This is a genomic window from Mammaliicoccus sp. D-M19 (genome assembly GCF_022386695.1).
In the GTDB taxonomy this organism is placed as follows: domain Bacteria; phylum Bacillota; class Bacilli; order Staphylococcales; family Staphylococcaceae; genus Mammaliicoccus; species Mammaliicoccus sciuri.
The window spans coordinates 1-115,343 of sequence record NZ_JAJNHW010000002.1 but is presented as its reverse complement, the minus strand read 5'-3'; the positions used below and the strand labels follow the sequence as shown (position 1 = coordinate 115,343).

The 115,343-nt window shown below is 31.5% G+C and carries 121 protein-coding genes, 27 tRNA genes, 1 pseudogene and 1 riboswitch (1 of these 150 running past the window's edge); of the genes and pseudogenes, 28 read left to right on the top strand and 121 right to left on the bottom strand.

Translation table 11 applies throughout. The features are described from left to right. The 4 genes in view from LQ675_RS06145 to LQ675_RS06130 are tightly spaced (at most 46 nt apart) and all read left to right on the top strand, a layout consistent with a single transcriptional unit that may run on beyond the window. Positions 1-68: the end of an MBL fold metallo-hydrolase gene (locus LQ675_RS06145; protein WP_048539520.1), read on the top strand. 781 nt of this gene lie to the left of the window's left edge; the window shows 68 of its 849 coding nt (coding positions 782-849); the start codon falls outside the window, past its left edge; the stop codon is at positions 66-68. Positions 69-114: 46 nt separating this feature from the next. Further along, positions 115-417, top strand: coding sequence for a hypothetical protein (locus tag LQ675_RS06140; protein ID WP_048539519.1), 303 nt, complete (start codon positions 115-117; stop codon positions 415-417). A 43-nt stretch (positions 418-460) separates the two neighbouring features. After that, positions 461-826 (top strand): fluoride efflux transporter CrcB, encoded by a 366-nt coding sequence (gene crcB / locus LQ675_RS06135; protein ID WP_048539518.1) that lies wholly within the window; start codon positions 461-463, stop codon positions 824-826. Next, complete coding sequence (locus LQ675_RS06130; protein WP_048539517.1) at positions 823-1,170, top strand: fluoride efflux transporter FluC; 348 nt, start codon at positions 823-825, stop codon at positions 1,168-1,170. The genes crcB and LQ675_RS06130 overlap by 4 nt, the downstream gene beginning before the upstream one ends. A gap of 89 nt (positions 1,171-1,259) precedes the next feature. Here the strand turns inward: LQ675_RS06130 and LQ675_RS06125 are convergent, their stop codons facing one another. The 4 genes from LQ675_RS06125 to metK all read right to left on the bottom strand — a co-directional run bounded on the left by LQ675_RS06125 (position 1,260) and on the right by metK (position 6,237). Continuing rightward, the gene (locus LQ675_RS06125; RefSeq protein WP_048539516.1) at positions 1,260-2,102 is read right to left on the bottom strand and encodes an aldo/keto reductase; all 843 of its coding nucleotides are present in this window, start codon (positions 2,100-2,102) and stop codon (positions 1,260-1,262) included. Positions 2,103-2,130: 28 nt separating this feature from the next. Next, positions 2,131-3,513 carry an NAD-dependent succinate-semialdehyde dehydrogenase gene (locus LQ675_RS06120; protein WP_048539515.1) on the bottom strand — a complete coding sequence of 461 codons (1,383 nt, stop codon included), beginning with the start codon at positions 3,511-3,513 and terminating at the stop codon, positions 2,131-2,133. 58 nt (positions 3,514-3,571) lie between these two features. Then, positions 3,572-4,483, bottom strand: a complete 912-nt coding sequence (locus LQ675_RS06115) for a nuclease-related domain-containing protein (protein WP_048539514.1) — start codon at positions 4,481-4,483, stop codon at positions 3,572-3,574. A 560-nt stretch (positions 4,484-5,043) separates the two neighbouring features. Next, positions 5,044-6,237 carry a methionine adenosyltransferase gene (metK, locus tag LQ675_RS06110; RefSeq protein ID WP_048539513.1) on the bottom strand — a complete coding sequence of 398 codons (1,194 nt, stop codon included), beginning with the start codon at positions 6,235-6,237 and terminating at the stop codon, positions 5,044-5,046. Between the two features lie 103 nt (positions 6,238-6,340). Continuing rightward, a riboswitch (SAM riboswitch) is annotated at positions 6,341-6,452 on the bottom strand. A 182-nt stretch (positions 6,453-6,634) separates the two neighbouring features. Here metK and pckA point away from each other — a divergent pair. Beyond that, positions 6,635-8,236 (top strand): phosphoenolpyruvate carboxykinase (ATP), encoded by a 1,602-nt coding sequence (gene pckA / locus LQ675_RS06105; RefSeq protein ID WP_048539512.1) that lies wholly within the window; start codon positions 6,635-6,637, stop codon positions 8,234-8,236. A gap of 21 nt (positions 8,237-8,257) precedes the next feature. Here pckA and LQ675_RS06100 read toward each other — a convergent pair whose 3' ends face one another. Both LQ675_RS06100 and ytkD read right to left on the bottom strand, forming a co-directional pair. Beyond that, the gene (locus LQ675_RS06100; RefSeq protein ID WP_172965060.1) at positions 8,258-9,034 is read right to left on the bottom strand and encodes an alpha/beta hydrolase family protein; all 777 of its coding nucleotides are present in this window, start codon (positions 9,032-9,034) and stop codon (positions 8,258-8,260) included. Next, entirely contained in the window at positions 9,018-9,482 is a 465-nt protein-coding gene (gene ytkD, locus LQ675_RS06095; RefSeq protein WP_048539511.1) for an RNA deprotection pyrophosphohydrolase, read from the bottom strand. Before ytkD ends, LQ675_RS06100 begins: the two co-directional genes overlap by 17 nt. 66 nt (positions 9,483-9,548) lie before the next feature. Between ytkD and LQ675_RS06090 the strand changes: the two genes are divergently transcribed. Next, entirely contained in the window at positions 9,549-10,334 is a 786-nt protein-coding gene (locus LQ675_RS06090; RefSeq protein ID WP_107610456.1) for a hypothetical protein, read from the top strand. A gap of 10 nt (positions 10,335-10,344) precedes the next feature. Beyond that, entirely contained in the window at positions 10,345-10,569 is a 225-nt protein-coding gene (gene yidD, locus LQ675_RS06085) for a membrane protein insertion efficiency factor YidD (RefSeq protein WP_025905546.1), read from the top strand. A 46-nt stretch (positions 10,570-10,615) separates the two neighbouring features. Here the strand turns inward: yidD and menC are convergent, their stop codons facing one another. The 4 genes from menC to LQ675_RS06065 all read right to left on the bottom strand — a co-directional run bounded on the left by menC (position 10,616) and on the right by LQ675_RS06065 (position 15,274). After that, the gene (gene menC / locus LQ675_RS06080) at positions 10,616-11,614 is read right to left on the bottom strand and encodes an o-succinylbenzoate synthase (RefSeq protein ID WP_075578052.1); all 999 of its coding nucleotides are present in this window, start codon (positions 11,612-11,614) and stop codon (positions 10,616-10,618) included. Beyond that, positions 11,601-13,010 (bottom strand): o-succinylbenzoate--CoA ligase, encoded by a 1,410-nt coding sequence (gene menE / locus LQ675_RS06075; RefSeq protein WP_107602475.1) that lies wholly within the window; start codon positions 13,008-13,010, stop codon positions 11,601-11,603. Before menE ends, menC begins: the two co-directional genes overlap by 14 nt. Before the next feature lie 116 nt (positions 13,011-13,126). Then, positions 13,127-14,293: an MFS transporter gene (locus LQ675_RS06070; RefSeq protein WP_025905549.1), complete on the bottom strand. Its 1,167-nt coding sequence runs from the start codon at positions 14,291-14,293 to the stop codon at positions 13,127-13,129. A 141-nt stretch (positions 14,294-14,434) separates the two neighbouring features. Continuing rightward, a complete protein-coding gene (locus LQ675_RS06065; protein WP_048539507.1) occupies positions 14,435-15,274 on the bottom strand; it encodes a DegV family protein in 840 nt (279 codons plus the stop codon). A gap of 447 nt (positions 15,275-15,721) precedes the next feature. Here LQ675_RS06065 and LQ675_RS06060 point away from each other — a divergent pair, with 447 nt between their 5' ends. The 3 genes from LQ675_RS06060 (at position 15,722) to LQ675_RS06050 (ending at position 18,042) form a co-directional block, all read left to right on the top strand. Further along, positions 15,722-16,591 carry a DMT family transporter gene (locus tag LQ675_RS06060; protein WP_107610501.1) on the top strand — a complete coding sequence of 290 codons (870 nt, stop codon included), beginning with the start codon at positions 15,722-15,724 and terminating at the stop codon, positions 16,589-16,591. A 390-nt stretch (positions 16,592-16,981) separates the two neighbouring features. Continuing rightward, the gene (locus tag LQ675_RS06055; RefSeq protein WP_107602505.1) at positions 16,982-17,332 is read left to right on the top strand and encodes an NUDIX domain-containing protein; all 351 of its coding nucleotides are present in this window, start codon (positions 16,982-16,984) and stop codon (positions 17,330-17,332) included. A 308-nt stretch (positions 17,333-17,640) separates the two neighbouring features. Next, positions 17,641-18,042 carry a hypothetical protein gene (locus LQ675_RS06050; protein ID WP_107602504.1) on the top strand — a complete coding sequence of 134 codons (402 nt, stop codon included), beginning with the start codon at positions 17,641-17,643 and terminating at the stop codon, positions 18,040-18,042. On the opposite strand, the gene LQ675_RS06045 is transcribed toward LQ675_RS06050, so the two are convergent. Further along, a complete protein-coding gene (locus LQ675_RS06045) occupies positions 18,039-18,299 on the bottom strand; it encodes a hypothetical protein (RefSeq protein WP_239727203.1) in 261 nt (86 codons plus the stop codon). The genes LQ675_RS06050 and LQ675_RS06045 overlap by 4 nt on opposite strands. 891 nt (positions 18,300-19,190) lie before the next feature. Then, entirely contained in the window at positions 19,191-19,823 is a 633-nt protein-coding gene (locus LQ675_RS06040) for a hypothetical protein (protein WP_239727201.1), read from the bottom strand. Between the two features lie 194 nt (positions 19,824-20,017). Between LQ675_RS06040 and LQ675_RS06035 the strand changes: the two genes are divergently transcribed. Beyond that, on the top strand, positions 20,018-20,488 hold the full coding sequence (locus tag LQ675_RS06035; RefSeq protein WP_239727199.1) for a hypothetical protein: 471 nt from the start codon (positions 20,018-20,020) through the stop codon (positions 20,486-20,488). Between the two features lie 41 nt (positions 20,489-20,529). On the opposite strand, the gene LQ675_RS06030 is transcribed toward LQ675_RS06035, so the two are convergent. The 45 genes and pseudogenes from LQ675_RS06030 to LQ675_RS05810 form a co-directional block, all read right to left on the bottom strand. Next, positions 20,530-21,237, bottom strand: coding sequence for a hypothetical protein (locus LQ675_RS06030; protein WP_239727197.1), 708 nt, complete (start codon positions 21,235-21,237; stop codon positions 20,530-20,532). Next, positions 21,227-21,634, bottom strand: coding sequence for a hypothetical protein (locus LQ675_RS06025; RefSeq protein WP_239727195.1), 408 nt, complete (start codon positions 21,632-21,634; stop codon positions 21,227-21,229). Before LQ675_RS06025 ends, LQ675_RS06030 begins: the two co-directional genes overlap by 11 nt. Then, positions 21,635-22,444, bottom strand: coding sequence for a ParA family protein (locus LQ675_RS06020; RefSeq protein WP_239727192.1), 810 nt, complete (start codon positions 22,442-22,444; stop codon positions 21,635-21,637). Between the two features lie 177 nt (positions 22,445-22,621). Then, a complete protein-coding gene (locus tag LQ675_RS06015; protein ID WP_239727190.1) occupies positions 22,622-24,028 on the bottom strand; it encodes an SH3 domain-containing protein in 1,407 nt (468 codons plus the stop codon). A 43-nt stretch (positions 24,029-24,071) separates the two neighbouring features. Continuing rightward, entirely contained in the window at positions 24,072-24,347 is a 276-nt protein-coding gene (locus LQ675_RS06010; protein ID WP_239727188.1) for a phage holin, read from the bottom strand. A gap of 18 nt (positions 24,348-24,365) precedes the next feature. Then, the gene (locus tag LQ675_RS06005) at positions 24,366-26,213 is read right to left on the bottom strand and encodes a glucosaminidase domain-containing protein (RefSeq protein WP_239727186.1); all 1,848 of its coding nucleotides are present in this window, start codon (positions 26,211-26,213) and stop codon (positions 24,366-24,368) included. A 19-nt stretch (positions 26,214-26,232) separates the two neighbouring features. Further along, positions 26,233-26,487: a DUF2951 family protein gene (locus LQ675_RS06000; RefSeq protein ID WP_239727184.1), complete on the bottom strand. Its 255-nt coding sequence runs from the start codon at positions 26,485-26,487 to the stop codon at positions 26,233-26,235. A 175-nt stretch (positions 26,488-26,662) separates the two neighbouring features. Beyond that, complete coding sequence (locus LQ675_RS05995) at positions 26,663-26,770, bottom strand: putative holin-like toxin (RefSeq protein ID WP_481817159.1); 108 nt, start codon at positions 26,768-26,770, stop codon at positions 26,663-26,665. A 126-nt stretch (positions 26,771-26,896) separates the two neighbouring features. Next, entirely contained in the window at positions 26,897-28,174 is a 1,278-nt protein-coding gene (locus tag LQ675_RS05990; protein ID WP_239727182.1) for a phage baseplate upper protein, read from the bottom strand. 19 nt (positions 28,175-28,193) lie between these two features. After that, entirely contained in the window at positions 28,194-29,246 is a 1,053-nt protein-coding gene (locus tag LQ675_RS05985) for an SGNH/GDSL hydrolase family protein (RefSeq protein ID WP_239727169.1), read from the bottom strand. 17 nt (positions 29,247-29,263) lie between these two features. Continuing rightward, the gene (locus LQ675_RS05980) at positions 29,264-30,007 is read right to left on the bottom strand and encodes a hypothetical protein (RefSeq protein ID WP_239727167.1); all 744 of its coding nucleotides are present in this window, start codon (positions 30,005-30,007) and stop codon (positions 29,264-29,266) included. Beyond that, positions 29,988-31,415 (bottom strand): tail tube TT1 domain-containing protein, encoded by a 1,428-nt coding sequence (locus tag LQ675_RS05975; RefSeq protein WP_239727165.1) that lies wholly within the window; start codon positions 31,413-31,415, stop codon positions 29,988-29,990. Before LQ675_RS05975 ends, LQ675_RS05980 begins: the two co-directional genes overlap by 20 nt. Positions 31,416-31,424: 9 nt before the next feature. Further along, positions 31,425-32,369, bottom strand: a complete 945-nt coding sequence (locus LQ675_RS05970) for a phage tail domain-containing protein (RefSeq protein ID WP_239727162.1) — start codon at positions 32,367-32,369, stop codon at positions 31,425-31,427. Positions 32,370-32,372: 3 nt separating this feature from the next. Then, positions 32,373-35,528 carry a phage tail protein gene (locus LQ675_RS05965; RefSeq protein ID WP_239727160.1) on the bottom strand — a complete coding sequence of 1,052 codons (3,156 nt, stop codon included), beginning with the start codon at positions 35,526-35,528 and terminating at the stop codon, positions 32,373-32,375. Between the two features lie 18 nt (positions 35,529-35,546). Further along, positions 35,547-35,888 carry a hypothetical protein gene (locus LQ675_RS05960; protein WP_107617101.1) on the bottom strand — a complete coding sequence of 114 codons (342 nt, stop codon included), beginning with the start codon at positions 35,886-35,888 and terminating at the stop codon, positions 35,547-35,549. 68 nt (positions 35,889-35,956) lie between these two features. After that, positions 35,957-36,310, bottom strand: coding sequence for a tail assembly chaperone (locus tag LQ675_RS05955; protein WP_239727157.1), 354 nt, complete (start codon positions 36,308-36,310; stop codon positions 35,957-35,959). An 82-nt stretch (positions 36,311-36,392) separates the two neighbouring features. After that, positions 36,393-36,995: a phage major tail protein, TP901-1 family gene (locus LQ675_RS05950; RefSeq protein WP_107617086.1), complete on the bottom strand. Its 603-nt coding sequence runs from the start codon at positions 36,993-36,995 to the stop codon at positions 36,393-36,395. Between the two features lie 15 nt (positions 36,996-37,010). Next, complete coding sequence (locus tag LQ675_RS05945) at positions 37,011-37,397, bottom strand: gp17 family tail completion protein (RefSeq protein WP_107617085.1); 387 nt, start codon at positions 37,395-37,397, stop codon at positions 37,011-37,013. A gap of 13 nt (positions 37,398-37,410) precedes the next feature. After that, positions 37,411-37,761, bottom strand: coding sequence for an HK97-gp10 family putative phage morphogenesis protein (locus LQ675_RS05940; RefSeq protein ID WP_107617084.1), 351 nt, complete (start codon positions 37,759-37,761; stop codon positions 37,411-37,413). Then, the gene (locus tag LQ675_RS05935) at positions 37,751-37,966 is read right to left on the bottom strand and encodes a hypothetical protein (RefSeq protein WP_239727155.1); all 216 of its coding nucleotides are present in this window, start codon (positions 37,964-37,966) and stop codon (positions 37,751-37,753) included. Before LQ675_RS05935 ends, LQ675_RS05940 begins: the two co-directional genes overlap by 11 nt. Positions 37,967-38,067: 101 nt before the next feature. Then, positions 38,068-38,424 (bottom strand): phage head-tail connector protein, encoded by a 357-nt coding sequence (locus LQ675_RS05930; RefSeq protein ID WP_239727151.1) that lies wholly within the window; start codon positions 38,422-38,424, stop codon positions 38,068-38,070. Positions 38,425-38,442: 18 nt separating this feature from the next. Next, positions 38,443-39,354, bottom strand: a complete 912-nt coding sequence (locus tag LQ675_RS05925) for a capsid protein (protein WP_107617081.1) — start codon at positions 39,352-39,354, stop codon at positions 38,443-38,445. A gap of 19 nt (positions 39,355-39,373) precedes the next feature. Beyond that, a complete protein-coding gene (locus LQ675_RS05920; protein WP_239727150.1) occupies positions 39,374-39,976 on the bottom strand; it encodes a DUF4355 domain-containing protein in 603 nt (200 codons plus the stop codon). A gap of 89 nt (positions 39,977-40,065) precedes the next feature. Beyond that, positions 40,066-40,206: a hypothetical protein gene (locus LQ675_RS05915; protein ID WP_239727147.1), complete on the bottom strand. Its 141-nt coding sequence runs from the start codon at positions 40,204-40,206 to the stop codon at positions 40,066-40,068. Positions 40,207-40,221: 15 nt separating this feature from the next. Then, positions 40,222-41,181: pseudogene (locus LQ675_RS05910) on the bottom strand (minor capsid protein); the annotation flags it as partial. Continuing rightward, complete coding sequence (locus LQ675_RS05905) at positions 41,174-42,613, bottom strand: phage portal protein (RefSeq protein WP_239727145.1); 1,440 nt, start codon at positions 42,611-42,613, stop codon at positions 41,174-41,176. The gene LQ675_RS05905 and the pseudogene LQ675_RS05910, both read right to left, overlap by 8 nt. Before the next feature lie 11 nt (positions 42,614-42,624). Continuing rightward, a complete protein-coding gene (locus LQ675_RS05900) occupies positions 42,625-43,899 on the bottom strand; it encodes a PBSX family phage terminase large subunit (protein ID WP_239727132.1) in 1,275 nt (424 codons plus the stop codon). Continuing rightward, positions 43,886-44,323, bottom strand: coding sequence for a terminase small subunit (locus LQ675_RS05895; RefSeq protein WP_239727130.1), 438 nt, complete (start codon positions 44,321-44,323; stop codon positions 43,886-43,888). Before LQ675_RS05895 ends, LQ675_RS05900 begins: the two co-directional genes overlap by 14 nt. A 63-nt stretch (positions 44,324-44,386) precedes the next feature. Then, the gene (locus LQ675_RS05890; RefSeq protein WP_239727128.1) at positions 44,387-45,106 is read right to left on the bottom strand and encodes a hypothetical protein; all 720 of its coding nucleotides are present in this window, start codon (positions 45,104-45,106) and stop codon (positions 44,387-44,389) included. 177 nt (positions 45,107-45,283) lie between these two features. Further along, entirely contained in the window at positions 45,284-46,105 is an 822-nt protein-coding gene (locus LQ675_RS05885) for a hypothetical protein (protein ID WP_239727126.1), read from the bottom strand. A gap of 209 nt (positions 46,106-46,314) precedes the next feature. Then, positions 46,315-46,728: a sigma factor-like helix-turn-helix DNA-binding protein gene (locus LQ675_RS05880; protein ID WP_239727124.1), complete on the bottom strand. Its 414-nt coding sequence runs from the start codon at positions 46,726-46,728 to the stop codon at positions 46,315-46,317. Positions 46,729-46,861: 133 nt separating this feature from the next. Further along, positions 46,862-47,080 carry a hypothetical protein gene (locus LQ675_RS05875; protein ID WP_107617263.1) on the bottom strand — a complete coding sequence of 73 codons (219 nt, stop codon included), beginning with the start codon at positions 47,078-47,080 and terminating at the stop codon, positions 46,862-46,864. A gap of 33 nt (positions 47,081-47,113) precedes the next feature. After that, a complete protein-coding gene (locus LQ675_RS05870; RefSeq protein ID WP_239727122.1) occupies positions 47,114-47,620 on the bottom strand; it encodes a dUTPase in 507 nt (168 codons plus the stop codon). Position 47,621: 1 nt separating this feature from the next. Then, the gene (locus LQ675_RS05865) at positions 47,622-47,855 is read right to left on the bottom strand and encodes a hypothetical protein (RefSeq protein WP_239727120.1); all 234 of its coding nucleotides are present in this window, start codon (positions 47,853-47,855) and stop codon (positions 47,622-47,624) included. Between the two features lie 35 nt (positions 47,856-47,890). Continuing rightward, a complete protein-coding gene (locus tag LQ675_RS05860) occupies positions 47,891-48,115 on the bottom strand; it encodes a hypothetical protein (protein WP_239727117.1) in 225 nt (74 codons plus the stop codon). A gap of 2 nt (positions 48,116-48,117) precedes the next feature. Next, entirely contained in the window at positions 48,118-48,453 is a 336-nt protein-coding gene (locus LQ675_RS05855) for an SA1788 family PVL leukocidin-associated protein (protein ID WP_239727115.1), read from the bottom strand. Next, positions 48,444-48,638, bottom strand: coding sequence for a hypothetical protein (locus tag LQ675_RS05850; RefSeq protein WP_239727113.1), 195 nt, complete (start codon positions 48,636-48,638; stop codon positions 48,444-48,446). Before LQ675_RS05850 ends, LQ675_RS05855 begins: the two co-directional genes overlap by 10 nt. 34 nt (positions 48,639-48,672) lie before the next feature. Continuing rightward, the gene (locus LQ675_RS05845; protein WP_239727111.1) at positions 48,673-49,590 is read right to left on the bottom strand and encodes a DnaD domain protein; all 918 of its coding nucleotides are present in this window, start codon (positions 49,588-49,590) and stop codon (positions 48,673-48,675) included. Continuing rightward, positions 49,591-50,253, bottom strand: a complete 663-nt coding sequence (locus LQ675_RS05840) for a putative HNHc nuclease (protein WP_239727109.1) — start codon at positions 50,251-50,253, stop codon at positions 49,591-49,593. It abuts the gene before it with no gap. A 17-nt stretch (positions 50,254-50,270) separates the two neighbouring features. After that, positions 50,271-50,834 (bottom strand): single-stranded DNA-binding protein, encoded by a 564-nt coding sequence (gene ssb / locus LQ675_RS05835; protein WP_239727106.1) that lies wholly within the window; start codon positions 50,832-50,834, stop codon positions 50,271-50,273. Next, positions 50,827-51,480 carry an ERF family protein gene (locus tag LQ675_RS05830; protein WP_239727105.1) on the bottom strand — a complete coding sequence of 218 codons (654 nt, stop codon included), beginning with the start codon at positions 51,478-51,480 and terminating at the stop codon, positions 50,827-50,829. Before LQ675_RS05830 ends, ssb begins: the two co-directional genes overlap by 8 nt. Next, positions 51,481-52,020 carry a host-nuclease inhibitor Gam family protein gene (locus LQ675_RS05825; RefSeq protein ID WP_239727104.1) on the bottom strand — a complete coding sequence of 180 codons (540 nt, stop codon included), beginning with the start codon at positions 52,018-52,020 and terminating at the stop codon, positions 51,481-51,483. Further along, the gene (locus LQ675_RS05820; RefSeq protein WP_239727102.1) at positions 52,013-52,282 is read right to left on the bottom strand and encodes a hypothetical protein; all 270 of its coding nucleotides are present in this window, start codon (positions 52,280-52,282) and stop codon (positions 52,013-52,015) included. Before LQ675_RS05820 ends, LQ675_RS05825 begins: the two co-directional genes overlap by 8 nt. A gap of 2 nt (positions 52,283-52,284) precedes the next feature. Then, the gene (locus LQ675_RS05815) at positions 52,285-52,545 is read right to left on the bottom strand and encodes a hypothetical protein (protein ID WP_107617275.1); all 261 of its coding nucleotides are present in this window, start codon (positions 52,543-52,545) and stop codon (positions 52,285-52,287) included. Then, entirely contained in the window at positions 52,535-52,819 is a 285-nt protein-coding gene (locus LQ675_RS05810) for a DUF2482 family protein (RefSeq protein ID WP_107617276.1), read from the bottom strand. The genes LQ675_RS05815 and LQ675_RS05810 overlap by 11 nt, the downstream gene beginning before the upstream one ends. Before the next feature lie 169 nt (positions 52,820-52,988). Here LQ675_RS05810 and LQ675_RS05805 point away from each other — a divergent pair, with 169 nt between their 5' ends. Beyond that, positions 52,989-53,459 (top strand): DUF2321 domain-containing protein, encoded by a 471-nt coding sequence (locus LQ675_RS05805; RefSeq protein WP_239727099.1) that lies wholly within the window; start codon positions 52,989-52,991, stop codon positions 53,457-53,459. Between the two features lie 169 nt (positions 53,460-53,628). Here the strand turns inward: LQ675_RS05805 and LQ675_RS05800 are convergent, their stop codons facing one another. Further along, entirely contained in the window at positions 53,629-53,808 is a 180-nt protein-coding gene (locus tag LQ675_RS05800; protein WP_107617278.1) for a hypothetical protein, read from the bottom strand. 287 nt (positions 53,809-54,095) lie between these two features. On the opposite strand from LQ675_RS05800, the gene LQ675_RS05795 reads away from it, so the two are divergent. From LQ675_RS05795 to LQ675_RS05785, 3 genes are all read left to right on the top strand, one after another. Continuing rightward, a complete protein-coding gene (locus tag LQ675_RS05795) occupies positions 54,096-54,836 on the top strand; it encodes a helix-turn-helix domain-containing protein (RefSeq protein ID WP_107617281.1) in 741 nt (246 codons plus the stop codon). A 365-nt stretch (positions 54,837-55,201) separates the two neighbouring features. Then, positions 55,202-55,609 (top strand): hypothetical protein, encoded by a 408-nt coding sequence (locus tag LQ675_RS05790; protein ID WP_239727097.1) that lies wholly within the window; start codon positions 55,202-55,204, stop codon positions 55,607-55,609. 66 nt (positions 55,610-55,675) lie between these two features. Continuing rightward, a complete protein-coding gene (locus tag LQ675_RS05785) occupies positions 55,676-56,725 on the top strand; it encodes a tyrosine-type recombinase/integrase (protein ID WP_239727095.1) in 1,050 nt (349 codons plus the stop codon). 96 nt (positions 56,726-56,821) lie between these two features. Here the strand turns inward: LQ675_RS05785 and LQ675_RS05780 are convergent. The 9 genes from LQ675_RS05780 to LQ675_RS05740 form a co-directional block, all read right to left on the bottom strand. After that, positions 56,822-56,910, bottom strand: a tRNA-Ser gene (locus LQ675_RS05780). 42 nt (positions 56,911-56,952) lie between these two features. Then, positions 56,953-57,024 (bottom strand) — tRNA-Glu (locus LQ675_RS05775). Between the two features lie 3 nt (positions 57,025-57,027). Beyond that, positions 57,028-57,102 (bottom strand) — tRNA-Asn (locus LQ675_RS05770). A 7-nt stretch (positions 57,103-57,109) separates the two neighbouring features. Then, positions 57,110-57,183: transfer RNA gene (locus LQ675_RS05765), tRNA-Gly, on the bottom strand. Positions 57,184-57,201: 18 nt separating this feature from the next. Then, a tRNA-His gene (locus LQ675_RS05760) sits at positions 57,202-57,277 on the bottom strand. 20 nt (positions 57,278-57,297) lie between these two features. Next, positions 57,298-57,370: transfer RNA gene (locus LQ675_RS05755), tRNA-Phe, on the bottom strand. Positions 57,371-57,380: 10 nt separating this feature from the next. Further along, positions 57,381-57,456: transfer RNA gene (locus LQ675_RS05750), tRNA-Asp, on the bottom strand. 14 nt (positions 57,457-57,470) lie between these two features. Beyond that, positions 57,471-57,544: transfer RNA gene (locus LQ675_RS05745), tRNA-Met, on the bottom strand. Between the two features lie 88 nt (positions 57,545-57,632). Continuing rightward, positions 57,633-57,707, bottom strand: a tRNA-Glu gene (locus tag LQ675_RS05740). Between the two features lie 596 nt (positions 57,708-58,303). Between LQ675_RS05740 and LQ675_RS05735 the strand changes: the two genes are divergently transcribed. Next, the gene (locus LQ675_RS05735) at positions 58,304-58,819 is read left to right on the top strand and encodes a GNAT family N-acetyltransferase (protein WP_048539856.1); all 516 of its coding nucleotides are present in this window, start codon (positions 58,304-58,306) and stop codon (positions 58,817-58,819) included. Between the two features lie 505 nt (positions 58,820-59,324). Here LQ675_RS05735 and hemY read toward each other — a convergent pair. Genes hemY through hemE form a run of 3 tightly spaced genes read right to left on the bottom strand, consistent with a single transcriptional unit; the run spans position 59,325 to position 62,765 of the window. After that, positions 59,325-60,719: a protoporphyrinogen oxidase gene (hemY, locus tag LQ675_RS05730; protein ID WP_048539855.1), complete on the bottom strand. Its 1,395-nt coding sequence runs from the start codon at positions 60,717-60,719 to the stop codon at positions 59,325-59,327. A 32-nt stretch (positions 60,720-60,751) separates the two neighbouring features. Further along, entirely contained in the window at positions 60,752-61,672 is a 921-nt protein-coding gene (gene hemH / locus LQ675_RS05725; protein WP_075578056.1) for a ferrochelatase, read from the bottom strand. A gap of 40 nt (positions 61,673-61,712) precedes the next feature. Beyond that, positions 61,713-62,765 carry a uroporphyrinogen decarboxylase gene (gene hemE / locus LQ675_RS05720; RefSeq protein WP_048539854.1) on the bottom strand — a complete coding sequence of 351 codons (1,053 nt, stop codon included), beginning with the start codon at positions 62,763-62,765 and terminating at the stop codon, positions 61,713-61,715. Positions 62,766-62,931: 166 nt separating this feature from the next. Between hemE and LQ675_RS05715 the strand changes: the two genes are divergently transcribed. Next, positions 62,932-63,459: an antibiotic biosynthesis monooxygenase family protein gene (locus LQ675_RS05715; RefSeq protein WP_239727093.1), complete on the top strand. Its 528-nt coding sequence runs from the start codon at positions 62,932-62,934 to the stop codon at positions 63,457-63,459. Positions 63,460-63,519: 60 nt separating this feature from the next. Here LQ675_RS05715 and ecsB read toward each other — a convergent pair whose 3' ends face one another. Further along, on the bottom strand, positions 63,520-64,740 hold the full coding sequence (gene ecsB, locus LQ675_RS05710) for an ABC transporter permease EcsB (protein ID WP_048539852.1): 1,221 nt from the start codon (positions 64,738-64,740) through the stop codon (positions 63,520-63,522). Then, positions 64,733-65,470: an ABC transporter ATP-binding protein gene (locus tag LQ675_RS05705; RefSeq protein WP_048539851.1), complete on the bottom strand. Its 738-nt coding sequence runs from the start codon at positions 65,468-65,470 to the stop codon at positions 64,733-64,735. Before LQ675_RS05705 ends, ecsB begins: the two co-directional genes overlap by 8 nt. Before the next feature lie 128 nt (positions 65,471-65,598). Between LQ675_RS05705 and LQ675_RS05700 the strand changes: the two genes are divergently transcribed. The 5 genes from LQ675_RS05700 to LQ675_RS05680 all read left to right on the top strand — a co-directional run bounded on the left by LQ675_RS05700 (position 65,599) and on the right by LQ675_RS05680 (position 68,749). After that, positions 65,599-66,021 carry an HIT family protein gene (locus LQ675_RS05700; RefSeq protein WP_025904819.1) on the top strand — a complete coding sequence of 141 codons (423 nt, stop codon included), beginning with the start codon at positions 65,599-65,601 and terminating at the stop codon, positions 66,019-66,021. A 64-nt stretch (positions 66,022-66,085) separates the two neighbouring features. Continuing rightward, positions 66,086-66,463 carry a YtxH domain-containing protein gene (locus tag LQ675_RS05695; RefSeq protein ID WP_025904818.1) on the top strand — a complete coding sequence of 126 codons (378 nt, stop codon included), beginning with the start codon at positions 66,086-66,088 and terminating at the stop codon, positions 66,461-66,463. A 95-nt stretch (positions 66,464-66,558) separates the two neighbouring features. After that, on the top strand, positions 66,559-67,104 hold the full coding sequence (locus tag LQ675_RS05690) for an HTH-type transcriptional regulator Hpr (protein WP_025904817.1): 546 nt from the start codon (positions 66,559-66,561) through the stop codon (positions 67,102-67,104). Between the two features lie 38 nt (positions 67,105-67,142). Further along, positions 67,143-67,706, top strand: coding sequence for a DUF3267 domain-containing protein (locus tag LQ675_RS05685; RefSeq protein WP_107602263.1), 564 nt, complete (start codon positions 67,143-67,145; stop codon positions 67,704-67,706). 71 nt (positions 67,707-67,777) lie between these two features. Continuing rightward, positions 67,778-68,749, top strand: a complete 972-nt coding sequence (locus tag LQ675_RS05680; RefSeq protein WP_048539850.1) for a peptidylprolyl isomerase — start codon at positions 67,778-67,780, stop codon at positions 68,747-68,749. A gap of 50 nt (positions 68,750-68,799) precedes the next feature. On the opposite strand, the gene yhaM is transcribed toward LQ675_RS05680, so the two are convergent. From yhaM to LQ675_RS05630, 10 genes are all read right to left on the bottom strand, one after another. Continuing rightward, entirely contained in the window at positions 68,800-69,741 is a 942-nt protein-coding gene (yhaM, locus tag LQ675_RS05675) for a 3'-5' exoribonuclease YhaM (protein WP_025904814.1), read from the bottom strand. Beyond that, entirely contained in the window at positions 69,738-72,671 is a 2,934-nt protein-coding gene (locus tag LQ675_RS05670) for an ATP-binding protein (protein WP_048539849.1), read from the bottom strand. Before LQ675_RS05670 ends, yhaM begins: the two co-directional genes overlap by 4 nt. Positions 72,672-72,675: 4 nt before the next feature. Next, positions 72,676-73,860 (bottom strand): metallophosphoesterase family protein, encoded by a 1,185-nt coding sequence (locus tag LQ675_RS05665; protein ID WP_025904812.1) that lies wholly within the window; start codon positions 73,858-73,860, stop codon positions 72,676-72,678. A 777-nt stretch (positions 73,861-74,637) separates the two neighbouring features. Then, complete coding sequence (locus LQ675_RS05660) at positions 74,638-75,006, bottom strand: YlbF/YmcA family competence regulator (RefSeq protein WP_048539848.1); 369 nt, start codon at positions 75,004-75,006, stop codon at positions 74,638-74,640. 74 nt (positions 75,007-75,080) lie between these two features. Further along, entirely contained in the window at positions 75,081-76,211 is a 1,131-nt protein-coding gene (locus tag LQ675_RS05655; protein WP_048539847.1) for a DUF445 domain-containing protein, read from the bottom strand. 75 nt (positions 76,212-76,286) lie between these two features. Beyond that, entirely contained in the window at positions 76,287-76,745 is a 459-nt protein-coding gene (xdrA, locus tag LQ675_RS05650; protein WP_025904809.1) for an XRE family transcriptional regulator XdrA, read from the bottom strand. 162 nt (positions 76,746-76,907) lie between these two features. Then, on the bottom strand, positions 76,908-78,185 hold the full coding sequence (locus LQ675_RS05645) for a dicarboxylate/amino acid:cation symporter (protein WP_048539846.1): 1,278 nt from the start codon (positions 78,183-78,185) through the stop codon (positions 76,908-76,910). 159 nt (positions 78,186-78,344) lie between these two features. Beyond that, entirely contained in the window at positions 78,345-78,974 is a 630-nt protein-coding gene (locus LQ675_RS05640) for a response regulator (RefSeq protein WP_037589723.1), read from the bottom strand. 18 nt (positions 78,975-78,992) lie between these two features. Continuing rightward, positions 78,993-80,102, bottom strand: coding sequence for a GAF domain-containing sensor histidine kinase (locus LQ675_RS05635; RefSeq protein WP_048539844.1), 1,110 nt, complete (start codon positions 80,100-80,102; stop codon positions 78,993-78,995). A 17-nt stretch (positions 80,103-80,119) separates the two neighbouring features. Next, positions 80,120-81,658: a bifunctional GNAT family N-acetyltransferase/carbon-nitrogen hydrolase family protein gene (locus tag LQ675_RS05630; RefSeq protein WP_048539843.1), complete on the bottom strand. Its 1,539-nt coding sequence runs from the start codon at positions 81,656-81,658 to the stop codon at positions 80,120-80,122. A 104-nt stretch (positions 81,659-81,762) separates the two neighbouring features. Between LQ675_RS05630 and LQ675_RS05625 the strand changes: the two genes are divergently transcribed. Continuing rightward, positions 81,763-82,584 carry an RluA family pseudouridine synthase gene (locus LQ675_RS05625; protein WP_048539842.1) on the top strand — a complete coding sequence of 274 codons (822 nt, stop codon included), beginning with the start codon at positions 81,763-81,765 and terminating at the stop codon, positions 82,582-82,584. A gap of 47 nt (positions 82,585-82,631) precedes the next feature. Here the strand turns inward: LQ675_RS05625 and LQ675_RS05620 are convergent, their stop codons facing one another. The 6 genes from LQ675_RS05620 to nagA form a co-directional block, all read right to left on the bottom strand. Then, the gene (locus LQ675_RS05620) at positions 82,632-84,797 is read right to left on the bottom strand and encodes an RNA degradosome polyphosphate kinase (RefSeq protein WP_048539841.1); all 2,166 of its coding nucleotides are present in this window, start codon (positions 84,795-84,797) and stop codon (positions 82,632-82,634) included. A gap of 71 nt (positions 84,798-84,868) precedes the next feature. Then, positions 84,869-86,395: an exopolyphosphatase gene (ppx, locus tag LQ675_RS05615; RefSeq protein ID WP_107602265.1), complete on the bottom strand. Its 1,527-nt coding sequence runs from the start codon at positions 86,393-86,395 to the stop codon at positions 84,869-84,871. 89 nt (positions 86,396-86,484) lie between these two features. Then, the gene (gene fumC / locus LQ675_RS05610) at positions 86,485-87,873 is read right to left on the bottom strand and encodes a class II fumarate hydratase (protein WP_048539839.1); all 1,389 of its coding nucleotides are present in this window, start codon (positions 87,871-87,873) and stop codon (positions 86,485-86,487) included. Between the two features lie 152 nt (positions 87,874-88,025). Continuing rightward, positions 88,026-88,238 carry an SAS053 family DNA gyrase inhibitor gene (locus LQ675_RS05605; RefSeq protein WP_370622769.1) on the bottom strand — a complete coding sequence of 71 codons (213 nt, stop codon included), beginning with the start codon at positions 88,236-88,238 and terminating at the stop codon, positions 88,026-88,028. Then, positions 88,177-88,776 (bottom strand): 6-phosphogluconolactonase, encoded by a 600-nt coding sequence (locus LQ675_RS05600; protein WP_048539838.1) that lies wholly within the window; start codon positions 88,774-88,776, stop codon positions 88,177-88,179. Before LQ675_RS05600 ends, LQ675_RS05605 begins: the two co-directional genes overlap by 62 nt. Positions 88,777-88,824: 48 nt before the next feature. After that, positions 88,825-89,976 carry an N-acetylglucosamine-6-phosphate deacetylase gene (gene nagA, locus LQ675_RS05595; RefSeq protein WP_239727091.1) on the bottom strand — a complete coding sequence of 384 codons (1,152 nt, stop codon included), beginning with the start codon at positions 89,974-89,976 and terminating at the stop codon, positions 88,825-88,827. A gap of 86 nt (positions 89,977-90,062) precedes the next feature. Here nagA and LQ675_RS05590 point away from each other — a divergent pair, with 86 nt between their 5' ends. Next, a complete protein-coding gene (locus LQ675_RS05590; protein ID WP_162841915.1) occupies positions 90,063-90,203 on the top strand; it encodes a hypothetical protein in 141 nt (46 codons plus the stop codon). 34 nt (positions 90,204-90,237) lie between these two features. Here the strand turns inward: LQ675_RS05590 and trmL are convergent, their stop codons facing one another. The 9 genes from trmL to LQ675_RS05545 form a co-directional block, all read right to left on the bottom strand. After that, entirely contained in the window at positions 90,238-90,711 is a 474-nt protein-coding gene (gene trmL / locus LQ675_RS05585) for a tRNA (uridine(34)/cytosine(34)/5-carboxymethylaminomethyluridine(34)-2'-O)-methyltransferase TrmL (RefSeq protein WP_025904798.1), read from the bottom strand. Between the two features lie 3 nt (positions 90,712-90,714). Then, positions 90,715-91,842 carry a tRNA epoxyqueuosine(34) reductase QueG gene (queG, locus tag LQ675_RS05580; RefSeq protein WP_048539836.1) on the bottom strand — a complete coding sequence of 376 codons (1,128 nt, stop codon included), beginning with the start codon at positions 91,840-91,842 and terminating at the stop codon, positions 90,715-90,717. An 809-nt stretch (positions 91,843-92,651) separates the two neighbouring features. Next, positions 92,652-93,413: an acetylglutamate kinase gene (gene argB / locus LQ675_RS05575; protein ID WP_048539835.1), complete on the bottom strand. Its 762-nt coding sequence runs from the start codon at positions 93,411-93,413 to the stop codon at positions 92,652-92,654. Positions 93,414-93,427: 14 nt separating this feature from the next. Continuing rightward, complete coding sequence (gene argJ / locus LQ675_RS05570) at positions 93,428-94,666, bottom strand: bifunctional glutamate N-acetyltransferase/amino-acid acetyltransferase ArgJ (RefSeq protein ID WP_075578062.1); 1,239 nt, start codon at positions 94,664-94,666, stop codon at positions 93,428-93,430. A 15-nt stretch (positions 94,667-94,681) separates the two neighbouring features. Beyond that, entirely contained in the window at positions 94,682-95,716 is a 1,035-nt protein-coding gene (gene argC / locus LQ675_RS05565) for an N-acetyl-gamma-glutamyl-phosphate reductase (protein WP_048539833.1), read from the bottom strand. Positions 95,717-95,741: 25 nt separating this feature from the next. Further along, positions 95,742-96,467 carry an amino acid ABC transporter ATP-binding protein gene (locus LQ675_RS05560; RefSeq protein ID WP_239727070.1) on the bottom strand — a complete coding sequence of 242 codons (726 nt, stop codon included), beginning with the start codon at positions 96,465-96,467 and terminating at the stop codon, positions 95,742-95,744. After that, a complete protein-coding gene (locus tag LQ675_RS05555) occupies positions 96,460-97,923 on the bottom strand; it encodes an ABC transporter substrate-binding protein/permease (protein ID WP_037589738.1) in 1,464 nt (487 codons plus the stop codon). The genes LQ675_RS05560 and LQ675_RS05555 overlap by 8 nt, the downstream gene beginning before the upstream one ends. 97 nt (positions 97,924-98,020) lie before the next feature. Further along, positions 98,021-99,019 (bottom strand): D-2-hydroxyacid dehydrogenase, encoded by a 999-nt coding sequence (locus tag LQ675_RS05550; protein ID WP_075578063.1) that lies wholly within the window; start codon positions 99,017-99,019, stop codon positions 98,021-98,023. Between the two features lie 416 nt (positions 99,020-99,435). Continuing rightward, complete coding sequence (locus tag LQ675_RS05545) at positions 99,436-100,488, bottom strand: PTS sugar transporter subunit IIC (protein WP_107602307.1); 1,053 nt, start codon at positions 100,486-100,488, stop codon at positions 99,436-99,438. 140 nt (positions 100,489-100,628) lie between these two features. Here LQ675_RS05545 and LQ675_RS05540 point away from each other — a divergent pair, with 140 nt between their 5' ends. After that, positions 100,629-102,722 carry a glycoside hydrolase family 31 protein gene (locus tag LQ675_RS05540; RefSeq protein ID WP_075578064.1) on the top strand — a complete coding sequence of 698 codons (2,094 nt, stop codon included), beginning with the start codon at positions 100,629-100,631 and terminating at the stop codon, positions 102,720-102,722. A 43-nt stretch (positions 102,723-102,765) separates the two neighbouring features. Here LQ675_RS05540 and uxaC read toward each other — a convergent pair whose 3' ends face one another. From uxaC to LQ675_RS05520, 4 genes are read right to left on the bottom strand one after another with little or no spacing between them, the layout of a single operon-like run. Beyond that, positions 102,766-104,172: a glucuronate isomerase gene (gene uxaC, locus LQ675_RS05535; protein ID WP_107602305.1), complete on the bottom strand. Its 1,407-nt coding sequence runs from the start codon at positions 104,170-104,172 to the stop codon at positions 102,766-102,768. A gap of 15 nt (positions 104,173-104,187) precedes the next feature. Beyond that, a complete protein-coding gene (locus tag LQ675_RS05530; protein ID WP_106417709.1) occupies positions 104,188-105,483 on the bottom strand; it encodes a TRAP transporter large permease in 1,296 nt (431 codons plus the stop codon). Beyond that, positions 105,483-105,971 (bottom strand): TRAP transporter small permease, encoded by a 489-nt coding sequence (locus tag LQ675_RS05525; protein WP_107602304.1) that lies wholly within the window; start codon positions 105,969-105,971, stop codon positions 105,483-105,485. The genes LQ675_RS05530 and LQ675_RS05525 overlap by 1 nt, the downstream gene beginning before the upstream one ends. Beyond that, entirely contained in the window at positions 105,964-106,965 is a 1,002-nt protein-coding gene (locus LQ675_RS05520; RefSeq protein ID WP_048539826.1) for a TRAP transporter substrate-binding protein, read from the bottom strand. The genes LQ675_RS05525 and LQ675_RS05520 overlap by 8 nt, the downstream gene beginning before the upstream one ends. A 160-nt stretch (positions 106,966-107,125) precedes the next feature. Between LQ675_RS05520 and LQ675_RS05515 the strand changes: the two genes are divergently transcribed. After that, a complete protein-coding gene (locus LQ675_RS05515; protein ID WP_048539825.1) occupies positions 107,126-108,076 on the top strand; it encodes a LacI family DNA-binding transcriptional regulator in 951 nt (316 codons plus the stop codon). A 28-nt stretch (positions 108,077-108,104) separates the two neighbouring features. Here LQ675_RS05515 and LQ675_RS05510 read toward each other — a convergent pair whose 3' ends face one another. Then, positions 108,105-108,443, bottom strand: a complete 339-nt coding sequence (locus LQ675_RS05510; RefSeq protein WP_078104521.1) for a nuclear transport factor 2 family protein — start codon at positions 108,441-108,443, stop codon at positions 108,105-108,107. Between the two features lie 90 nt (positions 108,444-108,533). On the opposite strand from LQ675_RS05510, the gene LQ675_RS05505 reads away from it, so the two are divergent. Next, positions 108,534-109,499, top strand: coding sequence for a LacI family DNA-binding transcriptional regulator (locus LQ675_RS05505; RefSeq protein ID WP_048539823.1), 966 nt, complete (start codon positions 108,534-108,536; stop codon positions 109,497-109,499). A gap of 60 nt (positions 109,500-109,559) precedes the next feature. Beyond that, positions 109,560-109,775, top strand: a complete 216-nt coding sequence (locus LQ675_RS05500) for a hypothetical protein (RefSeq protein WP_048539822.1) — start codon at positions 109,560-109,562, stop codon at positions 109,773-109,775. A gap of 519 nt (positions 109,776-110,294) precedes the next feature. On the opposite strand, the gene LQ675_RS05495 is transcribed toward LQ675_RS05500, so the two are convergent. The 19 genes from LQ675_RS05495 to LQ675_RS05405 all read right to left on the bottom strand — a co-directional run bounded on the left by LQ675_RS05495 (position 110,295) and on the right by LQ675_RS05405 (position 115,342). Beyond that, positions 110,295-113,144 (bottom strand): DEAD/DEAH box helicase, encoded by a 2,850-nt coding sequence (locus tag LQ675_RS05495; RefSeq protein ID WP_107611109.1) that lies wholly within the window; start codon positions 113,142-113,144, stop codon positions 110,295-110,297. Between the two features lie 407 nt (positions 113,145-113,551). After that, a tRNA-Leu gene (locus LQ675_RS05490) sits at positions 113,552-113,636 on the bottom strand. 149 nt (positions 113,637-113,785) lie between these two features. Next, positions 113,786-113,860 (bottom strand) — tRNA-Gly (locus LQ675_RS05485). Positions 113,861-113,871: 11 nt separating this feature from the next. Further along, positions 113,872-113,946 (bottom strand) — tRNA-Cys (locus tag LQ675_RS05480). Positions 113,947-113,952: 6 nt separating this feature from the next. Then, positions 113,953-114,024 (bottom strand) — tRNA-Gln (locus LQ675_RS05475). A gap of 15 nt (positions 114,025-114,039) precedes the next feature. Beyond that, a tRNA-His gene (locus LQ675_RS05470) sits at positions 114,040-114,112 on the bottom strand. Positions 114,113-114,114: 2 nt separating this feature from the next. Beyond that, positions 114,115-114,188: transfer RNA gene (locus LQ675_RS05465), tRNA-Trp, on the bottom strand. Between the two features lie 18 nt (positions 114,189-114,206). Then, positions 114,207-114,290, bottom strand: a tRNA-Tyr gene (locus LQ675_RS05460). A 6-nt stretch (positions 114,291-114,296) separates the two neighbouring features. Further along, positions 114,297-114,372 (bottom strand) — tRNA-Thr (locus tag LQ675_RS05455). Between the two features lie 14 nt (positions 114,373-114,386). After that, positions 114,387-114,459, bottom strand: a tRNA-Phe gene (locus LQ675_RS05450). A gap of 20 nt (positions 114,460-114,479) precedes the next feature. Beyond that, positions 114,480-114,555: transfer RNA gene (locus LQ675_RS05445), tRNA-Asp, on the bottom strand. A gap of 13 nt (positions 114,556-114,568) precedes the next feature. Then, positions 114,569-114,642 (bottom strand) — tRNA-Met (locus tag LQ675_RS05440). Between the two features lie 26 nt (positions 114,643-114,668). Then, positions 114,669-114,761, bottom strand: a tRNA-Ser gene (locus LQ675_RS05435). Positions 114,762-114,773: 12 nt separating this feature from the next. Then, positions 114,774-114,847: transfer RNA gene (locus tag LQ675_RS05430), tRNA-Ile, on the bottom strand. Between the two features lie 36 nt (positions 114,848-114,883). Continuing rightward, a tRNA-Met gene (locus LQ675_RS05425) sits at positions 114,884-114,957 on the bottom strand. Positions 114,958-114,977: 20 nt separating this feature from the next. Next, positions 114,978-115,053 (bottom strand) — tRNA-Ala (locus LQ675_RS05420). 25 nt (positions 115,054-115,078) lie between these two features. Next, positions 115,079-115,152 (bottom strand) — tRNA-Pro (locus LQ675_RS05415). Positions 115,153-115,170: 18 nt separating this feature from the next. Continuing rightward, positions 115,171-115,244 (bottom strand) — tRNA-Arg (locus LQ675_RS05410). A 9-nt stretch (positions 115,245-115,253) separates the two neighbouring features. Further along, a tRNA-Leu gene (locus tag LQ675_RS05405) sits at positions 115,254-115,342 on the bottom strand. Position 115,343: the final 1 nt, after the last annotated feature.

Sequence of the window (115,343 nt, the reverse complement as noted above, 5' to 3'; positions counted from 1 at the left end):
TTCCTAGTCATTGTAAAAAAATGGACGACTTTGAAGAAGTAATGGAATTATTAGATGCAATAAAATAATTTATGTGATAACATAAACGATTATACGGAATTTTTGGAGGGCATCATGGATAAAGCTAAACGCTATTTTTATATATCAATTATACTTATTATTATTAGTTTATTTTTAAGTGCACAAAATCCACTTTTAGAAACGATGTTTGGATCTTTAGTTTCGCTCGTACTAATAAGTAGTATTTTAAACGGTATTTTATTATTAATTGCTGTCTTTACAACTGATAAGTCAATTAAATATCAAACTGATAAACACTCAACGCTTTCAAAATTGAATAAACTAATACCAATCGTTTTATTCATCGTCATTTTATATCATATTGTCGTTATAATAAGATTTTTCGGAATAATTTAAGGGAAACATAATGTTTCCTTTTTTTAATGAGGAGGTTTATTAAATGGTATATTTAGCAATATTTTTAGGCGGTGCTATAGGTGGAGGGCTAAGATATTTAGTTTCGTTAACGATCACTAATGACGCCTTCCCATTCTCCACATTGACTGTTAACGTAATCGGAGCACTTTTAATGGGTATATTCTCTACATATTTTATTAGCTATTTCAATTTACACCCAAATATTAAAAAATTAATAACAACAGGCTTCTTAGGTGCTTTAACAACCTATTCATCTTTAAGCTTAGAAACAGTCGAGCTACTAGAACGTGGACATATATTAGTTGCAGGTACTTATTTACTCGTTAGTTTACTTCTAGGTTTCATATTTATTGCAATAGGTTATAGGAAAGGAACTGACCAAGCATGACGTTATTATATATTATGATAAGTTCAGGTATAGGTGCACTTTGCAGAAATTTAGTGAATGAATTCTTCACTAAACTGTATACAAACCACTTCCCAATCGCTACTTTAACAGTCAACGTAATTGGTAGCCTTATAATTGGATTTGCCGCTCAATATTTAAATGACGATTCTTATTCATATGCAATTATCGCAATAGGCTTTTGCGGTGGATTTACAACATTCTCTACTCACTTTTTAGAAATTTATGAACGATACTTATTAAAATCATATAAAATGATGACTATTTATATTGTATCTACAATCATACTATCAATCGGAGCATGTTATTTAGGATATCACTTATAAAATCACTTACGTAAAAAGTTCATTTAAATCTAAGACAAAATAAAAAGGACTGATAAGAATAAATTTTCTTATCAGTCCTTTTGTGTTAATTATTGACCAGTAAAGACTTCTGGGTCTGGTCCGATTCTTTCGTCTTTATTTAAAGCATTTAATCTTGAAAGTTGATCTTCTGATAACTCAAAATCAAATACGTTTAAGTTTTCTTCGATTCTTGATGGTGTTACTGATTTAGGAATAACAACAATATTTTCATCAATATTCCATCTTATAATAACTTGAGCTGGTGTTCTATCTAACTCATTTGCAATTTCTTTTACAACTTCGTCTTCCAGTATTTGTCCATTCATTAAAGGAGACCATGATTGTGCAACAATTTTTTGTGCTTCTAAATACGCTCTTAATTCTTTTTGAGTTAAGTATGGGTGACATTCTATTTGATTAATAACTGGTTTAATAGAAGCTTCTTGTAATAATTCTTCTAAATGATGTACATGGAAGTTACTTACACCAATGTTTTTAATTTTACCTTCATTGTATAAATCTTCCATAGCTTTCCATGTTTCAGTGATAAGATCTTTATCTTGACCTGGCCAATGGATTAAATATAAATCTACATAATCTAAACCTAATCTTTTTAAAGATGCTTCATAGGCTGATTGAACATTCTCTCTACCGTAATCTGTCATCCAAAGTTTAGTTGTAATAAATAAATCTTCTCTATTTAATCCAGTTGCTTCTAATCCTTCTTTGATACCTTGTCCGACTTTTTCTTCGTTGTGATAAGTTTGAGCAGTATCTATATGTCTATAACCACTTATAATAGCATGTTTAACCGCTTCTCTACATTCATCATTATTTTCTACTCTGAATGTCCCTAAGCCTAAAGCTGGTATAGAATTTCCGTTGTAAAACTCAATTATTTTCTGTGTCATTTTACTGCCTCCTAATTTTAGACGATACTTAAATTAAAATTGAAACAACTTTAGTTTCTAAATATGGTTCAATACCTTCTGAACCACCTTCTCTACCAAATCCACTTTCCTTCATTCCACCGAATGGAATATGAGCTGCACTTGGTCCACCATCGTTCCAACCAATTACACCATAATCTAAGTTCTCATACAACTTTATACCATTACTATAGTTTTCAGTAAAGAAATATGCTGCCAAACCAAATGGTGTATCGTTTGCTTTTATGATAACTTCATCTAAATCTTTATAAGTTTGAATTGGTGCTACTGGTCCGAATGTTTCTTCTACCATTATTTTCATATCGTCTGAAACGTCAGATAGAACAGTTGGTGTAATAAAATAACCACCATCTTTATAGCTATCCCCTCCAGTAATCACACGTGCGCCTTTACTTGTTGCATCTTCAATATGAGATTTAATTTTTTCAAAACCATCTACGTTAATAACAGGACCTATATCTGTTGATTCATCTTGTCCATCGCCTACTTTTAATTTACTGACCTCTGTTCTGAGCGCATCTTCAAACGCGTCTTTAATAGATTCTTGTACGTAAATTCTATTTGCACATACACAAGTTTGTCCTGCATTTCTGAATTTAGATGCAATTGTTCCTTGAACTGCTTTATCTATATTTGCATCTTCGTGAACAATTAAAGGTGCATGACCACCTAATTCAAGCGTTACTTTCTTCAATGTCGAACTAGATTGTTCCATTAATTGCTTACCTACAGGCGTTGAACCTGTATAAGTAATTTTTGAAATTAAAGGATGCTTTGTGAAAATTGCACCGACGTCTTTACCTGAACCATTTACATATTGGATAACACTTTGATCAAATCCTGCTTCATGTGCAAGATCAACTAATTTCATTGTTGTAAGAGGTGTATCTTGTGCTGGCTTACATATAAATGTACACCCTGCTGCTAATGCTGGTGCTGCTTTTCTAGTCATCATCGCTGCTGGGAAGTTCCAAGGTGTTATGCTCGCTACAACGCCAACAGGTGCACGTGTAACGATGAGTCGTTTGTTATCAACATGTTCTGGAATAGTTCTACCATAAGTACGTTTAGCTTCTTCAGCAAACCATAATATATAATCTGACGCATATTTTACTTCACCTAAAGCTTCTTTTAATGGCTTCCCACTTTCTTTTGTCATAATTAAGGCAATTTCTTCTTTATTTTCGAGAATCAATTCATACCATTTATATAACAATGCACTACGTTCATGAGCTGGTTTCTTTTTGTATGTTTGAAAAGCATCATGTGCCTTTTCAATCTTGCTGTTAATATCTTCTTCCGTATTGTTTTTAATCGTTTCGATTACTTCACCAGTTGCAGGATTTTTAACTTCAAAATTTTCTTTTACCATACTTATAACCACCTTTTTAGTATAAAAATAGCGCTACATAATATGCAGCGCTTAGTTATTACGGGTTAAACTTTTCAATTTCATCCATAATTCTCTCAAGGTCTTCCACACTATATTGGAATCTACCATGAAATACAAATTTATTAAAGAAGTGTTGAAGTTGTTTTTCACCAACTAACACTTTAATGTTAGGGTCTTGTGAATAATTACTGATAGTTGCTTCACTTACTTCATTTGGATGGAAGTAAATAATAGGTGTCGGTGTATATTTAAGTTCTAACTGCCTTTGTAATTCTTCAGTTGTATTATCAACTTCTTTAACTTCATTAGTATATGAATGAAAAGCTGCAGTTTTATTATTTGGTTGTTTTTCAAGTAATAACGTTTGTTCTTTGTTTGGGTTTAAATCCAATGTTTCAAAGACTTGTCCTAATACTGGAAAATCACTAAACTGCTGTTCTGTAATACCGTGATAGATATGACCACTTACTAAATTAGAGTCAATTACATAAATACCCGTTCTTGTTAAGACTAAATGATCTATTTGTCGAACTTTACCTAATGGATCTTTAGGTAAGAAGATGTTAGCCATAATATGCATGTCTTCAGGTCTGATACGACGTTCATTTACAAGTTGGTCTCTTAACTCTAACAAGTGTCTATCAGTTATATATTCCCCTTCATTCTTAGAAAATAACTTTAATGAGTCAATTTCTCTTTCTTTTTGTGAAATTGCTTCTTGATGTGTTTCTTCTTGTTTCGTTAGAACCTTTTTATTTTCAACTCTTTCATGATCTAACTTTTCTTTATGTTCAGATTTAAGCGTCTCATTTTCTTTTTTATGAGCTTCTTGAATCTTATTCAAAGATTTTTGTTTCTGTTTTAATGAAACAAAGAATAATATAATAAATAGTATCGCAATGACGACCGCTGCGATTAATCCATAATGAATCGGTTCTAATTGACTCATAATTGTAGATCGCTCCCTTTCATATGTATTAATTCCATTATAGTAAAAATTACAAATAAATTCAGTATATATCATGAAATATATTGATAATATAACGTAATTTCTTATACTTCATACATTTGAGTAGTTAAACCACACTTTAATAGTAAATATTTTATGAATATATAGCGGATTGCTGTTACAAAACTTGCATGAATTGTAATTATGAGCGTTGTTGTGAACACTTCAGGCCAAACTTGTCCATAACGGGGGCGTTAATTACAAAAGTCAGCTGAAGTGTTACTATGGGCGTCTATAATTACAAAAGTCGGCTGAAATGTTACTATGGACCGCCTTAATTACAAAACTACTTAGAAGTGTTAATACCGGTATCCTTATTTGCACTTCTAATCAAAACTGCTAATAACAACCTCAGTATTTGCACTTCTAACTAAAACTGCTAATAACGACCCCAGTATTTGCACTTCTAACCAAAACTGCTAATAACACCCCAACTTCCTTCTAAAATAAAATAAAAACTCTGCATAAATCCCGTAAGATTCTATACAGAGCGTAATTGTTTATTTTAATAAGTCTTTTAATAAATCTACTTTATCTAATTGTTCCCATGGTAATTGAACATCTGTTCTACCGAAGTGACCGTATGCTGCTGTCTTTTTGTAGATTGGTTGTCTTAAATTCAACATTTGAATAATGCCTGCTGGTCTTAAATCAAATACTTCTCTTATTTTTTCTACTAATACAGTTTCTTCTACTTTACCTGTACCAAAAGTATCTATTGAAATGGATACTGGTTGTGCTACTCCAATTGCATATGCTAATTGGACTTCACATTTATCTGCTAATCCACTTGCTACTATATTCTTAGCAACATATCTAGCAGCGTATGCACCTGATCTATCTACTTTAGTAGGATCTTTACCACTGAAACATCCTCCGCCGTGTCTTGCATAACCACCGTATGTATCTACAATGATTTTTCTACCTGTTAATCCAGCATCTCCTTGTGGTCCACCAATTACAAATCTACCTGTTGGATTGATAAAGAATTTAGTTTCTTCATCTAATAATTCTTTAGGTACGATTGGATAGATAACATGATCTTTAATATCTTGTTGAATTTTTTCTAATTCAATTTTTTCATGATGTTGTGAAGAAATAACGATTGTATCTACTCTTACTGGTTTGTCATTTTCGTCATATTCAACTGTTACTTGTGTCTTACCATCTGGACGTAAATATTCTAAAGTACCGTCTTTACGTACATCTGTTAATTTCTTCGCAAGTTGGTGAGCTAAATATCCTGGTAAAGGCATGTATGTTTCCGTTTCATTTGTAGCAAAACCAAACATAAGACCTTGGTCACCTGCACCAATTGATTCTATTTCTCTATCTGATAAATCATCTCTATCTTCTAGTGCGCAATCTACACCTTGTGCAATATCTGGTGATTGCTCATCAATAGCAGTTAAAATCGCCATCGTTTGGAAATCATAACCATACTTCGCTCTTGTGTATCCTATATCTTTTACTGTTTGTCTAACTACTTTGGGGATATCTACATATGTTGAAGTAGAAATTTCACCTGCAATTAAAGCCATACCAGTTGTTACTGTTGTTTCACAAGCGACTCTTGCTTTAGGATCGCCTTTTAATAATTCATCCAGGATAGCATCGGAAATTTGGTCCGCAATTTTATCTGGATGCCCTTCTGTTACTGATTCTGATGTGAAGAGTCTTCTATTCTTTGACATAAAAAATCTCCTTTAAATAAAGTTGTACGGTCTCTTCCTCAGCGCAAATAAAAAGTGCCCTCTCTCAATAAAGATATAGAGAGAAGGCACACTCGTCCATTCGCTCTTATCGTTCAGACAATATTGGTCTGCAAACGGTTTGGCACCTTTCTTTCATTAGAAAGAGGTTGCTGGGTTTCATTGGGTCCATGTCCCTCCACCACTCAGGATAAGAGAATCCGTCAGAAATGATAATACTAAAGTTTTCATAATATGTCAATGGAACGAAACACATTCAAATTTCCAAAAATTTTTTATAACAAATTCACTCATTAGTATAGACTATATATTTTAATGTGTTATACTAATTCCATGAAAATGCTTACAACACTAATATTAGACATGGGGGTCGTCATTTATGGCAATACAGTCAATTACCGAATCAATCGAACTTTCAAACCTTTTAAAGAAGGACACTACACTACAGCAACTTTCTAGAACCGAATTGTACAATCACATTCTAGAAGCAGGAGAAGGCGTATTAACAGAATCTGGCGCAATCAGAATGGAAACTGGTAAATACACAGGTCGCTCTCCTAAAGACAAATTTATCGTTAAAGAGGAAGATACTGAACAAGATATTGATTGGGGTACAATCAACCAACCTATCTCAGAAAGTAACTTTTTAAATTTATATGATCAAGTTATTGACTACTTAAACCAAAAATCACAACTTTATGTCTTTAATGGATATGCAGGTGCAGATGAATCATCACGATTAAATTTACGCGTGATTAACGAAATGCCTTGGCATAATTTATTTGCACAGAACATGTTTATCCGCCCAGAAACTAAAGAAGAAGCACTTAATATCAGCCCTAATTTCACTGTTATTAGTGCACCAGGATTTAAAGCTGATCCAGAAAAAGACGGTACAAATTCTGAGACATTCATTATAACTTCGTTCAAACACCGTGTCATACTAATTGGCGGTACTGAATACGCTGGTGAAATGAAAAAAGGTATATTCTCAGTAATGAACTATTTATTACCTAAAAAAGGCATTATGAGTATGCACTGTTCAGCAAACGTAGGTTATAACAAAGATGTAGCTTTATTCTTTGGTCTATCTGGTACAGGTAAAACAACGTTATCTGCAGATCCTAATAGAAAATTAATCGGAGACGATGAACATGGTTGGAACGAAAATGGTGTCTTCAATATTGAAGGTGGTTGTTACGCTAAAACAGTAAGTCTTAGTCGTGAAAAAGAACCACAAATTTACGATGCTATTCGTTATGGTACAGTTCTAGAAAATGTTACCGTAAATCCTAATGGTTCAGTTGATTATGACGACACTACATTAACTGAAAATACAAGGGCTGCATACCCAATAGATTTTATCGATAATATTATTACACCATCAATAGCTGGTCACCCAAATACAATTATCTTCTTAACTGCAGATGCATTTGGCGTATTACCACCTATTTCTAAATTAGATAAATCTCAAGCTATGTATCATTTCTTAAGTGGTTTCACTTCTAAGTTAGCAGGTACAGAAAGAGGCGTAACAAGCCCTCAACCAGTATTCTCAACATGTTTCGGTTCACCTTTCTTACCATTACATGCGACTGAATACGCTGAATTACTTGGTAAATTAATTGATGAACATAATGTAGATGTTTATCTTGTAAACACTGGTTGGACTGGTGGCGAATACGGAGTAGGTTCAAGAATGGATTTGAAACATACCCGTTCAATGATTCGTCGTGCAATTAGTGGAGAAATTAAGAATTCAGAATTTGTTCAAGATGATATCTTTGGCCTTAATATCCCGAAACATGTACCAGGTGTACCTTCGGAAATATTATATCCACGTAATACATGGGTATCTTCTGACGCATATGACGAAAAAGCAAAATTACTTGCTAAGAACTTCAAAGAAAACTTCAGTAAATTCGGAGAGTCTTCTGAACATATTCAAGAAGAAGGCGGATTTACGTATAATCGCTTATAAAATACTAAAAGAGCTTGGGCCTTATTGGTCCAAGCTTTTTTCACATTTATACATCCATTCTTTGATTTGTAACAATGTTTGCTTTTCTATTTCTGGTCTTAAAACATGCCCTTCCCCATTTAAATAGATCGTTTGATGATCAACCGCTTCTTGCTTTAAATGTTCTTCTAAATGATATGCCATATTAATATTTACTTGCTTATCTTTATCACCATGAACGATTAATATAGGTGGACTGTCTTTATGAATAGATTGCAATGCATTTCTACGTGCATAAGCTTCAAATTGTTTTTTAGGATGTCCAACCATTCTTTTTAACATCCCTCTTAGATCTATTCGTTCTTCGTACATCATTAGTAAATCTGACACGCCGCCCCATATAATATAACTCGTTGCATTCACTTTTTGATACGTAAGTAAGCCTTGAATACCTCCTCTAGAGAATCCAATCATATGAACAGGAACATTTGGATAGTGTGATTTTAATATTTCTATACCTTCTATAACATCATGAAGGTCATCACCACAAAATTCGTCTCTACCTTCACTACCGTTACTACCTCTGTAATAAGGTGCAAATACAATTGTATGTTTATCTTTAAATTGTGCCATACGACCTGGTCTCACTCTACCTACTTGTCCTTTGCCACCACGTAAATATACAACTATGCGATTAACACGTTCATTTGGTGTCATCAACATGCCTCTAACTTTCAATTCATCCACTTCATATATCACTTCTTCAGTTAGATGATGATTAAAGAAAACTGGCATTTTTTTCTTACTGTAGAAATCCAAGTTTATACACCCTTTCAACGCACTTTAATATTGCTGTATCTTTTAAAAGAAAGCTCTTTTCTTCTTCAGGTATATCATTAATTTCTTTAGCAATAACGGGTCCATAAGTTTCGAAATATGCTTTATTGCTATCCAATGATTCGACCTCAATAAAATAGACATCTTTATTAAATGGGATTTTATCATGTACAGTATATGAAGCTATAAACGTTATATTTTTAGCGACCGCACCCGTTTCTTCATATAATTCACGCTGAACAGCCTCTTTATTCGTTTCATTTGGTTCAACTTTCCCACCAGGAAATTCAATACCTCTTATCTTATGATGCGTTAACACATATTCATTATTAAAAATCGGAATACCAAGAACATGTTTCGCATTTTGTTGATCTGTTGGACATTTATATACTAAATCAACATCCAATCCATTTGGATCTTTGTAGCGCATGATACACGACCTCTTTCTTCAATTATGATAAACTGTATATACATATTATTAGGAAGGTAGAAGATATTGAAAAAGTTAACCTTAACGACCTTAGTATTAACAATTACTCTTATTCTAGCAAGTTGTAGTCTAGAAGGTCAAAATAAATTTGATGATAGTAGCGATGCTATCGAAGCTTTTCAAAAAAACATTAAAAAAGTAGATTCACATTCGATTAAATCTAGTAACGAAACAACAGTTGATTTTCAAGATAAAAAAACAACGCTTAAACAACTGTCACATGGCCGAACAAACCACCATGATAAACTAGCATTTAATGTCGAACAAGAAAGTAATACAAAACAATTTCCAGTGCATAATAAAAGTGTTTGGATTGATTCAAACGAAATCAAATCCTCCCCTAAATCTAAGTATTTAAATTATCATGCTAAAAATGCCGAGATCGATTATTATCAAAAAATTGGGCAAGATTGGTTCGATTTAACGACTTTTAATCAAAGTTTACTAAAACCTATTGAAGATGATGTCACTTTAGAAAACAATACTCTTTCATATGAAGGTACAGGAAAAGTTATGGAGTATCTCTATCAACTAGGATTTAGTCAATCACCACTGGCAGATCAAGCGTCATTAAGCAATATTAATGACTTAAAAATTAAAAGTGGTAAGTTTAAACTTACATTCCAAAAAGACAAAACATTACCAAAAACGTTAACCTTTAACATTAAAGCAACTGGAAAAATTAAAAATGAAACGATTAACATCCATATGAAACAGACAACAGATTTCTATAAATTCAATTCCACTGATGTTAAACCATACCAAAACTTAACGAAAAACAATTATAAATAGGAGCATTGATATGAAAAAAGTATTTATTAAATTAATACGCCTTTATCAACGATATATATCCCCATTGACACCACCTACATGCAGGTTCCAACCTACATGTTCTAACTATGCTGTTGAAGCTATTTCAGAATATGGTGTCATAAAAGGAACTTGGTTAGGTACGAAACGTATCTTAAAATGCCACCCATTTCATCCAGGTGGATACGATCCTGTTCCACCTAAAAAAGATTCATAACATTTATTTAAAGGCATATGCGCTAAAAATTTAGCACATATGCCTATTATTTTGTTAATTTATCTTTATCAACGATTGGTGGCAAATATTTAATTTGATGACCTTGAGTCTTTGAACTATTAACAACGAAATCTTCTGTAAAGTAATAATCACTTGGTGTTACATCACTCGGATAAGAACTTTGCTGAGCTAAGTATGCAGTATAGTAACTACTGAGTCCAAATTCATACATCCCACCTATGACATATTTAAGTTGATGTTCGCGACAATATTCTATAATTTCAAGCGCTTTATCTATACCTCCAACACGTGAAGGTTTAATCACAACACCATCGATCAGATTATGCTGATTAAATTGAATAATTTGCTCTAAATTTAAAGCACTTTCATCAATAAATACTGGTAACTTAAGCGCACTGATATGCTCAAAATAGTCCTCATATTTAGAAAATGGCTGCTCAATATATATAAATTGTTCATCTTTAAATGTATTTAATAAAGACACATGTTCATGATTTAACACACCATTTGCATCAATCGCTCTTTGTATTTGTGGATAATGTTCTGTTAAAAAATCTATATCTCGATTAACTTCTTTATGCCATTTTATTTTAATTCTCGTTGGTAATTCACCATTATATTGCTTAAAATAGTGTTCAATATTTTGATTAATTGTTGCACCATATGCCACTTCAATCGGCTTTAACTCATGAAATTTCTGAAAGAATATCATAGACATAACGCTACGTGCATTCGGATATTCGATGAGTTCATCTATTAATTCACAACATAATGGATAACTATTAAAATCAACAAATTCATGTTTTTCAAACCATTTTATTAAAGTTTCTTCAACTTTATCTATTGTCTCGAAATGATACCAGTCACTATTAAACGCATTACATTCACCATAATACGTAGACCCATTCATATCTTGCCATTCTACAATTAATGCTTCTCGCTCATTTAATGCTATTAAAGGTGTTCGTATCGGTACTCTGAAAGGTGCTTTGAATCTATAGAAATGCAAACTATTTTTTCTCATTCATGACCCACGCCTTTACTTTATATCTTGAAAGTTTACCAGTTGAAGTTCTTGGAATTTCGTTTATTTTATAAAAGTATTTTGGGTGTTTATACTTTGCTAATTTATTATTGAGTATATTTTTAAATGTATCATCTTGGATAGTCTGTTCCGCTTCATACACTAATGCAGGTACTTGACCCCACTTTTCATCATCAACTGGTACAACAACACAATTTTGAACATCCGGATGAATTAATATAACATGTTCAATTTCAAATGGATAAATATTTTCTCCACCACTAATGATTAAATCTTTTCTTCTATCATAAATATATACATAACCGGAATCATCTATTGATCCAACATCACCTGTTTTAAAATAACCATCTTCAAATGTATCTGAATTCTGACTACCTGTTAAATAGCCATTCATCACATTGCCACCGGATACAGCGACTTCCCCATGTCCTTCTTCATTTTGATTTAAAATTTTGAGTCTTACATTTGAAGGTACTTTCCCTACTGTGCTTGGTTCTTCACGTAACATCTCTGGACTTGCTGTAACAAACTGAGAGCATGTTTCAGTCATACCAAACGAATTATATATCGGCAATTGATTGTCTAACGCTTTATTAATCATCGTTTCAGATAACTTTGCGCCGCCTAACAATATTTTTTCTAATTGATATGGTTGTGTTAACTCATCTTGCATCAACCATTGTAGTGTTTGAGGCACTAATGAAATATGTGTGATGTTATCATTTTTAATTAAATGTATCACGCGATCAACATCAAATTTCGGTTCTAAAATAAGAGTAAAACCTTCAATTAAACTACGTATTAACACACTTAAACCTGAAATATGGTATATCGGTAAGACGGACAACCATCTCGTTGATTCATCATAGCCGAGACTTTCTTTGCAACCCATTGCACTAAAATAATGATTTGAAAAAGTTTGTGGTACAGCTTTTGCAGGACCAGTTGTACCAGAAGTAAACATAATCGTCGCAATATCATCCATATCAAACGTAAAATCATAATCCTCATGTTTAATGTCGTCCAAATGTATATCCTCGATATCGATACAATTTTGTTTAATATGTAAAGTTTTATACGTAAAGACAGTTTGAACACCAATACTGTCCAATTGTTGTTCAATTTCGACTGGTGTTAACTTTGTATTAATCATAACCACTTCTACATTTGCTAACCAAGCTGCAATGATAAGTGATGCATGTTTAATATCATTCTTTATATATAATCCAACTCTTTTCAATTGAAGTAGTTTAATGTATTGTGCTTTATTTTTAGAATCGTTAAATAGCTGCCTATAAGTTAATTCAACATCACCTTGTTGAATTGCAATTTTATGTGGTGTTCGAGCCACCTGTTGTTCAATCCAATGTTTCATCGTTTGGACCTCCTTATACCATTATTCATTATAACGATATTTTTGAATTTAAACATAAAAAATGCTTTAAAACATCAAAAAACCTAGGTGACAAATTCACCTAGGTTTTCAGCATATTAGATTGCTTCTTTTTCTCTTCTTTGTGTAACGAATCGTTCAAGTAATAAGAAGACAAGGCCTATAATTGTTAAGAATGGCGCGACTAACGCTAGGTCCTTAACTTCTAATTGACTTACTACGATACCGCCGATGAACGCACCAAGAGCATTACCGATGTTAAATGCAGATTGATTCATCGTACTAGCAAGCATTGGTGCATCTTGTGAAATGACCATACTTTTAAATTGTAATGATGGACTCATACTAAATCCAATCAAACCAAATACAAAAATACCAACAACCATTAGCAAGCTATAATTTTGAATAAAGTACATCATAAAGATATATATTGGAAAGACGATAAATATCGTATTCAATGCTTTATTTAAATTCCAGTCTGCTAATTTGCCGCCAATAATATTACCAAATGTTACACCAACACCGAATATAATAAGCACAAATGAAATCCAACGTTCTTCTATATGCGAAACGTTAATTAATATTTGAGAAATATACGTGAAATAAGCAAATACACTACTGAATCCGAACAGTGTTACACCTAGTGTCAGCCAAAGTTTAACATCTTTTAATACACTCAATTCATTTTTAATTGAAATCGGCTGTGTATCTTTTTGATTAGGTACAAATCGAATAATACCTATTAATGTTAATAATCCTAGAACACTAATAATAATAAATGTCATTTTCCAGCCAAAAATTTGGCCAACAAATGTTCCGAATGGTACACCAATGATGTTGCTCATTGTTAATCCCATAAACATTAAAGCCATTGCACTTGCTCTTTTATGAGGGGGTACCATACTTGCTGCAAGTATTGAACCTATACCAAAGAATGAACCGTGTGCTAAAGCGGCAATAATTCTACTTAACATAAGCGAACCATAATTAGGCGCAATACCACCTATCCCGTTACCTACTATAAAAATAGCCATTAATAAGACGAGTAAATTTTTTCGAGGTAATTTATAAGTCGCTAACACTATAATCGGTCCGCCAATTGCAACACTCAATGCATAACCTGTAATCAATTGACCCGCATCGGATACCGTTACATCGAGATCTCTCGCTATATTAGGTAACAAACCCATGATTACAAATTCAGTCATACCTATCGCAAAAGCACCAAGGCTAAGTATCCAAATCGCTAAAGGATATTTTTTCATGTCTCAACGCTCCTTTAATCTTATTATTTTAATCAGATTTATCCATATTAGTACTTTTGCTAAGCAATTACAAGAGTTTTTTTGAATTTTGTATAGAAAAAAACCTGAGTTAATTTTTTCTCAGGTTTTTAAACGTTTTCATTATTGAGTTTGTATCCAACCTATTCCAATCGTGCCATATCCAGTATGAACAGATGCTACAGGAACTAATGGTTCGATATATACACTTACATCTTTATTTAAAGTTAATATGCGCTCTTTCCACACATGTGCTTCTTGCTCATTCCCAGCATGTAATACACCAATATGTGTAACACCTTTATCAATAATTTCTTTAATATGTGTGATTAAATAAGCTTCTATTTTCTTGTTGCCTCTAGACTTAAGTTCTAAGTCGATTGTACTGTTCTCTAATTTCAATAATAACTTAATATGAAGCAAACTACTTAATAAATATTTGCTGTTCGAAACCCTTCCACTATTCTTTAATTGTTGTAAGTTTCTTGGCAACAAATATAATTCACTTGTATGTTTAACTTCTTCTAACTTATTAACGATTTCTTCAAATGAATAGTCCTCATCATAAAGTTTTCTACCATACTCGACTAATTCTTTTTGAGGAAAGCTACCTGTTCCACTATCAATTACATGAATTTCCATTGGGAAAGATTGTGCAGTTGATAGCGATGATGCATATGTGCCTGATAAACTACTAGAAGGATGAACTGCAATAACATGTGTATAGCCTTCTTCTTGAATTTGCTCATACGTTTCAATAAAATCTTGAGGTGTAGGTTGAGCCGTTTTTGCACCATTACCATTTTCTTTTAACATATCAAAAAATAACTTTGAACTTTCAAATTCTGAGTCTTTATAAGGTTTGTCATTAATAATTGTAGATAAAGAAACGACAAATAAATCTTTATCATCCATATTTTGATCAATATAAGTTGTTGTATCAATTAACCACGCTAATTTCATTACTTCCTCCATTGTATATACAATAAATGCATTCACTTTATAACTAAGTATTTTTAACCTAACTTAATTAATAACATATAATCAATATTGAAACAATTAAAAACAGAACAGATAAGTTAAAGCAATCATATAATAATTACCACAAATATCATTCTAGTATAATAAATTGATAAATACTTAGAAATATCAATACCTTTACACCAACGAATCTAATTTTAACATTAGAATGTTCCTATAAATTTATTATTAAAATATAGTATTTATAAGATTGGTAACTTTATAAAAAAAATGACAATACGCTATACGCATTTAACCTACATATGCTATCATTTTAATATTGATAACTAGATAGGAGTCATAACAATGAGTTTATTAAAAACAGAACTACAAGAGAAAGATTATCCAATCAAACATTTAAAATTATAATTTATAATTGAGGTTTTGCTTATGAACAAACAGACAAATATATTATTACTTATTTCAGTTATTGCCATTTCACTAGCTGCAATATTGGTAAAGCTATCAAACGCCCCTTCTAGCGTGATAAGCATGAACAGGATGTTTATAGCAGTCATCTTACTAGTACCTTTTGCATATCGATATAAAAAAGAAATCTTTAAATTAAATCTAAAAGACGTGCTTTATCTTATATTAGCTGGTCTATTTTTAGCGCTCCATTTCGGATTATGGTTTGGTTCTTTAAAATTAACAACAGTTGCTAGTTCAACAGTCATATTATCTTTACAACCCATTATTGCGATAATCGCTGGTTTCTTATTTTATAAAGAAAAAATAACGCTAAAAGTTTTCAATACAATTTTAATATCATTTATCGGTGTTGTAATCGTAAGTTGGGGCGACTTTAATATAACTGACTTAACTGCAATGATTGGTAATGTATTGTCCTTATTAAGCGTAATATCTATAGTGTGTTACCTAATGATTGGAAAGAATGCAATGCTCAAACTCACACATTGGGTTTATAGCATCATTGTGTTCTTCTTCGCAGGCGTTGTTTTACTCATTTATAACATCATTACGCATGCTACATTAGTAAACTATTCAATGAAAGAATGGCTCTTATTTATATCATTGGCAATTTTCCCAACAATAGCACACGTCATATTTAATTATCTCTTAAATATAATCAATCCAACAACCATATCAATGAGCATGCTATTAGAACCCGTAGGCGCCTCAATATTAGCAATATTTATCCTTAAAGAATACTTAGGATACGTACAAATACTAGGTATCATTATCGTACTCGTAGGCGTGTATTTCTTCTTAAAAGCACAGAAAACTGAAGTGACATGAATATTTAAGAATATTTAAAGGCTAGGACTTAAATAAAAAAGTCCTAGCCTTTATTTTGCCCATATATCGTAACAAGGTTACAATAAAAATAGTAAATAAAACGTTAAACCAAGTAATGCTATACCAGAAATATAGTTCAAAATCGTTCTGATCCTAATTTTTGTAATATTTGACAATGTGATCAACTCCAAATCTTATATTACGTATGATCTTAGCGAATTTATCTGTTATCTATCACATTGAATTATCATACTTTAACAACTCTATTATAATATACTTAAACAATAAAGGAGTGATAATTTTGACAAATTTCTATAGAGTCATAAATGCTATTTTAATTAAAGAAAATACTATTTTATTAGTTAAAAATGAATATAATAATGAATATTTATGGAGTTACCTGGAGGCGTAGTTGAGCAAGGTGAGTTTTTATATGAATCTTTAATTAGAGAAGTATTTGAAGAAACAGGATTAACTTTAAATCAATACGAACTAGCATATATAGCTGAAAATAACATACCTAGTGAGAATGCTCATTGTTTAGTAACTTATTTTAAGTGTTTAAATTTTAACGGTGAAATCTCTATTAACAATCCAGATAATGAAATTGTAGAATTAAAATGGATCAGCTTCAACGAACTTCATAATTATTTAATCAGTGAAGACATTTTAGTCCCTTTACAAAATTATTTATTTAGAAACAAAAAAGAGTATTATTTTATTGATGATTTGAGGTTTTAAATCATTAATTCTTCATATATAAGTCATACATAATCAATTTTACAAAATATTTTTATCCAAAAAATAAAAGATTTTAATTTTAAAGGAATGATACACATGTCCAAATACACATTAGACAGCACATTTTTATACATGGCTCTTATGACTTTGCCACTGATTTTTATAATGCCTGTAATGTTTAGTGTTCCACTTGTTTTATTAATTTTTAGTATTAAAAAGAAAGAAGACTGACATACTTTTTATAAATACTCGTGTTCACTAGCGTTATAAATAATTAGAAAGGGTGAAATGAAATTGAAAGCTAAAAAATGGATAAAATGTTGTTTCAATCTAAATTCCCTGAAGTTGAGGTCTTACTAGAATCTGAAACATCAACTAAGATTGATAAAGAGTATGTAATAGGTTCAATATTTGTGACAATACAAGAAATTATATTAGTGCAGCATAAAGCAAATTTAACTTTTCAAATCCCGTGGTCAGAGGTTGTTTCATTAGATACAATAGAAAACTTTATTTCTAGTAAATTAATTTTAGATTATGGTGAAAATCGAATGTTAATCTTTTCTTTTTCATCGAGTGATCCAGTTCATGCAATTCAAGTATTTTACAAAATTTTAAAGCTAGAAAGAGAGATTAAACAATTTAACAATGATGATGTAAAAGCACTTCAACATAATAATGAACAATTGATTAAGGTATGTTTAAGTTAAAATAGCAATGCTACTAATATAGTGATAATCATAGATAAAAGGCTTAATATAGTTGGTATACTAATACCTATCCAAAAACGTTTTGATGTAACTTTATTATCGTTTATTTCATTTTTCAACTCGGAAACAGCATTTTTTATTTCTCCTGATAAAACATCTTTAGTTAAGGAAATTTTATCATTGCTTGCATCGAATCTATTGTTCATATTTATTTCATGCTGCTGAAATTCTCGTCTTGTAATATATTCACTATTCATAAAAACACCTCCTTATATACTCCCACTTTCTTGTTTAATTAAGTATATATTATAATAAAATCAAATTGACAACAATATAGAATGTCAAAATTATCAAACTCTTATTTATAATATAGTAATCCCCTTCTCTACCTAGTCTTGGAATCTAATTTATGTTGGCATCAAAAACACTAAAATAACATGCACGTTGGCATATGGTTGGCACAAAATTTTATTTACCACTCTTTAAAAAAGTCATAAAAAAGAAACCCCACTATCATGGGGTTTCTAGCAATATCAACGTCTTGGATTAGTTGATTATTAAGGTACAAGCGGAGAGTGAGTCCTTTAATATACTTTTAGATAATACCAGAAACGCCTATATTATAAGGAATTTCGTGCTTATACTTTCAGATAAAAACATAACAAACTGGATTATTTTGACACGCGTTTGACACATCAAATTTTATCTATACTTTACAAAAATACTATTCCTATAATGAAAAATACTAATTGTAGGAGAGGTCTTTTAAGTGAAGATAAAGTTAAATATTGCACCTCTTTAAACCAAATACAAATTTGAACTTCCTTTATTTGTAAAATTATGATAATAATAGATTATAACATTAAATATATAAAGGAGTGTAATACCTATTAATATTTTCAAAACAAAAATCGCCTTTTGGTCATCTATAGTTTTAGGCTTTTTAACTTTAATAATTGCTTTCATTTATATGGATAGTAGCTATTTCTTACCTATAATTTTACTATCTTTATCCCTATTTTTTTTAGCAGATGTTAGAGAAAAGGCAAAATTCAATATATTTATATCTATATTTTTATTTATATTTTCCATAATCTTATTTTTAGTTATATAATTTTAAAAAAGTCGGGCATATTAACCCGACTTTTTTAGTATCTATTTACAGATGTAACTCTATTATCATAATAACAAACTGACGACCCTCTAGGGTGTGTTTTCAGCCATAAATGTCTTTTATATCCTTTTATCACAAAACCATTTTTACCAAGAGCCATATTACCTCCACCAGCTATTAAAAAACCTCCTTGCGCAATTGATGTAATTGGTCCACCTAAAAATCTAGCCAAAGCTTTTCTACCTAATGATTTAGCTATAGCTTTTCCACTTATCCTACTTCCTTTTATAGCTGTAGCAGTTCCTATTAATTGCTTATTTGATATACGTTGAGTATAATACTTTTTCTTTAAATTTTTCTTATTATAACATTTATTTCTTGCAGCTGGCACCGCCGACCTAAACGAAGTATTACTATTAATTTTATTTTCAAAATCTATGATTTTCTTTTGATCATCTTCAGTTAAATTATCAAGGTCTATAGCTACAGGTCCATTGGCATTAATATATTCATCATAACTACTAACTTCTATGTATTTCTGATCATCTACTATAACATCACCTACATTAAACTCATTTTCGTTCTCTTTAGCTTCAGCAAATGGGGAAATGACAGTACTAACTAGTCCTAATACTAATATTAAAATAATATACTTTTGCAACTTCATTATAAAACCTCCTTTTTTACATTATATACCAATTATCCAAAATATGTATATAGCTAATAATGAATAATTTGATTTTTCACACAAAAACACCCACCAATTATGGTGAGTTTATCTATTTGAAAATATGGATTGTATCGTAGAGATAGAGTAAGATTATAATAATGAAGTTCGAAATTTAAAGGGGGATGGATAGAATGAATATTTTAAAAGTTATAATGTCTTTATTAATTATAGCGATTTTGATGATTGGATTATCTTTTGCTGCGTTTATGGTCTATGAGAACACAATAGCTAAAAAAGATAATGATGTATCAACCAGTGTTAATGAAAAAAATCAAACTGTCGAAGAAGATACTAGTATAAATAGCGAACAAATAGTTGAAGATAGTAATGAAGCGTCGGAAGTAAAGCCCGAATACTTACCTCACTTATCTGATAAGAATTATGCATTCCGACTTATGACAATTAATAGAGATTCGTTACCCGTAGGAAGTAAAGAACAAAAAGAATTTGATGGTACTATACAAACTGCGCGTACGAACATAGCAAATGGTCTAGGTAAAGACTTTGATTATAAAATCGTTGAACAATATGAAGCAATAACTGCTACAGGTGGTAACCAAGGTAAAGCAAAAGAATACATTAAAAACAATCCATATAAATAACCCACCTATTAAGGTGGGTTATTATACTTTTCATTGGGAACTCATTTAAGTAGTTTCTTAAAATATATATGATTTTCTCTAGAAATAACACTTGTGTTATATACTTTTTCTAAAATAGGTATTAATATATCAAAAATTATATTAAGTATTAATTTGTATTTTTTCAAATTTTCATTTATATCTGCTAGGTCTATATCATCATACTTTAGCAAATACAAAGGTTCTTTGTATTGATCCGAAATATGAACACTGCCAGATAACTCACTATAATATTCATTCAATTTAACAACATCTGGATATTCATTTTTGAAATGTTTTTGTGTATAAGAAGTGAGCTTACTAACTTTTTGTGTAGTTGAAATACTTTTAAGGTCCCTCAATTCATCAGTAGCATCAAAGATGCCCTTGCTTTTATTTTCATTGTGAACTTTCACTCTTTCAACTTCTAACATTAATTTGAAGAAAGCTTCTATTAAAGATCTATAAGCTTTATCAGTATCTTTAATATATTTTAAATTCACTAAATCAATAGTTTTTACTAAATTTTCAACTATTTTAGTTCTAAATGTTTTTTCATTTTTAGATATGATTTCATATTTTTCTACTCTAAGTAAAACATTAATAGATATATATATTATACTGAAATAATTTTCATATTCATTCGGCATTTCATCTATCAATAATTTTCTTTGTTTTAAATGATTTTTATATATTTGAAGGTCCTCTAAAATATCTTTTTTAGTCTTCATTATATCTACCCGGATTTATGATTTTTCCCCAAGATTCTATATTTTTAGTTGTAGAATTATTACCTTTAACTGGTTTATTCTTTTTAACATTCTCAGGTTTTTCAATATTTAAATTTAAATATTTCTCTATTTTGTTTACATAAATCAATAACTCTTTTTCCTCAGAAATTTCCATAAACTCTTTTATTAACCTAGCAAATAGTAATGGCCTAGCTTTATATAGATAGTCAGCGTATTCATTATCAAATATTTTAGTAAATTCTTTAAGTTCAATATTCTTTTTGAAAACTTCTTTATTAAATACTATTTCAGCTATTATTCCTGGTAAAATAATTTTCGCATCTTGAGGTTTATAATTATTACTTATTTTTTTTTTCAAATTCTCATTAAAACTCAATTAATTCACCTCTTCTATTTTTTTGATAAATTCCTTCGCTATTTTTTTAATATTATCCTTTGTAGATAACATATCATAAATAAAGTTATCAAAATTACCTGATCTTATATTTTCGTTCTCATGCAGTTCATTTTTAAATTTAATTTCTTCAAATGATTCAGAAATAGCTTTTCTCTTTGCTTTATTTTGATTAGATAATGTTATTATAACACCTAATTTAACAGGTTTCATATCTTCTAATACAATATCATTTTCAACTTTACTTTCTAATAAATGATAGCCAAGAGAAGCAAAAGTATCAGGTAAAACTGGTACGACATAATAGTCACTTGCTAGAAGAGATGCTTGGCCATAAACTGAATAGGTTGCTGGAGTATCTATTAAAATATAATCATAACCCTCTTTGATTTTGTTAATATTTCTATTCAATAATTTTTCAGATCCCCTATCTGATGACTCAAATGAAGTCAAATTAAGATCTCCTGGAATAATATCTAATTTTCCACTCTCATTGTTTTCTAAGTTTATAATTATATCTTCTACTGTAGTTTTCTTTCCTCCTTCTATAATAGATCTGTCATCTGAATGTAATATTGCACATATTGTTTTACGATTTATTAATTTTTCATACTCTTTTATAGATTTGTACTTAGTAAATAATGCTTGTGTAGCATTAAATTGAGGATCCATATCTACGATAAGAACCCGTTTATTTTCTTCTTTCATTAAAGTATGAGCTAAGTTTATTACTAAAGTAGTTTTTCCGACACCACCTTTCATATTTATAAAAGAAACAACTTTACAATCCATATCCTCATTCCCCTTTTAATATAATTAAATTAATATTACACTAAAATCTAATTGGACAAAAGATAGAACATAAATACGAACATAAAAAATAACCCTACCTAGTAAAAACTAGATAGGGTTTGGTAATGTACGTTGGTTTGGTAACCAAGTATAGCAGTAATTTCATTTTATCATATTTTAATTGATTGTTCCCCACAAATCACCAAGACCATCTATATGATTTGGGGGAGGCGTTCCATCCCAAGTACGCACTGGTAGATAATATCTTGTATATTGCCATGTATAGCCAATCCATACATAACCGTCTCTTAAACACACTTCATCATAGTTTGCATACCCGCCTGGTTGGAACCAGTAGCCTTCTGGTGCTAACAATGATGGCGCATCAATTCTATTCAAAATCGGCTCAGCGCCACAAGTAAATGTCGCGTTCTGCACCTTCCACCATGTGCCATATTGGTTTTGTTGCCAATCACCAACATTATTTGATTTTTGATGTGTTTCTACTATAGATATAGCTTCAGGAATTTCACCTTCATAATAAGCTTTGATTTGACTAATAAAGTAATCTTTTGTTTTGTTTACAACATCTTGTGGCGCTCGTTGTGATGAAGTATAACCAGCGTGTAGTGCCATTGATCTATGAGGACATTGTGTACTAGAAAATTCATTGTGCAAACGAACAGTACTTCTATCAACGGGTAATCCCCATTTTTTAAGTAGTCTAGCCGCTTCTTGAAAAGCCGATTGTTCATTATCTAAAAATTGCTGATCAGAAGCTGACATTGATTGACAGACTTCAATGCCATAGAAATTAGTATTGCCGTTTTCATTAGCTGTATGCCACGCAATCCGACTTTCAGGTAATGCTTGCCATACGCTATCATCACTAATATAACTATGTGCTATACCTGCTTCTAAACGTGATAACGATGCATTTACCAAACTATCATGATACTGCATTGCCGATTGACTACCTGCATCATTATGGATAACTATGCCTTTAGGCTTATAACCTCTATTAGGCAATTGATAACCTGTTACCTCATCGCGATTATACTTTAATTCTTTGCCTACTTTTTTATCATCTTTCGCAACATTAGGTACCCAAAAGCCTGCACAACCTCTATAATTATCTTTTCTTAATTTAGGTGGCAAATTAGCGTTGCTATTCCAATTTTGTTCAAGCACAATCATAGTTTCAGTATTGGCATCGCTATAGACAATATAGATGTGGCCATATTTTTCAAAACCATCATGATCATTAACACCTATACTGCCAATTGATGGCACGTATTCAGGGGTATTTTTATGCCATGTAAAATATGGCTCTAAATTGTTATTAATAACGTCTATAGCGTTACCTTTAAGCCAAATTTTGTTATCTGTGAACCATAAAACGTAATCAATAACCTCATCCATACACTGTGCATTCCACCTTTTATCTACGTCAATCGAGCCTGGCTCCATTGGTAGAAAATCAGGTTCTCTATATGTTTTAGTTTTTATTCTATAGGGACTATCAACTGTCCCATTTTTATATGCTTCAAGTCTCTTAACTATCTCTGCTTGTGTTTTAGCCATTATCTACACTCCTTACATAAATTAAAAAGACTAACTTATGCAGTTAGTCTTTTTTAGGTTTTAAATATGTCATTGCGGTCTTACTATCTGTAAATCCGTCTGTTGTTGGGTCTATCAACGCGTTAAATACCGATACTAATATTGTAAATAGAACGTATGGATTAGATACTGTTCTAACGGTCAAATAGCCAACCATTGACCAAGTAGTAATTTGTTCAGCTTGTATACCAAAATAAGCGCCTATAGGTACAACTATCGCTAAAGCGATTTGAATCCAAAAATAAGGATTATTTTTTCTTACTTTAAAATTAATATTCATTTTTTCATCTCCTCATAATTATTTATACTGATCATAAATAAAATACTTACCTTTCAAATTAATTTTTGAATAGTAGTTTGAAATTGTTGTTGCTTGATGGCTTGCCCATCTTATATCGGTTGCGTATTGATGTGTACCTGGTCTTTTAGGGTTCCACCTCATACGGTATAAAGTATTTTGTCCTTGTGCGATATATCCTTTACGCACAAATTCTGCACCACCAATAATCGCTTTTTCTGGCGTCGTCCAACCATGATTACGCGCAAAAGTAATCGCATTATTAGGATTACTATCAAATGCACCTATTCCAAAATAGTTATAATAGCCACTATTACCACTCGCAAAATGACTTGTTCCGGCACCACTTTCTAAAATGGCATGAGCGATTAAGTAAATTTCATTGATTTCATATTTTTTACATGCATCTTGAAATGCTTGTCCTTTACCGTTCAACGTGCCTTTACCTTTTAAGATTTCATTTAACTTATCAACTGACAAACCTTGATATCTGTCTAATTTCAAAAATTGGTAAACTTGTGTAGAACTTTTAAAGATATTACTCGTATTCATCGCATTTTTAACTTGTTGTTTACTCGCATTAAACCAAGTAACACCATTACTCATTTGTGGCGCATGTCTCATTTGAATATTAACAGCTTCATCTAACGTATAGTTACTACGTTCTTTTGTAATATAAGATGGTGTTTGGTTTGAGCTTGTTTGTTTGGATTTATTCAAATTATTTAATTCACGCTTATTAACTTTCACAAAAGTTTTAATCCTGATTTTTTCGATAATATCTTTTGGCACTTCATTCAAAATCTTATGTTTATTCTCATACAGTTTTATTAAATCTTGAGAAACATTTTGATGAAGCGATAAAGTTCTCCAAGCCTTTTTATCTATTAAAATATTGCGACTTTCAAAAGTAATATTATATTTTGAACACACCTTTTTGATAAGTGTCATTGCTGCTAATTCATTTCTTTTAAAGGTATCATCAGATGTATTTAAATCTTCACAAATTACAACTACAATATAGTCATCATGTCCAGGTACCTTATAATTAATAGGTCTTGGCGACCAAATATTATACCGATCTACAAAATAATGTGGATAATCATCCTCTTTATAAATCGAGATTCTATCTTGATATAAGGTATGAACAGAATCCATATTTACCGCATTTTTAATAAGTATCTTTTGAGGTGTATTCATTCTTTTAACACCATAAACAACATTTCCAAATATCTCTTTACTATCTTTATCATCTTTATGAACGACAGTGTATTTAATACGTGTTACGATTTTGGATACTGGTTTTGTGTCTTCTGCCTGTTTTTTCGGATTTGGATCAATCACTGGTGTTGCAGGTTTTGGCTTTTCAGGTTTTTCAACAGGTTTCGGCTCTTCTTTATAAGCTGGTCGAATAAAATGTGTTACACCTGTATAACTATGTTTAACTTTCGCTGCAGGACTACCATTATAACTGTTTGCGTTATACCAATTCTGGTCAACACTATAAAAATAACTGGTAGTAGAAGGACCAACTACAATCGCAGTATGTCCCCATCTACTCCAGTTATAATTACCTTCTGTCCAGACTGCAAAATCGCCTCTCTGAGGCACAAAATCACGCGTGTTTTTTAACACTTTAAAACCAGCAGGATAATATTTATACCAAGCCATGTCTCTTGCGTTACCTGGCGTTCTAAAATGCCAGTAGCGCTCAAGAATGTAGTTTGGTAAGTCCCAACATTGAGAACCATAACCAGAGCCAGGTACATCGAAACGTTTACCAATTATAGAAATCGACCAATCTGCAACTTGATTGGCTGTAGGCTTTCCTGATGAAGGTAATCCCATAATTTCACCTTATTTCTTTTTAGAAAAATTGATTTAACACAAAAATAACAAGTGGGACGACTACAGATGTTAATAAGCCAATAACCCACTTCATATTTGTTTTATAATCTCTTAAATCATCCTTATTGTTCTCGGCCATACTTTTAGCTTCATGCGCAACATCATAAGCCTTATTTGTTTTGTCATTGATGTCTTTAACACTATCCAGCTTCCCTTCTATTCGTCCAAGGCGCTTGTAAATTTCATAACTAACGCTTCTGTTATTTTCTGGCATTTACATCCCTCCAATCATTTTAATTAGACAATCTATACAAGTTGTGTTAATTTATAAATAGAAAAAGGGCAATACACTTATGTGTATCGCCCAGGGAGCCCGTTAAAAAGACGGTGACTATTTTAAAATGGATATTTTATACCATCTCAAAACCGGTCAAAGTTGTATGGGATGGTTATTTTTTATGGTTTAATTTAACAATTGCGATGACCAAACCTATTAAAGTAACGATAAAAGTACCGAAACCTAACATTAAGTTTAGCGCATCAACAATAGGTACCACAAAGGCGTCTCCTTTCTAAAGATTTCAGTAATGCCACCATAGGCACCACCTCCTTATACTCAGATAGCCACCATCTATCCAACTTGCTCACTTTTTTATTTTATAAACATTACACCTTATTGTCCATTAGTAAATACCATATACTGCTGCAATATAAGCATCAGAATCGACCGCATCGGCATCTCCTGTTGCGATTAATGTTTTCGAAACGACTAGATGTGTTTCATCTTTAATAAAAATACCTATCTCTTCTAAATGACCATTTTTAAAGCCATTTCCAGAGACTCTCAATCCTGCTTGATTTAAATAAATCGTTTGGCCATCACTTACAATTTCTGAAGTTCTCGTCGCATTTCGGTCACTATAGAAGCCAACTTTAAACCTTAATTCACCAAACTGACGAATGCTCCCTCTCATAGTCATCGTACTGCCTTTTTTCGCTTTACCGTCCCATAATTTAACAGGTACTGACGTAACCCAACGACCGTGTAACTTTCCACGGTACTTCTCAATCGCAAATCCTGAACCAAGCATTGTAATCATACCGTTCTCAGTATCTTTCATAATCGCTTGGATATACCCATTGGCGTTATTTGTATTACGTGTTGGAATATTAAGTGTAGAACTATCAAAATAATATAGACCAGTTTTTGTAATATTTGCGACATCGTCCAAAGTACCTGGAATAACATTTGCATCCATTTTCGTTTGATCAAATGCATCCACTTTACGCTCAATCGATTTTTTAACAGTATCAATTGAACTTAAAAATGTATTGACTTGTTCACGGATTTCAGTCGTCATTGCTTCAAAATCACGTTTTGTTACAAGTTCATTACTAGAAATAGCTGATTGTAACGTTTTTAATTGTAAATCTAACGCCTTGGCTGTTTCTGCTTGCGTTGATATTTTTGTTTTAGTACCTTCTGCTTGTTCTTCCAGACGTGCTATACCTTCCGTTACAACTGTTCTTAATCGTTCGAGCTCCTTTTGATATTCAGTAAAATAACTTTCTGAATTCACACCAAATTCCACTCTATTTTTTAATACATTAATATTAATTTCTAAAGTGGAATCAGTTTGTTCGCCACGCATTAATTTGAAAAATGCTTGTTGATACTGACCTTCAGCTGTACTAGCTTGTTGAGGGAAAACATATCTAAACACACCATTTTTAGGGTCTAATACGATTGAACCTGTCGTATCAATAATTCTTTCACCATCAGGCTTAACACCTTCGAATACAGGTGTTAAATCCGTTAAATTATATGGTCGACCGTTTGACCAAACTGTAATGGTTATAGCTTTTAGCCCACCGTCACCAACACGGCTTACAATGTATTGTTGTTTCTCTTGTTCAGAACCTTGCTTTGTTATATCAAAGAATAAATCTTGATTTGCCATTTATATTTACACACCTTTCTTATCCGTAAAAATAGTAATAGTTTTTAATAAGTTCATACATAATCACTTCATGGCCAAGCTCATTAGGGTGTAAGCCATCAACCATACATTTAGCTCTAAATGCTGGATTGTATGGATCAATTAAATCCGTATGATATGCATCAAATACAGGTACATTCAACTCTGTACAAGCTAGTACTTGCGCATTGACATAATCTTCTAACGTTAAACCGTGTCTATTTTTTTCTGTATCCATTCGTCGAATTGTTGTACCATTGACAGGTAATTGACGCGTTGCAGTCATCACGATAATATCTGCATCTTTGTTGAATAACTTTAATGTTTTAATCGCTTGATGAAATGCACCGTAAAACGTTTTTAAATCCGTTTTATCTTTACCGATAATCACGCCACCGTTAGGTATACCGCCACCTGTTAACCAATCATCATCTGTACCTTGTAAAATCACAAGGTCAGCATCACGAACCTTAGTCGCTTGTTCATATATACTATTCGCATTTACAGTCGACATCGTCGCACCAGAAACAGATAAATTATGAACTTTAGCACCTAATTTCTCTGCTAACATCTGGCCATAATTCTTTTTAGCACGACTACCACGTGCTACAGAATCTCCAATGCATGCAATCTTTTTAACTTTTCTTATTTTAGATTTACTTGTAAAGTCATGCATGATTGTGCCATTCTCTGTCACAATAACTTTATTGTCACTCTGCTTTTTATCCAATGCTTCTTTCATTAAATTAAAGTCTTTTTGTAACCTTTTAGATAATGATGCATGTTTTTGGCCATTTAAATCTGTTTTACTATTTTCAACTTGATTTGTAACTTCTAAAGGAGACATTTCAGGCAAAACTATTGCGCGTATTTCTTTTTGAAGTTGTTTATAATTATTTTCGTTTATAGTTAATAACTCTTTTTTGAAATATTCATCAATAAACTTTTGATCTAACGTTTTGTGCTTTTTCATAAACTCAGAAATCTCTTTAAAATTATCTTCTAAAGTTCTTCTGAATAATTCACCTACTACAACTGGCAAATTTGTTTTCATTAAAACGTCACCCTTTCTTAATACTCTAAAATTTCATGTAGTCGTATCTTGTTTGATTTTGTAGTGGCGCTGCTATTTTCAGCAACTCCGACAATATATGTGTCATATACATAAACAACTTTGACACAATGCTCAATCCCGCTTGCAGTAACGTTTGTAGGTATCACTTCAGTGATTTTAGCGCTTGAATGGTTAGTGTGGTATTTAGGCACATACTGATAATGATATAAATCATCAGATGCATCTAAACGCCATACTAAAACAATTCCTCCATTACATTCTGATAATTTTTTTGACAAGTTTATCCTTTGTGAACCATTTGGCCATACATCAGTATTTGTATTTAAAATTTGTGAGCTACTAGATGTACTAGACCCAGATGAACCTGATGAACCACCATTTACCATTCCGGAAGGTTTAGAATTAGTATTTAATTTATCTAACTTCGCTTTATCAGCAGGGCTCATTAAGCCAGCTTTAGACGCTGTCGCATTTGTCAGTGTTGCAGGGTCAAATGGTCTTAAGCCATCTAGTTTAGTTTTATCTGCAGCACTCATGATGCCTGACTTTGAAGTCGTCGCTTCCGTTAAAATAGATGGATCAAAATTTTCTAATCCATCTAACTTGGTCTTATCCTCTTTCGACATTAATCCGTCAATTGTCGAACTAGCCTTGCCTAAACCATCTACTCCTTGTATATGCGTTCTCGCATAGACCTCTTCGTCATTGTAAGTCATCGTTCTAATTTGTGTGATCGGCATTAATATTTACCTCCTTATAAAAAATAGACCCTAACCTGTTATTGTTAGCGCCTGTATTTGTTAAATTATTCAATTTTCTTTTATCTTCTTTACTTATTAAACCATTACTATGTTCAGTTGCTAAGGGTATGGCTTCTGGATTTATTCCATTTCCAGTGATTACTGTTTTATATGTTTTACCTCCATCACTACTAACATTGATGCCATGATTACTTGTAAAAGCTACAATTGATAAACCATTAATTGACTTGATACCTTCGATAGAAGCATTTAACGATTGGCTCATGTCTATCACGTTATTCGTCATTTTAATAGTATTATCTAACTTCTCTTTCATAGTTAGAATTGATTTTGAGCCACCTGTAATGCCACCTACAAAAGATGTTGCATTACCTATAGCTGATTCATAACGCTGGTGTCGCTTATAGTCTCCTAAAACAACATCTTGTTTAATAATTTTATTTTTGGCATCTCTTTTTGTCTTGATTTCAATCAAGCGAACAATGTCATACAAATCAGTTACCTTATCATAAAATTTAACCAAATCACCTATTTTAGGATTTGCATCTTTAAACTTTTTGGAAATGGTAAGAAAGTCTAATGATATAGACAATTTTAATGACTCATCGATGAAATCTTCCATTTTAGATCGCAATAATTTTTCGTCCCTAATTCTACCATCCTTAATAGGTGGGGCATGTATCTTTCCTAAAATTGAAGCTAATGGATGTGTAAATTCAAGTTGTAAACCTGCTTCTTGAAACTTTTCATTTTCAGAATAATCACCATAACCTCTAATGTAGGTAAACAATTCTGTACTATCTTCTTCTACAGAAATATTATTAGCGTTCACTTCGCTTGAAATATAATAATTATCAACTCTATTGCTGACAAATGGCATAATCACAAATGTTTTTGTACTAGGCTCATACTTATATTCAAGTCCGTAACGCTTCAAAGCATTATTAAACATCTCAATTCTTGTAGCACCGTCACCTGCATTTTCCCACATTAATGAATGTAGCTTAGTTTCTAATCGAAAATTATAACCTGAATCTCTAAAGACGATTGTAAAGTAATCCTCACCTTTTATACTTCCTGTGTAATTGTCATAAATACGATCGCTTTTTAAATCTTCGATATGACTTTCTTTCGCGATAATATTTACTACTTGTTTAAAACCGTTGGAATCTCTGTTTATAACATTGATTGTATATTCTAATGCATCATCGCTACCACCAACGTTTTTTACTTTCCACTTTTTACTGATAGCTTTAACTATTTCACGATTATACTTATTTTCAGTAACTGTAAAGCGCAATTGACCATCTGCGCTTAATCTTTCTGTCACTTCCGTTGAAACATCTAAAAAGAATGCTTTACCATTTAAATTAACTAACTTAATCATCAAATACACCTACTTAAAATAAAATCGTGTATCAAATTCAACCTTACGTACTGTTTGATTGAATTGAAATTTGTTAAAGCCATATTTAAATTTTGGAAGTTCTAGATTTACATATTCGATTATTGGTATGCCATTTTTAGTAATCATATTACCTTCATAAACTATTAAATCGCCTGGATTTAACTGTATGCCTTCAATTGTCATAGCATTTGACTGCGATAAACTCCATGCAAAATTTTTAGTCTTCTCGCCAATAATAATCGATACACGTGAATACATATTATGTTGTGTTATTGGAACATTACCATAATAAAAAATACGTCCCGTCTTAATATTGTTGAACGAGTACGTATGCTTTTCTCTATCTTCATAATTAATTTGCATATCAGTAGAAAATAAATTATCCAACTTCTTTTTCTGTAAATCTAAACTTGTTCCTATACTTTCAGAAAAAGGCAACTCGACGGTTTCAAATTCAAGTTCTACATTGCATTTGAATTTCTTTTGAACAGGCGTTAATACATTTGATAATTTAACATAATATCGTTTTGCTGATACAAATTCATCAACAAAACTGTCTATTATAGGCTTACCCAAATTATCAACAGGTTGATAATCAGTAGCAACTGTATCTCTAAAATCATAACCTTTAAATTTAGACTTTCTCATTTCTCTAATATAAAAAGGCTCTGTATCTTGCGTTAATCGATAAAGTAAATCTCGTTGTATTGCGTAATCAATATTGTCCTGTGCCTCAAAAAAACACAGGACATGTATTTTTCTTTTTTTATATTTACTACCATCTAAATATCTACCATGTAAGCCATCAACGGCACTATATAAATCTTCCATTTCTATACTTTCAACAATAAAATCAGATACTTGTATATGATGGTCGCTTAAAGTAAAAGAGGTTCCGTCATTACGAATAATTTGAGCATCTATAATAAACACCTCCTATAATTCAAAAAAGTCATTTCTATTAGCATTTTCACCGTTAACAATCGTTGTTAAGGCATCATTATCAACATTCATTTCAATTCTAACCAATCGTTGACCTGGTCTAGTTTGTACATCATGTGTATGTTGTACTCTAGCAATAATACTGTCGTTTAAATTATTTAGATTAGAACGTATGCCTAAAGAATCTGCTGATAAGTCTGGATTGAAATTCCTAGTCATTCTTTTTGCAATATCAGCTACATTACTAACAACTGACGAACCTTCATCACTAATACCTATGCCAAACCCTTGCATTGTATATACACCAATTTTTTTAAATACTCTTGAAGGCGACTTAATGCCTAGTAAAGACTTAGCGTGATCAATTGCATCACCTACTGCACCACCGACGGCATCAATCAATTGTCCTGCTGCATCTTTCACACCATTAACAAGCCCCATGATTAAATCTCGACCTGCACTAACAAATTCACCTGCAAAGTTCATAACTGCATTTAACGCATCTTGGACTTTCTGCTTAATGGCATTATAAAATTCAAACATTTTTGACACAACGATAGCGACAATTTCAGCAAATTTACTAGAAATTACTGACCAAATTTGTTGGGCTGTTGTACTCACAATATTATAAGCTTGTACAATTTTATCCCAGATGGTTTGTTTCAGCATAGTCCAGGTAGATGTAGCAATACTAACAATGGCGTTCCAAATTGCTGACAAAATACTACGTAAACTATTAAATAATGAAGTTGCAATTGAAACGATAGCATTCCAAATTGTGCTACCAATTGATTTAATCGTCTCCCAGGCACCAGACCAGTTACCAGTAATAATTTGCATGATAAGGGTTATTATATTAAGTACTAAAGAGATAGCAGTTTTGACTATTGTAGTTATGAAGTCCCATGCAAATTGCACCACTGCAATTAAAATTTGCCAACCAGCTTGTACTATAGCCACAATTGTATTAATCGCATTCATAATGTATGGACCAAGCAAATCCCAAACTGTTTGTATCGTTTGTAAAATAAGTTGGTTATTTTCATTCCACCATTGAACGAGCATACCCCATATTTCCATCACAAAAGCGACTACAGAATTAACTGCGTTCATAATCGTTTCTGAAACTATATTCCAGATTTCAATCACTTTAGTTCTAAATGTTTCATTCGTGTTCCATAAATAGACAAACAGCCCTACTAACACACCAATTACTGCAATGATTGCCAAAATTGGTCCTATTGTCGTTGTAAATGCTGTACCTAATACTGTTAATGCTCGACTAAATAATAATGCAACTGCTTTTAATAAACCAAATCTAGTTGTAAGTGTTATAAATTTTGTTATTAACGGACCAAAAAATGATGTAAAACCTACAATTTGTGGAATTAACGCCATCAATAATCCACCAAATGAAATCAAAACACCTAATAATTGTGCTACGGCTGGGTGCGTTTCAAATAATTTTGCAATGAACTGAGCAACTGAATTAACAACACTTAATACTGATGAACCGATAGGTGCCATTGCAGTTCCAAAGTTTACTAGAACCATGATAATATTACCGATTAAACTTACAATTTGCGGACCATTTTGTTGTACATAATCGATAAATCTTTTGAAGCCTTCCGATTTACCGACAGTTTCAGACCACGCTTTGAATTTACCTGTCATTTCAGATAAGGCCTCAAATAGAGTATGTGAATTTGAGCCAAACGCTTTAAACAAGTTGAATAAACCTAAAAAAGTATCGCCAAAAATTTTACCGATAATTGGTAAGTTTGTTTTAACGTACTCAATAAATTTATTGATACCTTGTTGTGTAGAGACTTTATTCGCCCATTCCTGGAATGCAATCCCCATATTTTGCAAGCCTTGAGACATAAATTTAAATAAAGGCATAAATTGAGTGAATATGTTGATTAAACCATCACCAAATCGACCGCCTGCATTAAGTAAATCTGCAAATATTTGTACACATGTTGTATTTAAGGCATTGAATGCTTTTTTAGCAGTGTCTGATGTTGATACCCATTCTTCAAATTTTTGTGCATTTAAATCGACTAAATCAGCAACTGTTGATAAGAAAGGTGTTAGGCTCTTTAAGGCACTTTGCGCGCCATACATTGCTGATGCCATAGCTCCGAAAATGGAATCAGCATTTAATTTAACGATATCTTGCCATGTGTCCGTTAAACCTTTTAAGCTTTTTTCGTAAGCATCCGTCGCATCAGTAGATCTGATCAAACCATCATTAAACATACTTATAGCTGTTGCAGCCATGCCACCAAATGCTACTGCGCCTGCACCAGCAATGCTAAATGCACCTGCAAGTCCAATCGCACCTCCACCAACTACTGCTAATGCGTTTCCTATTGCCATTATGACTGGCACTAGACTTGCTACAATCGGTATTAACGCACTGAAAGATGAAATTGCTGAACCTTTAATCACATTACCTAGAATCGTTCCAAAAGTACGAATGGACTTTGCAATTCGATCCATTCGTTCCTGGAAAACATCAGACTGTTTGTTAATTACAGATAAAAAGTTTAAACCATGCTTATTAACTTTTAACCTGGTGTGTACAACGTTTGGTACACTACGCAATTCAGCTTTAAATTTTTTGATTTCTGCTTTTGCTAGCGCATCATCTACCTTAATAGCTGATTTAACAACTTTTTTATCAAGTTCGTTTAATTGTTTCTTCGTTTGAACATATTTTGCTTGGAAGGTTTTATTACTTAAATCTATAGCTGACATCACTGTCTTATTATTTAAATAGTCTAATGCCCTTTTATGTTGCATCATTTTTTGTACAGCATTTTGTGTGTTTACTTCTACTTTTGCTACAGCCTTTTTAGAATCAACCATTCTTAAACTATGATTAATCCTTTTTAGCTTAATATCAGCATCGTTTGTGTTTGCTAATAAATGTGCTTTAACTTTCTTGTTATCTATTTGTTTTAGCTTGTTTTTAACAAGTTCAACCGTTTTTTCTAAGTCTAAACTATCAGCTTTTAACTCAACATCTTTGATGCTTTTAATATAATTTTCGTATCGTTTTAACAGGCTAATAGTTTCTTTTATACGCTGTTTAAATCGTGCTGTTTTGGCATCAATAACTGTACTAACTTGATATTCAGCCATAAAGTACCCACCTCCTTATTATTTAGAATTGAATTCAGCTATTAAATCATATAATGCTACGTTAGGTTCATAATCTTCTCTTTCGCTCGCAAATCTAATAGGTTTGCCTTCTTTAATTCGCTTATAGTTTTCTTCATAATCCAAAACATCATTTGGATTTTTAAAAATGTATGCTTCTTTAGGCTCTTTCTCTGTGCCTACATTTTTAGTAGCTGCTGCATCTCTAATGGCAAATGCTAATTTATACCTTTCGAATTCTCTTTTAAGCTGTATAAATTCATTTGCATGCATCCGATAATTAAATTCAGTCAATGTCATTTGATTAATGTACTCTAAATCATAAATTTGCAATTCAGACATACAAATAACGACAATGTCACTATAAGTCACTTTATCTTCACTTAATTTATCGTCGCTTTTATCTTCAATTACTTTTCTATGTGATTTGCTACTAGGTCTCGGGTTAAAAGTTTGTTTCCCAACTCATCAATAACAAGTTGACCAAATGCTTTTAATGAACCATGTTCATTAATAATACCTTCAAGAATAGACTCCAATTCATCTTCATTTTTCGGTCTGTTTTTATCATTTCGTGTGATTGCAGTAATCATTTTTGCAATTCCTATAATGTTACCCGATTTTAATTTAGGGATTAACATTTCTAGACCCTCACCTAATGACACTTCCTGAATTTCTAAACCTAACTCTTTATCAATAGCATTTAATTGACCTAATCCAAATTTTAATTCAATATCTTTGTCGCCATTTTTAATCGTAATCATCTTATCTACTCCATTCATTATAAAAAATAAAAATTGAGCGAGTACTTAGCCCGCTCAATATACATCTTTTCTACTATTCTATTTAATCTGTAGAATCACTAGTTCTACCAGATCGTCCTCCACTTTCAGAAGGTCCTTCAACATCTGCTACTGGTTGTGGAATACTAGCTAATCCATCATCAGCATAGTCAGATTTAACTGTGTCATGGAATTTATAACCAATTTTATCAAGTGCATTTTTGACTGTTTCTGGAATCGTCGCAAAGCCGCGTTGCATTCGAGCAAACACTTTAAATTCTGTTTCATATTCGTTGATTCCACCAACTTCGCCTTTCATTTCAAATTTTTTGAAATGACCTTGGAAATATCTTGCTTTAAATTTATCTTTGTCCTTACCATCACCAGGTACTTTACTGTCAATAATCCAACCTTCGTAAGCTACCTTATCTAAGGTTGCATCTTCTACCTCATCCGCAAAAGTATCTTTTCTACTCATTTTAGCCGTATAACTTATGGTAGATTCAGAACTGCCACCCGTTTCAAATTTACCGTCAAATGTATCTTCTGAATCACTGTCTACTTCATGCGAAAGAGAAAACTCTTTACCAAACATCAATTTGGTAGCATCTACTTTTTTTCCACAAATTCGAAATAGTAATAACATTTCGTTAGATTTAATTTCCATTTAATAACCACCTCGTTAAAATACTTTATATTCTACATTTATTACTGTATGCAACAGTAATTCATTTGTTGTATTATCAATAAGCGTATTAGTGCTAATGTCGTCTAGTATCAACTGATAACCTTCAAGTTCAGTAATAAATGATAAATCTTGATTTACACGCTTCTCTAAATCATCATGTTCATCAAAATATTCAGCAATTGACCACAAATGTACTTGAATAGTTATCTGCCCACTAAACGAGTTAAACGTATCTAATGATTTGCGCTCTTGCACTTCAGATAAGACAAAAAAAGGATATGATAAATCATCAGTCATTTGTTGAAAAATAATAACTCGTTTACCATACCCCTTTAAAATTTCAAACACTTTATTAAATAACTGTAATTTTGGCGATTGCATATTTTAATCGCTCCTAACCATTCAACAATCTATTTAAATCTTTAACAACATTCACTTTTAAAACTTGATAAGTAGGGTATATAAAAGGTGCTCTTTGCATATATCTTGTACCAAATTCTAAAAAACCACTGTAACCAGCCTTAGATAATAATGTATATTTGTGTTTACCGTCTTGATTTACTTCTATCATTCTAGCCAAGTTACCAGTCCAATAACCTTTATTCATGACTTTTCTGGCGTTTTTGACTGCCATTCCTTGTCCTTCCAGTGCATTCATCTTCAAGATAATGTCTACATCATCATCAATATCGTCATGCATTGTTTCAAGCTGATTGATCAATTTATCTAATCCATCAATTTTCATTATTACCAACTCTTTCGACGTAAAATACAGTGTCGTGTGTATGCAATACAGAACGTATAATCTTATATTTAACGTTGTTTACATAAGCATGACTAACAGCATCATCATGTCTGCCTTTAATTCGGATGATGCTTATCTTTTTACTTAAATCACCAAATTCTAATAATAATCGCTTTGTTGAAATAGGATTTATATTACAAGGCACTGCATTGTATTCGTCTGAAATTTCATATCGGTAAAGCTCGCTTGTTTTCGGGTTATAAGATCTAGGTTCCTCAAAAGAAAAAATAACTCTGTCTTTTAATCTCAATAGAATTGCACGCTCCCTTTATGGATTTTGTCCCTAGGATACAATTTATTTAGTGTGTCTTCGTAAGGAGCAAAATCATTTGCTTCATAAGTACTTGAACGTCCTTCAACAGATTCAGATGTCATCCCTTCAGCACCTACACGATTATACCGCTTCACAGATATTTCTATCACAATAAAACGTAAAGCTTCGGGAATTTGACGAACTGGAATTCTAGCTTTTAATTCTGATTTTACGTTACGGATAATTGAATATAGTTGCTTATCTTGTATTATGTCAGTAAAACCAATTCGCTCTTTTACGTCTTCTAAAAAATCAAATTCGGTATAGTCAAATTCTGTGTAGTCATCCATATTATCACCTTCTAAACATTATGCGCTTGCTGGTGTATCAGTTTTTTTGTCAATTTTAACTTTAATAACAGCATCAATATTTTCTGGAAACATTTCTGTCGCAGAGACATAAATAGTGTCTGATGTTAAACGTTGTGGTTGAATATCATGTAAGACACCAACAAAACCTGTTGCATCTGTAGCAAATGCAAATGCGCGTGATAATTCACCTCGTGGATTTGCATACGCAACATTCAAGTTTTCAGCCACCGTCATCCACACTTCACCTTCAGGAATATCTGAGAACTCTACAATTTTTACGTTCACATAAGGCGTTAAAAGGTTAATACCAAACTGTGCACCTGTTGAATTGATAAAGCCATTTGCTAGATATTCTGCTGTGTCATTTGGATTAACAAACGCAATAGGTGTAACCTCATCGTCTAATAATATAGATAAGTTAGCACGACCTTTAGACAATGCACCTTGTAAATTATTAGCTTTCAAAACTTTTTTATTTGTACGTTTTGTGTTTTCTAATGATGATTTTAATGATCCAAAGAATTTTGCACGGAATTTTTTCTGAACATATTTAATCATTTCCGCATCTGTGCGATTAATGGCCAAGTCATAGCCATGCGATTGAATCGCTTCAGCTGATGTCGATTTACGATATTTAACAAACTTTAATTCTGCAATATTCACTTGTTCACGCGTCACTTTTGTTAACGGAATTACATCACCTTCAGCAACATCACCATTTGGCTTTTCAGAATCCTCTACTTTAAAACGATATTGTTTAAGAACTGAACCAACGTTCATTGGAATTTTATTTTGAATTTCTAAAGCTTCGAAAAGCTTATTCAATTGAATACCTAATTTGTTAGCAAAATCGATAGACTTTGCTTTACCTAAAGCTTCCACATTAATTAAATTATTTTCTACTGGCATAAATACTTACCTCCATTTTTTAGTTAAATAAATGTATGTTTTGTGCGATAGCATTTTGTCGTTCGCTATCGTCTTTAATTTCTAAAATTTCTTGCCTTGTTAAACCAGTCGAACCTACATTCTTAGGTGATTCTTGTCTTAATGCCTCTTTGACTTTTGATTGCACCATACTATCAAGAATTTTTGAAAAAGCTTCGACGTTTTGTTTAGTTGTTTCTGCATCGCTTGTAACGACTAAATTTAAAAGTTCATCCGTCACATTAATATCTTTATCTAAAAACATTGACCTAGCAGTAGCTTTCATGTCATTTAGCGCTTTTTCATTTCGTAAAGCATTCAGTTCATCTTGCAATTTTTGTAATTCATACTGGCTTTTCTCATCTTTATTCATCTTTGCTAATTTCTTAGCTTCTTCAACTGCATCTTTTACTTTTTTATCAACATTTTTCTTTTCTTTTGCTAAACGACGTTCAATAATTTCATCGACTTTCTTTTGCTGTTCTGGTGTGAAAGTCACTTCTTCTTTTTGCTCTTGTGATTCGTTGGAATCATTGGCACTTTCATCTGAACCTTCTTCATCGGAAAAGAATTGTAAATTAAGCTTAAGTTTATTTTTTTCCATAAAATATTCCTCCATTTTAAGTCTGTCGACTGTATATTCCATGCAGCTTTTAATGTCATCAACACGTTTTGGACATAAAAAAGAAGCGACTAATCAGTCACTTCTGCTTTAATATTTTTCAGTTCTTCATCTGTAAAATCTCCAACTTTTTTATTGGATTTTTGTAATTCTCGTTTAATATACTTTAGTTCTTGAATTATTTGTTTTAAATACTTTTCTATTGATTTCATAAGCGCACACCTCTAATCATTATCTAATTTATATTTACCTTTCCTTTCTGCAAAGAATTTCTCGCGCCAATTGCCAACTACTGGGACTGTTGTACTTCGACAAAATGGATGCATGGGTGGAGCGTTAACGCCTGGCACCATGTCTTTGACTTTATAAACTTTATCATTGTGATGTTTGCATATTTTAGATGTCTTTTTATCTAACTTTGCTATAAATTTATATTCACCATCGTCGCCTAATAATTCTTTGTAGCCCAACTTTTGCGATTCTGTCTGGACTCTTGCTGATTCAGTTATAAGTAATCGTTTAGCATTATGTGTTGTGGCATTTGTTTTCTTTTTAAATTCTGGAACGTATTCATATGGATGACGCCCCCTCGTAATCACATTAGTTGTTATTCTTTCAACTTCACTTCTGACGTCGTCCATATCATTCCACAATCGAGTAGACCAATTAACCCCACCAAAATTGCTATTAACAATGGCTTTAATGTTTTTATCACTTATTTTTAGATCAGCGCCTAATATGCCAGCTTGTCGTTCGACTTCTCTATCAATTGCTTTAACAAGTCCATCTTTAATCTCTTTTTCTACTTTTGCACCAGTTGAAACCACAATTAAATCCAATTGCTGCTTTAATAATTTCTCTCTTGATACGTACATTTTAGTGTTATATTTTTTTAATTCTTTATTAGCTTTCTCACTAAAATCTTTATTTTCAACATATTCTTTAGCTTTTTGTTGAAAGGGAATAATATCAAAATCATCAATTATCTTTCTCGCTTCTACTTTTGAGATGCCCTCACTTGTTGCGTATTTAGCATAGAATGCACAAATTTCTTTTAGAATCTCAGAGTACATCAAAGTAATAATACGCGCTAACTCCATTGCAATTTTGGCATCTTCTTCTAATTCTAGCTGAATAGTGTTTTGTGCTCGTTCTAACCAGTAATTTAAAGTATTTTCATTACTCATCTTTATCAACTATTTCTTTATTGAAAGCATCTTCATAACCTCTTGCATCTGCTGTTCTTCTTTCTTTAACTTGTTCAGTTTTCATTTTCTGTAATTCTTCTTTAGGATTATCAATAAAGTTTAATAAAGATAATCTCGTTTCTTCTGACACGCCATCTTGTAACGCATTAAATGCATCTATAGATTCCATCATTGATTTAGGCAGGTTAGGCGTAAATGTAATCGTTAGATCAGCATATTTATGATTTTTCATTCCTTCAAGATTAATATTATTAAACAATAATTTATATCGCTTCATTAATCCTTTTTTGAATAACCGTTCTTTAATAGCCCTAACTTGTTCTAATCCAAACAGCTTATATTTCATACTTTCGCCAGACTGTACGCCTCCGAAACTCTCATCATTCAAATCAGGCGTATTGGTAAACTTATGAATATCATTTTGTAGTCGCTTTTTGTATGCTTCTGAACCTGCCACATCATATTGTTTATAGATAAACTTTACATCTGCACGACCTTCTGAACCGTTATCAGTCATTGAAGGCTGTATATGTACCATATTGGCATCTCTAAAGCCCTTAGCATCATCACTATCTAAATCTACATTACCGATAATTGCCAACATGGCATCGTTCAAATCAGTCATATAATTTGCAGTGTCCGATTGTGCTGAATCATATAAATCAATTAAAGTTATAATATTTTCAAAATCACCCTGTTTAAACTGATCATTTAAGTATTCAATAATTGGCACATCTTTATAAAAATGAGGGACTTCATCAATTTTATGAAATTTACCACCTTTAATTTGTATATAATAAATTTTGTCATTGGTATAAACTTCTACGCATTCAATCGGTATTTTATCCACATCTGTTTTATTGTAATATCGAATGCCTGCAAGCATCTTTTTATCTAACGTTTCATCGTATACGACAAATGTATTTTTTGGATCTAGTACCTTAAAAGTGTCTTTATCATTATAATCACGATACACAATTTCATATGCACGACCATAAATACTTAGATTCAAAGCTAAATCACTATTAATCGCATCAGCATCATTTAAGTCATTTAACTGTATAATAGCATCATTTGTTTTTTCATCATTATGTGCAATTGTTATCGGATTACCTGTTAAGTAACCTACAATAAATCTTGATACATATTTAGCGTAGTTGTGTACTGCTCTATGATCTGCTTTTTCAGAATAGTCATCTATACGCCTTTTGCTTATTAAAATATCAGTGTTTTTATTAAGATAATATGCTTCTAGCATTTGTAGGCGTGGTAATTGTTCCGTCTTGTGACGATTAATAAAATTTCTTAATGCATCTTCTTTTAATAATTCATCTAGGCTACTTACTATAAAATCATCATTGGCTAGCGGAGAAAATTTACTGTTGATATTATTAATATTATATACGGTCATCTTTTCACTCCCTAAAATCGATTTTTAAAGCTTCTTAATTTATTTGCGTTTGGTTTTTTCTTTTTATTTCTAATCATTAACTTTTCAATTGCATAACGTAATGCATCAATACAGTGATTGTATGTGTCTACAGGTTCGTTGTAGTATTCGTCTGTATTTTTATCTTTTTTCCATGTGTAATTTTCGAATTCTTCAATAGTTTTGAAACAACGCTCATCAATGATGATTTCGAATTGGCTTATAAATTGGATACCTGCAAGTATGCTATCTGGTCCTTTTAATGCAGGTCGAATTCTAGGAATACCATTAAGCCTAATTTCAGCAATACTTTTCTTTTCTGCGCTGTCTGCTTGTATTTCTTCTTTTGAGTAGCCTAAAGACTTTATCATTTCGGCAATTTCATCGTTTAACATACCTTTTTTAACATACTCCTCCAAAATATATAATTTCTTATTCACAGTATCTACTTTGACGTGTAGAAAGGCGCTAGGGTCATTCACATAACCAAAGTCAAGCCCAAAAAACGAAGGTAAATGTTTTAAATCTTCTTTATTGAGCAGCCGTTTCTTAAACTTAGGGAATACTAGCTTATCTAAAGTAGCAAATTCACCTAATGCATAAATTTTGTAATATGCATGGTTACGATCTGCTAATAGTTCAAGATTCCGTCTAGTAGGCTCATCCAGAAATTTATTATCTTTGTAAGTCGATTGTTGAATAAGTGTGTCTTCCATTTTTTGACCATGTTCAAAAAAATACTTAAAAACCCAGTTAAGCTTGCTAACCGGGTTGAACATTAAATATATTTGTTTGTGTTTATGTTTGCGTTCCCTTAAACGCAAAGTCAATTGAGTATAGTCATTCAATGTAAACTCTGATGCTTCTTCCATGACTATATCTGATAAGGCTTTAATCGATTTAATTTTTTCGGGATTATCTAATCCTTTAAACAAAAAAGTGGCGCCATTTGGTAAAACTACAGTGTTATCTGTTTTGTTCCACTCACACATGTCCCAAATGCCAAAATCTATTAAACAACTCTTCACGTCTTCAAATAAGCTATCTTTAATTGTGGCTTGTACTTTCCTCAGCCATAAAACCTTTCGAGGTACTTTCCATTCCTTAAGTGATTTTAATACAACTTTTTGTACCACTCCGTGCGATTTACCACTGGAACCTCCGCCATAATGAACCTCAGTAAAATTTAGATAGTTATTGAGTATTTTAAAAATATTCTTATTAAACACTTTGGAAGGGTGTTTAAAATTTAATTTAATCGTCATCATACTCACCGATATTGATTTCAATATTACGTTGAGTAATTTCTTGTTTATCAGTCCACATTACATAACGTCTTCCTAAAAGTTCGGCTGCTTTATTTCGGGCTTTTGTATCTGAACGTTTTTCATGTTCTTCGACTGTTGTTTTTCCGCGACCAATTTGTATTGGTATCAGTTCTTGATCAGTAATTTCCCCTCTCATGACTGAAGTTAAATATTGCAGTATCTCATCTTGCTCTGCAATTGTTTCTTTCTTTAATGCTTCCAATCTCGCATCAATATAGGATTTTATCCCAACATTTCCCAACAATTTACTACTATTTTTATTTGCATAGTTATGACTATAACCTGCGTTAATTGCCGACTTATATATATTACCTGTTCTGATATACTCATCTGCAAACAACTGTTGCTTTCTCGTTAACTTCATATCAATATATCACCTTCTTGTGCTAATCGCTTTATTAAATTTGGGTATAAAAAAACGCCCACGTTAGTGAGTGTTTAATTTTTCAATCATTTCTTTCCTTGTTTTTGCTTGCTTTTCTATTATTTGAAGATATAATTTATCAATTTCATCAAAAATTGATTGATATCCTTTAATGGTGCCATTTTCAGTAATTTCGGAAAAATATTTTCTAAATTTATCAATCGTATCATTTACAAACATATATTCTGCCACATTATCAGGTTTTATTAAGTCTGTGTTAATCGTATTATCAAATATTTTCAAATGAACTTTAACTAAATTAAAACGGTTATATATTAAAATTGTTTCATATTTAGTTATATTTCTTTCGGATTTATCATTAGTTTCTGAACGTGCTTTGTTATAATCTTCCTCAGAGTAATATGTAATATTAGATAACCTATCATTACATTTATCTGCATATAACATAAATTCATTCCTATAATTACTTAACTCAATTAATACATCTTTAATTTCTTCTTCCACATTCTTTAATAAAAGTATTTTTCTTTCATCATTAATTAGCTTCTCTTGTTTGCTATCTTGTGAGAATGCGACATATAAAACACTTAAAGTACCAATTATGCCTCCAAGAAAACTACCCCAAAAACCTAACCAGCCATTCGCATCACCTAATGACCAACTAAACCAACTAAATTTTGTGATTCCAATTGCAATAAGTAAACTTATCCCAATAGTACCTACAATAATATAAAATAACCATACTCCTATTTTATTCTCCATAATTTAAGCCTCGCTTCTAATAAATCTAACGCAATTAAATTATACAAAAACCACCCAGCAAAAGCTAGATGGCTAAAATAGTATTAGGAGGACAACTAATGACTATACCAATTATAATTCTTTGTATTTTCGTTCTCACCGATTATAACTTTTGCTATAAATGCTATTCGATACACATTATAACGAATCAGAACTTATGAAATATTTAACAAAGTCGTTGCCCAATTTGGATATTAAAACGCTATCTTTCGTTTTACTTTTTGTCTTTTTATTTTTACTGATTTTTAACTTTTTATTTCTTTTCGCATTTTCTATAAATTCAGCTATATTAATTATATCTTTTTGTGCAGTTTCAATCGACGTTAGAATTTCATCTATATCATGTTGAATAAAATTGTCTGTCTTACTTTCTAATAAACCATTTTTCAACAAATTATTACGCGCTGCATTATAACCTGGATTAGTTATCTTGAACTTCTCAATAATTTTTTGGTTCCATCCTACTTCTCTTTCATAGTATGGTAGACTATATTGTTTTAAAATTTCAATTTCTAAAATAGTTAATCTATCTAGTATTGAAAAATAAAGTATTGAAATATCATATGAAAAATCATTCTTTATAGAATTTAATACACCATTAGAAATATACTCAATTTTCTCTGTTTGTTTAGTACTTGCAGCACTTTCTGAACCCATAATAAAGATTTCGTCTACTTTATCTTTATACTCTTGATTATTATTTTTATTTGCTGCTTCTAGAATTTCGACTCTTTTTGCTAATTCATTTAAATACATTGCTTGGTTTCTAATAGTTTTACCTTTTCTATAATTTACAATTGCATTCCCCATATAAGGTATGAGACTAGCAGCAGTATCAATTGTTATATCTGCCAATAATTCACTCCCAGTATTAAGTGCATCTGTTTTTAACTCTTCTTTCACTTCATCAGCTAAATTTTCACTTGTCGCATTTAAAATACTATCTAAGACATTCCCCATTGTATTTCCTCCACCCTATATATTTATTCTTTTCTCTATATTTAATATATCATTGAACTAAAAAACCATCTAACAAAAGCTAGATGGTTTCAAAGGGGGCTGACATTGCATGCTGGAGGACATCAATGCTTGAGTCAATATTAGACTCAATAACAATATAACAGGAAAAATCAATACCGTAAGTACTCAATTAGTAAGGTACGTTTTTACTATCCTTTGACTTTAGATGCAAAGTTAATTTGTTTAATTATGCTAGAGTGTATGTTTTTAATGGATTGTTCAGCGTAGCCAAGTTGGTTCGCTATTTCTCCATGTGTCATTCCTTCAACATATCTAAGTTTTAATATCTGATGTTCTACACCTTCAAACTTATCAATCAGCTTTAAAACCCTTTTCTTCTGATTTTCTATTATCTCAATGCGATCATTTAATTCTTTTAATTCTTCTCTAATTCTATCAATTTGGCGAATACGTGAGATAAAGTCGTGTTTTTCACCTAAGTCTACACGCGTATCACTTATCGTTTGCCATCTATCTATCTCTTCCATACAAATATCTCTTTTTAGTTTTAAGGTTTCCTGTTCCATATCTAATTTACGATACAACTTAAGCCATTCAAACAATACATCTCACCACCAAAAATTTATTTTAAGTATCCACGTCATCATTCACACATGCTGCACAATAAAGATATGCAAACAGTAATAGTGATGTAAGTACTAATGAAACGAAGTATATTTTCATTTGATAGCCCTCCTAAAATATATATGCCATAACTTCAAGTTGATCTCTGAAATATTTTGTTTCAGTGTTGATACTACTTACTTTATAGGTCGGCATTTTTGTCATATCTATAAATATTTTTATTTCTGATTTATTATTTAACTTTGGTATTGATAGTATTTTATTATCTAAAGTCACTGAAAATTCAAAAGGTATTTTTCTAATTCTTAATTCATTAATTATGTGATCCATTATTTTCTTCCCCCATGTTTTCCTGAATATTGATTATACATAGCCTTTGTCTGTATCTACTATGCCATCTTGTCTTGCATGATTCCTTTCCATTTTCTTTTTGTAAGCTTCAATAAGTTGCTCTACACTGTAATATTGATCAGCAATAGCAAATGCAAACACCACTTCATCTTCCAAATGAATAATTGCGTTCACTAATCCCAATATTTCATTAAAACTAAAATCATGAATATTAGTAGGTATACCAGTTTTACAATTTGTAATACGTTTTAACGCTAATTCATCAACAGATTCTCGCTGGTTTGAAATGCTTAATCCAAACGCTAACAAGTCTGCTAGTTCATCTAGTTGCACATCAAATGGCTTACCTGGTTTCTTCTTCCAGTTCTTAAACGTTTCTAATGTGTTAAACCATTCAAAAAATTCAACCACATATGCCACTTTGCTATCTTGTAAGTTTAGTGTTGGTATTCTACTATCGAACTCTTTTTGAATTTCAAATAGTTCTTTCAATTGATCAGTTGTTAATTGGTTGTTCATACTATTTGTCCTCCCTGTATAATCTTTCAGTAAGTTCTACTGCGTAATCTACTCTTGGATCATCTTCCCCAAATTCGTCTATTGCTTCTTGTCTGACAGTGCTTTCTAAGTATTTATCCCAAGCTTTTGCTTTACCATAAACTTCTTCTATCTCTTGTATGCCGCTTTCATCACCTAAATAATTATGGTAGCCTTCAATTACTTTTTTATGTGTTTCTTCATGTTTATATGGCATTTCAACTACTCTCCTTAAAAATTAGGTTCTTACTCCTAAAATTCAAAAATACTCATTTGTCCGTTTTCGATCGGTTCATCATCATATTCAACTACATAATCTTTATGCGAAAAACCATGAAATATAATTAAATTATTATCTTTATCTGCTATACGATAAATATCAACTGAGTCCTTATTCACACGCCATTGCGTTATAATTCCCACATTATTTTTACCGACTTCGTAACTGCATTTATCGTCATAAACTTTTCTAATCATTTTTACCAACTCCCACAACATTCATTAAAAAGCTGCTGTGCATACTTTCCAAATTCAGTCTTTTGAGGATATAATTCTAGCCATGGCTTAGACTTTTTATACTTCTTTTCTTTCTTTTCCTTTTCTTCAATACGTTTGATTTCTTGTAATTCACGATATTCTAGTCGTGACATGAGATATGGTATAGATACTGCTTCTTGAAGAGTCCATTTATTATGAATACGTGATCTAATATGTTTCATTTCTAACTTGTTCTTTCTCATTAACTCTAAATATTTTTGAGAAAAAACATATTTCTCACCATATATTGTGTAAACTTTACCTTCAACTATCTGCATTTTAATTCCACATCCTCTAATTCATAATCTCCAATCGTATAATTATGAGATTCTATAAATATAGAAGGGTCAGACTTCATATTTTTATCTAGGTCTTGTCTAATGCCTTCTTCATCATCTGCATATATAAAATGCGTTTGGACAAACGTAACAGGCGCATGTGTTACAACTTTATATAACTTCATGTTCTTCACTCCTCACGTACTAACAGTGCTATTTTTAATTTCTAAATTGTTTATCGAATTCAGCTATTTCTGCTTCCATTGCTCTTTTTCTTTCCTCAAAATCAACTGATGTTTCTTGTTGAGCTTTTTGATCACCCTGCTTTTGTTTCAATAACCACTCAGGTGTTTTCTCTCTTGATTGATTAGCTGCACTTGGTGTTACTTTATTTTGATAAGCAATTAATTTGCGTTGTTCATAAGCAACTACGTCTGATGCCGTTTTAAGATTTGCGTGAATCCAGTCCTTTAAAATCCCTTTGGCATAACTCCATCTGACTTTATTTCTGTCCAGTGATACTTTTAAAGCCATGATGACTATTGCTTCAGAATCATTCTCAAACGCATCAAGATATTGCGATATATCTTCAGTTGTATAGGCTGATAGAACACCAAAGCCATTTTCTTGGAAAAAATCGAAGACGCTCTTAGAGTCCTCCTTCTTAATATTCTTTATTTCTTTACTTCTTTTCTTCTTAACTTCTTCTTTAGTTGTTACCTCTTTGTTACCTCTTTGTTGGTCGTTTGTTAGTAAACTGTTACTAACATTGTTAATACCTTTGTTGGTAATATTATCGTTAGACTGATAAAAGCCCCAGTTGACAATGGTTATAAGCCTATTAGACTTTGTTGATTTGTTTGTTATAAAACCTAGTCGCTCGAATCTCGCTAACGCACTGCGAACGTTCTGCACTGAAATCCCTTTTCCACATTCTTCAGCTATATTTTTAAGTGATGTTACAAATTGCCCTGGTTCTGTCTTGTATGTTTCGTTTTTATACTCCCACTCATTACCTGTGTAATCAGCCATAACCAATAATTGTATTAATATTGCTTTATGTTCAGGAGTAGACTGTTTCCAAATTGGCTTATCAACTAACGAACGCCATAACTTTAAATAACCTACTCTAGCCATCTACTCACCCCTCAACATTTTGTTTAATCTCTCATCTACATCAACCCAACTGTCTACTAAGTGATATTTTTTATTAAATGCATCCATACCAATCGTATGTTGTTCTGCATGATGTTCTCGACACAAAGCTAATACCTTATTACCTATATGATCTATTTTCTTTCTATTACGCCCTTTTCCTACTGCGTAAAAGTGCGCTAAATCACTATTAGGTTTACCACAAATAGCGCAAGTACGATTTATAGTACTAACATATAAAAAACTTTTATCATCTTTTAAAAGGTCGCTTGTACGGTAATTTAAGGGTATGTCATGCAAAAACACCCAATTTATGATTAACTCAATTAATTCTCTAGCTAATTTTTTAGTACAGTCTGATAAACTAAACGTTTCATAACCATTCATAAAAATCAGATAATCCTTAAACATCTGCCTCATATATTCTCGTGGCTGACCAGTATATGCTTCAATGTCATTGCATAAAGCAAATATTTTCCTACGCTGCTTATCAGTAATTGTATTTTTATCGATAACATTTACATTTACTTCTACAGGTATTTGATTATTTAATAATAAAATTGTCTGGTTATCTAAACCAACATCATCTATGACGATAGTGTAACTACCGTCATAGTTTTGTTGATAACTTAATATTTTTGACATCTAACTAATTCCTAAACCTAGAATGGTAAATCTTCATCTTTTATATCGATTGGTGCGTTCGAGTTTGAAAATGGATTAGGCTGTTGGGTTTGTTGATTTTGATAACCATAGTTTTGTTGCGGTTGATAAGCTGATCTATTCCCATTATTTTGTTGTCCTTGATAAGTTTGATTATTTTGAGGTTGATAGTTTTGTGGCTGGTTGTAATTCTGTTGCTGATTATAATTTGATTGTTGATAGTTATTGTTTTGTTGATTTGTATTTTTAGGTTCTAAAAATTGCACACTATCACATACTACTTCAGTAACATAAACCCTCTTGCCTTCATTGTTTTCATAATTTCTTGTTTGAATTCTGCCTTCAACACCTGCTAAATTGCCTTTTTGTAAATAGTTATTAACCGCTTCAGCAGTATTTCTAAAAGCTACACAATTTATAAAGTCTGCTTGTCTTTCTCCATTCTGATTTGTCAATATTCTATTGACTGCTAAAGTAAACGTTGTTACACCAATGCCATTCGGTGTTGTTCTGAATTCTGGATTTTTGGTTAATCTACCTACTAATACAACTCTATTAATCATTATTTTGTCCTCCTTGATTTTGTTTTAAAATGTCTTGCTTCCAACTATTTAATGTTTGGATTGCCTGCATTGCCTCAGCAACACTTAATTTTTCATAATTGATAATTTTTAATTCTAATTTAACGTTCTTTGGATCAGTTTTTACTAATTCTGCAAATTCATTAATATGACTATCAAGTAACTCAATATCACTTCTATCAGCTTTAGTGTGTTTTTCACGTTTTTGTTTTGCATCTGCATCATCTTCATCTGTTGGTATATTAAAGAATTTAAGTAAAAAATAACGCTCTGCATAAGTTAATGCTGTACCGTACGCCTTACTCGCATCATCTTGATGACCAATTGCAAAAAATGGAATTACTAACTGTTCTTCTGGATTATCGGCATTTAAAAAGGTATATGTCATATCCATTTGAACTAAAATATTAGGTTTTTTCTTGCCTTTAACCACCACTTCTATTTCTGAATAGCTAGCTTGCTTTACAGACGGAAACAATAATAAAGAATTATCTTCCATCTTTTTTCTGATTTTGTGTAATATTTGTGAGCCCTCAACGTAGTTATACTTATAACCTTCTGCATCTTTTGTAAAGCCTTCTATATTTGCTTTCACATCAAGAATTCTTTGATAAAGATTCTTTGCCATCTAATCACCAACTTTCACACTGTAAGATGTTGGATTATCAATAACGTAAGTACCTTCAATAATTTCTCCATTGGAATCAATAACACGACCGTCTTCCGTTACATGAAATTGTTTCTTTAAATCTGCTAAATTTATTTCTTCTTTAATACGTACTAAATCGTTAAAACCACGTTCTTTTAGAGTCTGTATAAACATAGTTTTATTAGGTATTTCCCACTTTTGAGTTCCTTTTCGCGATGTGACTTTTCCATATGGTGTACTCAATTTAAATTTTGGGTCTTTTTCCTTTTCAGCTTTGTAATATTCAACTAATAGACTTTGTAGATATTCTTTACTACCTTCATATCGATTGAGTTCACTTTCTTCCCACGTTTTAATTTTTTCAATTTCATTTTCAGCGACTTTCGATACCTCTGATTGCTTTGTATTAATTGCAGCTATCTTTTTTAATGCCCAATTAGCACTATCCAGATCATGCACTTTAAAACTTTCTTGAACTTCAACATCTTCCAACTCTTTTTCAATTAATGGATTAGCCATAAATATATTCCTCCTTCAATACTGCGGCTTTTTGTTCTTCTTCTAATTTTTTATATACTTCTTCACAAACTCGTTTAATTTCATTTGGGTGAATTAAATCAAATGTTGTATAGTAATTTCTTGTATGCCTAAAATGAATGACTAATTCACAAATATGCTTATCATCTTTTTCAATTTTGTACTTCAATTTTCTAGGTTTTAAAAAGCATTGTTCTAATAAATAAAGTCTATAAATATTGCGATTTAAATAAGGTTTAAACATGACTAAAACCCCTTTTTAATAAGTCTTTTTTTACGCAAAACTTCAATAATATAATTTTTTAATCTTTCGCTTGATTCTGGATTACTTTCATGAATCGATAACCATTTATTATTACTTTCATAAGATTCATGAAAATGTACAAAATTTATAGTTATTTTTCCATTTCGTCTAACAATTTCTAACCAGCAATCTTCTTGGCTACTTTTAAATTCTTCATATAGACGAGCGAATACACTAAAAAGCTTTTTTCGATTACTTGTCATGTTTATCACCCATAAATCGACGAAAAAGTGCTGCTTGGGCTAATATTGTCATCATATCTTTGTCATTTGCATATAACTGAGCAATGTCAAAACTGCGACCATAAACTCCTCCTACAGCTTCCGTTGCTTCATCATTCTCAACACCTATAGCTAATGTGCCGTAACACTCAAAATTAGTTTGATTATCTATATTTTCTATAAGTTCTATTATTTCTAATCTTTTTTTACCTACTAACGCTACAATTTCTTCCTTAGTCATTTCTTTTAAATTCATTTTTGACGCCCTCCAATTTTTGTTATATATTTTAATTTGATATTATTTAATAATTTATTGACTCTCACCGACTGCCCTCGGGGAGAGTTTTTTTATTTTGTTTTCATGTTACTTTTCTTTTTATTGTGTATAATTAAAATAATTTATCATGAAAGTGAGGTGATACAATATGAGTGGATATTATACAAGAGCTACAATCTGTCTTAATGGTCATGTTTCCTCATCAAGTGAAGCTAACTATAGAAAATTTTGTAAAGAATGTGGCGAATCTACAATCTCAAATTGTTCGAAATGTCAGTCAGCAATACAAGGTTATTATTATGTCCCTGGATTTTTTGGCAAAATTAATTATGATGCTCCTAATTACTGTCACGAATGTGGCAATCCTTATCCATGGACAGAAAAGATTTTAAATAATGCTATTGAATTAGTTTCTTTAGATGAAGAATTATCTGAAGAACATAGATTAATAATCAAAAATGCAATCCCAGACCTTATAATTGATTCACCAACAACACCTGTTGCCCAAGCAAAATATAAAAAATATATGTCTCAAGCAGCTGATTATGTTCAAGAAGGTGCTAGAAATTTACTAATTGATGTAGTAAGTGAAGCTGTTAAAAAATCATTATTTAATTAAATTTGTATCTACATTTAGGGCAATAATTAGCTGATTTTGTTGTTATTGATGAACAACTTGGACACTTTTTTAAATTAAAGAAAAATACTAACTCTTTAACTACACTCTTAATCTCTTCCGCCAAGATGACAATTAAGAGTGTTATTTTTAATAGTTTTAATTTGTCCACTTACATCCGCTCCTTTTCTAAAAACACTTGATCAGCGATTTCAAACATTAATACAGTTACTAACCAGAACATCAAAGAATGTTCGATCGATGCTATACTAAATGAACTGATAATAAAAAATTCAATTACGATTAACAAAGTCAACGCAGGATATTTAATAATGTTCCATGTTGTATTCATTAAACATCACTCCTATAATTCAACTTCCTTTTTTAGCAATTCTTTTTTTATGTATTCGATTGCTGGTTTAACCTCTATATAACGTTTGCCACCCTTACCAAATCGATATACAAATCTTTCTTGAAAAGTTAGATTTGGAAAAACTTCATTTTCAAAATGATGTTTTGATATCCCACTAATCTTCTTTAGTCAATATGAAATTTCGTATTTTTATAACTAAATTTTCTTGATATACGATTTTTCGTATGTTATTATTTAATTAAGAACTAGGAAATGAGGTAACCATAATGGAAAAAGAACAACATTTAAAAAATTTAATGGAATTAAAATCTGGAACTGTAAAGTCTTTTTCGGAAGAAATTGGGTTAGCTTATACAACAGTTCGTTCAATTTTAGAACGTGGTATTCTAAATGCCAAGGTTGAAAATGTAATTAAGATTTGTAAAGGTTTAAATATTAAGCCTGAAAGCTTAATGCAAATAGATGATAGTTTAATTAGTGAGACTTTAACTACTTTAATTGAACTCAAAGCCCCACGACAAAAAAACGTACTAAACTACGCTAAGGAACAATTGAAGTTACAAAATCAAAAATCAAATAATATTTCTTCTATCCAAGAATACAAGATAAAATATAATAGCAAAGATGAAAAGATACCGTTTACCAGAATAGGCACTACTGGTGCTGGCATTGGTGAAGAGTTATATGATGACATCATTGAAGAAACTGTCTATTTTGATAGAAGTGAGGTTGATCAGCAATTGCTTGAAACAGCTGATTTTTGTATATATGTGAATGGTGATTCAATGGAACCTGCAATAAAGAGAGATACGTTTTCTTTTGTAAGACGAACTAATGAAATTAGAGATGGTTTAGTATCACTAGTAATTTACGATGGTACTGTATTAATCAAAAAGATAGAACTAATAGATGATACAATAAATCTTGTATCGTTAAATCCAAAATATGAAACTATAAAAGTTGAACCACACCATCAGTTCAAACTGATTGGTAAGATAGTTCAATAAATTTTTACTCTAACAAAATAATTTATAATAAATAACTGATGTTATTATTTTTTTGGTCTTAAAAGATAAAATATAATGGAAAATTGCATGATTTGAATCTAAAAATGCCATAATATTAGAATTTTGCCTTTAAAATGGATAATAAAATAATTTATAGAAAACAAAATATAATTTTATTCACTCTTTAAGGCTCTAATCATTGAGCCTTTTTGTGTGTTTAAATATATTACTTTTAAAAGAAAGGAGTTAATTTTTATGACTTAGCAAAGGATATAGCACACACATATTTATTAAATGAATTATAGTACATAGAGATAAGCCTATATTCAATTTTCATCAAAAGTAATTATAAGGGGAAATGAAAAATGAAAAAATTATTAATTTTATTATTTACATCACTTTTAATTTTAGGCGCTTGTGGTAAAAATGTTGAAACAAATGATATTATTAAAAGCTTTGAAAAAGAAGGTCTTTCAGTCGAAGATAATCGAGATATGAAAAAAGAAGATTTTGGATTAGCACCAAATAAAACAAAAGATGCAAAGATATTTACTGTGACTAGTGATAAGAACGGTAGATTATTTGTATTTGATAATGAAAGTGATTTAAAAGACACTAAAAAATATTATAAAAAATTAGGAGAAGGCAGTGCTATGCTTTCATCTCATATATATTCAAATGATAAAGTTCTATTGCAAATGAATAGTGATATTGATGAAGATACTTTCAAAAAATTTACAAAAGTCATCGATAAAGTTTTAGATGAAAATTAGTTTTATTTTAGGGTACAAACCTGTACCCTTTATTAATTTTTGAATTTTTTGAGGAGGATTATCAAAATGGCATCATTTACAGTAACTAAACGTAAAAATAAAACTTCGACATCATGGCAGTATGATGTTAAACACAAATCATTCAAATCTGGCAAAAAAAGAAAATCTGGATTTAAAACTAAAGCTGAAGCTATTTATGCAGCGCAGCAACTAATTAGAGATTTAGAAGACGGAAACAAAATTGAAGATAATAAAACGTTTAATGTTTATTACAATGACTGGCTAGAAACTAAGAATAAACATAATTTATCTAAAAAACAGTTTTACTGGTACAAACGGGCAATCGATTTATTCTCAGATTATTTTGGTAAAGACATATTACTTAAAAATATAACTCGTTCAGAATACCAGCGATTTTTAAATAATTATGGTAATGGTCGCACTTCTGAGACAGTTAGAAAAGTACATGGATGTCTATCACCTTGTTTAAAAGATGCATTATACGATGGATATTTAAAAAAAGATCCGACATACAAAGTGATAGCTAAAGGGACAAAAGATGCTAAAAGTGAAGAAACGAAGTTTATGACTATCAAAGAATATATAGATTTAATAGCATATTTTAAAACACGAGATGAACAAAGCTATGTATTTTTATACCTACTTGCTATAACTGGTGCAAGATATAGTGATGCTATCAATATGACTTATGCAGATTTAAATAAAGCACCAGGAATAATTCACCTTCCAGGCACTAAAACTGAAAACTCAAAGCGCGATGTTGAGGTAAATCACAAAGATATAATTACTATTCGAAACAAGATTAAAAAATATCCTAGACGTATTGATGGAAAGATATTTAAATTGTCACACAGTGCAATTAGTAAATCATTTGAACACGCTAAAAAGCAAATAGGCATAATAGACTCGAAAATAACACCCTACGCATTAAGACATACACACACATCTTATTTATTGAGTAAGTCCATTCCAATTGAATACATTAGCAAAAGATTAGGTCATTCAAATATTGCAATTACTTTAGAAATTTATTCGCATCTTTTAGATGAACATAAAAAAGAGCAAGGTCAAAAAGTGAGAGAATTATTCTCTTGACACTTTTTTGACACTTGCTCAAACGGATTATCTTACCAAATGCAAGAAAACCCAGCAATATCAACGTCTTGGATTAGTTGATTATTAAGGTACAAACGGAGAGTGAGGGATTCGAACCCTCGAGACGCTTGTGGCGCCTACACACTTTCCAGGCGTGCTCCTTCGGCCAACTCGGACAACTCTCCACAAACAAAAAAATCAGAAGCGATATTTCACCTCTGATTATATGACCCCTACGGGATTCGAACCCGTGTTACCGCCGTGAAAGGGCGGTGTCTTAACCGCTTGACCAAGGGGCCTTATGGCTCCACAGGTAGGACTCGAACCTACGACCGATCGGTTAACAGCCGATAGCTCTACCACTGAGCTACTGTGGAATAATAATGGAGCGGGTGATCGGAATCGAACCGACAACATCAGCTTGGAAGGCTGAGGTTTTACCACTAAACTACACCCGCTTAAGTAAATAATATATATGGGGCGACTGATGGGAATCGAACCCACGAATGTCGGAACCACAATCCGATGCGTTAACCACTTCGCCACAATCGCCATACTTGTTTAAAAAAGTATGGCTCAGGACGGAATCGAACCGCCGACACAAGGATTTTCAGTCCTTTGCTCTACCGACTGAGCTACTGAGCCAAAATAAAAATGGCGGTCCCGACGGGAATCGAACCCGCGATCTCCTGCGTGACAGGCAGGCATGTTAACCGCTACACCACGGGACCATCATTAAAAAGTATTGCGGGAGGCGGATTTGAACCACCGACCTTCGGGTTATGAGCCCGACGAGCTACCGAACTGCTCCATCCCGCGCTAATAATAAGTAATTTGGCTACCTTATTAATATAACACATTCATTAATATTATGTCAATAAAATTTTAATAATTTTTTATTAAAAAATGGTGACCCCTACGGGATTCGAACCCGTGTTACCGCCGTGAAAGGGCGGTGTCTTAACCGCTTGACCAAGGGGCCTCTAATTGAGAACTACTTAAGTATATATAGAAATATAAAGAACGTCAATGCTATTTCTTTACTTTTCTTAATAAAAAATTTGAACTTTTAACATCTATGTGACAATTGTCACTAAAGGGAGAAATAATCATTCAAAACCCCCTCTTTTTATCTTTAGAAGTCTTATTTATTCATGATTTTTATAGAAAAAAGTGATCATAAAGTAACTTTTCCATACTTGAATATTAATTGTAAGTTGACACCTTTTCTAATTTAATCGAACTTGAAACTTACTAATCTTATATTTATATATTTGTCCCCCCTATTACATAATTCAGTGCTCAATTATTGTTAGATGACATTTTTTAATTGTTCAGAGCTTTTATTTAATTTTTAGTTTTAGCTTGTTTAATATATAATTACTAGATACCTTGCTACATTTATCGATTTGATCTTTGCTAAAATATACTTCTTGGTTTTAATTAAAGTAATTCTTATTTGGATGGAATAACATTGTTATTATTACAACTTAAATGTACTATGAAAATAACTCATTAAAACCTACATTATTATTTAAGTGAATTAGTTATCAGCCAATTTTTAAAGGATGAAATTTTATGTTAATTAAAAATAAGAATATGACAATACGAAACATGGAACAAAGTGACTTATCTAATTTAATAAAATGGTTTAACAATAAAGATTTAACAAAGTTTTATGATGAAAGATTTGAAAATAATAATGCAATTATAAAAAAATACTTACCACGTATAAATGATCCTGGTAAAGTAACACCTTGTATTTTAGAGATTAATAATGTTGCAGTCGGGTATATGCAGTTTTATAAAATTGATTCTTCTCTACATAAAAAGTTAAATTTTGATTTAAAACTTAATGTATATGGTATTGACCAATTTTTAGCAGATCGCTCTATATGGGGTAATGGAATAGGTACAGAATTCATAAAAATGATATTAAATTACTTAGTATTAGAACTTAATGTGGATTCAATTGTATTAGATGTAAAAATTAATAATATTAGGGCTATTAAATCATATAAAAAATGTGGATTTAAAATTTTTAAGCAAGAAGATTCATATTTCTATATGGAATGGAATAAAGCAAATCGATAACCAAAATTATATTCTAATTATTAATTAGTATCTAAATTACTTCTGATATGTTGCTTGTTTACTCAGTCTTGATATATACAACGCCTCTATTTATCTTGTTTAGCCAGTCTTGATAAATTCAGACCTCCTATTTATCTTGTTTAGCCAGTCTTGATAAATTCAGACCTCCTATTTATCTTGTTTCACCTGTCTTGATAAATTCAGACCTCCTATTTATCTTGTTTCACCTGTCTTGATAAATTCAGACCTCCTATTTATCTTGTTTACTCAGTCTTGATATATACAACGCCTCTATTTATCTTGTTTCACCTGTCTTGATAAATTCAGACCTCCTATTTATCTTGTTTCTCTGCTCTTGATAATTACAAGCTGATCTATCTTCCTCACTCACCTACTCCAACAACAAAAAAACAGAAATTCTAATGTTAAATTAGAATTTCTGTCCCGCTTCAATACGCTTCCATCCTCTTCCATGCACTTCCGCGCACTATCTACTTACTACTATTTAATTCAAATACTCTATCATCTTGTCACTAGCGTTCTTAGCCATTTGTACACAATCTGGTAATCCGACTGCATCAAATGATGCACCTGTTATGATAAGGTTATGATAATTCTGATCGATATGTTCTTGTATATCTCGAATACGATCGATATGACCGACTTCATATTGAGGCATGCTGTGTGGTAATTTCGTTACGATAGAGAATTCTGGTTCTCCTTTTATAGTCATGATTTTATTCAGATCATTTAGAGCGACTTGTTTCAATTGTTCTTCGTCTTTATGATGAATAATATTTGAGCCTGGTTTACCTACATACGCTCTTAATAAGACTTTTCCTTCTGGTGTTGTATGCGGCCATTTTTTATTTGTCCATGTACAAGCTGTGATGGCTGTATCACTTGTTCTTGCGATTACAAATCCAGTTCCATCTTTATCATTAACGACTTGATCCTTATCAAATGCCATAACAACTGTTGCAACACTTGTTGAAGGCATATAGTTAAAGTAATCCAATTTAAGGTCATCTTTAAACCATTTAACGAAATGTTGGTGTGGTATTGTAACGATTACACCGTCATATTCATGTTCTTCATTATTTATAGTTAAAATTGTTTTATTATCTTTTTCTACTAAATTTTGAACTGAAGCATTTAAATGTATTTGAACACCTTTGTTTTCAAGACTATCACGTAAAGTTTGAATGAATGATTCAAGGCCATGTCTAAATTGTTTAAATTGGCCTTTTGGTTTGACTGTTACTTTTTTATCGGCATTATTTTTAGCTTTTTGAGCTATCATACCTTTTATTAAGCCACCCTCTTTTTCTTCTTGTTCTTTAAAATGAGGGAATGTTGTTTTTAAGCTTAATTTATCAATATTTGCACCATAAATACCTGCCATTAAAGGTTCGATTAAGTTTTCTAATACTTCATCACCTAATCTTTGTCTAAAGAAATGGCCGATTGATATATCTGTATGCATCGGTTTAACAGGTAAGAAATAATCTAAACCCGCTCTTAATTTAGCTGCTGGAGAAATCAATTGTGTTTTAAGAAATGGTTTAATTTCTGTCGGTATACCCATAATTGAACCACCTGGTATTGGATATAACTTATTATGGCTGTAAATATATGATTGCCCTGTTTTATTTGTTACTAAATCATCAGCAATCCCAATTTCTTCAGCCAATTCTGTCATAATTGTTTTTCTACCTAAGTATGATTCTGGCCCTAGTTCAATTGTATAACCATTTTTACGATATGTTTTAATTTTGCCGCCTACTCTGTCTGATTGTTCATATACATCAATTTGTGCATCTGGATAATCTCTTCTTAAATAATGGGCAGCAGATAACCCAGTTATCCCTGCCCCTATTATTGCAATTCGTTTTGACATACTTAACACTTCTTTCTTATTCGAATATCGAATTAGAATTTTTTCTTAATTGCTGATACCATTGCTTCTATAAATTTAGGATCAATATTTGGCATTGGTGGTCTGTGATATTTCACGCCTAATTCATCACAAACAACTTTACATTCATAGTCGTTGTCATATAATACTTCTAAATGTTCACATACAAATCCTACTGGTGTATATATAAAGTGTTTATAGCCATGTTCATTGTATAAGTCTCTCGTTAAATCTTGAACATCTGGTCCTAACCAAGGTTCTCCAGTTTGACCTTCTGATTGCCAACCTACTGATACATGTTTGATGTTAGATTCTTCACTTAAAATTTTAGCAGTTTCTTCTAATTGATCAGGATATGGGTCGTTTGCTTTTTTAATTTTTTCAGGCAAACTGTGCGCTGAAACGATTAATACTGTTTCATCATGACTTTCTTCTGGAATCGTTTGTAATGTTTCGTCAATCATGTTTGTCCAGTAAGAAATGAATGCCGGTTCATTATAAAATTGCTCAACGTGATGCATTGAAATACCGTATTTATCAGCTTCTTCTTGAGCACGTTTATTATAACTTCCAACTGAGAAATTAGAATAATGAGGTGCTAATACAATCGTAACCGCTTCTTCAATACCATCATTATGCATTTGTTCTACTGCATCTTCAATAAATGGATGAATATGTTTTAAACCAATGTATAATTTAAATTCAACTTCTTCATATGCTTCATTTAATGCGCCAAGTAAACTTTCTGCTTGTTTCTCTGTTGTACCTGCTAATGGTGAAATACCACCAATCGCTTTATAACGTCCTTTTAAGTCTTCAATTTGCTCATCAGATGGCTTACGACCATGTCTAATGTGTGTGTAATAAGGCACAATGTCACTTTCTTTATAAGGTGTACCATATGCCATAACTAAAAGTCCCACTTTTTTATTCATCTTCTATACTCCCTTTAATATAATTAAGCTGTTTAATAACCTATCTTTGTTGTAATTTATATTTTGCTGAATAATCATGCACAAACTGAGCAACTCTTCTCAATGTATCAGGTTGTACTTCTGGAAAGACACCATGTCCAAGATTAAAGATATAATTATGGTCTACTAAACCTTGATCCAATATTTGAACGAGTCTTTCTTCAATAACTTCCCATGGTGCTAGTAAAATAGCTGGATCTAAGTTTCCTTGTAACGTCTTAGTAATACCTTTTTCCCTAGCTTCTTTGATTTGTAAGCGCCAATCTAGCCCGATTACATCAACCGGTAATTGATTCCATTCTTCTATTAAATGGCTTGCTCCAACACCAAATGTTGTAACAGGTACGTTCTTTTCTTTAATTGCTGCAAAAATTTTATTCATAGATGGTCTAATGAAATAATGATAATCTTCAGCATTTAACGCACCTACCCATGAATCGAATACTTGAATCATCTTACATCCAGCATCAATTTGAGCATGTGTATAGCGAATTGCCATATCAGCTAATGTATCCATTAATTTAAACCAAGCTTCTGGCTGTTTATACATAAACGCTTTAGTCTTATTATAATTTTTAGATGGTCCACCTTCAATCATATAGCTCGCTAATGTGAATGGTGCGCCTGTAAATCCTATTAATGGTACGTTAAGTTGTTCTTCTGTTAAAAGTTTAATCGTATCTAAGACATATTTCACGTCTTCTTCAGGATTAATTTGACCTAATCGATTAATATCAGAAATGTCTTTAATAGGGTTATGTATAACAGGTCCTATTCCAGATTTTATTTCTACATCTACACCAATTCCAGTTAAAGGTGTCATAATATCTTTATATAAAATTGCAGCATCAGTATTATATTGGTCTACTGGTAATTTTGTAACATATGCACAAAGTTCTGGTTGATGTGTAATTTCAAATAGTGAATACTTTTCTTTAATTTTTCTGTATTCAGGCTGTGATCTACCTGCTTGCCTCATAAACCAAACTGGAGTATGAGATGTTTTTTCTCCCTTTGCTGCTTTTAAAATTGTATCGTTAAACGGTACACTCATTTATTTCACCTCATTATAATCATTACAATCTATTTTAACATATTCTATTATAAAGACATCTCTGTGCACAAAAATTCATAAATTATACAAAAGATTTCATGAATTGGTTGATTTTAGCGCTTACATGTTTATAATCTAATTAAAGAGATATAGGAGGTATATCATTATGAAATGTTATATAACAACAGGTACGTATCATTTTCTGCACAATATATTGAAGAAACATCCAAATGAAGATATTCATCATTATACGAGACAAGATACGACAGTACTTATTCATGAAACAAATGGTGATACAGTATTTGCACAACCTAGAGAATATCGAATATTAGAATCAAAAGGTGTTTTTATCAATCATGAATTTATAGCAGCAAGCTACATTCCTGTATCTGATGAAATGCAACATCGATTCGAAAATCATTATGTAGATATCGACAGTCAATTCGATAATTTCGAAGGGTTCGAATCATTTAGATTACTCAAACCTCGAAAAGGCGATACTTATATGATATTAGTTGGTTTCGATTCAAACGAATTATATGAAGATTTCACTAAATCATCTTTCTACGCTGAATATTTCTCTAGAGAGGCTACTCGTAAATTCTCTGGTGCTGAACAATATTCAACAGCAAATTATACAAAGTACTGGTATAGACCTGAAGAAGATGAAGAAACTGAAAACGAACAAGCATAATTATAAAATAAACAAGAAGAAATGACTCTCACTGAGTCATTTCTTCTTGTTTATTTGTTATTAATCTCTAAGTAGCTCTTGATGTTTTTTAATTTTCTTAATGGAAGAATCTATTGTTAACCAACCAACAATGAAGAATAATATAACGAAATAAATAGCTGTAACAAATTTCAATATATATATGATTGATAAAATAATACCTAAAACAATCATGATATTAATTAAAAATTGATGATAGCCTTTAACAACTTGTCCTTCACTAACCGGCCATACTTGAGGCCACAATCCGTATGCTTGTTGTTTATAAAATTGAGATAATTGTAATATCAACAAGTACATGATTAAAGCACCTAATATTGCTGATATAACTGGCTGGTCAATCCACCAAATGAGTACAAGTCCGATAATCAATAATCTTAATACGATAAAGAATGCATCTTTCCCTCTTGCAAAACTTCTAACAAATAAGAATTTATACATATAATCTTGATTAAATTTCTTAGAACTCGGAACTTTTAAGAATACATCTAAATATCTTCTACGAACTGTTCTTTCATTTAATACTTTTACATCTGTAAACATATTAACAAATTTATAATAATTCATCTTATGATTATGTTCGATAGCGATTAATGTTTCCCATTGATAAAAAGTACCTCGATTGATATTTTCTAATAAAATAATTAAAGCAATCAATACGACAATAGATAATAGACCTGATAATGCCCCTACTTTTAAAGTTGTGTAATAACCACTCGCATACACGATAAAGAGTAATACATTAATCCCCCAAATTTCTAATCCATATTTTAACCAGAACCATTTCATAATCAGTCCTAGAATTGGAAAGACGAAACTCAATATCATAACCGTGATATATAAGTAAAATTTACCACCCATTAATTGATAGAATAATGGTAGACCTATCACTAAAATCACGACTGGTAAAAATAGTCGATTAAAATAACTATATGTCAGTGCTTTTCTAATATAGACCGTTAAGTGTTTCTCAAATGGTAATAAATATAACTTATCCGCTTCTCTAAAAAAAGTCCTCATTGGAAATATCGAACAAATAGATAATATAACCGAAAAGATTAGTCGATAGTTAATATTTTGTGGAATGTCTTTTAACCAATTACTATAGCCTAACGCGAATGCGCCAATCATAATGGTTATAAATATCAAGAAATGACCATTAAAAATGAATTTATTGTAATTCATTTTCTCTAATACTTCTTCTCTTTGTCTAACCTTATATAAAGTATTTACATCATTCATACGCTTCACCTTGTGTTAAATGTATATAAATATCATCTAGCGTTGCATTGTTAAGTCCTGTTTTTTCTCTCAGTTCTTCTAAATTGCCCATCGCTACTAAACGACCTTGATGTAATATAATAAATCTGTCGCAATATCTTTCAGCAGTTGCAAGTATATGTGTAGACATTAATACTGAAGATCCTTGATTACGTCTTTCTACTATTAAATCTAACATTGTTTGTATACCTAATGGATCTAACCCTAAGAATGGTTCATCTATAATATATTGGGTCGGTTCAACTAAGAATGCGCAAACAATCATAACTTTTTGTTTCATACCTTTTGAAAAATGTATCGGAAAGACTTTTAATTCATTTTCAAGTCTTAGTCTTTTCAATAGTGGCATTGCCTTTTCAAGTGCAGTGTCTTTATCTATACCATATGCCATAGCAGTCATGTATATATGTTCTTCTAAAGTTAATTCATCATATAAAACTGGACTTTCTGGTATATATGTAAGATTTCTTCTATAAGATTCTATATCTGCTTTAATATCTATATTATTAATGGACATCTCACCTTGTTGTGGTGTTAATAAGCCAAGTATATGTTTAATTGTTGTACTCTTCCCTGCACCATTTAAACCAATAAGTCCTACTACTTCATTTGGTTTACATTCAAATGAGATATCATGGATAACAGCTTTTTTACCGTATCCACCTGTTAAATTATTCACTTTAATTGTCACGTGAACACACCTCCAAAATATATTGTAGCATGTTCTCAATGTTACATTCATTAAATATTATCTTTATCAGTGAGATGATATTACGAGCATGATATAATAAAACTAATATTTACATAGGAGATGATAGTATGTCAGAAACAATATTCAGCAAAATTATCGACGGTGAAATTCCATCATTCAAAGTTTACGAAAATGATTATGTATATGCATTCTTAGATATTTCTCAAGTAAGTAAAGGTCATACATTACTTATACCAAAGAAAGCTTCACCTAATATTTATGAAACAGATCCAGAAACAATGAAACACATAGCTGAAGCTTTACCAATCGTCGCGAATGCCATCAAGAAAGCTTTCAACCCTGATGGTTTAAATATTATTCAAAATAATGGTGAGTATGCTTCACAATCTGTATTCCATATCCACTTCCACTTAATCCCTAGATATAAAGAAGATATCGATGGTTTCGGTTATATTTGGAATACGAATGAAGATCAATTAGATGATGAAAAAAAAGCAGAAATCGCACAAACAATTCAACAGCATTTTTAATACACTGCATGTTTACAAAAATTTAGGGTATATATTTAAATAAGAGATATCAAGGAGGATAATTATGAAATTTTCAAGACTCGCAATTGGTGTTGGTGTAGGATTTGTAACAGGTTTTACAACAGCTATTTTAAATACAGACCGTTCTGGTGATGCTTTGAAGACAGATTTAAAATCAACTGCTGACGGTTCTAAAATTCAATTAAGTGAAATTAAAGACAATGCTATTGAAATAAAAGATTATGTATTAAAGACGAAAGACGAAAGCCAAATTGCCATTCAATCATTAAGTGAAGAAATTAAAACGATGATTAATGAATTTAAAGCTGATATTAACCCCAATATTGAACAAATCCAGAAAAATATTGAAAATATTAGTAATCGTGGCAATGAAATTCAAAAAGAAATTCAAAATACTAAGCTTCCATTTCTAAAAAATTAGAAAACATGTTAAAATTATTATATTATTAAAGTGTTATAACTAAGCATGATACATTAGTATCATGCTTTTATTATACAAAAAAGGGGGATGTAACTATGTCGAATGAATTGGACATGATTGAGAAAATGTTATTTACTCATAAGGTTTCACAGTTATCTAAAGCTTTATGGAAGACAATCGAGAAAGATTGGCAGCAGTGGATTAAGCCTTTCGACTTAAATATTAATGAACATCATATTTTAATTATTATTAGAAGTTTAAATGAAGCTACAATTTCTGAAGTGAGTAAATATGGTGTTATGCATGTATCTACTGTTTTCAATTTCGCTAAAAATTTAGAAAAACGTGGCTATTTAACAATGCCTAAAAGTCAGCACGATAAGCGAACAACTTATTTAGAGTTAACGGATAAAGGTCTTGCAGTGCTAAGAAAGACATATTTAAACTATTCAAATGATACAAACAGATTATATGAAATTGCTGCAGATTATGAAAAGGTTATGTACAATATGCCAGAATTTACAGATGTGAAATATATCGTTGGTCAAATATACGGTAGCGACTTTATTCATCACATTGAACAAAACCATGAACAATTAAGAAAATATCTACTTGACGAACAGTCTGAGGATGATGCATAATATCAAGATAAATCATATCTTAGAAGGTGACATTTCTTATGTTTTTGTGTTCTAAATCAATAAATATACAGTCTCGTTACGGATTACAGAGAATTGTATTAATTAGTGCTTTAGTTTCATTCTTAACATTTATCGTCACTTACGAAATATTCAATTATATACAAACAGAACCTTTAAAGGACGATAAGTTTATACTATTCTTATTCGTCCTTTGCTTAATTTATCCAATTCATAAATTGTTGCATTTGATTGTATTAATGTATTATCGTAAGTCATTTAAAATGAACAAAACAACTAAAGCTAAACGCGCTTTACCTTTATATAATATTAGAGTAGATCAACCAGTTAATAAGATTGTATTTTGTTTTGCACTTATTTGTCCGCTCGTAACGATAACTACCCTATCTATTGCACTCGTAAATATAATTCCACAATATGGACATTACATTTTATTTATAATGTCTATTAATATTGGCATATCAATTATTGACTTACTTTATTTGAAGATTATTTTATTTACAAAAAAAGGTACTTATATTGAAGAAAGAAAAAATGGTATCGAATTGTTAACAAAACGTTCACTGGATACCGAACATTTATAGGTTATTTTTTGTAATTAAAATAGCAAATATGCTATATTTATCATTGTATTCTTACAAAAGGAGTTCTATTTATGAAATCAATTAAAAAAATAGTGTTACCTGTAACACTTTCAGCATCAGTATTAACTTTAGGCGCTTGTGGTAATGGTTCAGATAATTCTGGAGAAACCTTAGTAGAAACTAAAGCCGGAAACGTAACTTCACAAGACGTACTAGACAAAATGGGTAATAACGAAGTCGCACAAAATGCATTTCAAATTGTACTTAACAAAGTCTTAAAAGATAAATACGAAGACAAAGTTGATACGAAGAAATTAGACGAACAAGTTGATAAACAAATCGAGCAATATGGTGGTAAGAAGAAATTTGAAGAAGCACTACAACAAGAAAAACCAGGTGCTACTATTAAAGACTTTAAAGAATCTCAAAAGACTTCTAAATATCAAGAAGAATTTATCAACGATGCCGTAAAAGTTTCTGACAAAGAAATCGATGAAAACACTAAAAAAGGTTCTCATATCTTAATTAAAGTTAAATCAGAAGATTCAGAAGAAGGCTTAAGTGATAAAGCAGCTAAGAAAAAAGCTGAAAAATTACTAGCTCAAATTAAGAAAAATCCAGATGATTTCGAAAAAATCGCTAAGAAAGAATCACAAGATGAAGGTACTAAATCTAAAGGCGGTGCTTTAGGATTTGTATTGAAAGGTCAAATGGATGAATCATTTGAAAAAGCATTATTCAAACTTAAAAAAGATGACGAAATTTCAGATGTTGTTAAATCTCAATATGGTTACCATATTATAAAAGCAGATAAAGGCGAACCATCTAAGAAAGAAAAAGCTAGCCTTAAAGAACAATATCGTCAACTAAAAATCCAAAAAGAACCTAAGATCATCATCAATGCTTACAAAAAATTATTAGATGAATACAAAGTTGATTACAAAGATAAAGATATTAAAAAAGCAATCGAAGATAATATCTTAAACGAAAAAGCATTACAACAACAACAAATGCAAGCAGCACAACAATCATCAGCAAGCTAAAATTAAAAAGCTATGAAGAAACGTTAAATGTTTCTTCATAGCTTTTTTGATTAATCTAAAGTTTCAGGTTTATAAAATTGTCTATTTTCTAAAGCAAAGATGCGCTCTGTAAATTGACCTTTATCTACTTTTTTAAGATGTTTTTCAAACATCATCATTCTTGCATCAATATTATCAATAAAATGAAGAATTTCTGCTTCTTTAACCATAGGTAATTTTGGAGATCCATATTCTAATTTACCATGATGACTTAAAACTAAATGTCTCAATAAGAGGACTTCTTCCCCTTCTATATTGTGCTCTTTTGCAACTTGAGCAATTTCATCACTTACGATTGAAATATGACCTAACAAGTTCCCTTCAACTGTGTATGATGTTGCGACTGGTCCTGATAACTCTTTTACTTTACCTAAGTCATGTAGAATAATACCACTATATAATAAGCTTCTATTTAAAATTGGATAAATATCACACAATGCTTTCGCTTGTCTTAACATTGTAACAACATGATAGCTTAAGCCAGAAACAAAATTATGATGATGTGAACTAGCTGCTGGGAATGTAAAATACTCTTTTTGATACTTTTTCAGTAATATACGTGTAATTCTTTGTAATTTAGCATTTTCAATATCTAGTATATACGTCATAATTTCTTCTGACATATCGTCTATTGATAATGGCGCCGCTTCTAGAAAGTTTTCCAACTTCACATTATCTTCATCTACAGCCACTCTAAATTGATTAACTTTCATTTGTTTTCTTCCGCGATAATCAATAACGTCACCTTTCACACGAATAATCGTTTCAGGTACGAGTAATTGAATATCCTCATTTGTTACCGTCCATACTTTTGCTTCTATATCACCACTTTTATCTTTAAGATAAAGTGTCATATATGGTTTACCTTGAGCTGTAACACCTTGAGTTGCTCTATGAATCAAAAAGTAATGATCTACTGAGTCTCCTGGTTTTAATGTCTCTATAGTTCTCATTTGCTCTTAGCTCCTTCTATTTTTGTCAGCGTAATTGTTTGTTTCTGAGGTACATTTTGATCTTTATTACAAGTGAAATAAAGTATTTGAATATCATCTTTCATACTCATTAAATATTTAATCATAATTTCTTTACGATGTTTATCAAAATGCACAAATGCATCATCAACGATAATTGGGAATGGATAATATTTTTGTAAAGATTTAATTAAACTAAATCTTAACGCGATATATAATAATTCTTTCGTTGACTGACTTAATTCAGTAGGATGGAATATTTGTCCATTTTCATGTCTAACTTGTACATTTTGTTCTTCATAAATAACTTGATTATATCTGCCTTCTGTTAATGCTTTTAAGATATCTGTAGCATCTTTCACAACATATGGTAGTCGTTTATCTTTAATTTGTTTAATATGTGCTTCAACTAAGTTTTGTAAATAACTTAATGCTGCCCAATCATTTGCAGTTTCATTCACTTTATCTTTAAGTAAATGGTATTCATGTCTTAAAGCTGAAAGTGTTTCATCCGTTTCCATATGATTGATTTGAGCATTTAAATCACTTAATTCTGCTTGAACATTTAAATAGCGATCATTATATTCATCAACTTGACCTTCTAACTGAGTACGTTCATTTTCTAGGTCTGTTTTTGTCATATAACTTAGTTGTGTATTTTTATCGTAATCGTAATTTTGATTGTTCAATAAATCTGTTAAATAATTAAATCGTTTTAAATCTTCGTGATAAGACACAAAGGCTTTATGATGACGATAATAAGCTTCTTCATTATCTACACTAATGAAGTCAAATAAAGATTGAATCACATTGTTATTTTCTTCTAAACGTGCATTCAATGCATTTATTTCATTTGTTAATAATGCTTGTTGGTCGTTATTGCGTGATTGAATATTAAATTCTTTTTGATGTTCGTCTAAAGCTTGTTTGACATCATGAAATAGTGAAATCTCTTGATAATGTAATCCTGCATGACTCACAATGCTATCAGCTTCTCTATAAAATGCTTCTAAAGCCGCTTGTTTCTCGTCTCTTATTTTAGTAATGCGTGTGATTTCTAATCTATTTTGTTTAATTTTTCTAATTGTCGACAATGCATCATTTAATAATTGAGAAGAAATTTGATTAGAAACATGTAAACTCACTTTAGTTTCTTTAAGTGCTCTTTCTTTGTTCTCAATAATTTCTTCTACTTGTTCAAGTTCTTTATTTAATTCAGTTTGCTTAGTAGATAAAATCTCTTGAGACTGATAATAACTTTCTAATTCTTGTCTAATTTTCGTTTGTTCATCAAGATTAAAGTCTAAATCATAAAATTGCTTTAAGTGTTGTACTTTTTCTTCTAGTTCATCAATTTCCTTAGAAAATGCTTGATCATGGTTTAATTCTTTAGATTTAATCATAAAGGCTAATCCTACTAATACGACACCTACAACTACGAATATAGCACTAAATACGATTTGTGATGCGATAAACGCATAAATTGCAATTGCGATTAATAATATGCCACCAATTCCAGAAGCAAGTCTATATTGTTTACTTCTCTTTTCACTTTCTTCTTTTTGCTTATTAAAGCTTTCTTCCATTTTTTTGTATAGCGATTTCTTTTCACCGAGCTCTAGCGCTTTTTGGTTATATACTTTCTTTTGTTCATAATTCTCATCAGATACGAGATTATTATGCAATTTATCAACATTATTAGTATAACGCTCTTGTTCTATAGATAATTGATTGAGCGAACGTTTAATTTGCTCTCGTTCTGCAACGTTTTCTTCTCTAATGCGATTGACTTCAGCTATATGTGTCTTCATCGCATCAGACGTATCTACATCTAAAAATTCTTCATTCCAGCCGATATCTTGTCTAAGTAATTCATTATCACGTTCAGCATTATCGATTTGCTGGTTTAATTGTTTTAATTCTTGATGTTTTTCTTTAATATCTGATTCTCTTTGTCTAATACTATTGAGCGCTTTTTCATCTCGTTCGGACATGACTTTTACATTTTCTAAAGTATGTACGACTTGTCCAAGCTTTTCATTTCTTAACGTTAAATCGCGTTTAATACTTTCAATTGAACGTACAGCTGATTCATAACGCTCTATCCCTTGTTCAGGGAATTCATATGGTTCTATATTTAAATTTCCTTCTAATTTCTTCCATTCAACCACTTCATTATGTAGTGAAATTTCTTTTTCTTTATTTGTTAACCTGTCAGTAAGTTTGCCAAGATTCTCTTTTAATTGATTTAATCTTCGAGATGTTTTATCACTTTCATCTTGAAGTCTTTCATATTCTGATAGTTTCTTTTCTTCGTTTTTAATCTTAATTTCTAAATCATTCAACTGCTCTAATTGAACATTTAGCACTGGATTTTTACCATTTTTCTTATATAATGCATCTTTCTCAACTTGCATTAAATCGCTCATACCTGTGAACTCAGTTGAACCTAGTGCACCTGCTTGAAGTAAATACATTTGAAGCTGGTCTTCAGTTAAGTTCTTATGAATATCTTGTAAACCTAATACATTAAAAGAGAAAATACCTTGATAAGTTCGCTTATTAATGAAATTTAACTTTTGTTTCAGCCATTCTTCATCTTTAACTTTACCATTAGAAAGATATACTTTAACATCACCTGTTACACGACCTTTAACTCGTTCTACTTCAACAATTTGACCATCGAAGTCTAACACTAACTTACCGCCGTATTGGTTCCCTAGTCTTGGTTCTAATCTTGGTTCATTTTCTTTTTTAGTTGGAAAGCCAAATAATATAGAATGAATAAACGCTTGTATCGTTGATTTGCCCGCTTCATTCTCTCCATATATTTGCATAAAACTTTGATCAAATTTTATTGTTCTAGACATGAGTTGGCCATAGCCATAAATTTCTAAAGATTTAATTTTCATCGCTTTAACCTCTCATTCTTCTTTTTAAAATTGCTTCCCCACGCTCAATAAGTGCTTGTTTATCAACATCACTAAATGGCTCTAAAAATCTATTTGCTTTTGGATTCATATACAAATCACTGAGGGCTTCTTCAAGAATGTTCTCATCTTGTAAAATATCATCATTGAACTCATTCGCTAATGCTACTTCTGAATCTTGATCAAAAAAGACATTCAACTGTTCAACAAAGATAAAGTTTGTTTGATTCTCTTCATACTCTTGAATCAATTGTATAACTTGGTTAATTTCATCTTGCTTTAAAATCTCATCATGTTTGACATAAACGTCTAATTGATAAAAAGCCTTACCTTCTGTTCTCACACTATCTTTGAATTTTTGTATCGCTTCGTATAATGCGTGTTTACCTTTAGCTTGTGTTTCAATGACTGCTTTTTCAAACCTAATATATTGAGTTGGTTTGAATGATGCTTGTAATTTAGACTCATCGCCTTCAACGAGTAAATAACCCTTTTCACCTTTTTCTTTAAAATGACGGGCTTGTATATTACCAGGATAATGGACTTGAGATAATTCACTAATCATTGCTCTTTCGTGAATATGCCCCAATGCCCAGTAATGATATAATTTGCTATTTAAATCTTCAATATTGAATTCAGTATATCTTTGCTTCACACCTGAAGCTTGTGAATATGTACCATGTAAAACACCAATATGTATTCCTTTGTTACCTGTAGATTCAGGATATTCATCAATTTTATTCTCATAACTTTGATCTTTTTGATAACTAAAACCATGTAAATAAACAACTTGCCCATTTTTCGTAATAAGTTGATAAGTAGAAACTTTATCAGAGAAGACTGTAACATTCTCTGGCCAAACAGTATGGACACCCACAGATAAAGGATCGTGGTTACCATGTATGATATAAACAAAAATTTGTTCATCTTGTAATCTAAGAAATTGCTCTCTTAAAAACACTTCTGCACGCAAAGTTCTATTATTTTGATCAAATAAATCCCCTGCAATTACGATGAAGTCAACTTGCTCTTTAATTGCGTCGTCAACAATTTTTCTAAAACTATTATATGCACTTTGCTTTACATCGCTTAAAATAGAAGGGCTTAAATAATGTCTAGACTTAAATGGACTATCAAGGTGTAAATCCGCACAATGTATAAATTTAATCATATACCTAACCTCTTTCAATATTAGCTCATTTCTTAATTATTATATTCAAGCTCAACCAATAGAATAATCAGATTTATAAAGATTTTTAATGCTTTAATTTTACCATATTCCGCGCGTATACGATACATCGCACATATAAGAATGAACAACAAAAAAGTGACATATGAATTATTACTATGGAAGATTGTAATGGATATGTTATGAACACTTCTGGCTAAACTTGTTCGTAACGAGGGCGTTAATTACAAAACTCAGCTGAAGTGTTACTATGGACCTCCTTAGTTACAAATCTCAGTCGAAGTGTTACTATAGACCACCTTAATTACAAAACTCTGCCGAAGTGTTACTATGGACCACCTTAATTACAAAACTCTGCCGAAGTGTTACTATGGACCACCTTAATTACAAAACTCAGCTGAAGTGTTACTATGGACCACCTTAATTACAAAACTCTGCCGAAGTGTTACTATAACCCCCCTTAATTACAAAACTCAGCCGAAGTGTTACTATAGACCACCTTAATTACAAATCTCAGCCGAAGTGTTACTATAGACCACCTTAATTACAAATCTCAGCCGAAGTGTTACTAACGCACTCACTATTTGCAGTTCTCATCAAAACTGCTAATAACAACACCAGTATTTGCACCTTCAGCCAAAACTGCTAATAACAGCCTACTCTCATCAACATTCCCCACTCTATATAATCTGTCATAAAAATTCCCACAAAAAAGCCGACAAAGTCTAATGACTTTGTCGACTCATAAAAGTTAATTAATTAACCTTCTTGGTTTTCTTCAAGGCTACCATAGATATCTTCTAATGGTTTCATGATAACACGGTTTAAATCTTGAATTAATTGACTCATTGCTTGTTCAGCTTGCATTAATTCAGCGATTGTTTCGTTTTGTTCAATTTCTTGAGCAGATTTTTGAGCTCTAGCGATATCTACTTCTGAAATTTCTTCGCCTTGCATTTGTTTAGTTTGTAATTCTAATTGAATTTCACGGAATTCATCGAATAATTTTTTTGTTTCTGGGTTTGCATTAACTTTTTCATATTGTTCTTTAATTTTGTTATATTCTTCACTTGCACGTAAAGTTTGTTCTAGTTCATTCGCTTTGTCGTAAATGTTTACTTCTGCCATAATTAATTCGCTCCTATAATAAATAAATGTATTAGAAAATCAATTCCAATAATACTGTATCATAATTCTAGGTCTTATACAAAAATAGCGATTATTCCTTGTAATAATCCAATAATTCCACCTAATACAAAGCCTAATAATGTAATTAATTTTAATTCTTTATTAGAGATTTCTATGACTAATTTTTCTAAATAAGATAATTCAAATCGGTCAATTTGATCTTTAATCAATTCAGCTAATTTCATTCTTTCCAAAATTAAGCTAATATTATCACCGACTTTACCAATCATATAGTCAATAAATCTTTCTGTTCCTCTTCCTTCCATATATACAAATAAATTTGGAACGAGTTCATCTAAAGGTGTATTTAAATATTTATTAACATTAATAGATTCTGTAATCTCAGTTGCGAATAATGTTTTGGCTTTTTCTTTTCTTTCATCTGTTAATACTTCTTGTAAAGGTTTAGCCATCCATTTGTCGTATTGATTATGCACTTGTAGATCAATCATATTTTTGATTTTTTCTTGTTTAATGACATTTCTTAGTTCTTTTTTAACTCTATATACGATATCTTCAGTTGTCATAAACATTTGAATCATGCCGACCATTCTACCTTTTTGTTCAAAAAATTCTTCAACCATCGAATGAATATCTTGTTCTCCTTTTTCAGAAACTAAATATTCATCAATCTTTGTTAAAATTTCTGGTGTTACACGATTAAGTTGAATATTTAATTGCTCAAGTATTTCTTCTGGAATAAGTGATTTAATGTCTTCATTTTTATGAGATGTATAATATTGATCAATCTTTTCTTTAATAGTAGATTTAATCGTTTCATTTAATTTCTCTTCAAGTGGATAATCAATTCGATCCACAAAGTTTTGAATGGTATATTTTTTCTCTTTCAAAGTATTAAATTGGACTTTAATCGTATCTTCAAGCACTTTCTTCGTACTTGGATTCACAAGTTTTTCTTTAAATACTTCAGGTGTTAAGAGATGTTTAGTAACCATCTCACCTACTTTTTCTGATAATTCATTTCTTCTTTTTGGTATTAAGCCTGGTGTGAACGGTAATTTATATCCAAACCATCTAATTTCATGGTATGGATGAAATAACATTTTAATTGCAATAAAGTTTGTAAATCCACCTATTAACGCACCAATTACCATCATGCTAAATACGGTTATAATTGTTGACATGGAAATTCTCCTTCTAAAAAAGCTACTTCTTTAGAATAATCCAAGAAGTAGCTTTTAACAAATATTATACAAATTTTAAACAAATAATGATTGCGTTTTACGTAAGAAATAAGTTTCTGCTTCACGTTTTTTCGCAGTACCGAAGATTGGTTGACGTTCTTCGTTTAAGACTCTATAAAGATCTGATTTTTTATTAGATTGTAAAATATAGCCAGATTTAGCATCAAGTGTTACCCAGTAAATATCGCTAGTATTGTCATGGTTTGGATATGCACAATGATGACGAGATATGATTTGAATAACTTCTAATGGGTCACAACCAAAAGTAGTATTTAAAACATCTGAATCTCTGAATAATGCACAAATTGATACACATGTCGTCCAGTTAGGTAATACTCTCTCTTTTTCAATTTGCACTAAAGTTTTCTTAGATAATCCTACTGTATTCGCCATAGTATCTTGAGTGTATCCAGCCTCAATACGAACCATTTTGAATTTTGTTTGGATTATTGTTGTAAATGTTTGTTTATCCATCTATATCTACCTTTCTTTTTAATATTTATATTAATTGATTTAATATGTTGCAAAAATACACGATTTTTTCAAGCACAAGTAACATCATAATACATTTTTAACCAAATTAAAAGAGGTAAATTGAATTTAATATCAATTTACCCCTTTAATACACTAAATTATTTATTCTTTTACAAATTTTGACTTTTCTCTTTCAGATAAAATTAGTGCACATGCAGCATCTCCAGTAATATTTACAGAAGTTCTTGTCATATCTAACAATCTATCTATACCTAAAATAATACCTATTGCTGCGGGGTCTAATCCGACAGAAGTCAGTACCATTGCTAACATTACAAGGCCAACACCAGGAACACCTGCAGTACCAATTGAAGCAATAACGGCAACAACAACAACAGTTACCATTTGCATAATTGATAAATCGACACCTGATACTTGAGCTATAAATATCGTTGCGACACCTTGCATAATAGCTGTTCCATCCATATTTATCGTAGCACCTAAAGGCTGTACGAATGAACTAATTTCTTTTCTCACACCCATTTCTTTAGTACATTCTAGTGAAATCGGTAATGTTGCGTTTGAACTTGATGAACTAAAGCCAACTGTCATAGCTGGGAAGAATTTTTTGAAGAACCAGAAAGGATTCTTACCTGCTAATAATTTAACTGCTCCACCATAGATCACAAAGAAGTGCACTGCTAACGCTAATAATACAACAAAGAAGTACATTCCAAGTTGTTTAATTGCGCCAAATCCTGCGTTTGTAAAAGCTGTTGCAACTAGTCCAAATGTACCAATTGGTGCGAAGTAATTCATAATCATAGTAACGATATACATGAGTATATCATTGGTCTGCTCGAAGACTTTTTTCACCGCTTCAACCTTACTACCAAGTGCAATCATTCCTACACCAATAAAGATTGCAAATGTAATAATTGGTAACATATCTTGTTCCACCATAGATTTCATTGGATTTTGAGGGAACAAATTAATCAATGTTTGATCAAATGTCTGATTTTCTGGTGCAGCTTGATCTGATGATTTAGCTTTTTGTTCAGCACCATATTTTTTAACATCATCACTATTTAATAAATCTGATTGACCAACACCTGGTTTAAATACTAAAGCTAATAACATTGCGATAATAATCGCAATTGCCGTAGTACATAAGAAGAATGTAACGGTTTTCAATCCTATACCACCTAGTAATTTTGGATCACCTACGCCAATAACCCCTAATACAATTGAAACAAATACGACTGGTACTACAAGCATGAAAATGAGGTTTAGGAATATTTGACCAATTACATTAAATACATATTGATTTGTACCTTGAACGAAACCCGTTCCGGCAAACATATTAAAAATCGATCCAACTGTTATACCTAATACTAAAGCGATAACAATTTTTAAAGTTAAGTTTTTCCTGACTTTCATATTAAACTACCCCCTATAAAGTATGTAAAATCATTTCTCCCATGTAACATATTATACTTTAAGGGCTTTCATTTTGTAAATTTATTTTTGTAATTTTACATAAAAACGAGTAAGTATTGAATATGACAATACTTACTCGTAAAAATATTATATCTGTATTTAAATTAATAATTGGTGTTCCATTGCATAGACTGCTGCTTGTGTTCTGTCTGATACTTTTAATTTATTTAGTATATGACTGACATGTGTTTTGATTGTCTTTTCAGATACAAATAGTGTTTCTGCAATTTCTTTATTGGTTTTACCTTTCACCAATTCTGCTAATACTTCAAGTTCTCTTTTTGATAATTTATTTTCTCTATGTGGTTTCCGTTCACTTTCAGAAATAACAGACTGTACTTTTGGATGAATTTTCTTCTCACCATTTAATACAGATCTAATTGTTTGTATAAGTGAATCAGGTTCTACATCTTTAATTTCATAACCATCTGCACCTTTATCAATAGCTGATATGACATGTTCTTCATCATAAAAGCTTGTTAAGACTAATATCTTAATGTTTGGGTATTTCTTTTTCATGATACTTGTGATTTCAATGCCATTCATATCGGGCATAACTAAATCTAACAGAACAATATCTGGTGATTCATGTTGTTCTAAGTACTCTAGCAATAACACGCCACTTGAGAAATCAGCTTGTATATTGAAATCTGGAACAGTATCTAGTAAGAAACTTAATCCTTGTCGCACAATATGATGGTCATCTACTAAGATTATATTATAACTCATGTGTGATACTCCTAACATTTAAAGTGGAATAGAAATCACAATTTCTGTTCCTTCATTCAATTTTGATTTAATATCTACATGTCCCTTCATTCCTTGAACACGTTGCTTAATATTTCTCAAACCGTGAGATAGCTTGTTGTCTAAATCTTGACTTTCAAATCCTTTACCGTTATCTACAACTTTAAATTTAAACGTTTTTTTATTTTGTTCTAGATATATTTTCGCACTATTTACACCTGAGTGTTTATGAATATTATTTAATGATTCTTGAATAATGCGATAAACATTCTCTTCAATTGTATTCGGCAAATCAATAAGTCCTTCAACTTCAAATTCAGGTTCAATATGAATTAACTGACTATATTGTTTAATAGCTGATATTAAACCTTGTTCTAATCCTATCGGTTTAAGTTGCCATATTAGTGCTCTCATTTCATTGACAGCACTTTGACTCGTCTCTTCAATTGTTTGAAAAGCTTTCTTAGCCGCTTCATGATCATCAAGACTTTTCGCAGCATGAGCAGTGATTTTTAAAGAAAATAGCATTTGATTAACAGAATCATGTAAATCTCTCGCTAACCTATTTCTTTCATTTATACGAGCTGCTTCTTTTTCTTGATCGGTTAATAATATCCGTTTAATAGCAGAACCGATTTGAAATGCTACAGACTCTAACAATTCTAAATCTTCTTCTGAATATCGTTTCGTATTTGGTGTCGCAATATTAAGCAGTCCAAATTGTTCATTACCAGAACGCAGTGGCACAGTTGCATGATGTGTAATCCCATCCGTCTTATCATGATGTTCTTTAGTTGCTTTTACAATTCTCGAACATGTAATAATATTTGAAGCTTTCGTTAGTTTTTTATTTTGATATGCTGTTACACACCAACACGTACCTTCTGTCATGTATTGGCAGCTATTATGTGTTAAAGCGGGCGGTAACGCTTCTTCAGCAACAAGTTCATGTTTACCTTCTTCATCAATAAAAAATATCCAACCTGTATGAAAGTTACTACCACTCACTAATTTTTTAAGTGCGCCATGCATCATACTATACATTTCAGTCTCTTCATTTAAAAATTCTGCAATTTCTTTTAAAAGGCTTGTACGCGTTGGTTTTTCCATATCAATCACCTTTATTATTATTGATTATACGTAATATTATATACGTCATGTCGTCTATCTCTAAGATGTCTAACAGTTCCGTTTTCTCTACCTCTTCTTAATACTTCTAAATCAATTTCACCGATAGCAACCATTTCTAAATTCTCACCTGTTTCACTCACGATACCATCACGAGCAAAACCATAGTCTGAAGGAGAATATATCGCTGAAGCACTATATTGAATATCCATATTCTCAGTTTGTGGCAAGTTACCGCATGTACCTGAAGTCACTGTATAAACTTGGTTTTCTATAGCGCGTGCCATACAACAATATTTTACACGTAAATAACTTTGTCTATCTTCTGTTGAGAATGGTGTAAATATAATTTTTGCACCTTTTTCCATTGCGATTCTAGCCATTTCAGGGAATTCACTATCGTAACAAATTTGAATCGCTATTTTACCACAATCAGTATCGAATACTTCAACGCCATTACCAGGTGATACACCCCACCATTTTCTTTCATTTGGTGTTACATGGATTTTATATTGTTTTTCGATAGATCCATCTCGTCTAAATAAATATGAAATATTATAAATATCTTCCCCTTCTTCAACGAAATGAGAACCACCAATAATGTTGATATTATATTTCATCGCAAACTGATTGAACATCTCAATATATTGAGATGTATAAGTAGTTAATTTTCTAATAGATTCTGCCGGATTACTTTGTTCATCAAAGCTCATTAATTGTGTCGTTAACAATTCTGGAAAGACGATAAAATCACTATCCGCATCGTATGCAACATCAATAAAGTATTCAATTTGGTTTGCAAACTCTTCAAATGAATTAATTTTACGCATCATATAATTAACTGTGCATATTCTCACAGGTTCACTCGTTTTAAAATGAACATTACTTCTTGCTATGTAATCAGGATTATTCCATTCCATCAAAGTAGCAAATTTCATACTTTTTACATCATCATTTAAATAATTGGGATTAATACGCATTAACGTAAAATCATTCATCAATTGAAATGTTAATACTGGATCTTTAATACGATGTTTAATGACACCTTGTACATATTCACGTGGCGTTAATTCATCACTATATTGATGATAGTTAGGAATTCTACCGCCTATAATGATACTCTTTAAGTTTAATTCATAGGCAATTTCTCTACGCGCTTCATACAATCTTGCGCCTACTTTCATCCCTCTATAATCAGGATGAACCATGACTTCAATACCATATAAATTATGACCGTGATCATTATGGTTTGTAATATAACCATTATTCGTAATACTATCCCAAGTATGTCTGTCATCATATTCATCAAAATTGATGATAAGTGAAGAACATGAACCTATTATTTCACCTTCAAATTCTACAACAATTTGTCCTCTCGGAAACATTCTTAAATGACTTTCAAGGTGTCCTCTCTCCCACGGTTCCATCCCTGGAAAACATTTAGACTGTAATTCAATAACTTCATCAATATCATCAAAAGTCATCTGTCTAGTATTAATACTTACGTTAAATTCATTATTATCGATTGATTTTGACATGAAACATACTCCTCATCTCTTTTTCTTGTTATAATAATTATAACTTATTTTTTGTTATAATATAATTTTTCCCGATTTTGAGAGAAATATTCCTGGAGGGCGCTATGCTAATTACAATACCATCAAAATTTGAAGGTCAAACAATCGAAGAGATGTTTAAATCTTTACATCTACCAAAGAAAGAACTTCACCTTTTAAGAATGTCAAAAGAACTTACGATAAATGACGAAGTGTGTACATTAAGAAATACTGTAAATGCTGGAGATAAACTCAATATCCCATTATTTGACGAATCAAGCCAATATGTTTCTAGTTACCGATTAGCTGAAATTAAATACGAAGATGAATACTTAGCTATTGTTGTTAAACCTAAAGGTGTTAAAACACATCCAAATGATTTAAAAGAAGCAAACACACTTATGAATCACGTGATCTATACGTTAGATTCAGATTATGCTGAGCCTGTCCATAGACTTGACCAAGAAACTGTTGGTTTATTATTAGTCGCAAAACACCCTATCGCTAAAAAAATATTAGATCGTATGTTAGAAGATAGAGAAATTACAAGAACATATAAAGCGCAAGTTGATAGTCTATTACCACTTAAACCACAAACAATTGATATGCCAATTGGTAAAGACAAGTTCCATCCAAACAAAAGACGTGTATCACCAACAGGTCAACGTGCGATCACACATATACTTGAAAGTCATATGATTGATGAACATACAGCAGAAGTAGAATTAAAATTAGATACTGGTAGAACACACCAAATCCGTGTCCATCTTGCAGAAATAGGACATCCAGTTGTCGGTGATCCACTTTACAACAACAGTAAACTTAGAAAATTAAAATTACACAGCTACAAAATAGAATTCGAACATCCATTTAAAGATGAATTGATTTCAGTTACATTAGACGATTAAATAACGCGAAAAGCCAACAAAGCTTTAACTTTGTTGGCTTTTTCTATTTATCTCTTTAATCTTTGTTTAAATTTATTAATAAAGTTACTTCTTTTACCCGTTACAGGTCTCCCTATATTTAAGTGAGACTTTCTCATTTCTTTCCCTGCTAACATAGCCTCATCCATTAACATTTCTTGTGAGTTCATATGTTTATTCCCTGCATCATTGTATTGGTATAAACCTTCATTATTTTGAATACGGCCTTTTAGTCCATCATTGAGTTGTAAATCAACAATACCTTTTAAACGTTTAACTAAATTAGGATCTAATACTGGGAATAATATTTCAACACGTTTAATCATATTTCTTGTCATCATATCAGCTGAAGAAAGATACATTTTTTCTTGTCCATTATGGTAGAAATAATAGATTCTTGAGTGTTCTAAAAATCTACCTACAATACTGATGACTTCGATATTTTCACTTACACCTTTAATACCTGGTTTTAGACAACAAATACCTCGAATTATCAGTTTAATTTTGACGCCACACTGTGATGCTTCAAATAATTTTTTAATTACTTTTTTATCTGTTAACGAATTCATTTTAGCTATAATGAGACCATTACCATGTTCTTTATGAGATTCCATTTCTTGTTCGATATGTTCAACAAAGAAATCTCGTATTTCAAATGGTGCGACGATTAACTCATTATAATCAGGCTTTAATGAATAACCACTTAAATAATTAAAGAAGTTAATCGCATCTTGTCCTATTTGAGGGTTTGTCGTAATAATTCCCATATCTGTATATATTTTAGCTGTCTTATCATTGTAATTCCCTGTTCCTAGATGCACAAAAGGTGTCACTTTTCCTTTAACTTTCTTAATAACTAGCGTAATTTTACTATGTGTTTTAAGGAATGTCATACCATAAATAACATTACAACCTGCATCCTCCAGCATTCTTGCCCACTGAACATTGTTTTCTTCATCAAATCGAGCTTTCAATTCAACAAGAACTGTAACTTGTTTACCATTTTCAGCTGCATTTTTTAAAGCTTGAATGATTGGTGAATCACTACTTACACGGTAAAGTGTTTGCTTGATAGCAAGTGTATCTGGATCTTCTGAAGCTTCTTTTATAAATTCAACAATCGGCTCAAAAGATTCATATGGATGATGGAAAAATACATCTCTTTCCAATGCTAATTCAAAAACATTATTTTTACTTAATGAGGAAGGTATTTGTGGTGTATAAGGTTTAAATAGTAGTTCTGGGAATAAATCTTCTAATTGTCCTACAAGAGAGAATAACACTGTTAAATCTAGTGGACCATTAACTCTGTATATATCTTCGTTTGATAACTCAAGTTCATTCATTAAGAAAATACTCTTCACTTCTGAATCTATATGTCTACTATCAATTTCAAGTCGTACTGCTGCACCACTTTTTCTTTCTTTTAAAAATCGTTCTATTTCTATTAATAAATCTTCTGCACCTTCTTCATGAATTGTTAAATCTGCATTTCTTGTCACTCTGAATGTGTACGTATTAATCACTTCATATCCATTAAATAATTGTTCTATAAATAATGAAATGACATCTTCAAGAAATACAATATATTTAACGCCTTCATGTTCTAACTTAATAATTCTATCTAATAATGTTGGAACAGGAACGATTGCCGATTTAATTTCGCCATCATTTAGCCTAATATCTACAAATAAATTCAACATTTTATTATTTAATTTTGGAAACGGCCTGTATGCATCTATTCCTAATGGTGAAAGTGTTGGTAATATTTCAGTGTTAAATTGATGTTGAAGCTGCTCAATCAAAGGTTCTGGCAATCTTTCTGGTTGTGTAATAAATATTTTATAGCTCTTTAACAATTCTTTTAATTCATTAAATCGCTTATATTGAAGCTCGACGTTCACTCTATTTTTCTTTTCAATGCCGATAAGTTGTTCTTTAGGTGTCAATTGCGCTTTATTCTCTGGTTCATTAAAATTCATCTTAACTTGGTCTTTCAACCCCGCTACTCTAACCATAAAAAATTCATCTAAATTAGAACTATGAATTGCTAAAAATTTCAACTGTTCTAATAAAGGATTGTTAGGATCAATTGCTTCTTCAAGAACACGATAATTAAAGTCTAGCCAACTTAATTCTCGGTTGTTGTAATATTCTGGATTGTCTAAATAAAATTGTTCCGCTTGTGCTTCCATAATTATCTCACCCTTTACAAATTTCCAATCAAGATTATAAAATCACACTACTTCATTTAAACGTAAGTTTATTAATCTTGTGTAAATATAATATTAAGTTTTTTCGGTAGTAACTTTTCTAAATGTTTTTTCTGTCTATCTGACTGATATTCTTCAGCGATTGGGTCTGTAACATATTTGGCTTTTAATTCAAATTCATTTTTCTTTTCAATTAATGCCATTGATTCAATGCAATCCGTATTAGAAACATTTAAAGCATGCGCAAACTTAATGATGCCGCCAAGCTTTTGAATAATTTCCATTTCTTCATCATCAAACCAAGGCGTTCCCTTTATATAGAACTTTAATAATGTCTTGTTTTTAAAGCTTGCCAGAAGTGCTAATTTAACCCTTTCTTTATGCGATAAACCATTAATACTTGAATTGGCTATAATATAATACGTATGTTGTGAACTAGAATCTGCATCAATAAATGAACCTAAATAATATAAATATGCAGCTTCTTTAAATATTTCTCTATCTTCTTTTGAAATTTTGAAGCTAGTGATATCTTCTAATTTGTTTAACAAATCTTCAGCTAATTTCATGCGCTGTTTACCATTTGAAGCATTGATATTATATTCATTTGCTATATGTTTTAATGCATCACTTGTAACATTATTTTTATTAAATGCCTTTGGAAATTCTTCTTTAACTCTTGTCATCACTAAACCTTCACGTAGACCTTTTCTTGAGAACGTAAAACGTTTTGCATCTGCGATATCATATAATGTATTAAAGACAATAGAACTAGGTAAAATGATATCTGTACGGTCTCTACTTAAACCATCTAAATCTTTTAATTCACTTTTATCAGATTTTTTCAAGACATCAAACACTTCTTCAAGTCCTTTTTTAGTCATGTCATACCCATGTACACCTGCAATTGGATAATTATTTAATGACTGATGTATACGCGCATTATTTCGGGCAGATCCACCAATTCCTATAATAGGAACGTTTTTATCTTTTATCCATTTTTCAGACTCAAACTGTTCTTTAACATACTTCTCACATTTTTTTATCGCATTTTTATCATTGTGATCTTTATCAGAGAAAAACATTTTCTCTAAAGTTACAACACCAAAAGGAAAACTTATGGCCTCTTTTAACTTTTTATCTTCAAAATAAGTTATTTCTGTTGAACCACCACCTATATCAACTGTAATACCGTTATTTATATTTAAAGTATGTGTTGCTGCATAAAATCCGTAAAACGCCTCATCTTGTTCTGGAATAATTTCAATATCGAGATTCGTTTTGTCTTTTACACTTTTTATAATTTCATCTATATTTTTAGATTGTCTTACTGCTGCTGTAGCTGCAGGGACAAGTTCTTCCACTTGAAATTTTTCGGCAACTTTTTTAAAACTATTTAATGTTTCTACTAAAATATTGATTCCATCTTTGTTCATTGTTTTATCTTCTTCTAAATATTGACTCAAACGGGCTGGTGTTTTAACGTTTTGTAGTTCATTTAAACCTGTATCTTTAGAGTATTCAAAAATAACAAGTCTTATAGTATTGGAACCTATATCTATTAATCCTAATCTCTTCATAAATTGCCTCCAAAGTTATATTTTGATACAGAAAAAGGTGCCTATAGCACCTTTTTTCTGTTCTTTATATTTGTGTCTTAAAGCTGCTATTATTTTTTAGAGCTTATCATATCTTCTGGTTTAATCCACTCATCGAATTGTTCTTCTGTTAGAAGCCCTGATTCAATTGCAGATTCTTTTAATGTTAATCCATTTTTGTGAGCATTTTTCGCAATTGCTGCTGCATTTTCATATCCAATATGTGGATTTAAAGCAGTAACAAGCATCAATGATTGATTTAAATATTTATCGATATTTTCTTCAATCGGTTCAATTCCAACTGCACAATTGTTATTAAATGTTTCAATACCATCAGTTAATAAATAAATAGATTGTAATGTATTGTATAAAATAACTGGTTTAAATACATTTAATTCAAAGTTACCTTGTGATGCTGCTATACCTACTGCTGCATCATTTCCTAATACTTGAACAGCAACCATTGTTAACATTTCACATTGAGTTGGGTTTACTTTACCTGGCATGATTGATGAACCTGGTTCATTCTCTGGAATTGAGATTTCAGCTAATCCAGCTCTTGGGCCAGAAGCTAACCATCTTACGTCATTTGCAATTTTCATTAAGTCACTTGCTAATGCTTTAAGTGCGCCATGAACATAAACAACTTCATCATGAGCAGTTAATGCATGGAATTTATTTTCAGATGATACAAATGGATAACCTAATTGTTCGCTAATCTGTTTAGCCACTTTATCGCCGAATTCTGGATGTGCATTGATACCAGTACCAACTGCTGTACCACCAATTGCTAAGTTTAATAATTGACCTTTAGATTCATTTAATAATGATTCACATTTATCTAACATATATCTCCAACCACTAACTTCTTGACCTAAAGTTAAAGGTGTTGCATCTTGTAAATGTGTTCTACCAATTTTAATAATATCTTTGAAATTTTCTTCTTTTTTCTTAAATGTATCTCTTAACGTACCAATTGCTGGTAATAATTTAGATTCAATTTCATGGTATAAAGCAACATGCATTGCAGTTGGATATGTATCATTTGAACTTTGAGACATATTAACATGATCATTTGGATGAACGGACTCTTCTGAACCTTTTTCTTTCAAGTATTCATTGGCAACGTAGCTCACAACTTCGTTCACGTTCATATTACTTTGTGTACCACTACCTGTTTGCCAAACTACTAGAGGAAAATGTTCATCTAAGTTTCCTTTTAAAATTTCATCAGTAGCATATACAATGGCATCTTTCTTATCATCAGATAATTTACCAAGTTCATGATTTGAAATCGCTGCTGCTCTTTTTAAATGTGCAAATCCATAAATCACTTCAATTGGCATTTGTTCTTTACCTACTGGGAAATTCTGTTTACTTCTTTGTGTTTGTGCTTTCCAATATTTCTCACTTGGAACTTTAATTTCACCAAATGTATCATGTTCAATTCTGTAACTCATTTCAATACTCCCCTTTATTTCTTGAATTCATCATTCTTTATTCATCTCTATTATATCGTATAAAGAAAGCGATTTAAACTCTCAGTTGTCAGATAATTTAAATTAACGAAAAAAAGAGACTGAGACATTACATTATGTCCCAGACTCGTTTTTTAAGACTCTTGTTCAGATTTCTTTTCTTCAAAAGCTTCATCATTTTGTTCTGATATTTGTTCCATTTCTTTACCTAGTTCTTTAACATCTTCTAGGTCTTGAACCATTTCATTTTCTTCTTCTAGATTTTTATTCAAATTTCTCACCTTCTTATGAAAATTGAATTGAGAAGTAAGATCTAACGTCTTCAGGTAAGCCTTGTGCCGCTTCATTATCTAATACAACTGTTACCATTCTATGTTGTTTTAATTTAGCGGATTCAACAGAACCATTTGCAGGTTCTTGATATAACTGACTTACTGCTTTAGCTTTTTCTTTACCAGTGACAAGTACGATAACTTCTCTTGCTGGGTGAATTGCTTGATTATAGTCTAATCCAGTTCTACTATCTTCAGTTAAAGTGACAACATCTAACATCAATTTGTTTTTCTTTTTGTCAGTATTCACTTTTTCTTTAATAAATGCTTCAACATCACTACCGACATCAGTTTTTAATACTTGTTTAGCTGGGACACCTAATTCTGTGTAATAATCTTCTTTACCGTCAAAATCTAAAATATGAATTTGACTGAAGTTCACAGGATTTTTCTTAACATCATCTAATAGTTCATCGAAAAATGATGTTTGCTCAGCTTCTAAATGTACACCGACAACTGAAGTGCTGTCTGAATTAAATTGTTTGCGAACTACATCTGCAGCATATCGTGCAGCAATATCTTTTGTTTCAAATACTTTAAAGTTTAAAGCCATTTTGTCCACTCCTCATTTCAACTTGTCTATTTACAAAAATCATAACCTTTAGTCATTATTTATAATATACCCTTTTTTAATAGTAGTTAAAACATTTAATTCTGAATCAGCTATAACAAGATCTGCTTGTTTTCCAACTTTGATTGAGCCAATTCTATCATCAACTTTCAATCGAATAGCTTGATTTAAACTTGCTGTACGCCATGCTTCTTCAAGTGGTATATTTGCAAAGTCCATTAAATTTTTTAAGCCTTTGTTCATAAGTAATATACTTCCTGCAAGTGAACCTGTTTCTAATCTTGCTTCGTTATTTTTAACAAATACATCTTGACCTCCAAGATCGTATTTACCATCTTTCATACCTTTTGCACGCATTGCATCTGTAATAATGCAGAAATTCTCATTTCCTTTAGTAAGATACGCTAATTTTACTGCAGCAGGATGAGAATGAATACCATCAACAATGACTTCTGTTGTTAATCTTTCATCTGTCAGAGCGGCACCAAATACGCCTGGTTCTCTATGTGTAAATGTCGTTTGGGCATTATATAAGTGTGTAATATGCTTAAGACCATTTTGAACTGCTTTTTCAATGCCATCGTAATCAGATACGGTATGTCCTGCTGAAAAAATAACATCTTGATGAAGTGCTTTAATAACTTCTTCTGCACCTTCAACTTCTGGCGCAATTGTCACTACTTTAATCGCGCCATTTGCTTTTTCTTGAAAATCTTTGAATTTTTGCACTGTAGGTCTTGCAACAAATGCAGGATTTTGAGCACCAACTTTATGTTCAGAAATAAATGGACCTTCTAAATGTACACCGAGTATTTCAGCACGTTTATCATCTATCTGTTTATAGTTTGCAACATTTTCTAATGCAGCATTGATGGCTACAGTTGATTGCGTCATCGTAGTGGCTAAAAAGCTAGTCGTACCTTCAGATAATAATTTCTCAGACAATAAATTCAATGTTTCTGGTGTTGCATCCATTGCATCTTGGCCATAACCGCCATGAATATGTATATCAATAAATCCTGGAAGTACGTGTTGACCATTCGCATCAATCGTATGTAATGTACCTGTATATTCCCCTTCTTGAATATCGTGAATACACCCATTACGCACTTCGATATAGCCATGATCAATTTTATATGTTTCAGTATAAATTTGTGCATTTTTCAAAATATAATTATCCATATCAATGTCTCCTTAAAAATGTATTTAATTATTGCCTTAATTCGTATATAATAAAGATAACATAACATTACGAGGGGGCTAATTAAATGAATACGCTATTAATCTGTATGGTTGGTGTAGCATTTATTACTGCGATGTTAACTGCTGGTCGCGATTCTAAAGACTACGGTCTTAAGGAAGAAGATTTAAACAAAGAACTTGAATCTTTAAAATCAAATAATAATTAATAACTGAGACCATATGGCCTCAGTTTTTTTATTTCTATGATAAATTAGGATAGTTTTGTTGTCTTAACGCTTCATAAATTAATATTGCAGCAGTATTAGATAAATTTAAAGATCTTACATTATCATTCATTGGAATTCTTAATGCTGTATCTTTATATTTTTCTTTAACCCAATCAGGAAGTCCTGTTGTTTCTCTACCAAATATAAAGTAATGATTTTCTTCAACATTACTGTAATCAAACTGAGTATGTGGTTGAGTACCAAACTTAGTTAGTAAGTAATAGTTGCCACCTTCAGTCTTTTCGAAAAATTCTTCAATACTATCATAATAAACAATATTTACAAATTTCCAGTAATCTAGACCAGCTCTTCTTAACATTTTATCATCAGTACTAAAACCTAATGGTCTAATTAAATGTAAAGTTGTATCTGTTGCTGCACAACTACGTGCAATATTCCCAGTATTCGCTGGAATTTCTGGTTGATATAAAACTACATGATTTGTCATAATTTATTTTCTCCTAATCTCTAATCCTTTTATCATTTCTTCTTGGACTTCTTCTATTTCACGTTCATAGTGTGACATAATGAATGGTCTTGCCTCTTCACCTTGTATTTGACCGATAGCCCAAAACGCAGTACCTCTTATCATTGGTCGCGGATCTGTTAACGCAACATCTTTTAAATCAGGTATTGCACTTTCTTCATTAAAGTGAGCAAGTGCGACAATCGCATTTCGTTGAATCGGCTTTTTACCTCTCCATGCACCAGCTAAATGTCCATAAGTATTTTTAAATTCTTTATTAGACATTTTGAGTAGTGGTACAAGTCTAGGTTTTAGTACCTCAGGTTCTAATATAATGTCGTCATGTTCAGTATTAATCCCTCTATTTCGTGGACATACTTGTTGGCATGTGTCACATCCATAAAGACGATTTCCTATTTTATAGCGGTATTCATCTTTTAAATAACCTTTTGTTTGTGTTAAAAAGCTGATACATTTTTGACTATTTAATTGACCATTACCTACTAAGGCACCTGTCGGACATCTATCAACACAAATGTTACAATCACCACAACTATCTATAACTGGATCATCAGGTTTAAATGGTATACTGACTAACATTTCACCAAGATAACTCCAAGTACCTAGTTCTTCATTAATAATAAATCCATTTTTACCTGCAAATCCTAACCCAGCTCTTTCAGCTACTGAACGGTCAGACAAGACACCTGTATCGACCATTGATTTAATTTCTACATCAGGCACTTTTTCTTTTAGGAATAAACTGAGTTTATCAAGGCGATTTCTCATAATAGTATGATAATCTTGGCCCCATGAAGCACGCGCAAACATACCTCTTCTATCTCCTCTAACACTTTTAGGAGCACCCTTTAATTTATTCGGATACCCTACAGCAATTGCTATAATTGAGCGAGCAGATGGTAATGATAATTTAGGGACTGTTCTTAATTCAATATCACTTTCTTCAAACCCAGAAGCATATCCTTTAGAATGATAATCTTCTAACTTTTTCTTTAATTCATCAAAAGGATCAGCAGTTGTAAATCCAATACTATCAATACCAATAGAATGTGCATAATCTATCACTTCTTGCTTCAATTGATCTAAATTCAAATTTATTCACCTCACTATCAAACATGCTAATACATTTTAACACATTTAATAAATAAATTTACGGTATTCGTATTAATTCAATTAAATAAGTATATAAAAATTGCTTTCATAAACTATATGGTAAATGGTTTGGCAAGACAGTATTTAGCTTGTTTGAGGTGGGGGCTGTTATGAACACTTTTGGCTAAACTTGTTCATAACGGGGTTCTTGTGAACACTTTCGCCCAAACTTGTTCATAACGAGGGTGTTAGTTACAAAACTTGGCCGAACTGTTACTATGGTATGCCTTAGTTACAAAACTCGGCCGATGTGTTACTATGGTATGCCTTAGTTACAAAACTCGGCCGAAGTGTTACCATGGATAGCTATAATTACAAAAGTCAGCTGAAGTGTTACTATGGTATGCCTTAGTTACAAAACTCGGCCGAACTGTTACTATGGACGGCCATAATTACAAAACTCGGCCGATGTGTTACTATGGGTCGCTATAATTACAAAAGTCAGCTGAAGTGTTACTATGGACGGCCATAATTACAAAACTCGGCCGAAGTGTTACCATGGATAGCTATAATTACAAAAGTCAGCTGAAGTGTTACTATGGACGGCCATAATTACAAAACTCGGCCGATGTGTTACCATGGATAGCCATAATTACAAAAGTCCTGAGAAATGTAAACAAGACACTCGTTATTTGCACTTCTAACCCAATCTGCTAATAACGACACCAGTATTTGCACTTCCATCCAAATCTGCTAATAAGCGAACAAAAAATCCGACAGTGCTCAAAAACGCTGTCGGATTTTTTAATTTATAATGTAATTGTTGTACCTATTTTATTTGAATGAGAACTTTTTAATAATGCATGGTCTGATGATCCTGAAATAATCTTGACGCTTTTACAGCCTTCTTTTATTGCAGAAATTGCGCCAGTAACTTTAGGGATCATACCTCCATATATTTCAGTTGTTTCTATATAATTATGAATATCATTTATACTTAAATGACTTTGTACTTCATCTTTAATCAGTACACCAGGAATATCACTTATTAAGAATAAGTCGCCTTCCATTTCACTCGCTATTTTATATGCAAGGCTATCTGCATTAATATTATATCTTTGACCAGTATTTCTATCGATACCGATTGGTGCGATAACTGGAATACTGTTCGAACATATATTAGCCAGTGTTTCTTTATTAACGGATGTACATTCTGCTACAAATCCATATTTAGAATCTAAAGGTTTAATGTCAAATAAATTCATATCAATGCCATTTATTCCTAATGCTAATGAGTCGTGTTGATTAATTTGATACACAACTTGTGGATTGACTTCACCTATCAATGTACTTGAAGTTTGTAGTAACACTTCTTCATCAGTAACACGTAATCCATCTACAAATTTACTTTCAATACCAATTTTAGTTAGTTGTTTATTAATAAACGGGCCACCACCATGGACGATAATTGGCATATAATTTTGACTTTTTAAAGTAAGTATATCTTCTATTATCGTTTGACTTAAGTTGCTTAAAACACTTCCACCAATTTTAATGACTGCATACTTCACTTAATGACCTCCTATTAAGTTCTATATAATGCATTAATTTTTACGTAATCATAACTCAAATCGCATCCGAAAGCGGTAGATGAATGATGAGAATTTCCAATTTTTGCTTCTATTTCAATTGTGTCTTGCTCCATTTTAGCTTTTAAATCTAACTCATCAAATGTTACATTCATACCTTTACTGACTAATAAATGTCCACAAAGCCAAACGTCTACTTCGTTAGTATCTACAGTATGATCAGCATAACCGATTGAAGTTACGATTCTTCCAAAGTTTGGATCAGCACCGTGTATTGCTGTTTTCACTAAGCTTGAACCAACAATTGTTTTAGCAATTGCACTATTTTGAGCTTTAGTCTTAGCACCTTTGACATTAACTTTGATTAGCTTCGTCGCACCTTCACCATCTCTTGCAATACTCTGAGCTAAATATTGACTCACATATTGGACAGCTTGAGCGAACTTCTCCCATTCTGGATGTGATTTAGTTAATGTATGTTGGCCACTTTCACCGTTAGCTAAAAGTATAACCATATCATTTGTACTTGTATCACCATCAACTGTAATCATATTAAACGTTTCATCAACAGATTCTTTTAATAAGTCATTCAAATCATCAGAGTCAACATTTGCATCTGTAGTCATAAAGCCAAGCATTGTAGCCATATTTGGATGAATCATGCCTGACCCTTTACATGAACCGCCAATCGTAATAACTTCCTCATCAATTTTAATTTGTACTGCTATATGTTTAGTCTCTTTATCAGTTGTTAAAATAGCTTCATTAAAATCAGAAGAATGTGCATTATTGAGAATATCAATATTATTCACACCATATTCAATTTTTTGCATAGGTAAAAATTCACCAATCAAGCCTGTAGATGCAATTGCGATTTGATGTTCAGGTAGTTGTAGTTTAGATGAAATCCATTTCTGAGTTTGCTTTGCATCATCCAAACCTCTTTGACCTGTACAAGCATTTGCGATGGCAGAATTAATAACAATTGCCGAAAGTTTGTGTTCAACATTAATACTTTCTTCAGTGACTTTTAATGGGGCTGCTTTAAAAGCATTTTGTGTATATACCGCTGCACAATTAGCTGGAACTGATGAATATAACCAACCAAAGTCTTTCTTTTCTCTACGTAAACCAACATGCATGCCGCCAGCAATGTATCCTTTAGGTGATGCGACATCACCTTCTTCTATAATGATCATTTCAGAGTCAATTAATTCTTCAGTCTTATCTAACATCAAATTCCTCCTATTCTATGGGTATATTGGTAATAAATTTAATCCTTCATCTTCATTAAATCCAAATAATCTATTCATGTTCTGAATTGCTTGACCACTTGCACCTTTAACGAGATTATCTATAACTGCAACGATAATAGCTTTTTGTCTGTCTTCATCAACATAAATACCTATATCGCAGTAATTACTGCCTAGAACTTCTTTTGTTGTAGGGAATTCGCCAAGGTCTCTTACACGAACAAATGGTTTGTCATCATATTTCTGTTTATATATTTGATGTAATGCTTCTTCACTTGTTTGATCTTTTAAATCTACATAAATAGTTGCCAATATACCTCTTGTCATAGGAACGAGATGAGGTGTGAATGTCACTTTTATGTCTGATTTCGAGACTTGTGATAAATACTGTTCAATTTCTGGTGTATGCTTATGGGATCCTAATTTATAAGCTGAAAAGTTTTCATTTGCTTCGCCAAAATGAACATTTTGACTTAATGTTCTACCAGCACCTGAAACACCAGTTTTAGCGTCTATTATAATCGTGTCTTTATTAATTAAGTCACTTTCTAAAAGAGGGTGTAAAGATAAGAGTATTGCCGTTGGGAAACAACCCGGGTTTGCAATAATTTGTGTCGATGATCCATCCACATTTGACCACTCAGGCAAGCTATACATCGCTTCATCCAATACACTCTGAGGAGCTGGCTTTTCTCCGTAATATTTTTCATAAATTGTGGGGTCTTTTAACCTAAAGTCTCCAGATAAATCGATTACTTTAATACCACGTTCTATTAATTTAGGAATAAAATTCTTGCTCACATTTGAGGGGGTCGCAAAAAATATTAAATCACATTGCACTGTTTCTACATCTAAACTTGTGAATTGTTCAATAATATTATTTTGTAAATGTGGATATGTTTCCTTAATATCTTGACCAGATTTCGAGTGTGAGAATACATATTTGATGTTCACTTCTTTATGCTGATTTAATAATCTCATCAATTCGATTGCACCGTATCCACTTCCACCGACTATACCTATATCTAACACGAAAACACCTCTTCTATTTTTAGTATTATAATACTTTAGATAAAAATTGTTTCGTTCTTTCGTTTTGAGGATTATCAAATATTTGTTCAGGTGTACCTTCTTCTTGAACAATACCTTCATCCATAAAAATCACATGGTCGCTGACATTTTTAGCAAATCCCATTTCATGTGTTACAACGACCATTGTCATACCTTCTTTGGCTAAATCTTTCATAACACTTAATACCTCACCAACAACTTCGGGGTCTAATGCTGATGTTGGTTCATCAAATAAAATAACTGCTGGGTTCATCGCTAACGCACGAGCAATCGCTACACGTTGCTTTTGTCCACCTGATAATTTAGAAGGATAAACATCTGCTTTATCTTCTAGACCAACTTTTTGAAGTAATTGTTTAGCTTGATCTTCTAATTCGGATTTTTGTCCTTTTTTCAAAGTTAAAGGTGTTAGTGTAATATTTTCGATTACTTTTTTATGTGGAAAAAGATTAAAACCTTGGAAAACCATGCCCATTTTTTGTCTTAATTGATCCAACTTTGCACCTTTAGTATTTGTTAAATCATTATTTTCAAATACAATCTGTCCAGAGGAAGGTTCTTCTAATAAATTCAAACATCTAAGAAGCGTACTTTTACCACTACCAGATGGGCCGATAATCGCAACAACTTCCCCTTTTTCAATATTTAAATTAATACCTTTTAATACTTCATTTTTACCAAATGATTTGTGTAAACCGTTAACTTTAATCACTTACACTAAACCTCCTTTCAGCAAAGTACATCACTCTAGATAACGTAAACGTTAAGATAAAGTACAATACTGCTGCTACTAATAATGGTGTAAATGGATCAAATGATGCCCCTTGAACAACTTGAGCATTAAACATCAATTCACTTACGCCGATAACAGAAACTATAGAAGATTCTTTAATAACTGTTACAAATTCATTACCTAATGCAGGTAAAATATTTTTAATGGCTTGTGGCAAGATAACTTTAGTCATTGCTTGCGATTTATTTAATCCTAGTGATCTAGCTGCTTCCATTTGGCCATTATCTACTGCGTTAATACCAGCTCTAATAATTTCTGCAATATAAGCACTACAGTTAATGATGAGTGCGATAATACCACAAATTAATGCTGATAAATCTAATCCAAGTACTGCTGTTGTACCGAAGTAAACTAAAAATACTTGAACAAGTAATGGTGTGCCTCTTATAAATTCAATGTAAACTGAAGCAATCGATTTAAATATTTTACTATTACTTAATTTCATAAGTGCTAAGAAGCAACCAATTAATGCCCCAGCTACTACACCTAAGAATGATAATAAAATCGTATAACCTACACCATGTAAGAAATATGAACCATATTTACTGAAGAAAGAACCATCATCGAACATCGCTTCAGTTGCTTTATCTTGATAGTCTTTAATCAAATTATTGTCACGAACTTCTTTAACACTCTTATTAACTCTCTTCATTAATTCAGGTGAATTTTTCGGTAATGCAATAGCTGTTGTCTTGTCTGCATCTGAAAATGTTACATCTGAATATGTTAAATTAGGATTCTTCTCTAGGTACGCATCAGCAACAGGCCCTTCAATAATCATGCCATCTACTTTTCCAGAATTAAGTGACATAATAACTTCCGGTACTCTCGTTAATGAGCTAACTTGAGATTCTGGCATTTCTGTTTTTGCCAATTCTTCTTGAGTCGTTTGCTTTTGCACACCGACCATTTTACCTTTAAAATCATCAATCGTTTTTAATTTGTCTTTATCTTTTTTCTGTATAATCATTCTCTGATTAACTTCCATATAATCATCAGAAAAATCAACTTGTTTCTTTCTCTCAGGAGTTGGAGCCATACCAGAAATAATCATATCGATTTTTCCAGTTTTTAAAGCACCTAGCAAACTATCAAATTGCATATTCACAATTTTAAGTTTAATGTCATTGTCTTTTGCAATTTTTTTAGCAAGTTCTATATCTATCCCAGCATATTCACGTTCACCATCTTTAGTGTGCTCAAACTCATAAGGTGCATAATCTGCTGATAAGCCTACTCTTAACTCGCCTCGTTCTTTAGCTTTATCCCATTGATCAGTTTCTGCAGCTTGTGACTTTATGGGGGCTAAATAAGGAATTGTAAGTAGTAAACAAATTGTTGCTATAACTACTTTAGTAAATACATTTCTTTTCAAATTCGTTACCTCCTGAATTAATAATATTCATTATTATACGCATTTATGAAATTTTATGCAATAGCTTTTTATAAAAAAAGTATGAACGAACGTTCATTCATACTTTACTTAATTGAACTTCATTTTCACTGTATCCAGTTGTGATAACTTCAAGTGCACTATCTAATGAAATTTCAACCATATTTTGTACTGCTGTATGCGTATAAAATGCAATATGAGGTGAAATTAAAACATCATCACGTGACATCAATTCTTTTAAAGTAGGATCTTCAATTTCTTTGTCTTTATAATCATATGAGAAATATGCAAACTCATTTTCATATACATCTAAAGCGACACTATGTAATTTACCGCTATTTAATGCTTGAATGACATCATTAGTATTCACTGTCGCACCTCTAGCTGTATTCACTAAATATGCACCATTTTTCATATATTTAATCGTCTCTTCATTAATAATATGTGTCGTTTCTTCATTTGCAGGAACATGTAATGTGATTAAATCAGCTTTAGATAGTCCTTCTTGTAAACTTTGTACATATTCAATATCGCGTAACGATTGGTCATATGGGTCATAACCGATAACTTCCGCACCAAATCCTTTAAATAATTGTGCTGACACTTTACCAATTCTACCAACACCAATAACCAGTACCGTCATATTTCTTAGTTCTGTAGCGATTACTGTTTCATCCCAAGTAAAATCTTGACGTTCTACTTTTTTATTTATTTTATTAATGTTTCTTACTAATTCTAATGCTCTACAAACTGCAAATTCCGCTATCGCATTTGGACTGTATGAAGGAATATTTGTTATTTTTAAATCATGTTTAGCAGCTTCAGTTAAATTAAACATATCAAACCCAGCAGCACGACCAGCAATTTGTTTAATACCTACATCTTTAAGTGCTTTATATATTCTGTCATCAAACTTAAATAGCTGTTGAGTACTCACACCATCAAAAGATGATAAAGTATGGACATTATTTAAAGTTAAATCCTCTTCGGTACATTCAATTTCATGACCATTAGATTGCCCCCATTGATATGCATAAGGCTTTTCATCTTCTCTTATATTAAATAATTTAAATTTCATAATATGTTCTTCCTTTCAGTAAAAAAATAATAATGATTAATTCTACAACACTTTATGAAAACAAACAATCTCTTTTTCATAATATTCTTACAATTAAAAATGTATGTATGCAGTATGGTTAATAACACAACTAACAAGAAGTGTTACTAATTAGTGTCCTTGTGAACAGTTTTGTCTAAACTTGTTCATAACGGGGTTGTTAATTACAAAAGTCAGCTGAAGTGTTACTATGGACAGCCGTAATTACAAAACTACTGAGAATTGTAATTACTGATCTCCTTATTTGCACCTCTTGCCAAAACTGCTTAGAACGACCCCAGTATTTGCACTTCTCGCCAAACTTGCTAATAACGGCACCAGTATTAAGACAAATTTAAAGGCTGAGACATTTTTCTTGTCTCAGCCTTCTCTTCATTTTAATTATTTTCTTTAAATAAAAACATTTCTTGATTGTATTTTGGAAGTATTTTTAAACAAACTTTATGTACGATATATGCAAATACAAACGGTATGACGAAATATGCTACGCCAAGTATTAATATATTTAAAAATACTGATCCTTCCATAAATTTTAATGCGTTTGCTGGTCCAACAAATCCGGTATAACCAAATCCTGTAGACATTGGTGTACCTTTTATGCCTATGAAATAAGTTAGTAATCCACTCAATAATCCATTTATGATTAATGGTACTGCGATGATTGGATTTTTGAAATATACTGGAATCATCATTTTAGCTGCACCGATTATAAGTACGATATTGATACCTTTTTCGTTTACTTTCCATGAGCCCATTAAGAAAGTCACACATGCTGCAACAATACCCATATTGCCAGCTCCTGAACTTAAACCGTTTAAACCGACTGCAGTAGCTATTGCAACAACTGAAATTGGCGTAACCATTAATAATGCATATGTAATCGCGATCAATATACACATCATTAACGGATTCAATGTAGAAAATTGTTCTATTAATTTGCCGATGCCTTTAGTTACATTACTAACATATGGAAGTGTCAGCATACCTATAAATCCACTAACTACTGAAATAATAATTGGCATAATCAACATATCTAAAGAACCAAATTTACCTTTCAATTTAATCATCAAATAACAACTGATAATTAACACAACGATTAAATTGACGACATCCCCTATACTCACAAATATAAATTGACCATTTTGTATTTTTACAGCGCCTGAACCTATTAATCCTGCAGCGCCAATCATAACCGCATCAGTAGCTTGGAATTTAAATTGATGTGCAACAACGATCCCTATAATAAAACTCATCGCAAACTGCATGAGTAATAATGCTTGATTAAACATTTCTAATAGCGGATGAAACTGTGATAAATAACTAAATAACACACCAAGTATGGCGTTTGGTATTAATGCTATAACAATACCTACACCTATACCATTTAAAATATTAAAGAAAAATTCCTTTACTGTGAAATGTTTATCCATAAAAAGCCTCCTGAAATAATATGTATTAATGATATATGACTTTATTTTCATAGACAATGCTATTTTTACTATTTTACTTTACTTTGGTATAGATTAATGTAATAGTCTAAATAACAACGTTGTTATAGGAGGCTATTTACATGTTTAATATGATTTCACAAGATAAAAATACAATTGTAATCAGTGACAAGCAAAATGAGCATTTCTTTACAATCCGCATATTAGAAGATTACTTAATCAATATTAAATCTTCTACACAGAAAGATATATCTTTACCAACTTGGACCATTACACCAGGAGATACTGACTTACCGTTTGAAGGTCTCTCAAGATACGATCAATCTAACTTTTCATGTCCTCAATATGAAATTTCAGAAGAACAACACAATATTATAATTGAGACAAAATTATTAAAACTCATTATTGATAAAGAAGATTTCTATTGTAGTTGGTATGATTTAAGTTCATCTGACAAAGAAATTAAAATCATGCAAGACCGTCAGACAGGCAGCTATCATCATCAAATATCAAAAAATCACCCGACTTGTCATTATTTAAATCGAGATAAAAATGAAATGTATTTTGGACTCGGAGAAAAGAGTGGAAAAGTGAATAAGCATGGCAGACGATACAGAATGAAGAATATAGATGCTATGGGTTATAATGCTGAAACGACTGATCCGCTTTATAAACATATTCCTTATTATCTCACATACAATACTGACGAAAATATAGCATTTGGTATCTTCTATGATGATTATCAAGACTCTATTGTAGATCTTGGACAAGAGTTAGATAATTATCACGGTCATTATAGATATTATGAAACTAAATCAGATTTTCTTGATTATTACGTTATTGCTGGTCCGTCTATTCAACAAGTAACGACGCGTTTTAGTCATTTAACAGGAAGACCAACACTGATGCCTGAATGGAGTTTGTCTTATTCTGGCTCAACAATGCAATATACAGATTTACCAAATTCAGATGAAAGATTGTTGTCTTTTCTAGATCAGTGTAACACACATAATATAACGATTAGATCTTTCCACCTATCATCAGGTTATACATCCATTCATGATAAGAGATACGTTTTTAATTGGAATTACGATAAATTTAAAGACCCAAAATCTTTTGGTAAAGCTTATACAGACCAGAATGTAGAATTAGTTGCTAATATTAAACCTACCCTACTTACAGATCATCCTCTACTAGATGAGGTATTAGCCATAGATGGATTTATTAAAGATATGAATGGCAAACCGCTTCTTGTACAATTTTGGGATGAAAAAGGATACTACTTAGACTTTACAAATAAAGACACTATTAAATGGTGGCAATCAAAAATAGAACAACAATTATTATCTAATCATGTGAATTGCACATGGAATGATAATAACGAGTTCGAAATTTGGGATGATAAAGCTATCGTAAATGGATTCGGAAATGAAGCGAATTTCCAAGATTATAAAGCAATCATGCCTATATTAATGATGAAAGCATCAAGAGAAATTCAACAAAAATATCATAAAGAAGAATATCCTTATATCATTAGTAGATCTGGTGCAGCTGGTATGAGTAAATATGTTCAAACTTGGACAGGTGATAACTATACGAGTTGGCATACATTAAAATATAATAATGCTATGGCAATTGGTTTAAGTCTATCTGGTGTTTATAATTTCGGACATGATATTGGCGGTTTTTCTGGAGATAAACCAGAAGCAGAATTATTTTTAAGATGGGTGCAATGTGGTGCTTATTATCCGAGATTTTCAATCCACTCATGGAATGATGATGGTACTGTAAATGAACCTTGGATGCATCAAAAAGTATTATCTGAAGTTAAGCAAGCCATGCACTTCCATGAAAAGCTTAAACCATATCTTCAGTCATTAGTTATACAGGCACATGAATCGTATGAACCAATTATAAGACCTACTTTTTACCAATATGAAAATGATATCACTACTTTTGTAGAAAATGATGAATTTATGTTAGGTGAGCATATGTTAATTGCCCCTATCGTAGAAAAATCTCAACAAGAAAGAACAATCTATTTACCTAACAACAACAAAGGTTGGATTGATTTTCATAGTGGCAAACAATTTGAAGGTGGTCAAACAATAACCGTAAAAACGACTTTACAACATATCCCAACATTTGTAGTAAAAGGCGCAGAGATACCAGTTTATAAAGATGATTTAAAAACAATTGAAAATCTAAAGTTCTAAATGTAAAAGAACCTAAGACGATGCTGTCTTAGGTTCTTAATTATTATATAGCATCTACACCTTCGATATTATATAGAGACACGGCGTTATTAAAGCATATATCCTTAATAATTTCAGAAAGAATTTCATCATCATCAATGATTTCTCCTCTTTCCACACGTTTACCAATCATTTCACATAATATTCTTCTAAAATATTCATGTCTTGTATACGATAATAAGCTTCTTGAATCAGTTAACATACCAACGAAAGTAGATAACAATCCAACATTTGCGTATTCTACTAAATGTTGTTCCATTCCTTCTTTAGTATCATTGAACCACCATGCAGCACCTAGTTGCACTTTGACTTTATCTGAAGTAAAGTTTCCAGCTGTAGCTTGCACCATTAAGTGATCATTTGCATTATTAGGATAAATAATTGTATCTGATAATGCATCATTTTGATTTAAATGATCTAAAAATCTATTTAAATCAGACGAACTGAGCATATCACCTACACTATCAAATCCAGCATCTGGACCAACTTCTTCAAACAATAATGTATTATTATTTCTTACTGGTCCAAGATGAAACTGTACAACCCAATTATATTTTTTATACGTTTTACTTACTTCAGTTAAAATATACCCAGATAATTTACTTAAATCTTCCTCATCTAAGTCTTCACCTTGTTTAATCTGTTCAAAATACTGATCAGCTTGTTCTTTTGTTACATCCACTTTAAGTACTTTCGCAAAGCTTTGATCAGAACTTCTTGCGCCATTTTGATGAAAGTATTCAATACGTTCATTGAGCGCATTAATATATTCTTCCAAATGATTTATTCTTGTTCCTGTAGCATTTTCTAATTGATTAATTGATGCTTCTACATTATCTTTCGTTAAGGCGATATAACGATCAGGTCTAAATGTTGGTAACACTTTAACATCAAATGACTTATCTTCACGAAGTAATTGATGATATTTCAAATCATCACACGGATCATCAGTTGTACAAATGATTTGGACATTGCTTCTTTCTATTAATTTTCTTGGCAGAAATTCTGGTTGCTGTAAACTTTCATTTAACTGATTATATAATTGATCTTTTTCAATTTTATTTAAATTTTCATTGATGTTGAAATACCTTGCTAACTCTAAATGACACCAGTGATACATCGGATTCATAATACTTTTTGGCAATAAACTTATAAAAGCATCGAATTTTTCTTTGTCGGATTTATCTCCTGTAATATACGACTCATCAATTCCATATGCGCGCATTAAGCGCCATTTATAATGGTCATGTTTAAGCCAAACTTCAGTAATCGTAGTAAATGGTTTATTTTCATAGATTTCTTTCGGATCTAAATGACAATGAAAATCAAAAATCGGGATATCTTTAGCAACTTTATATAATGCTTGTCCTTTTTTAGATTGAACAATAAAATTTTCTTGAATCATACTCATAAATACTCACCTTTCCTAAAGCCCAAGTAATTTTGGTAAAAATAACGATAATTGTGGTACGAACGTAATTAATAACAACAGAATAATTAAAATAATAAAATATGGTATTAATGTCTTAATGACACTTTCAATTCGTACATTTGCAACACTACTACCAACAAATAACGCACTACCTACTGGAGGAGTTATATTACCAATACATAAGTTAAATGCGATCACAATACCGAAATGAATCGGGTCTAAACCGATACTATCTGCAATTGGTAAGAAAATTGGTGTGAATATAAGTACTGCTGGCGTTATGTCCATAAATGTACCAACAATTAGTAAAATTAAATTCATTAACAATAATAATAAAATAGGATTTTCAGTTAATGATAATATACCGCCAGAAATTGCTTCTGGTAATCCTGTGAAACTCATAACGAGTGAGAATAATGCAGATGCTGTAATTAAGAATAAAATCATACCTGTAATTTCAACCGTTTCTATAATAATCGCAGGTATATCTTTTATTTTTAAATTTCTATAGATAAGAGACAGTATAAATGCATATAGAACTGCGACAGCTGCACCCTCTGTAGCTGTGAATATTCCAGCTACAATACCACCGATTACAATAATAATTAATAGTAAACTTGGAATGGCATCTAAAGTTAAAAATAATTTATCTTTCCAACTCACTTTTTCAGAAACTGGATAGCCATGTTTTTTAGCTAAAAAGTAAGCAACAACCATACAACCTAGACCCCATAGAATTCCAGGAACGTAACCTGCAATGAATAATGCAGCAATTGATGTTCCACCACTTACAAGTGAATAAACAATCAATAATGAACTTGGTGGAATTAATAATCCTGAAGGTGCTGAAGCAATATTAGCAGCTGCAGAATATGATTTTTTATAACCTTGTGTTGTTTCCATGGGGGTCATGATTCTCCCCATTGCTGCAGCAGCTGCAACACTTGATCCTGAAATAGAACCAAACAACATATTACCTACAATGTTCGTATGTGCTAAAGAACCAGGTAATCTACCTACTAACACTTTCGCAAAGTTAATTAATCTAAATGCAATACCACCGTTATTCATCAATATTCCGGCAAGTACAAATAGCGGAATGGCAAGCATTGTAAAGTTATCAATACCTGTTATCATTCTTTGAGCTGCCGTAAGTATTGTGACATCAAATGGGAAAATAAGTATTAACGTTAATAATGAACTTAAAATTATTGAAATTGCGATTGGAATACCAAAAGCTAAAAATACGGCTAAAGATACAAATAATACGATTCCAGCAATTGTCGTCATTACACTTCACCGCCTTCATCATTTTCTGGTAACTCATTTGTTATAATGCCTCGAATTGAATAGAAAGCAATGAAAAGTCCTGATATAGGTAACGCACCATACATTAACGCCATTGATACACCAGTAGATGGTGCTATTTGAGTCCAAGTAAGTGCAACAATTTTAATACCACCATAAATCATCAAAATTAAAGCAACTAATAAAATAATGATATTCGTCAGCCTTTCTATAAATAACTGCGCTTTAACTGGAAACTTTTCTCTAATAAATAAAATGGCAATATGCTTTTTCTTACCAAATACATATGCTGCACTTAATAATGCAAACCAGATTAACAAGAAACGAATGATTTCTTCACTTGTCGTACTTGGTGTGTTTAATATATATCTAGTTATCACTTGCCAAACTGATAAAATAACCATTACAGTTACCAATACACCTGAAACAGAAAGCAAAGTTCTATCGATATAATATGTTAATTTATTCATTTTGTTCTGCCTCCTTAATCAATTTGTATTGTTTTTCAGTTCCTTTATTATTTTTAAATTCTTCTTGTAAAGGTTTTACAGCTTTTTTGAAAGATGATTTATCTACATCATGAAACTTAACATTCATATCTTCTTTAGCTGTCTTAATCCCTTCTTTAATAGCTTTATCCCAGATAACTTCGTGCTTTTCAGTTGAAGATCTTGCTGCACTTTTTATCCATCCTTTTTCTTCTTTAGATAAATCATTATATGCATCCTTATTCATGATTAAAATATCAGGAACAATAGCGTGTTCTGTATTATAATAATTTTTTGCGACTTCACCATGTTTATTGTCAGTCAATGCTGTTTCATTATTCTCAGCTGCATCAATAACACCAGATTGTAGTGCTGTATAAACTTCACCAAACGCCATTGGTGTTGGTGTACCACCTAATGATTTAATAAGTTCAACACTTGTTTTACTAGGTTGAACACGTGTTTTTAAACCATGTAAATCTTTATTCGTTTTTATCTCTCTATCTTTTGTATAAATATTTCTTAATCCTGCGTCATAGTAAGTAATACCTACAAACCCGTTGTCTTTTGTCGTATTAAAGAATGAATTTTGTACTTCAGGTTTTTTCATAATGGATCGGAAACTATCTTGAGATTTAAATAGATAAGGCATACTGAATAAAGAATACGATTCAGAGAAACTTTCAAGTGCACTTGCTGAAACTTTTGTAAATTGAATGGCATTTGTTTGCGTCATTTCAATCGCTTCTCGCTCACTTCCAAGTTGTCCGTTCGCATATATTTTGATTTTTAATTTTCCATGAGATTTCCTTTCTACTTCTTTTTTAAATTCTTCTAAAGATTTATGTACTGGATGTGTTGTTGATTGGTTATGTGCTAATGTTAAAGTCTTAACATCTTTATCTTGTGCGTCACTTTGTTGGCATCCGTACAAAACTATGAATACGCTTACAATTAACAGTAAAATTTTTTTCATCTCTCATCCCCCATTAATTCTAAAAAAGTAATCAATTTGATTACATCTTTAATTCTTATTGATAAGTATAAATGAAATGAATCAAAATAACAACGTTGTTATTTATAGAAATTGTGTGCTTATGGTATAATATAGAAAATAATATTTAAAGGAGACTCACATGGCTGTAACATTAAAAGACATTGCAAATGCCTGTGGTGTTAGTTATTCAACAGTAAGTAAAGCATTAAAAAATTCTCCTTTAGTTACTGCTGAAACAACAGAGCGCATACAACAAAAGGCAAAAGAAATGAATTATATACCTAATAATTCCGCTCGCTCTTTAGTCTCAAATAAGAGCCAAACAATTGGACTCATTTGGCCATCAGTAGACAGAGTTGCAGTTTCAACTCTTGTTTCAGAAATTAATAACTTTTTAAAGAATACTGGATATTTTATGTCTGTATCAATCGATGATGTGGAAACTGCTGCACATAAATTTTTAGAATTACGTTTTGATGGCATCATCGTATTTGATGAAGGTGAAGCTTCTACCTTACCAAGTATCATAAGTTCTAATATTCCAGTAGTTGCCTATGGTACAGACCGAAAGCTCGAATACCCTATTGTAAATGTCAATCATAAACATGCAATGATTCTTTCATTAGATGATTTAATGCAAAATAATATAACAAATATTTGTTATATTGGAGATCTTAACACCGATGATATTCGACAAATTATAAAGAAAGAAACCTTTGAACATTATTGTAAAGAACACCATCTTAATTATAATATGATTGATTCAAAAGGATTATCTGCTGAAGATACATTTTTTGCATTAAAATCATATTTAACCAATCATACTTTACCAGAAGGTATCATTTGTGGAAGTTATGATATTACTTTAGGACTCATACACACTTTAAAAGATTCACTTGATCAACATATTGTATACTCATACGACAATGTACCTCAATTTGACCATATGGATACAGTGATTCATTCAGTTGGTGTCCCTACTAAAAAAATTGCTGAAACATTAGTTAATATCCTTATCAATGCAATTGAATATAAGGAAAATCAACCAGATGTCTATCATCTTGAGCCTGAATTAGTAAAGCGGAAATAAAGACAAAAAAATGACTACAATTTTGTAGTCATTTTTTTACTATTGTTCCTTGATGGAATCTCATCTTCCACTCAGATTGTTTTCTAATCCATAATGTACTTCGCTTAGTTGTAATATGATCAGTTTTATTGATTAATTCATAAGTCGTTAGTACAATACCTTTTTGGATTTTTTCAACTATAAAATCCGAAATCTCATAATCAAATGTATGTAAAGTGCCCTCTTCAATATCACGTTTATATATCATTCTGCCAGACTTACCTATTTCTTTAAAATCATCATCAAGTAAATTTATGATAAACGACTTATCCTTTCTATTACTAGCATCCAAATGTGCACATTCTAATTCATAAAATTGCTGTTTAATAAATTACACCTACTTTATCTTTGTAAATATAGTTCAATTTATATGCTAAAATAATAACATAGTAATAAGTATAATCGAGGGGGTATGCAAATGACAAATTTAAAAGAAGTAGCTAAACGAGCTGGCGTTTCACCAAGTACTGTATCACGAGTAATTAATAACCACCCTTATGTTAATGAAGAAAAAAGACAAAAAGTACTTGATACTATAGAAGAATTAAATTATATACCAAATATCAATGCAATTCATTTAAAAAAAGGTAAAACAAATTTGATAGGTGTCGTTTTGCCATTCTCTAATCATCCCTATTTTTCACAGTTAATTCAAGGTATTTCTGAAGAAGCGATTAAATCAAACAAAAAAATTGTTTTGTTTCAAACTGCCTATGATACTGATCAAGAAATTGACGCTTTGGAAATGTTAAAATTAAAACAAATAGACGCACTCATTATATGTTCAAGGAATATTTCATTAAATATAGTTGAACAGTATATAGAGTATGGTCCAATTTCTATATTCGAAAATATTTCAAACTCTAAATTTAGAACTACATATATTGATCACTATAATGCCTTCAAACAAGCATTAAATCATCTATACAATAATGGACATAGACATATTGCATGTGCCATAAATAGAAGAAATAGCACTAGTTCAATTTTAAGAATACAAGCATATAAAGACTTTTGCAGTGAGAATTCTATAACTTACAATGATCAAGATATATATGAGAATTTTGTATTATTAGAAGATGGTCAAAGACTCGCACAAGAAATTGAAAATAAAGAAAATCCAACAACAGCAATTGTTGTATCAGGAGATAACACAGCAGCAGGATTATTTATAAGTTTAGATGAAGAAAAGAAGAAAAACATATCTATCATTGGGTTTGAAAATCATAAAATATCTAAGTTGCTGAACCTTACTACAATAGAGATTCCCCTCTTTCAAATTGGTAAAAGTTTGTTTAATCAACTATATGAAGATAAACTGAATAACTATTTATTTGAAACAAAACTTATCAAAAGAAACTCAGTATTTAAATTAAACCATTGACATGAAATGCATTTCATAGATTACCCTTTAATCAATCACAAATATTAGGGGGTAATTAAAATGAACAAACAAAAAGTTGGTATTGATGGTTGTAATATTACTTCAGAAATTTATGTAGAAATACTTCAACACACTAGCAATATTGATATTGTCGCTTGTACTGATGAGAGCCTATCGAAAGCAATTAGTATGAAAAACAAATATGATATCCCTCAAGTAATGACAAGAAGTAAAATGTATAAAGATAAGAAGATTGATTATATTATTAAACTTTAAAAGAAACTCTAAAAAAATAACATCTCATTCTACTGATTCACAGTAAAAATGAGATGTTATTTTTTATAATCTACGATTTTGTACGTGCATGCTTGCCTAGGGTATGGTTCGAGCCTGTAGTCTCTCACTCATACTATTCCCTCAGGCGTCAGCACTTCACAAAATCGTTATGCTATTCTAATTCTATACAAATTATATTTAGGCATAATAAAGATGTAATACTAGTATCCCAGTGATTTCTATTGATGATGGACAATCGTCCGTAAATTTCGGGGAAATGGCATTTTTTAGCTCTAACTGTGACCAATCAGTGACCAAAAATTTGAAACAACTAGGATTATTATTGCTAATCATTATAATTTCTATACTACAATAAAAATCTAAATCTAACTCTTTTATATATTAATAAAAAATTGCTACTATTAGAATTCCCATCACTGAAATCATGTTATAAAATAACATCATTCAAATATAAATCACATGAATTTTATTGTCTGTAATATTTATGTCATACTTTTTTTAACTTCCCCATACTTTGAAAGAAAAATGTGTACCAGAGTTTTTAAATTTACTGTTCACAGCTGATAACAATTCACTAGTTTTAGATGGTAAATATGTTTCAGAACTTAAAGAAGGCTGACATGCAATAACATTTCCCTTAATAGGAATATTATAATTTAAATATTCTTTTAGCTCATTTTTATTTCCAACTATAAATTTTGAATATCCTTTCTTATTCCTATCCAAAATTTTATATTTTAATTTCTCTTTATTTTTAATCCAAATAATAGACTTAATACATTGACCAATGACTTCATAAATATCTCCAACATTATTATTTTTGGAAGTCTTGGAAAAAGCAGCTTTTACATGAATAAGATCTACTAAAATATGATCCTCATATTTCTTTATACATATAAAATCAGCAATTTCACCTGTTCCATGATCATAAATTATCAAATCATATACTTCTAATTTCTTCAAATATATTTCTAAGGTATCATGAATACTCACATTATTATTATTTTTATTTCTAAACTCTAACGTTATATCTGTTTTATATTCAAGCCAATTAATTTTTTTAATGAGTCTATTATCAAATGGGACAATCTCTAAATTATTAACAGTAATTTGGTCATCATATATCTTATATAAGTTACTTGTATAAAACTCTAAAGGGAATTCATTAAAATAATCAGACAATGAAAGAATCTCATTTTTAAAAATCACTTTTATTATACTTTCTTTTGACTGATAATAGTACTTATTTATATCTTTATAAATAATTTCTTCTTTGTTATCAATTTTTACTAATATTTTTATTCTTCCACCTTTGACATCATACAATTTAATATCAATATCAGTTATATCAAATAATTCTATTCCGTCCAATTTATGACATGATTTATAAGATTGATCATTAAGTTTCACTGTAAATATATCTTCTGGATAATTATCCAGTTTCATTGGTAATGGTATAAAGTCATAGTCTGTATTTGTTTTAACATTTCTATTAGAAGTTATTTTAAGAGCATTGATATCACACCAATTTTTTATTTCTAATAAGTTTCCATATTTACTAGACCATATTTTCGAAGCAGAACTATAACCGATGGTTGACTGTTCTTCTGGATTACTTACTTTACAAAAAATATGTCCTGAAGAATATAATTGTCCTGTATCTGCATCAAATGTAGAACTTACATTTGATCCGCTACTTATCTTATATGATTCTCCTTCTCCTATATTGTTCGTTAATCCAGCATTAAAAAAATCATAACTATTATAATCTAATAATACCTTATGAACCTCACGAAGTTTTAGTCTGGTAAATTTATTTTCACCACAAAATTGTTCGGCTATTGTTTTATAAAGTGTCTCATTTTTTATGCTTGAATTGATAAATAAAAGGTTGCTTTCTTTATGAAAGTAGAGAATGATACAATTATATTTGTAATCAAGTATTTTAGAATTATCTGAAATCCATTTCGGTCTACTCATTTTTCTTAATATAAAAACCTTCATATTATCATTTTTATTAGTATAAATATTATTAATCTGGTATCCAGGAATAGACAAATTTTGATTTACATTAAAATAAAAACTTCTAAATAACTTTGCATGTAATCCCATATTAATTGAACGAAGTGATAAGTCTTCATCAGTTGATTTTACTTTATGAAATCTATCGATAAAATCTTTGTTTTCTATTTCTTTCATTATCTTAGTTTCAGAAGCATTAATTATTAGTTCTTCCCATATAGCATCTTCTGAAAATAGCTTGATATTCTCAATACTTAGTTCTTCATTATTAATTGCTAAAAATTTAGCACTTCCTAAATCTTCACCATTTACCCTTGTAAATCTTCCAATAAATTGTAGTGTAGAAGCTAATGATTTATGTGGTTTGTGAATAGCAGCAATTTTTAAATTAGGAAAGTCGAAACCTTCTGCCATCATATCAACACAAATTACTCCATCAATCTCTTGTTTCTCAAGTTTATCAATAATATTAATTACATGATGTCTAGTTTTAGAACTATTTATAACTTCTAATCTAAGATTAGTATGTTCCATATAAATTTCATTAAGTTTTTCTGCATTCTTTTTTGAATTTGTTCTAACCATTACTAGGTGAGAATATCCTTTTTTTCTATCTTTACAAAATATTTCTTCACAATGCTTAGCTAAATTAATGTCATTATCCTCTTTTGTCTTTTCAACATTTATATATTCTATTTTTCCAAATATTTTATCCTCGAAAGCTTTTGATAGAGGATAATTATAAATAATATCAGCTTTGATTTCATTATTATCTAATCTAAAAGGTGTTGCCGTAAAAAGGATCTTTTTAGATTTTTTGAATTTAATTAAAGAATCTCTCCAAGTTTTAGCTGGCTCATGATGTGCTTCATCTACAATAACTAAATCAAAAATACTATTAAACTTACTCTGAGAGAGGCTTAACGCAACAGAAGGAGTACATACAACCACATCAGAATTCGTAATTTCATTATTATAGTTAGTTTTATATTTAGTTTTCATTTCAAATACCTTTGGTAGAGGTGTAAGTTCAGAAAATATGTTAATATTTTTTAAGGTTATAAGGTTTTTAAAATCATTTGTAATCTGTGACCTTACTAAGATACTTGGAGTTATAATCAATACTTTTTTTGATTTCAATATGTAAGGTGATAACATTATTACAGCAGTTTTCCCTGTACCTGTAGGCATACATATAAGACTACTATTATCTTTTATAGAATAATAGCTAGCAATTGCAAATATGGCACCATGTTGCACATTTCGTAATTTTGCTTTATTTGAAAATATGTTTAACGAATTATATAGTTCTTCAAAATATGCCATATCTCACCTCTAGTAATTATTAACTTTTTTTAAAAGGATATAATAAATTTATCTCTTTTTCATTATCAATTTCTATGTCTTTTTTATTATAATTGTAGTTTCCTATATTTCTATTATATAATTTATTATCAAATCTTCAATATCTTAATTAATTATTAGTCTAAAGATTTGAGAGATAATTATATAGATTATAAAAAAAGGATAACCATGAAATATTATAAATAAAATTTATTGTGATAAATATGTACTATTTTAATTAAACGAAGAAGATATCTATATATTGATCTAATAACAATTTTAAAAATGATATATTTTAAAGATAAGAAAATTGATTATATTATTAAACTTTAAAAGAACAAAAAAAGTCTTAAGCTATTAGCTTAAGACTTTTTTACATTAGTTATATATACCGGTGGTCGGGTTCGAACCGACACGTCCTCAACGGACACGGGATTTTGAGTCCCGCGTGTCTGCCAATTCCACCACACCGGCTTAATAAAAATCCTACAAAAAAATCTTCCCAATGGAAGAAATAAATGGAGCGGAAGATAGGACTTACACCTATATCTCATTCCGGGAAGGAATGTATTCTAAGAGTTGAAATACTCCCGCATTTTAATAAATAGCAGTATTAATAATAATGGAGCGGAAGATAGGACTTGCACCTATATCTCATTCCGGGAAGGAATGTATTCTAAAAGTTGAAATACTCCCGCAAAGTTATTAATGGAGGCGGCAACCGGATTTGAACCGGTGAATAGAGGTTTTGCAGACCTCGGCCTTACCACTTGGCTATGCCGCCAGACTACTGGGCTAGCTGGATTCGAACCAGCGAGTGACGGAGTCAAAGTCCGTTGCCTTACCGCTTGGCTATAGCCCATTAATATAAAATAAGGGCGGCTGATGGGAATCGAACCCACGAGTGTCGGAACCACAATCCGATGCGTTAACCACTTCGCCACAGCCGCCATGGCAGGGGCAGTAGGAATCGAACCCACACCAAAGGTTTTGGAGACCTCTATTCTACCGTTGAACTATGCCCCTATTAAATTAAAATAATAATGGTGGAGGGGGGCAGATTCGAACTGCCGAACCCGAAGGAGCGGATTTACAGTCCGCCGCGTTTAGCCACTTCGCTACCCCTCCGTTAGATGGTGCCGGCCAGAGGACTTGAACCCCCAACCTACTGATTACAAGTCAGTTGCTCTACCAGTTGAGCTAGGCCGGCAAAAAGTTAAAAGATGGCTCAGGACGGAATCGAACCGCCGACACAAGGATTTTCAGTCCTTTGCTCTACCGACTGAGCTACTGAGCCATACATTAATTTTTAAAAAATGGCGGTCCCGACGGGAATCGAACCCGCGATCTCCTGCGTGACAGGCAGGCATGTTAACCGCTACACCACGGGACCATCATTAAAGCTATTGCGGGAGGCGGATTTGAACCACCGACCTTCGGGTTATGAGCCCGACGAGCTACCGAACTGCTCCATCCCGCGATAATAATATTAAGTTACAAATATAATGGCGGAGGAAGAGGGATTCGAACCCCCGCGAGCCGTTAAGCCCCTGTCGGTTTTCAAGACCGATCCCTTCAGCCGGACTTGGGTATTCCTCCAATATATAAGTATGGACCTTGCAGGACTCGAACCTGCGACCCAACGGTTATGAGCCGTTTGCTCTGACCAACTGAGCTAAAGGTCCAAAATTTAAAATATGTATTCATATTGAAAATTTTAATGGCGGCGGAGGGGATCGAACCCCCGACCTCACGGGTATGAACCGTACGCTCTAGCCAGCTGAGCTACGCCGCCATAATGATATTATTTTTAAATGGTGGAGACTAGCGGGATCGAACCGCTGACCTCCTGCGTGCAAAGCAGGCGCTCTCCCATCTGAGCTAAGCCCCCATTTAATATGTAAATTTTTAAAGAGTCGGGAAGACAGGATTCGAACCTGCGACCCCTTGGTCCCAAACCAAGTGCTCTACCAAGCTGAGCTACTTCCCGTAACCAAAATGGTCATTACGCGCCCGAGAGGAGTCGAACCCCTAGCCTCTTGATCCGTAGTCAAACGCTCTATCCAATTGAGCTACGGGCGCATATTAATATGGTGCCGAGGACCGGAATCGAACCGGTACGGTAATCACTTACCGCAGGATTTTAAGTCCTGTGCGTCTGCCAGTTCCGCCACCCCGGCA

Bases quoted from the DNA above. Each gene is read 5' to 3' on its own strand.
- LQ675_RS06140 (WP_048539519.1), top strand. From the start codon at position 115: ATGGATAAAGCTAAACGCTATTTTTATATATCAATTATACTTATTATT.
- crcB (WP_048539518.1), top strand. From the start codon at position 461: ATGGTATATTTAGCAATATTTTTAGGCGGTGCTATAGGTGGAGGGCTA.
- LQ675_RS06130 (WP_048539517.1), top strand. From the start codon at position 823: ATGACGTTATTATATATTATGATAAGTTCAGGTATAGGTGCACTTTGC.
- LQ675_RS06125 (WP_048539516.1), bottom strand. From the start codon at position 2,102: ATGACACAGAAAATAATTGAGTTTTACAACGGAAATTCTATACCAGCT.
- LQ675_RS06120 (WP_048539515.1), bottom strand. From the start codon at position 3,513: ATGGTAAAAGAAAATTTTGAAGTTAAAAATCCTGCAACTGGTGAAGTA.
- LQ675_RS06115 (WP_048539514.1), bottom strand. From the start codon at position 4,483: ATGAGTCAATTAGAACCGATTCATTATGGATTAATCGCAGCGGTCGTC.
- metK (WP_048539513.1), bottom strand. From the start codon at position 6,237: ATGTCAAAGAATAGAAGACTCTTCACATCAGAATCAGTAACAGAAGGG.
- pckA (WP_048539512.1), top strand. From the start codon at position 6,635: ATGGCAATACAGTCAATTACCGAATCAATCGAACTTTCAAACCTTTTA.
- ytkD (WP_048539511.1), bottom strand. From the start codon at position 9,482: ATGCGCTACAAAGATCCAAATGGATTGGATGTTGATTTAGTATATAAA.
- yidD (WP_025905546.1), top strand. From the start codon at position 10,345: ATGAAAAAAGTATTTATTAAATTAATACGCCTTTATCAACGATATATA.
- menC (WP_075578052.1), bottom strand. From the start codon at position 11,614: ATGAGAAAAAATAGTTTGCATTTCTATAGATTCAAAGCACCTTTCAGA.
- menE (WP_107602475.1), bottom strand. From the start codon at position 13,010: ATGAAACATTGGATTGAACAACAGGTGGCTCGAACACCACATAAAATT.
- LQ675_RS06070 (WP_025905549.1), bottom strand. From the start codon at position 14,293: ATGAAAAAATATCCTTTAGCGATTTGGATACTTAGCCTTGGTGCTTTT.
- LQ675_RS06065 (WP_048539507.1), bottom strand. From the start codon at position 15,274: ATGAAATTAGCGTGGTTAATTGATACAACAACTTATATTGATCAAAAT.
- LQ675_RS06060 (WP_107610501.1), top strand. From the start codon at position 15,722: ATGAACAAACAGACAAATATATTATTACTTATTTCAGTTATTGCCATT.
- LQ675_RS06055 (WP_107602505.1), top strand. From the start codon at position 16,982: ATGGAGTTACCTGGAGGCGTAGTTGAGCAAGGTGAGTTTTTATATGAA.
- LQ675_RS06050 (WP_107602504.1), top strand. From the start codon at position 17,641: ATGGATAAAATGTTGTTTCAATCTAAATTCCCTGAAGTTGAGGTCTTA.
- LQ675_RS06045 (WP_239727203.1), bottom strand. From the start codon at position 18,299: ATGAATAGTGAATATATTACAAGACGAGAATTTCAGCAGCATGAAATA.
- LQ675_RS06040 (WP_239727201.1), bottom strand. From the start codon at position 19,823: ATGAAGTTGCAAAAGTATATTATTTTAATATTAGTATTAGGACTAGTT.
- LQ675_RS06035 (WP_239727199.1), top strand. From the start codon at position 20,018: ATGAATATTTTAAAAGTTATAATGTCTTTATTAATTATAGCGATTTTG.
- LQ675_RS06030 (WP_239727197.1), bottom strand. From the start codon at position 21,237: ATGAAGACTAAAAAAGATATTTTAGAGGACCTTCAAATATATAAAAAT.
- LQ675_RS06020 (WP_239727192.1), bottom strand. From the start codon at position 22,444: ATGGATTGTAAAGTTGTTTCTTTTATAAATATGAAAGGTGGTGTCGGA.
- LQ675_RS06015 (WP_239727190.1), bottom strand. From the start codon at position 24,028: ATGGCTAAAACACAAGCAGAGATAGTTAAGAGACTTGAAGCATATAAA.
- LQ675_RS06010 (WP_239727188.1), bottom strand. From the start codon at position 24,347: ATGAATATTAATTTTAAAGTAAGAAAAAATAATCCTTATTTTTGGATT.
- LQ675_RS06005 (WP_239727186.1), bottom strand. From the start codon at position 26,213: ATGGGATTACCTTCATCAGGAAAGCCTACAGCCAATCAAGTTGCAGAT.
- LQ675_RS06000 (WP_239727184.1), bottom strand. From the start codon at position 26,487: ATGCCAGAAAATAACAGAAGCGTTAGTTATGAAATTTACAAGCGCCTT.
- LQ675_RS05990 (WP_239727182.1), bottom strand. From the start codon at position 28,174: ATGGCAAATCAAGATTTATTCTTTGATATAACAAAGCAAGGTTCTGAA.
- LQ675_RS05985 (WP_239727169.1), bottom strand. From the start codon at position 29,246: ATGAAAACAAATTTGCCAGTTGTAGTAGGTGAATTATTCAGAAGAACT.
- LQ675_RS05980 (WP_239727167.1), bottom strand. From the start codon at position 30,007: ATGCCGATCACACAAATTAGAACGATGACTTACAATGACGAAGAGGTC.
- LQ675_RS05975 (WP_239727165.1), bottom strand. From the start codon at position 31,415: ATGATTAAGTTAGTTAATTTAAATGGTAAAGCATTCTTTTTAGATGTT.
- LQ675_RS05965 (WP_239727160.1), bottom strand. From the start codon at position 35,528: ATGGCTGAATATCAAGTTAGTACAGTTATTGATGCCAAAACAGCACGA.
- LQ675_RS05960 (WP_107617101.1), bottom strand. From the start codon at position 35,888: ATGTCTGAATTGCAAATTTATGATTTAGAGTACATTAATCAAATGACA.
- LQ675_RS05955 (WP_239727157.1), bottom strand. From the start codon at position 36,310: ATGATTACGATTAAAAATGGCGACAAAGATATTGAATTAAAATTTGGA.
- LQ675_RS05950 (WP_107617086.1), bottom strand. From the start codon at position 36,995: ATGGAAATTAAATCTAACGAAATGTTATTACTATTTCGAATTTGTGGA.
- LQ675_RS05945 (WP_107617085.1), bottom strand. From the start codon at position 37,397: ATGCAATCGCCAAAATTACAGTTATTTAATAAAGTGTTTGAAATTTTA.
- LQ675_RS05940 (WP_107617084.1), bottom strand. From the start codon at position 37,761: ATGAAAATTGATGGATTAGATAAATTGATCAATCAGCTTGAAACAATG.
- LQ675_RS05930 (WP_239727151.1), bottom strand. From the start codon at position 38,424: ATGGATGACTACACAGAATTTGACTATACCGAATTTGATTTTTTAGAA.
- LQ675_RS05925 (WP_107617081.1), bottom strand. From the start codon at position 39,354: ATGCCAGTAGAAAATAATTTAATTAATGTGGAAGCTTTAGGTAAAGCA.
- LQ675_RS05920 (WP_239727150.1), bottom strand. From the start codon at position 39,976: ATGGAAAAAAATAAACTTAAGCTTAATTTACAATTCTTTTCCGATGAA.
- LQ675_RS05915 (WP_239727147.1), bottom strand. From the start codon at position 40,206: ATGAAATCAATAGAAAAGTATTTAAAACAAATAATTCAAGAACTAAAG.
- LQ675_RS05905 (WP_239727145.1), bottom strand. From the start codon at position 42,613: ATGACCGTATATAATATTAATAATATCAACAGTAAATTTTCTCCGCTA.
- LQ675_RS05900 (WP_239727132.1), bottom strand. From the start codon at position 43,899: ATGATGACGATTAAATTAAATTTTAAACACCCTTCCAAAGTGTTTAAT.
- LQ675_RS05895 (WP_239727130.1), bottom strand. From the start codon at position 44,323: ATGAAGTTAACGAGAAAGCAACAGTTGTTTGCAGATGAGTATATCAGA.
- LQ675_RS05890 (WP_239727128.1), bottom strand. From the start codon at position 45,106: ATGGAGAATAAAATAGGAGTATGGTTATTTTATATTATTGTAGGTACT.
- LQ675_RS05885 (WP_239727126.1), bottom strand. From the start codon at position 46,105: ATGGGGAATGTCTTAGATAGTATTTTAAATGCGACAAGTGAAAATTTA.
- LQ675_RS05875 (WP_107617263.1), bottom strand. From the start codon at position 47,080: ATGGATCACATAATTAATGAATTAAGAATTAGAAAAATACCTTTTGAA.
- LQ675_RS05870 (WP_239727122.1), bottom strand. From the start codon at position 47,620: ATGAACAACCAATTAACAACTGATCAATTGAAAGAACTATTTGAAATT.
- LQ675_RS05865 (WP_239727120.1), bottom strand. From the start codon at position 47,855: ATGCCATATAAACATGAAGAAACACATAAAAAAGTAATTGAAGGCTAC.
- LQ675_RS05860 (WP_239727117.1), bottom strand. From the start codon at position 48,115: ATGATTAGAAAAGTTTATGACGATAAATGCAGTTACGAAGTCGGTAAA.
- LQ675_RS05855 (WP_239727115.1), bottom strand. From the start codon at position 48,453: ATGCAGATAGTTGAAGGTAAAGTTTACACAATATATGGTGAGAAATAT.
- LQ675_RS05850 (WP_239727113.1), bottom strand. From the start codon at position 48,638: ATGAAGTTATATAAAGTTGTAACACATGCGCCTGTTACGTTTGTCCAA.
- LQ675_RS05845 (WP_239727111.1), bottom strand. From the start codon at position 49,590: ATGGCTAGAGTAGGTTATTTAAAGTTATGGCGTTCGTTAGTTGATAAG.
- LQ675_RS05840 (WP_239727109.1), bottom strand. From the start codon at position 50,253: ATGTCAAAAATATTAAGTTATCAACAAAACTATGACGGTAGTTACACT.
- ssb (WP_239727106.1), bottom strand. From the start codon at position 50,834: ATGATTAATAGAGTTGTATTAGTAGGTAGATTAACCAAAAATCCAGAA.
- LQ675_RS05830 (WP_239727105.1), bottom strand. From the start codon at position 51,480: ATGGCAAAGAATCTTTATCAAAGAATTCTTGATGTGAAAGCAAATATA.
- LQ675_RS05825 (WP_239727104.1), bottom strand. From the start codon at position 52,020: ATGGCTAATCCATTAATTGAAAAAGAGTTGGAAGATGTTGAAGTTCAA.
- LQ675_RS05820 (WP_239727102.1), bottom strand. From the start codon at position 52,282: ATGTTTAAACCTTATTTAAATCGCAATATTTATAGACTTTATTTATTA.
- LQ675_RS05815 (WP_107617275.1), bottom strand. From the start codon at position 52,545: ATGACAAGTAATCGAAAAAAGCTTTTTAGTGTATTCGCTCGTCTATAT.
- LQ675_RS05810 (WP_107617276.1), bottom strand. From the start codon at position 52,819: ATGAATTTAAAAGAAATGACTAAGGAAGAAATTGTAGCGTTAGTAGGT.
- LQ675_RS05805 (WP_239727099.1), top strand. From the start codon at position 52,989: ATGAGTGGATATTATACAAGAGCTACAATCTGTCTTAATGGTCATGTT.
- LQ675_RS05800 (WP_107617278.1), bottom strand. From the start codon at position 53,808: ATGAATACAACATGGAACATTATTAAATATCCTGCGTTGACTTTGTTA.
- LQ675_RS05795 (WP_107617281.1), top strand. From the start codon at position 54,096: ATGGAAAAAGAACAACATTTAAAAAATTTAATGGAATTAAAATCTGGA.
- LQ675_RS05790 (WP_239727097.1), top strand. From the start codon at position 55,202: ATGAAAAAATTATTAATTTTATTATTTACATCACTTTTAATTTTAGGC.
- LQ675_RS05785 (WP_239727095.1), top strand. From the start codon at position 55,676: ATGGCATCATTTACAGTAACTAAACGTAAAAATAAAACTTCGACATCA.
- LQ675_RS05735 (WP_048539856.1), top strand. From the start codon at position 58,304: ATGTTAATTAAAAATAAGAATATGACAATACGAAACATGGAACAAAGT.
- hemY (WP_048539855.1), bottom strand. From the start codon at position 60,719: ATGTCAAAACGAATTGCAATAATAGGGGCAGGGATAACTGGGTTATCT.
- hemH (WP_075578056.1), bottom strand. From the start codon at position 61,672: ATGAATAAAAAAGTGGGACTTTTAGTTATGGCATATGGTACACCTTAT.
- hemE (WP_048539854.1), bottom strand. From the start codon at position 62,765: ATGAGTGTACCGTTTAACGATACAATTTTAAAAGCAGCAAAGGGAGAA.
- LQ675_RS05715 (WP_239727093.1), top strand. From the start codon at position 62,932: ATGAAATGTTATATAACAACAGGTACGTATCATTTTCTGCACAATATA.
- ecsB (WP_048539852.1), bottom strand. From the start codon at position 64,740: ATGAATGATGTAAATACTTTATATAAGGTTAGACAAAGAGAAGAAGTA.
- LQ675_RS05700 (WP_025904819.1), top strand. From the start codon at position 65,599: ATGTCAGAAACAATATTCAGCAAAATTATCGACGGTGAAATTCCATCA.
- LQ675_RS05695 (WP_025904818.1), top strand. From the start codon at position 66,086: ATGAAATTTTCAAGACTCGCAATTGGTGTTGGTGTAGGATTTGTAACA.
- LQ675_RS05690 (WP_025904817.1), top strand. From the start codon at position 66,559: ATGTCGAATGAATTGGACATGATTGAGAAAATGTTATTTACTCATAAG.
- LQ675_RS05685 (WP_107602263.1), top strand. From the start codon at position 67,143: ATGTTTTTGTGTTCTAAATCAATAAATATACAGTCTCGTTACGGATTA.
- LQ675_RS05680 (WP_048539850.1), top strand. From the start codon at position 67,778: ATGAAATCAATTAAAAAAATAGTGTTACCTGTAACACTTTCAGCATCA.
- yhaM (WP_025904814.1), bottom strand. From the start codon at position 69,741: ATGAGAACTATAGAGACATTAAAACCAGGAGACTCAGTAGATCATTAC.
- LQ675_RS05670 (WP_048539849.1), bottom strand. From the start codon at position 72,671: ATGAAAATTAAATCTTTAGAAATTTATGGCTATGGCCAACTCATGTCT.
- LQ675_RS05665 (WP_025904812.1), bottom strand. From the start codon at position 73,860: ATGATTAAATTTATACATTGTGCGGATTTACACCTTGATAGTCCATTT.
- LQ675_RS05660 (WP_048539848.1), bottom strand. From the start codon at position 75,006: ATGGCAGAAGTAAACATTTACGACAAAGCGAATGAACTAGAACAAACT.
- LQ675_RS05655 (WP_048539847.1), bottom strand. From the start codon at position 76,211: ATGTCAACAATTATAACCGTATTTAGCATGATGGTAATTGGTGCGTTA.
- xdrA (WP_025904809.1), bottom strand. From the start codon at position 76,745: ATGGATAAACAAACATTTACAACAATAATCCAAACAAAATTCAAAATG.
- LQ675_RS05645 (WP_048539846.1), bottom strand. From the start codon at position 78,185: ATGAAAGTCAGGAAAAACTTAACTTTAAAAATTGTTATCGCTTTAGTA.
- LQ675_RS05640 (WP_037589723.1), bottom strand. From the start codon at position 78,974: ATGAGTTATAATATAATCTTAGTAGATGACCATCATATTGTGCGACAA.
- LQ675_RS05635 (WP_048539844.1), bottom strand. From the start codon at position 80,102: ATGGAAAAACCAACGCGTACAAGCCTTTTAAAAGAAATTGCAGAATTT.
- LQ675_RS05630 (WP_048539843.1), bottom strand. From the start codon at position 81,658: ATGTCAAAATCAATCGATAATAATGAATTTAACGTAAGTATTAATACT.
- LQ675_RS05625 (WP_048539842.1), top strand. From the start codon at position 81,763: ATGCTAATTACAATACCATCAAAATTTGAAGGTCAAACAATCGAAGAG.
- LQ675_RS05620 (WP_048539841.1), bottom strand. From the start codon at position 84,797: ATGGAAGCACAAGCGGAACAATTTTATTTAGACAATCCAGAATATTAC.
- ppx (WP_107602265.1), bottom strand. From the start codon at position 86,395: ATGAAGAGATTAGGATTAATAGATATAGGTTCCAATACTATAAGACTT.
- fumC (WP_048539839.1), bottom strand. From the start codon at position 87,873: ATGAGTTACAGAATTGAACATGATACATTTGGTGAAATTAAAGTTCCA.
- LQ675_RS05605 (WP_370622769.1), bottom strand. From the start codon at position 88,238: ATGAAGCGGCACAAGGCTTACCTGAAGACGTTAGATCTTACTTCTCAA.
- LQ675_RS05600 (WP_048539838.1), bottom strand. From the start codon at position 88,776: ATGGCTTTAAACTTTAAAGTATTTGAAACAAAAGATATTGCTGCACGA.
- nagA (WP_239727091.1), bottom strand. From the start codon at position 89,976: ATGGATAATTATATTTTGAAAAATGCACAAATTTATACTGAAACATAT.
- LQ675_RS05590 (WP_162841915.1), top strand. From the start codon at position 90,063: ATGAATACGCTATTAATCTGTATGGTTGGTGTAGCATTTATTACTGCG.
- trmL (WP_025904798.1), bottom strand. From the start codon at position 90,711: ATGACAAATCATGTAGTTTTATATCAACCAGAAATTCCAGCGAATACT.
- argJ (WP_075578062.1), bottom strand. From the start codon at position 94,666: ATGTTAGATAAGACTGAAGAATTAATTGACTCTGAAATGATCATTATA.
- LQ675_RS05550 (WP_075578063.1), bottom strand. From the start codon at position 99,019: ATGAAATTTAAATTATTTAATATAAGAGAAGATGAAAAGCCTTATGCA.
- LQ675_RS05545 (WP_107602307.1), bottom strand. From the start codon at position 100,488: ATGGATAAACATTTCACAGTAAAGGAATTTTTCTTTAATATTTTAAAT.
- LQ675_RS05540 (WP_075578064.1), top strand. From the start codon at position 100,629: ATGTTTAATATGATTTCACAAGATAAAAATACAATTGTAATCAGTGAC.
- uxaC (WP_107602305.1), bottom strand. From the start codon at position 104,172: ATGAGTATGATTCAAGAAAATTTTATTGTTCAATCTAAAAAAGGACAA.
- LQ675_RS05530 (WP_106417709.1), bottom strand. From the start codon at position 105,483: ATGACGACAATTGCTGGAATCGTATTATTTGTATCTTTAGCCGTATTT.
- LQ675_RS05525 (WP_107602304.1), bottom strand. From the start codon at position 105,971: ATGAATAAATTAACATATTATATCGATAGAACTTTGCTTTCTGTTTCA.
- LQ675_RS05520 (WP_048539826.1), bottom strand. From the start codon at position 106,965: ATGAAAAAAATTTTACTGTTAATTGTAAGCGTATTCATAGTTTTGTAC.
- LQ675_RS05515 (WP_048539825.1), top strand. From the start codon at position 107,126: ATGGCTGTAACATTAAAAGACATTGCAAATGCCTGTGGTGTTAGTTAT.
- LQ675_RS05505 (WP_048539823.1), top strand. From the start codon at position 108,534: ATGACAAATTTAAAAGAAGTAGCTAAACGAGCTGGCGTTTCACCAAGT.
- LQ675_RS05500 (WP_048539822.1), top strand. From the start codon at position 109,560: ATGAACAAACAAAAAGTTGGTATTGATGGTTGTAATATTACTTCAGAA.
- LQ675_RS05495 (WP_107611109.1), bottom strand. From the start codon at position 113,144: ATGGCATATTTTGAAGAACTATATAATTCGTTAAACATATTTTCAAAT.